102 protein-coding genes, 3 tRNA genes and 1 pseudogene (1 of these 106 only partly in view) are annotated in these 113,202 nt (G+C 70.7%); 47 read left to right on the top strand and 59 right to left on the bottom strand.

Features of this window, described 5'->3' with window-relative positions:
* The 6 genes from ACLHRZ_RS15545 to pdhA (ACLHRZ_RS15520) form a co-directional block, all read right to left on the bottom strand.
* Positions 1-280 carry the start of an MFS transporter gene (locus tag ACLHRZ_RS15545; protein WP_490419010.1) on the bottom strand. It extends 1,043 nt beyond the left edge of the window, so the window shows 280 of its 1,323 coding nt (coding positions 1-280); its start codon is at positions 278-280; its stop codon lies off the left edge, out of view.
* Entirely contained in the window at positions 277-936 is a 660-nt protein-coding gene (locus ACLHRZ_RS15540) for a GntR family transcriptional regulator (RefSeq protein WP_490419009.1), read from the bottom strand. Before ACLHRZ_RS15540 ends, ACLHRZ_RS15545 begins: the two co-directional genes overlap by 4 nt.
* An 82-nt stretch (positions 937-1,018) precedes the next feature.
* The gene (locus ACLHRZ_RS15535) at positions 1,019-1,861 is read right to left on the bottom strand and encodes a helix-turn-helix transcriptional regulator (protein ID WP_490419008.1); all 843 of its coding nucleotides are present in this window, start codon (positions 1,859-1,861) and stop codon (positions 1,019-1,021) included.
* A 172-nt stretch (positions 1,862-2,033) separates the two neighbouring features.
* The gene (locus ACLHRZ_RS15530) at positions 2,034-3,443 is read right to left on the bottom strand and encodes a dihydrolipoamide acetyltransferase family protein (RefSeq protein WP_490419007.1); all 1,410 of its coding nucleotides are present in this window, start codon (positions 3,441-3,443) and stop codon (positions 2,034-2,036) included.
* Between the two features lie 20 nt (positions 3,444-3,463).
* Positions 3,464-4,444, bottom strand: a complete 981-nt coding sequence (locus tag ACLHRZ_RS15525; RefSeq protein ID WP_490419006.1) for an alpha-ketoacid dehydrogenase subunit beta — start codon at positions 4,442-4,444, stop codon at positions 3,464-3,466.
* Between the two features lie 2 nt (positions 4,445-4,446).
* On the bottom strand, positions 4,447-5,622 hold the full coding sequence (gene pdhA / locus ACLHRZ_RS15520) for a pyruvate dehydrogenase (acetyl-transferring) E1 component subunit alpha (RefSeq protein WP_490419005.1): 1,176 nt from the start codon (positions 5,620-5,622) through the stop codon (positions 4,447-4,449).
* Positions 5,623-5,970: 348 nt separating this feature from the next.
* Between pdhA (ACLHRZ_RS15520) and ACLHRZ_RS15515 the strand changes: the two genes are divergently transcribed.
* From ACLHRZ_RS15515 to ACLHRZ_RS15505, 3 genes are all read left to right on the top strand, one after another.
* Positions 5,971-6,630: a response regulator gene (locus tag ACLHRZ_RS15515; protein WP_490419160.1), complete on the top strand. Its 660-nt coding sequence runs from the start codon at positions 5,971-5,973 to the stop codon at positions 6,628-6,630.
* Positions 6,631-6,714: 84 nt separating this feature from the next.
* Positions 6,715-7,173: a pyridoxamine 5'-phosphate oxidase family protein gene (locus ACLHRZ_RS15510; RefSeq protein WP_490419004.1), complete on the top strand. Its 459-nt coding sequence runs from the start codon at positions 6,715-6,717 to the stop codon at positions 7,171-7,173.
* A 15-nt stretch (positions 7,174-7,188) separates the two neighbouring features.
* Complete coding sequence (locus tag ACLHRZ_RS15505) at positions 7,189-8,229, top strand: phosphotransferase (protein ID WP_490419003.1); 1,041 nt, start codon at positions 7,189-7,191, stop codon at positions 8,227-8,229.
* Positions 8,230-8,306: 77 nt separating this feature from the next.
* On the opposite strand, the gene ACLHRZ_RS15500 is transcribed toward ACLHRZ_RS15505, so the two are convergent.
* The gene (locus ACLHRZ_RS15500; protein WP_490419002.1) at positions 8,307-9,908 is read right to left on the bottom strand and encodes a protein kinase domain-containing protein; all 1,602 of its coding nucleotides are present in this window, start codon (positions 9,906-9,908) and stop codon (positions 8,307-8,309) included.
* Positions 9,909-10,237: 329 nt separating this feature from the next.
* On the opposite strand from ACLHRZ_RS15500, the gene ACLHRZ_RS15495 reads away from it, so the two are divergent.
* Entirely contained in the window at positions 10,238-11,893 is a 1,656-nt protein-coding gene (locus ACLHRZ_RS15495; protein WP_490419001.1) for a Stk1 family PASTA domain-containing Ser/Thr kinase, read from the top strand.
* A 71-nt stretch (positions 11,894-11,964) separates the two neighbouring features.
* Here the strand turns inward: ACLHRZ_RS15495 and ACLHRZ_RS15490 are convergent, their stop codons facing one another.
* The 3 genes from ACLHRZ_RS15490 to ACLHRZ_RS15480 form a co-directional block, all read right to left on the bottom strand.
* Positions 11,965-12,525, bottom strand: coding sequence for a bacterial proteasome activator family protein (locus tag ACLHRZ_RS15490; protein WP_490419000.1), 561 nt, complete (start codon positions 12,523-12,525; stop codon positions 11,965-11,967).
* A 93-nt stretch (positions 12,526-12,618) separates the two neighbouring features.
* The gene (locus ACLHRZ_RS15485; protein ID WP_490418999.1) at positions 12,619-13,095 is read right to left on the bottom strand and encodes a hypothetical protein; all 477 of its coding nucleotides are present in this window, start codon (positions 13,093-13,095) and stop codon (positions 12,619-12,621) included.
* A gap of 72 nt (positions 13,096-13,167) precedes the next feature.
* On the bottom strand, positions 13,168-14,145 hold the full coding sequence (locus ACLHRZ_RS15480; protein ID WP_490418998.1) for an NAD(P)H-quinone oxidoreductase: 978 nt from the start codon (positions 14,143-14,145) through the stop codon (positions 13,168-13,170).
* Positions 14,146-14,249: 104 nt separating this feature from the next.
* Between ACLHRZ_RS15480 and ACLHRZ_RS15475 the strand changes: the two genes are divergently transcribed.
* On the top strand, positions 14,250-15,338 hold the full coding sequence (locus ACLHRZ_RS15475) for a potassium channel family protein (protein WP_490418997.1): 1,089 nt from the start codon (positions 14,250-14,252) through the stop codon (positions 15,336-15,338).
* A gap of 5 nt (positions 15,339-15,343) precedes the next feature.
* Here the strand turns inward: ACLHRZ_RS15475 and ACLHRZ_RS15470 are convergent, their stop codons facing one another.
* The 5 genes from ACLHRZ_RS15470 to pdhA (ACLHRZ_RS15450) are packed head-to-tail and all read right to left on the bottom strand — an operon-like array spanning position 15,344 to position 21,293.
* A complete protein-coding gene (locus tag ACLHRZ_RS15470; RefSeq protein WP_490418996.1) occupies positions 15,344-16,819 on the bottom strand; it encodes a molybdopterin molybdotransferase MoeA in 1,476 nt (491 codons plus the stop codon).
* Positions 16,816-17,706 carry a DUF6457 domain-containing protein gene (locus tag ACLHRZ_RS15465; RefSeq protein ID WP_490418995.1) on the bottom strand — a complete coding sequence of 297 codons (891 nt, stop codon included), beginning with the start codon at positions 17,704-17,706 and terminating at the stop codon, positions 16,816-16,818. The genes ACLHRZ_RS15470 and ACLHRZ_RS15465 overlap by 4 nt, the downstream gene beginning before the upstream one ends.
* 43 nt (positions 17,707-17,749) lie before the next feature.
* Positions 17,750-19,084, bottom strand: a complete 1,335-nt coding sequence (locus tag ACLHRZ_RS15460) for a dihydrolipoamide acetyltransferase family protein (protein ID WP_490419159.1) — start codon at positions 19,082-19,084, stop codon at positions 17,750-17,752.
* Entirely contained in the window at positions 19,084-20,121 is a 1,038-nt protein-coding gene (locus ACLHRZ_RS15455) for an alpha-ketoacid dehydrogenase subunit beta (RefSeq protein WP_490418994.1), read from the bottom strand. The genes ACLHRZ_RS15460 and ACLHRZ_RS15455 overlap by 1 nt, the downstream gene beginning before the upstream one ends.
* A complete protein-coding gene (gene pdhA / locus ACLHRZ_RS15450; protein ID WP_490418993.1) occupies positions 20,118-21,293 on the bottom strand; it encodes a pyruvate dehydrogenase (acetyl-transferring) E1 component subunit alpha in 1,176 nt (391 codons plus the stop codon). The genes ACLHRZ_RS15455 and pdhA (ACLHRZ_RS15450) overlap by 4 nt, the downstream gene beginning before the upstream one ends.
* 171 nt (positions 21,294-21,464) lie before the next feature.
* Here pdhA (ACLHRZ_RS15450) and ACLHRZ_RS15445 point away from each other — a divergent pair, with 171 nt between their 5' ends.
* Positions 21,465-21,983, top strand: a complete 519-nt coding sequence (locus ACLHRZ_RS15445; RefSeq protein WP_490418992.1) for an Lrp/AsnC family transcriptional regulator — start codon at positions 21,465-21,467, stop codon at positions 21,981-21,983.
* Positions 21,984-22,044: 61 nt separating this feature from the next.
* Here the strand turns inward: ACLHRZ_RS15445 and ACLHRZ_RS15440 are convergent, their stop codons facing one another.
* Both ACLHRZ_RS15440 and ACLHRZ_RS15435 read right to left on the bottom strand, forming a co-directional pair.
* Positions 22,045-22,632, bottom strand: a complete 588-nt coding sequence (locus ACLHRZ_RS15440) for a TetR/AcrR family transcriptional regulator (RefSeq protein WP_490418991.1) — start codon at positions 22,630-22,632, stop codon at positions 22,045-22,047.
* A 2-nt stretch (positions 22,633-22,634) separates the two neighbouring features.
* Positions 22,635-24,164 (bottom strand): 3-hydroxyacyl-CoA dehydrogenase, encoded by a 1,530-nt coding sequence (locus ACLHRZ_RS15435; RefSeq protein WP_490418990.1) that lies wholly within the window; start codon positions 24,162-24,164, stop codon positions 22,635-22,637.
* Between the two features lie 223 nt (positions 24,165-24,387).
* On the opposite strand from ACLHRZ_RS15435, the gene paaN reads away from it, so the two are divergent.
* Positions 24,388-26,091 (top strand): phenylacetic acid degradation protein PaaN, encoded by a 1,704-nt coding sequence (gene paaN / locus ACLHRZ_RS15430; protein ID WP_490418989.1) that lies wholly within the window; start codon positions 24,388-24,390, stop codon positions 26,089-26,091.
* 134 nt (positions 26,092-26,225) lie between these two features.
* On the opposite strand, the gene ACLHRZ_RS15425 is transcribed toward paaN, so the two are convergent.
* The 3 genes from ACLHRZ_RS15425 to ACLHRZ_RS15415 are packed head-to-tail and all read right to left on the bottom strand — an operon-like array spanning position 26,226 to position 29,012.
* Positions 26,226-26,966: a TrmH family RNA methyltransferase gene (locus tag ACLHRZ_RS15425; RefSeq protein WP_490418988.1), complete on the bottom strand. Its 741-nt coding sequence runs from the start codon at positions 26,964-26,966 to the stop codon at positions 26,226-26,228.
* Positions 26,967-27,012: 46 nt separating this feature from the next.
* A complete protein-coding gene (locus tag ACLHRZ_RS15420) occupies positions 27,013-28,290 on the bottom strand; it encodes an HTTM domain-containing protein (protein WP_490418987.1) in 1,278 nt (425 codons plus the stop codon).
* Positions 28,287-29,012, bottom strand: a complete 726-nt coding sequence (locus ACLHRZ_RS15415) for a DUF5819 family protein (RefSeq protein WP_490418986.1) — start codon at positions 29,010-29,012, stop codon at positions 28,287-28,289. Before ACLHRZ_RS15415 ends, ACLHRZ_RS15420 begins: the two co-directional genes overlap by 4 nt.
* A gap of 196 nt (positions 29,013-29,208) precedes the next feature.
* Here ACLHRZ_RS15415 and paaA point away from each other — a divergent pair, with 196 nt between their 5' ends.
* From paaA to ACLHRZ_RS15385, 6 genes are all read left to right on the top strand, one after another.
* Positions 29,209-30,186: a 1,2-phenylacetyl-CoA epoxidase subunit PaaA gene (gene paaA / locus ACLHRZ_RS15410; RefSeq protein ID WP_490418985.1), complete on the top strand. Its 978-nt coding sequence runs from the start codon at positions 29,209-29,211 to the stop codon at positions 30,184-30,186.
* Complete coding sequence (gene paaB / locus ACLHRZ_RS15405; RefSeq protein ID WP_490418984.1) at positions 30,183-30,470, top strand: 1,2-phenylacetyl-CoA epoxidase subunit PaaB; 288 nt, start codon at positions 30,183-30,185, stop codon at positions 30,468-30,470. The genes paaA and paaB overlap by 4 nt, the downstream gene beginning before the upstream one ends.
* An 11-nt stretch (positions 30,471-30,481) precedes the next feature.
* A complete protein-coding gene (gene paaC / locus ACLHRZ_RS15400) occupies positions 30,482-31,183 on the top strand; it encodes a 1,2-phenylacetyl-CoA epoxidase subunit PaaC (RefSeq protein WP_490419158.1) in 702 nt (233 codons plus the stop codon).
* Positions 31,177-31,719 carry a 1,2-phenylacetyl-CoA epoxidase subunit PaaD gene (gene paaD, locus ACLHRZ_RS15395; protein ID WP_490418983.1) on the top strand — a complete coding sequence of 181 codons (543 nt, stop codon included), beginning with the start codon at positions 31,177-31,179 and terminating at the stop codon, positions 31,717-31,719. Before paaC ends, paaD begins: the two co-directional genes overlap by 7 nt.
* Complete coding sequence (gene paaE / locus ACLHRZ_RS15390) at positions 31,720-32,808, top strand: 1,2-phenylacetyl-CoA epoxidase subunit PaaE (RefSeq protein WP_490418982.1); 1,089 nt, start codon at positions 31,720-31,722, stop codon at positions 32,806-32,808.
* A 78-nt stretch (positions 32,809-32,886) separates the two neighbouring features.
* Positions 32,887-34,014, top strand: coding sequence for an acyl-CoA dehydrogenase family protein (locus ACLHRZ_RS15385; RefSeq protein WP_490418981.1), 1,128 nt, complete (start codon positions 32,887-32,889; stop codon positions 34,012-34,014).
* Positions 34,015-34,143: 129 nt separating this feature from the next.
* Here the strand turns inward: ACLHRZ_RS15385 and ACLHRZ_RS15380 are convergent, their stop codons facing one another.
* The 4 genes from ACLHRZ_RS15380 to ACLHRZ_RS15365 all read right to left on the bottom strand — a co-directional run bounded on the left by ACLHRZ_RS15380 (position 34,144) and on the right by ACLHRZ_RS15365 (position 37,215).
* The gene (locus ACLHRZ_RS15380; RefSeq protein ID WP_490418980.1) at positions 34,144-34,491 is read right to left on the bottom strand and encodes a rhodanese-like domain-containing protein; all 348 of its coding nucleotides are present in this window, start codon (positions 34,489-34,491) and stop codon (positions 34,144-34,146) included.
* Positions 34,492-34,501: 10 nt separating this feature from the next.
* Positions 34,502-35,302 carry a hypothetical protein gene (locus tag ACLHRZ_RS15375; RefSeq protein WP_490419157.1) on the bottom strand — a complete coding sequence of 267 codons (801 nt, stop codon included), beginning with the start codon at positions 35,300-35,302 and terminating at the stop codon, positions 34,502-34,504.
* Positions 35,303-35,375: 73 nt separating this feature from the next.
* Entirely contained in the window at positions 35,376-36,767 is a 1,392-nt protein-coding gene (locus ACLHRZ_RS15370; RefSeq protein ID WP_490418979.1) for a DUF2252 domain-containing protein, read from the bottom strand.
* Positions 36,768-36,855: 88 nt separating this feature from the next.
* Positions 36,856-37,215 carry a winged helix-turn-helix transcriptional regulator gene (locus ACLHRZ_RS15365; protein WP_490418978.1) on the bottom strand — a complete coding sequence of 120 codons (360 nt, stop codon included), beginning with the start codon at positions 37,213-37,215 and terminating at the stop codon, positions 36,856-36,858.
* A gap of 103 nt (positions 37,216-37,318) precedes the next feature.
* On the opposite strand from ACLHRZ_RS15365, the gene ACLHRZ_RS15360 reads away from it, so the two are divergent.
* Both ACLHRZ_RS15360 and ACLHRZ_RS15355 read left to right on the top strand, forming a co-directional pair.
* Positions 37,319-37,966 (top strand): FMN-dependent NADH-azoreductase, encoded by a 648-nt coding sequence (locus ACLHRZ_RS15360; protein WP_490418977.1) that lies wholly within the window; start codon positions 37,319-37,321, stop codon positions 37,964-37,966.
* Between the two features lie 116 nt (positions 37,967-38,082).
* Positions 38,083-39,780 carry a proline--tRNA ligase gene (locus tag ACLHRZ_RS15355; protein WP_490418976.1) on the top strand — a complete coding sequence of 566 codons (1,698 nt, stop codon included), beginning with the start codon at positions 38,083-38,085 and terminating at the stop codon, positions 39,778-39,780.
* A gap of 139 nt (positions 39,781-39,919) precedes the next feature.
* Here the strand turns inward: ACLHRZ_RS15355 and ACLHRZ_RS15350 are convergent.
* Positions 39,920-40,003, bottom strand: a tRNA-Leu gene (locus ACLHRZ_RS15350).
* Positions 40,004-40,387: 384 nt separating this feature from the next.
* Here ACLHRZ_RS15350 and ACLHRZ_RS15345 point away from each other — a divergent pair.
* The 6 genes from ACLHRZ_RS15345 (at position 40,388) to pknB (ending at position 48,479) form a co-directional block, all read left to right on the top strand.
* Positions 40,388-41,245, top strand: a complete 858-nt coding sequence (locus ACLHRZ_RS15345) for an FHA domain-containing protein (RefSeq protein ID WP_490418975.1) — start codon at positions 40,388-40,390, stop codon at positions 41,243-41,245.
* 10 nt (positions 41,246-41,255) lie between these two features.
* On the top strand, positions 41,256-41,795 hold the full coding sequence (locus ACLHRZ_RS15340) for an FHA domain-containing protein FhaB/FipA (RefSeq protein WP_490418974.1): 540 nt from the start codon (positions 41,256-41,258) through the stop codon (positions 41,793-41,795).
* A 76-nt stretch (positions 41,796-41,871) separates the two neighbouring features.
* Positions 41,872-43,368 (top strand): Stp1/IreP family PP2C-type Ser/Thr phosphatase, encoded by a 1,497-nt coding sequence (locus ACLHRZ_RS15335; RefSeq protein WP_490419156.1) that lies wholly within the window; start codon positions 41,872-41,874, stop codon positions 43,366-43,368.
* 25 nt (positions 43,369-43,393) lie between these two features.
* Positions 43,394-44,833 carry an FtsW/RodA/SpoVE family cell cycle protein gene (locus ACLHRZ_RS15330; protein WP_490418973.1) on the top strand — a complete coding sequence of 480 codons (1,440 nt, stop codon included), beginning with the start codon at positions 43,394-43,396 and terminating at the stop codon, positions 44,831-44,833.
* Positions 44,830-46,284 (top strand): peptidoglycan D,D-transpeptidase FtsI family protein, encoded by a 1,455-nt coding sequence (locus ACLHRZ_RS15325; RefSeq protein ID WP_490418972.1) that lies wholly within the window; start codon positions 44,830-44,832, stop codon positions 46,282-46,284. The genes ACLHRZ_RS15330 and ACLHRZ_RS15325 overlap by 4 nt, the downstream gene beginning before the upstream one ends.
* A gap of 161 nt (positions 46,285-46,445) precedes the next feature.
* Positions 46,446-48,479 carry a Stk1 family PASTA domain-containing Ser/Thr kinase gene (gene pknB / locus ACLHRZ_RS15320; protein ID WP_490418971.1) on the top strand — a complete coding sequence of 678 codons (2,034 nt, stop codon included), beginning with the start codon at positions 46,446-46,448 and terminating at the stop codon, positions 48,477-48,479.
* Between the two features lie 64 nt (positions 48,480-48,543).
* Here the strand turns inward: pknB and ACLHRZ_RS15315 are convergent, their stop codons facing one another.
* From ACLHRZ_RS15315 to ACLHRZ_RS15290, 6 genes are all read right to left on the bottom strand, one after another.
* The gene (locus ACLHRZ_RS15315; protein WP_490418970.1) at positions 48,544-49,185 is read right to left on the bottom strand and encodes a class E sortase; all 642 of its coding nucleotides are present in this window, start codon (positions 49,183-49,185) and stop codon (positions 48,544-48,546) included.
* Between the two features lie 83 nt (positions 49,186-49,268).
* Entirely contained in the window at positions 49,269-50,165 is an 897-nt protein-coding gene (locus tag ACLHRZ_RS15310) for a class E sortase (protein ID WP_490418969.1), read from the bottom strand.
* Positions 50,162-50,800, bottom strand: a complete 639-nt coding sequence (locus ACLHRZ_RS15305; RefSeq protein WP_490418968.1) for an aminodeoxychorismate/anthranilate synthase component II — start codon at positions 50,798-50,800, stop codon at positions 50,162-50,164. Before ACLHRZ_RS15305 ends, ACLHRZ_RS15310 begins: the two co-directional genes overlap by 4 nt.
* Positions 50,797-51,006 carry a hypothetical protein gene (locus ACLHRZ_RS15300; RefSeq protein WP_490418967.1) on the bottom strand — a complete coding sequence of 70 codons (210 nt, stop codon included), beginning with the start codon at positions 51,004-51,006 and terminating at the stop codon, positions 50,797-50,799. The genes ACLHRZ_RS15305 and ACLHRZ_RS15300 overlap by 4 nt, the downstream gene beginning before the upstream one ends.
* A gap of 97 nt (positions 51,007-51,103) precedes the next feature.
* The gene (locus tag ACLHRZ_RS15295; protein ID WP_490418966.1) at positions 51,104-51,883 is read right to left on the bottom strand and encodes a class E sortase; all 780 of its coding nucleotides are present in this window, start codon (positions 51,881-51,883) and stop codon (positions 51,104-51,106) included.
* Between the two features lie 19 nt (positions 51,884-51,902).
* Positions 51,903-52,673 (bottom strand): DUF881 domain-containing protein, encoded by a 771-nt coding sequence (locus ACLHRZ_RS15290; RefSeq protein ID WP_490418965.1) that lies wholly within the window; start codon positions 52,671-52,673, stop codon positions 51,903-51,905.
* Between the two features lie 144 nt (positions 52,674-52,817).
* Between ACLHRZ_RS15290 and crgA the strand changes: the two genes are divergently transcribed.
* Positions 52,818-53,072: a cell division protein CrgA gene (gene crgA, locus ACLHRZ_RS15285; protein WP_490418964.1), complete on the top strand. Its 255-nt coding sequence runs from the start codon at positions 52,818-52,820 to the stop codon at positions 53,070-53,072.
* Between the two features lie 303 nt (positions 53,073-53,375).
* Here crgA and ACLHRZ_RS15280 read toward each other — a convergent pair whose 3' ends face one another.
* Together ACLHRZ_RS15280 and ACLHRZ_RS15275 are read right to left on the bottom strand one after the other, a co-directional pair.
* The gene (locus ACLHRZ_RS15280; RefSeq protein ID WP_490418963.1) at positions 53,376-54,239 is read right to left on the bottom strand and encodes a rhomboid family intramembrane serine protease; all 864 of its coding nucleotides are present in this window, start codon (positions 54,237-54,239) and stop codon (positions 53,376-53,378) included.
* Positions 54,240-54,343: 104 nt separating this feature from the next.
* Positions 54,344-54,871 carry a peptidylprolyl isomerase gene (locus ACLHRZ_RS15275; protein ID WP_490418962.1) on the bottom strand — a complete coding sequence of 176 codons (528 nt, stop codon included), beginning with the start codon at positions 54,869-54,871 and terminating at the stop codon, positions 54,344-54,346.
* A gap of 227 nt (positions 54,872-55,098) precedes the next feature.
* On the opposite strand from ACLHRZ_RS15275, the gene ACLHRZ_RS15270 reads away from it, so the two are divergent.
* Positions 55,099-55,818, top strand: a complete 720-nt coding sequence (locus tag ACLHRZ_RS15270) for a DUF5324 family protein (RefSeq protein WP_490418961.1) — start codon at positions 55,099-55,101, stop codon at positions 55,816-55,818.
* A 67-nt stretch (positions 55,819-55,885) separates the two neighbouring features.
* Here the strand turns inward: ACLHRZ_RS15270 and ACLHRZ_RS15265 are convergent.
* Positions 55,886-55,958 (bottom strand) — tRNA-Ala (locus ACLHRZ_RS15265).
* A gap of 118 nt (positions 55,959-56,076) precedes the next feature.
* Between ACLHRZ_RS15265 and ACLHRZ_RS15260 the strand changes: the two genes are divergently transcribed.
* Entirely contained in the window at positions 56,077-56,622 is a 546-nt protein-coding gene (locus ACLHRZ_RS15260; RefSeq protein WP_490418960.1) for a helix-turn-helix domain-containing protein, read from the top strand.
* A gap of 14 nt (positions 56,623-56,636) precedes the next feature.
* A complete protein-coding gene (locus ACLHRZ_RS15255; RefSeq protein ID WP_490418959.1) occupies positions 56,637-57,740 on the top strand; it encodes a serine/threonine-protein kinase in 1,104 nt (367 codons plus the stop codon).
* Between the two features lie 91 nt (positions 57,741-57,831).
* Here ACLHRZ_RS15255 and ACLHRZ_RS15250 read toward each other — a convergent pair whose 3' ends face one another.
* From ACLHRZ_RS15250 to dnaA, 10 genes are all read right to left on the bottom strand, one after another.
* Positions 57,832-57,966, bottom strand: a complete 135-nt coding sequence (locus tag ACLHRZ_RS15250) for a DLW-39 family protein (protein WP_003958712.1) — start codon at positions 57,964-57,966, stop codon at positions 57,832-57,834.
* A 170-nt stretch (positions 57,967-58,136) separates the two neighbouring features.
* Positions 58,137-58,210, bottom strand: a tRNA-Ile gene (locus tag ACLHRZ_RS15245).
* Between the two features lie 75 nt (positions 58,211-58,285).
* Positions 58,286-59,098 (bottom strand): DUF3566 domain-containing protein, encoded by an 813-nt coding sequence (locus ACLHRZ_RS15240; protein WP_490418958.1) that lies wholly within the window; start codon positions 59,096-59,098, stop codon positions 58,286-58,288.
* 3 nt (positions 59,099-59,101) lie between these two features.
* A complete protein-coding gene (gene gyrA / locus ACLHRZ_RS15235; RefSeq protein ID WP_490418957.1) occupies positions 59,102-61,732 on the bottom strand; it encodes a DNA gyrase subunit A in 2,631 nt (876 codons plus the stop codon).
* Positions 61,733-61,776: 44 nt separating this feature from the next.
* Positions 61,777-63,819: a DNA topoisomerase (ATP-hydrolyzing) subunit B gene (gyrB, locus tag ACLHRZ_RS15230; RefSeq protein WP_490418956.1), complete on the bottom strand. Its 2,043-nt coding sequence runs from the start codon at positions 63,817-63,819 to the stop codon at positions 61,777-61,779.
* A 319-nt stretch (positions 63,820-64,138) separates the two neighbouring features.
* On the bottom strand, positions 64,139-64,681 hold the full coding sequence (locus tag ACLHRZ_RS15225) for a DciA family protein (RefSeq protein WP_490418955.1): 543 nt from the start codon (positions 64,679-64,681) through the stop codon (positions 64,139-64,141).
* Positions 64,678-65,802: a DNA replication/repair protein RecF gene (gene recF / locus ACLHRZ_RS15220; protein WP_490418954.1), complete on the bottom strand. Its 1,125-nt coding sequence runs from the start codon at positions 65,800-65,802 to the stop codon at positions 64,678-64,680. The genes ACLHRZ_RS15225 and recF overlap by 4 nt, the downstream gene beginning before the upstream one ends.
* 31 nt (positions 65,803-65,833) lie before the next feature.
* Entirely contained in the window at positions 65,834-66,712 is an 879-nt protein-coding gene (gnd, locus tag ACLHRZ_RS15215) for a phosphogluconate dehydrogenase (NAD(+)-dependent, decarboxylating) (RefSeq protein WP_490418953.1), read from the bottom strand.
* Between the two features lie 124 nt (positions 66,713-66,836).
* Positions 66,837-67,967 (bottom strand): DNA polymerase III subunit beta, encoded by a 1,131-nt coding sequence (gene dnaN / locus ACLHRZ_RS15210; protein ID WP_490418952.1) that lies wholly within the window; start codon positions 67,965-67,967, stop codon positions 66,837-66,839.
* Positions 67,968-68,815: 848 nt separating this feature from the next.
* Positions 68,816-70,630 (bottom strand): chromosomal replication initiator protein DnaA, encoded by a 1,815-nt coding sequence (dnaA, locus tag ACLHRZ_RS15205; protein WP_490418951.1) that lies wholly within the window; start codon positions 70,628-70,630, stop codon positions 68,816-68,818.
* 433 nt (positions 70,631-71,063) lie between these two features.
* Between dnaA and rpmH the strand changes: the two genes are divergently transcribed.
* The 9 genes and pseudogenes from rpmH to ACLHRZ_RS15160 all read left to right on the top strand — a co-directional run bounded on the left by rpmH (position 71,064) and on the right by ACLHRZ_RS15160 (position 77,819).
* Positions 71,064-71,201, top strand: coding sequence for a 50S ribosomal protein L34 (gene rpmH, locus ACLHRZ_RS15200; protein WP_003949374.1), 138 nt, complete (start codon positions 71,064-71,066; stop codon positions 71,199-71,201).
* Positions 71,202-71,227: 26 nt separating this feature from the next.
* A pseudogene (gene rnpA / locus ACLHRZ_RS15195) lies at positions 71,228-71,596 on the top strand (ribonuclease P protein component); the annotation flags it as partial.
* Positions 71,597-71,655: 59 nt separating this feature from the next.
* The gene (gene yidD, locus ACLHRZ_RS15190) at positions 71,656-71,973 is read left to right on the top strand and encodes a membrane protein insertion efficiency factor YidD (RefSeq protein ID WP_451420964.1); all 318 of its coding nucleotides are present in this window, start codon (positions 71,656-71,658) and stop codon (positions 71,971-71,973) included.
* 3 nt (positions 71,974-71,976) lie between these two features.
* Positions 71,977-73,059 (top strand): membrane protein insertase YidC, encoded by a 1,083-nt coding sequence (yidC, locus tag ACLHRZ_RS15185; protein ID WP_490418950.1) that lies wholly within the window; start codon positions 71,977-71,979, stop codon positions 73,057-73,059.
* 14 nt (positions 73,060-73,073) lie between these two features.
* Positions 73,074-73,595 carry a Jag family protein gene (locus ACLHRZ_RS15180; RefSeq protein ID WP_490418949.1) on the top strand — a complete coding sequence of 174 codons (522 nt, stop codon included), beginning with the start codon at positions 73,074-73,076 and terminating at the stop codon, positions 73,593-73,595.
* 134 nt (positions 73,596-73,729) lie between these two features.
* Positions 73,730-74,446 (top strand): 16S rRNA (guanine(527)-N(7))-methyltransferase RsmG, encoded by a 717-nt coding sequence (gene rsmG, locus ACLHRZ_RS15175; RefSeq protein ID WP_490418948.1) that lies wholly within the window; start codon positions 73,730-73,732, stop codon positions 74,444-74,446.
* 270 nt (positions 74,447-74,716) lie between these two features.
* Positions 74,717-75,793, top strand: coding sequence for a ParA family protein (locus ACLHRZ_RS15170; protein ID WP_490418947.1), 1,077 nt, complete (start codon positions 74,717-74,719; stop codon positions 75,791-75,793).
* The gene (locus ACLHRZ_RS15165; protein ID WP_490418946.1) at positions 75,790-76,890 is read left to right on the top strand and encodes a ParB/RepB/Spo0J family partition protein; all 1,101 of its coding nucleotides are present in this window, start codon (positions 75,790-75,792) and stop codon (positions 76,888-76,890) included. The genes ACLHRZ_RS15170 and ACLHRZ_RS15165 overlap by 4 nt, the downstream gene beginning before the upstream one ends.
* A 311-nt stretch (positions 76,891-77,201) precedes the next feature.
* Positions 77,202-77,819 carry a GNAT family N-acetyltransferase gene (locus ACLHRZ_RS15160; protein WP_490418945.1) on the top strand — a complete coding sequence of 206 codons (618 nt, stop codon included), beginning with the start codon at positions 77,202-77,204 and terminating at the stop codon, positions 77,817-77,819.
* A 125-nt stretch (positions 77,820-77,944) separates the two neighbouring features.
* Here ACLHRZ_RS15160 and trxA read toward each other — a convergent pair whose 3' ends face one another.
* From trxA to ACLHRZ_RS15125, 7 genes are all read right to left on the bottom strand, one after another.
* Entirely contained in the window at positions 77,945-78,277 is a 333-nt protein-coding gene (gene trxA / locus ACLHRZ_RS15155; RefSeq protein WP_490418944.1) for a thioredoxin, read from the bottom strand.
* 44 nt (positions 78,278-78,321) lie between these two features.
* On the bottom strand, positions 78,322-79,290 hold the full coding sequence (gene trxB, locus ACLHRZ_RS15150; protein WP_490418943.1) for a thioredoxin-disulfide reductase: 969 nt from the start codon (positions 79,288-79,290) through the stop codon (positions 78,322-78,324).
* A gap of 117 nt (positions 79,291-79,407) precedes the next feature.
* Positions 79,408-80,346, bottom strand: coding sequence for an RsmA family anti-sigma factor (locus tag ACLHRZ_RS15145; RefSeq protein WP_490418942.1), 939 nt, complete (start codon positions 80,344-80,346; stop codon positions 79,408-79,410).
* Positions 80,343-81,032 carry an RNA polymerase sigma factor SigM gene (gene sigM / locus ACLHRZ_RS15140; protein ID WP_490418941.1) on the bottom strand — a complete coding sequence of 230 codons (690 nt, stop codon included), beginning with the start codon at positions 81,030-81,032 and terminating at the stop codon, positions 80,343-80,345. The genes ACLHRZ_RS15145 and sigM overlap by 4 nt, the downstream gene beginning before the upstream one ends.
* 37 nt (positions 81,033-81,069) lie before the next feature.
* Positions 81,070-82,773 (bottom strand): protein kinase family protein, encoded by a 1,704-nt coding sequence (locus tag ACLHRZ_RS15135; RefSeq protein WP_490418940.1) that lies wholly within the window; start codon positions 82,771-82,773, stop codon positions 81,070-81,072.
* Between the two features lie 109 nt (positions 82,774-82,882).
* Entirely contained in the window at positions 82,883-85,084 is a 2,202-nt protein-coding gene (gene murJ, locus ACLHRZ_RS15130; protein ID WP_490418939.1) for a murein biosynthesis integral membrane protein MurJ, read from the bottom strand.
* Positions 85,085-85,129: 45 nt separating this feature from the next.
* Positions 85,130-87,448: a DUF6049 family protein gene (locus ACLHRZ_RS15125; protein ID WP_490418938.1), complete on the bottom strand. Its 2,319-nt coding sequence runs from the start codon at positions 87,446-87,448 to the stop codon at positions 85,130-85,132.
* 209 nt (positions 87,449-87,657) lie between these two features.
* On the opposite strand from ACLHRZ_RS15125, the gene ACLHRZ_RS15120 reads away from it, so the two are divergent.
* A complete protein-coding gene (locus tag ACLHRZ_RS15120; protein ID WP_490418937.1) occupies positions 87,658-89,115 on the top strand; it encodes a CCA tRNA nucleotidyltransferase in 1,458 nt (485 codons plus the stop codon).
* Between the two features lie 112 nt (positions 89,116-89,227).
* On the opposite strand, the gene ACLHRZ_RS15115 is transcribed toward ACLHRZ_RS15120, so the two are convergent.
* From ACLHRZ_RS15115 to ACLHRZ_RS15100, 4 genes are all read right to left on the bottom strand, one after another.
* On the bottom strand, positions 89,228-89,833 hold the full coding sequence (locus tag ACLHRZ_RS15115) for an LppU/SCO3897 family protein (RefSeq protein WP_490418936.1): 606 nt from the start codon (positions 89,831-89,833) through the stop codon (positions 89,228-89,230).
* 111 nt (positions 89,834-89,944) lie between these two features.
* A complete protein-coding gene (locus ACLHRZ_RS15110; protein WP_490418935.1) occupies positions 89,945-91,213 on the bottom strand; it encodes an MFS transporter in 1,269 nt (422 codons plus the stop codon).
* Between the two features lie 79 nt (positions 91,214-91,292).
* The gene (locus tag ACLHRZ_RS15105; RefSeq protein WP_490418934.1) at positions 91,293-92,375 is read right to left on the bottom strand and encodes an inositol-3-phosphate synthase; all 1,083 of its coding nucleotides are present in this window, start codon (positions 92,373-92,375) and stop codon (positions 91,293-91,295) included.
* A gap of 49 nt (positions 92,376-92,424) precedes the next feature.
* Positions 92,425-93,012 carry a PadR family transcriptional regulator gene (locus ACLHRZ_RS15100; protein WP_171078558.1) on the bottom strand — a complete coding sequence of 196 codons (588 nt, stop codon included), beginning with the start codon at positions 93,010-93,012 and terminating at the stop codon, positions 92,425-92,427.
* A gap of 385 nt (positions 93,013-93,397) precedes the next feature.
* Between ACLHRZ_RS15100 and ACLHRZ_RS15095 the strand changes: the two genes are divergently transcribed.
* Both ACLHRZ_RS15095 and ACLHRZ_RS15090 read left to right on the top strand, forming a co-directional pair.
* Positions 93,398-96,016, top strand: a complete 2,619-nt coding sequence (locus ACLHRZ_RS15095; RefSeq protein WP_490418933.1) for a transglycosylase domain-containing protein — start codon at positions 93,398-93,400, stop codon at positions 96,014-96,016.
* 143 nt (positions 96,017-96,159) lie between these two features.
* Entirely contained in the window at positions 96,160-97,662 is a 1,503-nt protein-coding gene (locus tag ACLHRZ_RS15090; RefSeq protein ID WP_490418932.1) for a glycosyltransferase family 87 protein, read from the top strand.
* Between the two features lie 36 nt (positions 97,663-97,698).
* Here the strand turns inward: ACLHRZ_RS15090 and ACLHRZ_RS15085 are convergent, their stop codons facing one another.
* The 3 genes from ACLHRZ_RS15085 to ACLHRZ_RS15075 form a co-directional block, all read right to left on the bottom strand.
* Positions 97,699-98,730 carry an alanine racemase gene (locus ACLHRZ_RS15085; protein ID WP_490418931.1) on the bottom strand — a complete coding sequence of 344 codons (1,032 nt, stop codon included), beginning with the start codon at positions 98,728-98,730 and terminating at the stop codon, positions 97,699-97,701.
* A 54-nt stretch (positions 98,731-98,784) separates the two neighbouring features.
* Complete coding sequence (locus ACLHRZ_RS15080) at positions 98,785-99,903, bottom strand: lipid II:glycine glycyltransferase FemX (protein WP_490418930.1); 1,119 nt, start codon at positions 99,901-99,903, stop codon at positions 98,785-98,787.
* A 183-nt stretch (positions 99,904-100,086) separates the two neighbouring features.
* Positions 100,087-100,416 (bottom strand): hypothetical protein, encoded by a 330-nt coding sequence (locus ACLHRZ_RS15075; protein WP_451420984.1) that lies wholly within the window; start codon positions 100,414-100,416, stop codon positions 100,087-100,089.
* A gap of 275 nt (positions 100,417-100,691) precedes the next feature.
* Here ACLHRZ_RS15075 and rpsF point away from each other — a divergent pair, with 275 nt between their 5' ends.
* The 4 genes from rpsF to rplI all read left to right on the top strand — a co-directional run bounded on the left by rpsF (position 100,692) and on the right by rplI (position 102,441).
* On the top strand, positions 100,692-100,982 hold the full coding sequence (rpsF, locus tag ACLHRZ_RS15070) for a 30S ribosomal protein S6 (protein WP_049719052.1): 291 nt from the start codon (positions 100,692-100,694) through the stop codon (positions 100,980-100,982).
* An 84-nt stretch (positions 100,983-101,066) separates the two neighbouring features.
* Positions 101,067-101,660, top strand: coding sequence for a single-stranded DNA-binding protein (ssb, locus tag ACLHRZ_RS15065; RefSeq protein ID WP_490418929.1), 594 nt, complete (start codon positions 101,067-101,069; stop codon positions 101,658-101,660).
* Positions 101,661-101,739: 79 nt separating this feature from the next.
* Positions 101,740-101,976 carry a 30S ribosomal protein S18 gene (rpsR, locus tag ACLHRZ_RS15060; RefSeq protein WP_004950692.1) on the top strand — a complete coding sequence of 79 codons (237 nt, stop codon included), beginning with the start codon at positions 101,740-101,742 and terminating at the stop codon, positions 101,974-101,976.
* A gap of 18 nt (positions 101,977-101,994) precedes the next feature.
* Entirely contained in the window at positions 101,995-102,441 is a 447-nt protein-coding gene (gene rplI / locus ACLHRZ_RS15055; protein ID WP_490418928.1) for a 50S ribosomal protein L9, read from the top strand.
* A gap of 74 nt (positions 102,442-102,515) precedes the next feature.
* Here rplI and ACLHRZ_RS15050 read toward each other — a convergent pair whose 3' ends face one another.
* Positions 102,516-103,865 (bottom strand): MATE family efflux transporter, encoded by a 1,350-nt coding sequence (locus ACLHRZ_RS15050; protein WP_490418927.1) that lies wholly within the window; start codon positions 103,863-103,865, stop codon positions 102,516-102,518.
* Between the two features lie 461 nt (positions 103,866-104,326).
* Between ACLHRZ_RS15050 and dnaB the strand changes: the two genes are divergently transcribed.
* From dnaB to ACLHRZ_RS15020, 6 genes are all read left to right on the top strand, one after another.
* Positions 104,327-105,808: a replicative DNA helicase gene (gene dnaB / locus ACLHRZ_RS15045; protein ID WP_490418926.1), complete on the top strand. Its 1,482-nt coding sequence runs from the start codon at positions 104,327-104,329 to the stop codon at positions 105,806-105,808.
* 244 nt (positions 105,809-106,052) lie between these two features.
* Positions 106,053-106,724, top strand: a complete 672-nt coding sequence (locus tag ACLHRZ_RS15040; protein ID WP_490418925.1) for a TnsA-like heteromeric transposase endonuclease subunit — start codon at positions 106,053-106,055, stop codon at positions 106,722-106,724.
* A complete protein-coding gene (locus ACLHRZ_RS15035) occupies positions 106,721-108,853 on the top strand; it encodes a TnsB C-terminal domain-containing protein (protein ID WP_490419155.1) in 2,133 nt (710 codons plus the stop codon). Before ACLHRZ_RS15040 ends, ACLHRZ_RS15035 begins: the two co-directional genes overlap by 4 nt.
* Before the next feature lie 229 nt (positions 108,854-109,082).
* A complete protein-coding gene (locus tag ACLHRZ_RS15030) occupies positions 109,083-109,970 on the top strand; it encodes an AAA family ATPase (protein ID WP_490418924.1) in 888 nt (295 codons plus the stop codon).
* Entirely contained in the window at positions 109,967-112,609 is a 2,643-nt protein-coding gene (locus ACLHRZ_RS15025) for a TniQ family protein (RefSeq protein ID WP_490418923.1), read from the top strand. The genes ACLHRZ_RS15030 and ACLHRZ_RS15025 overlap by 4 nt, the downstream gene beginning before the upstream one ends.
* Before the next feature lie 63 nt (positions 112,610-112,672).
* Positions 112,673-113,202 (top strand): hypothetical protein (locus ACLHRZ_RS15020; protein WP_490418922.1); only part of this gene is annotated, 530 nt, incomplete at its 3' end.

Below are 113,202 nucleotides of genomic sequence, written 5' to 3'. Positions count from 1 at the left end.
TCTTGGTGCCCAGCCGGTCGACCATCACGCCGACGGGGATCTGCATGCCCGCGTAGACGAGCAGCTGGAGGATGGAGAAGGTGGACAGGGCCGAGGAGTTGATGTGGAAGCGGGCTGCCGCGTCGATGCCGGCGACGCCCAGGCTCGTGCGGAAGATGATGGCGACGAAGTAGACCGCGACGCCGATTCCCCAGACCGTCAGCGCCCGGCGACCGCCCGGGGGGTCGCCGGGCAGGGATATGGAGCCGGTGCCGCCGCCCGCACCCGTGCGCGTGCTCATCGGGCCTCTCCGCGGGCGAGGTTGCCCACCCAGCCGACGTGCCGGTCGACGACCCGGATCGCGGCCTCGGCGTCGCCGGCGCGCAGCGCGTCGAGGATCTCGGTGTGCTCGGCGATGTTCTTGGCGATGCGGTCGGGGTGCGCGTGCATCACGGCCTCGCCCATCCGCAGCTGGCGGTCGCGGAGCTGTTCGTACAGGCCCGACAGGATCCGGTTGCCCGCGCTGCGCACGATCTCGGCGTGGAAGGCGCGGTCGCTGACGGAGACGGCGGCCAGGTCGCCCGCGGCGGCCTGGGTGCGCATGTCGTCGACGAGCTCCTCCAGGCGCGCGACGAGCGCGGGCGGGGCGGGGACGGCCTTGGCGGCCGCGTGCTTCTCGACGAGCAGCCGGGTCTCCACCACATCCGCGATCTCCTGTGCGGACACGGGCAGCACGAGGGCCCCCTTCTTCGGGTAGAGCTTGAGCAGCCCCTCGGCCTCCAGCCGCAGCAGCGCCTCGCGCACGGGTGTCCTCGACACCCCCACGGCCTCGGCCAGATCACCTTCGGTGAGCAGCGTGCCGCCTTCGTAACGGCGGTGCAGGACGGCGTCCTTGACGTGCGTGTAGACGCGTTCGGCGGCGGGGGGACGTCTGACGGCGGCGGTGACGGGCGACATGCGCACAGCATAGATACAACAAGGATGCGTGGTCAGAGCGTGTCCGGAATATGGGCGGCGCATGGGGTGGCGCCGTGCGCCCCTAGATACCCGCCCACCCCTCCAGCGGCGTGATGAACACGAACCGCAGATCGGGCCGCTGTATCGGCAGCAGCACATGCGACGTCACCCGCACCTCCGCCCCGCCGTGGTACGGCAGGCGCAGCCGGAAGACATGCCCGTCCCGGTGCTCGACGACGTCGTACTCCTCGGCCCAGATGCGCCGGCAGTCCGCGTCGGCGGCGAGGATCTCCCGGACGAGGCCGTGCAGTTCGGTGTTGCCGGGGTTGCTGTTGGAGGCGACGCGCAGCATGGCGAGGTAGACGCGCGCACAGCTGTCCTCCCAGTCGAGCATCTGCTCCCGCGCCTCGGGGTCCAGCAGCGTCCAGCGCATCAGATTCGCCTCGGGCCGCAGCGCCCACGGGAACCACTCGCCCATGAGGGAGTTGGCCGCGACGATGTTCCAGGCGCCGTCGGACAGATAGGCGGGATAGGAGACCTGCTGTTCCAGCAGCGCCTGGACACCCGGCGGCAAATCCCGGCGGCAGCGGCCGAATTCCGGAGGGCGCCGGCCGGTGACGGCCACGAAGAGCGTCAGCGTTTCGGCATCACTCAGCCGCAGCGCCTCGGCGACGCGCAGCAGAAAATTCTCCGAGAAGTCCTGGCGCCTTCCGGCCTCCAGCGCCCGGTACCAGCCCTCGCTCACGCCGGTCATGCGGGCCACGTGTTTCTGCGACAGCCGCCGCCCCGGCCGGGGAAAGACCCCGCGCAGCTCGGGCAGGTTCCGGGCGTCGACACGGGCCCGCCAGGCGCGGAGCAGACGGCTGATGGATTCCCCGCCGTCACGGTCCACCGCGGGCTCCAATGCGGCCTCCAATTCCGACACTGCAAGTGTCGGTCTTCCTCGGTTAATTTGCCCGCACGGGCTGTTCCCGCATCTGACCAGTGTGGGTTCCCGTAGGCCGCTCCGCATGCGGACGAGGGGCCCGGATGCCGCACTCTCTCCTCACTGGAGGGGGGGTGAGGAGAGAGTATCCGGGCCCCTTGTCCTGTACTGATCAGCCCCAGGTCATGAGGCGCTTCGGGCGCTCCAGGACCGCCGCGACGTCGGCGAGGACCCTGGAGCCGAGCTCGCCGTCGACGAGGCGGTGGTCGAAGGACAGCGCCAGGGTGGTGACGTGGCGGGGCTTGATCCGGCCCTTGTGGACCCACGGCTGGAGCTTGATCGCGCCGAGGGCGAGGATCGCGGACTCGCCGGGGTTGAGGATGGGCGTGCCGGTGTCGACGCCGAAGACGCCGACGTTGGTGATCGTGACCGTGCCGCCCTGCATGTCCGCCGGGCTCGTCCTCCCCTCGCGGGCGGTGGCCACCAGGTCGGCCAGGGCGCGGGACAGCTCGGGGAGCGTCTTGGCCTGGGCCTCCTTGATGTTGGGCACGATCAGGCCGCGCGGGGTGGCGGCGGCGATGCCGAGGTTGACGTAGTCCTTGCGGACGATCTCCTGGTTGGCCTCGTCCCAGGCGGCGTTGACGTCGGGGTTGCGCCTGATCGCCACGAGCAGGGCCTTGGCGACCAGCAGCAGCGGGTTGACCCGCAGACCGGCCATCTCGGGGTCGGCCTTGAGCTCCTGGACGAGCTTCATGGTGCGGGTGACGTCGACGGTGACGAACTCGGTGACGTGCGGGGCGGTGAACGCTGAGGCCACCATGGCCTGCGCGGTCGCCTTGCGCACCCCCTTGACCGGGATCCGGGTCTCGCGTGCCGCGGACGCGGGTGCCTCGGCGGGGGCCGCCTCCACGGCCGGTGCCGCGGCGGGCCGGGCGGCGGCGTGCACGTCCTCGCGGGTGACGATCCCGTCGGGCCCGGTCGGGGTCACGGTCGCCAGGTCGATGCCCAGGTCCTTGGCGAGCTTGCGCACCGGAGGCTTGGCCAACGGCCGCGCGGCCACCGGGGCCGCCACGGGGGCGGGTGCCACGGGGGCGGGCGCCACAGCCGCAGCCGTCCCGGCGTGCCCGTTCAGCTCGGCCTGCACCGCGGCGGCGACCGAGGCGGAGCCGGCGGAGCCGGCCGCCTTGCGCGGGCGGCGCTTCGTCGAGGACGGCGCGGCCCCGTAGCCGACGAGCACGGCCTGCCGGCCGGCCGGCTCCGGCTCCTCCGCGGCCGGAGCGGCGGCCTGTGCGGGAGCCGTGGGAGCCTCGGCGGGCCCCGCCTGGGGGTCGGTGTCCACCGAGATGATCACCTTGCCGACGTCGACCGTCGTGCCCTCCGGGAAGCGCAGTTCGTGGACCACGCCGTCGAAGGGGACGGGCAGTTCGACGGCCGCCTTGGCCGTCTCGACCTCGCACACCACGTCACCGTCGGAGACCGTGTCCCCCACGTTCACGTACCACTTGAGGATCTCGGCCTCGGTGAGCCCCTCGCCCACGTCCGGCATCTTGAACTCGCGGAAACGCTGATTGCTGGCAGTCATCGTCACGAATCTCCTCGGCCCTAGTACGCCAGTGCGCGGTCGACGGCGTCGAGCACCCGGTCCAGTCCGGGCAGGTACTCGTCCTCCAGCCGCGACGGCGGGTACGGCGCGTGGTAGCCGCCGACCCGCAGGACGGGGGCCTCCAGGTGGTAGAAGCAGCGCTCGGTGATCCGGGCGGCGATCTCCGCGCCGGATCCGAAGAAGACCGGGGCCTCGTGGACCACGACCAGGCGGCGCGTGCGCTCCACGGACGCCTGGATGCCGTCGAAGTCGACCGGTGAGATCGACCGCAGGTCCAGCACCTCCAGGGACTTGCCCTCCTCCTCGGCCGCCGCCGCGGCCTCCAGGCAGGTCTTGACCATCGGCCCGTACGCGGCCAGCGTCAGGTCCGTGCCGGAGCGCAGGGTGCGCGCGGCGTGCAGCGGGCCCGGGATGGCCTCCGTGTCGACCTCGGCGCGGTCGTGGTAGCGGCGCTTGGGCTCGAAGTAGATGACCGGGTCGTCGCTCTGGATGGCCTGCTGCATCATCCAGTACGCGTCCGCCGCGTTGGACGGCGACACGACCTTCAGACCGGCCACGTGCGCGAACAGCGCCTCCGGCGACTCGCTGTGGTGCTCCACCGCACCGATCGCACCGCCGTAGGGGATGCGGATGACGACCGGCAGCTTGATCTTGCCCAGGGCGCGGGCGTGCATCTTCGCCAGCTGCGTGACGATCTGGTCGTAGGCCGGGAAGACGAAACCGTCGAACTGGATCTCCACCACCGGGCGGTAGCCCCGCAGCGCAAGACCGATCGCGGTGCCGACGATGCCCGACTCCGCGAGCGGGGTGTCGATCACCCGGTCCTCGCCGAAGTCCTTCTGCAGGCCGTCGGTGACCCGGAAGACGCCGCCGAGCTTGCCGACGTCCTCGCCCATGACGAGGACCTTCGGGTCCGTCTCCAGGGCGGTGCGCAGGGAGGCGTTGATCGCCTTGGCGATCGAGAGCTTCTCGATGCTCATGGTCAGTTCCCCATCCCGGAGTGCTGCTCCTCTTGCGCGAACTGGGCCTGGTACGCGACGAACTGGGCCCGCTCCTCGTCCACCAGGGCGTGTCCGTCGGCGTAGATGTTCTCGAAGATCGCCATGTCGTCCGGGTCGGGCATGGTGCGCACGGTGTCGCGCACCCGCTTGGCGAGCGCGTCGCTCTCGGTCTCCAGCTCCGCGAAGAAGGCCTCGTCGGCGTGGCCCTCGCTCTCCAGGTACGTCCGCAGGCGCAGGATCGGGTCCTTGGCCTCCCACTGCTCGCGCTCCTCGTCCCGGCGGTACTTCGTCGGGTCGTCGGAGGTGGTGTGGGCGCCCATCCGGTAGGTGAACGCCTCGATGAGCATGGGGCCTTCGCCGGTGCGGGCGCGCTCCAGCGCCGCCCTGGTCACGGCGAGCACGGCCAGGACGTCGTTGCCGTCCACGCGCACGCCGGGGAAGCCGTAGCCCTGGGCGCGCTGGAAGAGCGGCACGCGGGTCTGCTTCTCGGTGGGCTCGGAGATGGCCCACTGGTTGTTCTGGCAGAAGAACACCACCGGCGCGTTGTAGACGGCCGCGAAGGTGAACGCCTCGGCCACGTCGCCCTGCGAGGACGCGCCGTCGCCGAAGTACGCGATGACGGCCGAGTCCGCCCCGTCCTTCGCGATGCCCATCGCGTAACCGGTCGCGTGCAGCGCCTGCGAGCCGATGACGATCGTGTAGAGGTGGAAGTTGTTCTCGTTGGGGTCCCAGCCGCCGTTGTTCACGCCGCGGAACATGCCCAGGAGGTTGGTCGGGTCGACCCCGCGGCACCAGGCGACGCCGTGCTCGCGGTAGGTCGGGAAGACGTAGTCGTCGTCGCGGGTCGCGCGGCCGGAGCCGATCTGGGCGGCCTCCTGGCCCAGCAGCGAGGCCCACAGGCCGAGTTCGCCCTGCCGCTGCAGGGTGGTCGCCTCGGCGTCGAACCGGCGGGTCAGCACCATGTCCCGGTACAGACCACGCAGTTCCGCGGGCGACAGTTCGATGGAGTAGTCCGGGTGCTCGACCCGTACGCCCTCCGGCGTCAGCAGCTGGACGAGCTCCGGCTCCTGCCCCGGCCCGTCGGCCGGCTTCTTGCCCCCGGCTCGCTTGCTGCTGCTGCGTCGCGGCTTGCGCGCGGCAGTGCTGTCCACGGTCACGTGTGCTCCTCCGTCTGTCCGGCCCCCGGGGTCGCCGGCGGCCGGAGGGAAGTCCCCCCGCCGTGAGACAGGGGGAGGCTCGCCCGGCCGCCCGAGGCACACGGGGTGGGTGTGCCGAGGCCGGAACCGGGCGTGACAGGCGCCCCGGCGAATGGCCTGCAATAAGCACGTTACCCAGCGGACCGCATTCCTGCGAAACCCCTCTGACCTGCGATTTTGCTTGGATTTCCAAGTAAATCGAGAAAGTGGGGCGCCTCCCCTGGTCACAGCCTTGCGCACTGCCGGAACGGGGGCACGTTATCCCGGAGGACAAGAGCAGGGGAAGAGTCGATGTGTGAGACTGTCAGCGTGCGCGAAGAAGGAAAAATCACGGTATTTCTGCTGGACGACCACGAAGTCGTCCGTCGCGGCGTCCACGAGCTCCTCTCCGTCGAGGAGGACATCGAGATCGTGGGAGAGGCCGGCACCGCCGCGGATGCACTGGTGCGCATTCCCGCCACCCGGCCGGACGTCGCCGTACTGGACGTCCGTCTTCCGGATGGCAGCGGAGTCGAAGTATGCCGTGAGATCCGTTCTCAGGACGAGAGCATCAAATGCCTGATGCTCACCTCGTACGCCGACGACGAAGCCCTCTTCGACGCGATCGTGGCCGGTGCCGCGGGCTATGTCCTCAAGGCCATTCGCGGCAATGAGCTGCTCTCCGCCGTACGGGACGTGGCGGCCGGGAAATCCCTGCTCGACCCGGTGGCGACGGCCCGGGTGCTGGAACGGCTGCGCGACGGCAAGGACCCCAAGGGGGACGACCGGCTGGCCTCGCTGACCGAACAGGAACGGCGCATTCTGGATCTCATCGGCGAGGGCCTGACCAATCGCGTGATCGGCGAACGGCTGCACCTGGCCGAGAAGACGATCAAAAACTACGTCTCCAGCCTGCTGTCCAAACTGGGCATGGAACGGCGTTCCCAGGCGGCGGCCTACGTGGCCCGCCTGCAGGCCGGAAAGGGCTGAAAGCCGGATCAGGGACCAAAGACCCTGTGCCGAAGGGGCGGGTGCCCCTATGGCACCGCGGGACCGACCGGCAGAGTGGTGACCATGTCCTCCGTCCCCACAGGCGCCCACCGCGCGCACGACGGCGACGCCTACCGGGCGCTCGAACTGCTCGGCCGCACCCCGTACGGCCGGGTGTCCGTCACCCTGCGCGCGCTTCCCTTCGTCACCGTCGCCCGGCACGTCGTCGACGACGGCCGGGTGCTGCTGCGGCTGCACGGGGGCTTCGGGTACGCGCAGGCCTGCGACGGCAGTGTCGTCGCCTACGCCGCCGACAACATCGGCGACCGCGAGGACGGCGAAGAGACCGTCTGGACCGTGCAGTTCGTCGGCACGGCACGGCGCTTCGTGCCGGGACCGGCGGAGCTCGAACTCTTCGGCCCCGCACCACGGTTCGCGGACGACGTGCCCTTCGCGCCTGAATACCTGTGCATAGAACCCCAGTTCATCACCCTGCACCACCTCGAAGGCGTACCCGCGCGACGGCCCGCACACTCAGCGTGATCTAACATTTGGGGCGTGCCGCGCTCACTTGTCACCCCTGCCCCACCCGACGGCGGCACCCTGTGCACCCTGCTGCGCCGCTACGGCGACGCCGGCGAGCCGGTCTCCTGCGAGACGCTCACCGAGGGGCTCCTCAACCGCGGCTACCGGCTCTCCACCACCCGCGGCCGCTTCTTCCTCAAGCACCACCTGGACGGCGACGAGGCCGCCATCGCCCGCCAGCACGAGGCGACCCGCCGGCTGGGCGCCCTCGGCCTGCCCGTCGTCCCGCCCGTCGCCGACTCCGAGGGCTCCACCCTGACCGTCCTCGGCGGCCGCTGCTACGCCCTGCACCCCTGGATCGACGGGCGGCACCGCGACGGCGGCGAGCTCACCGCCGGCCAGTCCCACCGGCTCGGCGCGCTGCTCGGCCACGTGCACACGTGCCTGGAGGAGGTCATGGAGGGCCCTGAGCGGGCCTGTACGGCCGCTGGAGAGGCTCCGGACGCCGCGGCCGACCCGGAGAACACCTACGCCCTCATCGAGGATCTCCTGGCCCTTGTGCGCCGCCGGCCCCGGGACGCCTTCGACGAACTGGCCGAACACCGGCTCGTCGAGCGCCGCGACCTGCTGGAGCAGCACGCCCACCGGCGCCCCGGCGCGGCCGCCGTCCCGGCCCGCGGCTGGGTGCACGGCGACTTCCACCCGCTGAACCTGCTCTACCGGGGCGCCGAGCCCGCCGCGATCGTCGACTGGGACCGGCTGGGCGTCCAGCCGCGCGCCGAGGAGGCGGTCCGGGCCGCCGTGATCTTCTACGTGCGCCCGGACGGCACCCTGGACCTCGCGAAGGTGCGGCCGTACGCGCGCGCCTACCGCCGGGCCACCGGCGCGGACGCGGCGGAGCTCGGCGCGGCCGTGCACCGGGTGTGGTGGGAGCGCCTGAACGACTTCTGGATGCTGCGCTGGCGCTACCAGCTGGGCGACCACCGCGCCGACCCCGGTTTCCCGGCGTCGGCGGCGCTGGCCGTGTGGTGGACCCGCACGTACGAGGCGGTCGGCGCGGCGTTCACCGACTGACGTCTCGTGACCGCGGGGAACTGCGCGACCGGCCACGGACGGCCCGCAGCCGACGCACTGCACTCCCCGCGGAGCGCCTAGTGGCCGGTGGTGCCCTGGACGGTGCCGGAGGTGTCGCCACCGCCGGTGCTGCCGCCGTGGCCCGACGGGTTGGGCGACGGCTTGTCGTCGCCGCCCGACGGGTTGGGCGAGGGCTTCTGGGACGGCGTGTCGGGGGACGGGTTCGCCGACGGGTCCGTGCTCGGGTAGCGCGAGCGATGCCGGCTCGGCTCGGTCGACGGCTCGCCGTCGTCGGTCGAGTCGCCCCAGTCGCTGTTGTCGTTGCCCGTGTGAGGGTTGCGGTTGGGGCTGGGCGTGAGGCGCTTCTCGGGGGACTGGCTCGGCTCGGTGCTCGGGGAGTTGGACTGGGAGACCTTCGTGTCCGGGCTGTTGTTGCCGCCCGTCTTCTTGCCCATCGACTGGACCACGTAGAAGCCGCCCAGCGCCACGATGATCACGATCACCGCGGCGACCAGCGCCGCCTTCCCCTTGCCGCCGCCGGAGCCGCGGCCGCCCTGGCCGCCGCCCCCGTAGCCGTCGAAGCCGCCGTTGTCGCCGGGGCGCCGCGGCAGGATCGGCTGCTGCGAGGTGTCGCCGTGCTGCGGGTGCGGCATGGCCGTGGTGGCCCCCATGCCCATGCCGTTGATGACCTGGGTGGCCGCGGTCGCGTGGTCGACGGGACCGGTGTTCCAGGCTCCCGTGTGGCTGCCCGCGTCCTGCAGCATCTGCAGGGCGTACTGGACCAGCCCGCGCATCTCCTCGGCGCTCTGGAACCGGTCGTCCGGGTCCTTGGCGAGGGAGCGCATGACGAGGCCGTCGAGCTCCGGCGGCACGCTGCCGAGCACCTGCGACGGCGGGACGGGGTTGTCCTGGACGTGCTGGTAGACGACCGAGAGCGGGGTCTCGCCGGTGAACGGCGGGCGCAGCGACAGCAGTTCGTAGAGCAGGCAGCCGGTGGCGTAGAGGTCCGAGCGGGCGTCGACGGTCTTGCCGAGGGCCTGCTCGGGCGAGAGGTACTGCGGGGTGCCCATGACCATGCCGGTCTGGGTCATGGTGGACGCCGCGCCGTGCAGGGCGCGGGCGATGCCGAAGTCCATGACCTTGACCGCGCCGTTGTTCGTGATGATCACGTTGGCGGGCTTGATGTCGCGGTGGACGATGCCGTGCTGGTGGCTGTAGGCCAGCGCCTCCAGCACCCCGGAGACGATGATCAGGGCCTGCTCCGGCGGCGGCGCCTCGGCGTTGAGCAGCAGGTCGCGGATGGTGCGGCCTTCGACCAGCTCCATGACGATGTACGGCACGACGTTGCGGCCGACGGTGTCCTCGCCGGAGTCGTAGACGGCGACCACGGCGTGGTGGTTCAGACCGGCGACCGACTGTGCCTCGCGGGTGAAGCGGGCCTTGGAGACCGGGTCCTCGGCGAGGTCGGCGCGGAGCAGCTTCACCGCGACCGTGCGGCCGAGGCGGACGTCCTCGGCGGCGAAGACCTCGGCCATGCCGCCGCGGCCGAGCCGGTGGGTCAGGCGGTAGCGGCCGTCGCCGACCAGCCCACCATTGCCCCACATTTCCGGCACATCGGGCATTCCGCCCCCGTTGGCGCCAGGGTCGCCGGGACCCTGGTCGCTCTGCGTCTGTGCCATCAGTCCTCGCCGTCGTCTCTGGCCGCTCGCGTGGGGGCGATGCGCGGGGCAATACGGTCTTCCGCCAGTCCACGCTACAGGTTCCGCAGCGTGCACCGGTCCGGGATGGACCGGCCATCAAACCCGTACCGTCCCTAACAAGGCAAATCCCGTGACGGCTTGTCGCGCATCCGGTCACGGAACGGGCACGCGGCTTGACGTGCCCGCGCCCTGCGGCAGACTTGGCCGGGATACGTCGAAGAACAGCCGGAACACAGCGATGGACCGGCTCGTACGCCACCGTCACCGGTTACAGACAGTGCACAGTGCGCCGAGGGGGAAGCAACACCATGAGCCAGGACGGCGCACACGGCCGGTACGCGGGACGCACGGTCGGCGGTGGCCGCTACCAGCTCCGCGACCTGCTCGGCGAAGGCGGCATGGCCTCCGTGCACCTCGCCCACGACAGTGTGCTCGACCGGCACGTGGCCATCAAGACCCTTCATACCGAGCTGGGCCGCGAGGCCTCCTTCCGCGAGCGCTTCCGCCGCGAGGCGCAGGCCGTGGCCAAGCTCACGCACACCAACATCGTCTCGGTCTTCGACACCGGCGAGGACGAGCTGGACGGCTCGACGATGCCGTACATCGTCATGGAGTACATCGAGGGCAAGCCGCTGCGCTCGGTGCTCGACGCCGACGTCGCCCAGTACGGCGCGATGCCGGCCGACAAGGCGCTCAAGATCACGGCCGATGTGCTGGCGGCGCTCGAGGTCAGCCACGAGATGGGCCTGGTCCACCGGGACATCAAGCCCGGCAACGTGATGATGACCAAGCGCAATGTGGTCAAGGTCATGGACTTCGGCATCGCCCGCGCCATGCAGTCCGGCGTGACGTCGATGACGCAGACCGGCATGGTCGTCGGCACCCCGCAGTACCTCTCGCCCGAGCAGGCGCTGGGCCGCGGCGTGGACGCCCGCAGCGACCTGTACTCGGTCGGCATCATGCTCTTCGAGCTGCTGACCGGCCGGCTGCCCTTCGACGCGGACTCGCCGCTGGCCATCGCCTACGCGCACGTCCAGGAGGAGCCGGTCGCGCCCTCCACGATCAACCGGTCGATCCCGCCGGCCGTCGACGCGCTGGTGCTGCGCGCGCTGAAGAAGAACCCGAACGAGCGCTTCCCCAGCGCCGAGGCCATGCGCGACGAATGCGCCCGGGTGGCCGGGGCGGCCCAGGCGACCGGTTCGCCGATCATCATCGCGGGCGGCCCGCCGGCCCGCAGCGGTGCGGGCGTCGGCTCCGCCGTCTTCCCGCCCGTGGACAGCCAGATGCCGGCGCCCGGCCCGCAGGCCGTCCAGACGCCGTACCAGCCGCAGCCTGCCGTGCAGAACCCGTACGGCGGCTACGGCAGCCCGTCCACCCCGCCGCCGGCCGCCCAGGGCGGCTACCGGCCTCCGGCGCCCGCCTACTCGACGCCGGCCCCCGCGCCGGCCCCCGCCGGCAGCGGCAGGAGCAACAAGCCGGTCCTCATCGGCTCGGCCGTGGTCGCGGTCCTGGCGGTCGTCGGCGTGATCGCCGCCATCGCCCTCAACGGCCGGGACAACAACAAGAACGACCAGGCCGACGGCGGCAAGTCGTCCAACGCACCGGTCGCCCCCGGCGGCACGGGCGGCCAGGGCAGCACCTCCGGCGGCGGTGGCGGCGGCGCGCAGTCCAAGCACAAGGACGGCGACAAGTCGAAGACCATCGACAAGGAGAAGTGCACGCAGGCCTACGACGCCTACAACGACAAGACGAAGAAGACCGCTCCGGACTTCAAGTACTTGTACGTCGACTCCGTGAAGGAGTGCCTGCAGGCCGCCGGCTGGAAGTACCGCGTGGACCCGGTCAACGAGAACACCTGGGGCAAGGGCACCGTGATGACCCAGTCGCCCGAGGCGGGCGACCCGTTCGACCCGAAGAGCGCGCAGTTCGTGCTGACGGTGTCGACGGGCGACCCGGCGTCGTAAGCACCGGTCGCCGTCACCAACGGAAGAGGGGCCCCTTGCCGGTTCGGCAAGGGGCCCCTCTTCCGTTGCTCCTACAGGTACGGGCCCGAGCGGGCGCCGCCGTGCTGCTGGATGTCGTGCTCCTCGTCGTCGAGGACACCGGCGGGCAGGGCGCGCCGCATCTGCTCCAACTGGGCGCGGGCGGCCATCTGCTGGGCGAACAGCGTCGTCTGGATGCCGTGGAAGAGGCCCTCCAGCCAGCCCACCAACTGGGCCTGCGCAATGCGCAGTTCGGCCTCGGTCGGAATCGTCTCGTCCGTGAACGGCAGGGACAGCCGCTCCAGCTCCTCGACGAGCTCGGGGGCGAGGCCGTCCTCGAGCTCCTTGACGGAGCTGTGGTGGATCTCCTTGAGCCGGACGCGGCTCGCCTCGTCCAGAGGCGCGGCGCGCACTTCCTCCAGCAGTTGCTTGATCATGCTGCCGATGCGCATGACCTTGGCGGGCTGCTCGACCATCTCCGTCACCGGGACCTCGCGCGACTCGTCGTCGCCCTCCCCGCCGCCGGGGCTGGCGCTGCCGAGAGCCATGCCGTCCGGGCCTACGACCAGAACGTGCGGGCTCTCCTGCGACCGTTCATTCCTCGGCATATCCATGCCGCCATTCTCTCGCACAGGTGATTTCCCCCTGGTGATGCCCCCGTACACGCCTGATCCACCGCTTCCTTGCGCGGGGCGTGCGCTCCCCCGCTACTGCCTCCGCAGCCGCCAGGCGATGAATCCCAGACCCAGGCCCGTCAGCGCCATGCCGGTGCCGAGCGGCAGCACGCGTATCACCCGCTCCGCGGGCTCCGGCCGCCCCGCCGCCGCAGGTCCCGGGCCGTGCGAGGCCCCGCGCACGGGGCCCGGCTCCTCGCGCACGGGCGGCACGATCGGCGCCGCGTGCGAGGGCCGCGGGGCGGAGCGCTGTGGCCCGGCCGTGTCGGCCCGGCCGGGGTGCGGGCGGCCCTCCCCGGCCACGGTCCCGGCGAGCCGCCGGCCGGGTGCGGGCGGCGAGGGGAAGACGGTCGTGGTGGACGGCACCGTCGGAGAGGGCGTCGGCGACGGCCCGGAGAGGGCGTCGGACGCCGGTACGACCGGTATGAGCACCCCCGGCACCGCCATGGCCAGCCCGGCCAGGGCCCCGGCAATCCACACGGCCGCCACCGCCCTTCGCAGGAGTCGCATCACTCCCACCCTCACCCCCGCACGGCCGCGGCGCACCGGTGGCCGTCCGGTCGGGTGATGCGGCCGTGCCGCTCACGTCGTGAGCAGCACCTTGCCTACGTGCACGCTCTCCTCCAGCACCCGGTGCGCGGCGGCCGCGTCCCGCATCGGCATCGTCCGGTCGACGACCGCCCACACCCGCCCTCCGGCGATCAGCGGCCACACGTGCTCCCGCACGGCCGCCACGATGGCCGCCTTCTCCGCGAGCGGCCGCCCGCGCAGCGAGGTCGCCGTCACGGCCGCCCGCTTGGCCAGCAGCTTGCCCAGGTCGATCTCGCCCTTGCGGCCGCCCTGCAGGCCGATGATGGCGAGCCGGCCGTTGACCGCCAGGGCGTCGATGTTCCGCTGCAGGTACTTCGCCCCGACGATGTCCAGGACGACGTCGGCGCCGACCCCGCCGGTCACCTTGTGCAGTTCCTCGACGAAGTCCTGTTCGCGGTAGTCGATGAGGATGTCGGCACCCAGTTCGCGGCAGCGCTCCAGCTTGTCCCGGCCGCCCGCGGTGACCGCGACGCGCGCCCCGACCGCCTTGGCCAACTGGACGGCCATGGTGCCGATTCCGCTGCCGCCGCCGTGCACGAGAAACGTCTCACCGGGGCTGAGGTGCGCCACCATGAAAACGTTTGACCACACAGTGGCTGTCACTTCAGGCAGAGCGGCCGCCGTGACGACGTCCATGCCGTCCGGTACGGGGAGCAACTGACCGACCGGCACGCAGACTTTCTCCGCGTAGCCACCGCCGGCCAGCAGCGCACACACCTCGTCGCCGACCGCCCAGCCGCTCACTCCGGGACCGAGCGCGGCGATCCGCCCGGAGCATTCGAGACCGGGGTACGGGGACGCGCCGGGCGGCGGGTCGTAGAAGCCCTGCCGCTGCAGCAGGTCGGCACGGTTGACGGCACTGGCGACGACCTCGACCAGCACCTCGCCCGCGCCGGGCACGGGGTCGGGTACCTCGGCCCAGACGAGGGCCTCGGGTCCGCCGGGAACGGGAATGGTGATCGCATGCATGGGCGCGAGGCTACTCACCGGTGGCCCTCCGCGCTGCGTCCGGCGATGGGGGATCATGGACTGCGTGCGAAATGTGACGAATGCAGCTTTGAGGCCGACAGACGATGGTTGACCGCAAGAGCAACAGGGTGCTGATCCGGTCCCTGCTCCGCCGGAGCCGCCCCGACGCCGAGGACATCGAAGCCGGCCGGACCATCGTCCTGCCCGTCCAGGGTGCCACCTCGCCCCTGCGCCAGGTCGCCCGGCGGCTGCTCATGGCGCTGCTCGTCATGACCGCCACGGTCTTCATCGTCTACGCCGACCGCAGCGGCTACCACGACAACGCGGGCGGCGAGGTGAGCTTCCTGGGCGCCGTCTACTACGCGACCGTCACCCTGTCCACCACCGGATACGGCGACATCGTCCCGTACAGCGACAGCGCCCGCCTGAGCAACGTGCTGCTGGTGACGCCGCTCCGCGTGCTGTTCCTGATCATCCTGGTCGGCACCACGCTCGAAGTGCTCACCGAACGGACACGGCAGCAAGTACGCATTCACCGTTGGAGGTCGCGGATGCGAGACCACACCGTCGTCGTGGGATACGGCACCAAGGGCCGCCACACCATCGACACCCTGATCGGGCAGGGCAAGCCCAAGGACAAGATCGTCGTCGTGGACCCGCAGAAGAAGGCGGTGGACGCCGCGGCGAGCGACGGTCTCGTGGGCGTCCTCGGCGACGGCACCAGGTCCGAGACCCTGCTGCGCGCCGAACTGCAGCGGGCCACGCACGTCGTGATCTCCACGGAGCGGGACGACACGGCCGCCCTGGTGACGCTCACGGCCCGCCAGCTCAACAAGCACGCCACGATCGTCGTCGCCGTGCGGGAGGACGAGAACGTCCCGCTGCTCCGCCAGAGCGGCGCCAACACGGTCGTCACCAGCTCCAGTTCGGCCGGGCGGCTGCTCGGTATGTCCATGCTGAGCCCGAACGTCGGCAACGTCCTGGAGGACCTGCTGACCTACGGCCACGGCCTGGACGTCGTCGAACGCCCGGTGACCAAGAGCGAGGCGGGGCGGAGCCCCAGGGACTGCGACGACCTGGTGGTGGCGGTGATCCGGGGGCACCGGCTGCTGCCGTACACGGATCCCGAGGCGGCGACGCTCCATCTGGCCGATCGCCTGGTCACGATCAAGCAGAACGCGCGGAATCACTGAGCCCCTTACAGGGCGCCCGGCAGCTCCAGGAGTTCGACCGCTTCGCCGCGGGCCGCGCCGCCCGGCGGGACGACCGCGAGGGCGTCCGCGGCGGCCAGGCCGCGCAGCATCGCCGGGCCGTGGAAGTTCAGCGGGCGGGCGCGGCCCTCGCCGCGGTCGGCGACCGGTACGAGCCGGGTGTCCGCGGGCCGGCCGGCCACCGCCTCGGTGAGCACGGCCCGGCGGGGCCTGCGCGCGCCGCGCCCCGCGAGGGTGCGCAGCAGCGGCTCGGCCAGCGTCAGCAGGCCCGCGACGGCCGCCAGCGGATTGCCGGGGAGCCCGACCACGTGCCGCCCGGGCCCGTAGCGGGCCAGCAGCATGGGGTGGCCCGGGCGCACGGCGACACCGTCGACCAGCCACTCGGCGCCGAGGTCGCCCAGGGTGGGGTGGACGTGGTCGACGGGCCCGGCGGCGGTGCCCCCGGTGGTGAGGACCAGGTCGGCGCCGGACGCGGTGAGGGCCGCGCGCAGCGCCGCCGCGTCGTCGCCGAGGAACCGCGTCGCCGTCACCTCGGCGCCCAGGGCGCGCAGCCAGGGCCCGAGCATCGGGCCGAGCGCATCGCGGATGCGGCCCTCGTGCGGCAGACCCTCGCGCAGGAGTTCGTCGCCGAGGACGAGGACCTCGACGCGCGGGCGCGGGGCGACGGTCAGCTCGTCGTAGCCGGCCGCAGCGGCGAGGCCGAGCACGGCGGGGGTGACGAGGGTGCCGGCGGGCACGAGGGCGTCGCCGGTGCGGCACTCCTGGCCGCGCGGGCGGATGTCGGCGCCCTGGGTGACGTGCCGGGTGGCGTGCAGCAGTTCGCCCGCGTCCCGCACGATGCCGTACTCGCTGCGCAGGACGGCCGTCGCCCCGGCCGGCACGCGTGCGCCGGTGGCGATCCGCAGGGCGTGCCCGTCGCGCAGCACGCCGGCCTCGGCGTGCCCGGCGAGGATGCCCTCGCCGTCGGCGGGGAGCCGCCAGGGGCCGGGTCCGGCGACGGCCCAGCCGTCCATGGCCGAGGTGTCGAAGGAGGGCAGGTCGGTCAGGGCGGTGAGCGGTGCGGCCAGGGTGTGGCCGAGGGCGTCGCCGAGGGGGCGCGGGCAGGGCTGCAGGGGCGCGGCGGCCCGGGCGGCCGTCCGGCGGGCCTCCGGCCAGGGGGTGCCGTGGCCGGGGGAGGGCTCGGTGCCGTCGCCCTTCCGCTCCGCCCTGCCGCCCGTCGCGTCGTAGTAGCGGACGCCCGCGAACGGCACGTCGAGCGGCGGCTCTTCGCGCCCGGGTGCCGCGGAGGCCTCCTCGAACGGGTCCTCCTCGTCGAACGGGAAGTAGCCGCCGGGCTCACGGCCCTCCTGCTGCCGTTCGGGCTCCGGCTCCGGCCCAGTCGCGGCGCGGGTGTCCGCGAACAGCGCCAGGGCGTCGTCCGTGGCGCTGTCGAGCGAGGCGTCCGCCTCCCGCCGGCCGGTCATGACGACCCGGCGGGCTTCTGCGGCCCCGCCGCACCGCCCTCCTCGGCCCAGCGTGCGGCGAGCGCCGTGGCCTTGCGGGCGGCCTCGGCGAGCTCCTCCGGACCGCCGCCGCGGAGCGCCGCGGCATAGCCGACGAGGAAGGTCGTCAGGGGCGCGGCGGGACGGGCCACGCCGTGCGCGGCGTCGCGCGCGAGGTCGAGCAGGCCTGCCGTGTCCACATCGATCTCGATGCCGAGCTCGGCCTTGACCGCGGAGATCCATTCATCCAGCACGCTCCTATCGTCCCTGATGCGGGCGCGGGCCGTGCCGATGTCCTCCCAGGTGTCGCAGTCGAAGGACGCGGTGGGGTGGTGCAGCCGGGTCAGGGACAGCTCCGCGGTGAGCAGCCGCAGGGGCAGGCCGGTGAGCGTGCCGTGCTCGGCGGCGAGGAGCCCGAGTTCGCGCCGGAGCGCCTCGGTCCGGTAGGCGGCGACCAGCGGCTGCTCCCGGCCGCCGGGGTCGGTGAGGACGGCGCCCTCGACGGCGCCCTCGGCCGTGCCGCCGTGCCCGCCCAGCGCGCCGAGCAGCGCCCGTACCGCCTGTTCGTCGAGGAAGGGCAGGTCGGCGGAGAGCAGCAGGACCGTCTCCGCGGAGACCTGGCGCAGCCCGGCGTCCAGGGCGGCGAGCGGGCCGCCTCCGGGCGGCTGTTCGCGGGCCCAGAGCACGGGCCGCACCGTCGCTCTGCGCGGCCCCACGACGACCGTGCGGGCGGCACCGCCGCAGGCGCCGAGCACCCGGTCGAGCAGCGACCGCCCGCCCACCCGTACGGCGGGCTTGTCCGCTCCGCCGAGCCTGCGGGCCGCACCGCCGGCCAGGACCACTGCGTCGTACACCGGATCGTTGGTCACCCGACGAGTGTGCCGCCTCCGGGGAGTGCCGGGTTCCGCAGGGTCAGAGCGAGCGCAGGAGCACCGACGGCTGTTCGACGCAGTCGGCCACGTACCGCAGGAAGCCGCCCGCCGTGCCGCCGTCGCACACCCGGTGGTCGAAGGTGAACGACAGCTGCACCACGTGCCGCACGGCGAGCTCGCCCTCGTGCACCCAGGGCTTGGGTGCTATCCGGCCGACGCCGAGCATGGCCGCCTCGGGGTGGTTGATGATCGGCGTGGAGCCGTCCACCCCGAACACCCCGTAGTTGTTGAGGGTGAACGTGCCGCCCGTCAGCTCCGCGGGGCTGAGCTTGCCCGCCCGCGCGGCCTCGGTGAGGCGGGCCATCTCCACCGACAGCTCGACCGCGTTGCGCGCGTGGGCGTCCCTGACGACGGGGACGACCAGCCCGCGGTCGGTCTGCGCGGCGAACCCCAGGTGCACGCCGGGCAGCCGGACGATCTCGTGCGCCTCGGTGTCGACGGTCGCGTTGAGCTCGGGGTACTTGGCGAGCGCGGCCGTGCAGATGCGGGCCAGCAGGGCGAGCAGCGACACCTTGGCGCCGCCGGGGGCATTCATGGCCTTCCGGGCGGCGAGCAGTTCCGTGGCGTCCGCGTCGACCCAGCAGGTGGCGTCCGGGATCTCCCGGCGGCTGCGGCTGAGCTTCTCGGCGGCCGCGCCGCGCACTCCGCGCAGCGGGACGCGCAGCCCGTCGGTCTTGCGCCGGCCGGCCGTGCGGGCCGTGCGGACGGCCGGGGACGCCGCACCGCGCGGCGCGGGGGCGGCCGCCGGTTCGGCAGTGGGTGCCGGCGCCTGGGCCGCGTGCGAGGCCTGAGCCGCCCGTGCCGCCTGCTCGACGTCCGCCCGGATGATCAGCCCCTCCGGGCCCGTCCCCCGTATGCGGCGCAGGTCCAGCCCGCGTTCACGCGCGAGCCGGCGGACGAGCGGCGATATGACGGCGACGGAGGCGGGTGTCCCGGCCGGCTGCGCGGCGCCGCGGTCCTCCGGCCGCACCCTGCGGCGGCGGGCCGCCGGCGCCTGGGTGCCGTAGCCGACCAGCACGTTGCCCGAACCCCGGGCGCCGTCCGGCCCCTCGCCCATGGGCTCCTGCCGCTCCCCCACCGCCACCGTCAACAGCGGCGAGCCCACCGGCAGTTCCGTGCCCTCCTGGCCGAAGCGGGCCGTGACGACGCCTCCGTAGGGGCAGGGCACCTCGACCATCGCCTTGGCCGTCTCGACCTCGACCACCGGCTGGTCGACGGAGACCACATCCCCCACCTCGACCAGCCAGCGCACGACTTGGGCCTCGGTGAGCCCCTCTCCGAGGTCCGGCAGGAGGAATTCCTTGACGACGGCCATCACCGCGCACCGCCCTCGGACGTCCACTCGGACTCCCACTGCAGGCGCGCCACCGCATCCAGCACCCGGTCCACGCCGGGCAGTTGGTGCTTCTCCAGCATGGGCGGCGGATACGGGATGTCGAACCCCGCGACGCGCAGCACGGGCGCCTCCAGGTGGTGGAAGCAGCGCTCGGTGATCCGGGCGGCGATCTCCCCTCCGGGACCGCCGAACCCGGTCGACTCGTGGACGACGACGGCCCGTCCGGTGCGCCGCACGGACGCGCAGACGGTCTCCTCGTCGAAGGGCACCAGCGACCTCAGGTCGACCACTTCCAGGTCCCACCCCTCGGCGCCGGCGGCCTCGGCGGCCTCCATGCAGACGGGCAGGGACGGACCGTAGGTGACCAGCGTCGCCGAGGTGCCCCGCCTGCGGACGACGGCCCGCCCCATACCGGGCACCTGCTCGGGGCGTTCGGGGTCCCATTCGTCCTTGGACCAGTACAGGCGCTTGGGCTCCAGGAAGACCACGGGATCGTCGGAGGCGATGGCGGCGCGCAGCAGGCCGTACGCGTCCGCCACGGTGGCCGGGGCGACCACGTACAGGCCGGGGGTGGCCAGGTAGTAGGCCTCGGAGGAGTCGCTGTGGTGCTCGACGCCGCCGATGCCCCCGCCGTAGGGCACCCGCACGGTGATGGGCATCGGCAGCGCGCCGCGGGTGCGGTTGCGCATCCGCGAGACGTGGCTGACGAGTTGCTCGAAGGCCGGGTAGGCGAAGGCGTCGAACTGCATCTCGACGACCGGCCGCAGCCCGTACATCGCCATGCCCACGGCCGCGCCGAGAATGCCCGCCTCGGCCAGCGGGGTGTCCGTGCAGCGGTCCTCCCCGAACTCCTTGGCCAGCCCGTCGGTGACCCGGAACACGCCGCCCAGCGCGCCGACGTCCTCGCCGAGCACATGGACGGACGGATCCTCGGCCATGGCGTCGCGCAGCGCCCTCCCGAGCGCCTGCGCCAGCGCGGTGGCCCTGTGTGCCGTCCCGACAGCAGCGGTGGTCATCGCCGCCTTCCTTCCTGGGGGCCGTCGTCCTCCCGGCAGGCCGGGGGCGATTCCCCGGCAGCGGCCAGCTCGGCCCGCAATTGTGCTGCCTGCTCGCGCAGTTGGGCAGTCTGTTCGGCATAAACGTGCGTGAAGAGTTCCATCGGGTCGAGCACGGGATCCCGGTGCATCCGCTCGCGCAGATCCGCGGCCATGCGCTCGGCCGCCTCCCGCGCTTCCCGTATCCCCGCTTCACCGAGCAGCCCGCGACCGGTCAGCTCCCGCTCCAGCAGGTCGATCGGGTCGTGGGCGCGCCAGGCCTCGACCTCGGCGTCGCTGCGGTAGCGGGTGGCGTCGTCGGCGTTGGTGTGGGCATCCATCCGGTAGGTGACGGCCTCGACCAGGGTGGGCCCGCCGCCGCTCCGGGCGCGGTGCACGGCCTCGGCCAGCACCTGGTGGACGGCGGCCACGTCGTTCCCGTCGACCAGCCGGCCGGGCATGCCGTATCCGACGGCCTTGTGGGCGAAGGACGGCGCGGCGGTCTGCTTGGCCAGCGGCACGGAGATGGCGAAGCCGTTGTTCTGGACGAGGAAGACGACCGGAGCGCGCCAGACGGCGGCGAAGTTGAGCGCCTCGTGGAAATCGCCCTCGCTGGTGCCGCCGTCGCCGACGAGGGCGAGGACGACGACGTCGTCCCCCTTCAGCCGCGCGGCGTGCGCGAGGCCCACGGCGTGGGGGAGTTGGGTGGCGAGCGGTGTGCACAGCGGGGCGATGCGGTGTTCGTGCGGGTCGTAGCCGGTGTGCCAGTCGCCGCGGAGCAGGGTCAGGGCCTCGACCGGGTCCAGGCCGCGGGCGACGGCGGCGAGGGTGTCGCGATAGCTCGGAAAGAGCCAGTCCTGCGGCTCCAGGGCCAGGGCGGCGGCGACCTGGCACGCCTCCTGTCCCGTGGAGGCGGGATAGACGGCGAGGCGGCCCTGCCGGGTCAGCGCGGTGGCCTGCGCGTTGTACCGCCGGCCGCGCACGAGCTCGCCGTACATCCGGCCGAGCAGCACGGGGTCGAGCCCGCCCGCCGCCGGGGTGCCCAGCACCCGGAGGGGCTCCGCGTCGGGCAGCAGCGGTGCCGGGTCGGTACGGGGCTGCCAGGCGGGCGGCGGGGCGGGGCGGTACGAGCCGGGCTGCTCCAGAACCGTCATGACGAGCACCTCCTCATGGGGACGGGCGTGACCGGAAAGCGTCCTGCGCTCTCCCTACCGATTGTTCGGTCGTCGGCGCATTTTGGCTACAGGCGGCCCGAGCCTGTGGACAAACGGTTCTCCACAGCCTGAGATATGCACAGGGCGTCCATGAAGGGGAGGCATGGCGGTATGCCGGACGAACAGATGGCCTTTTCGCAGGGGTTCCCCGGGGCTGCCCAGGGAAACAGAGCTCCCGCACGGCCCCTGGACGACATCGACCGCTCGATCCTGCGGATGCTCCAGGCCGACGGGCGGGCCTCGATACGGTCCGTGGCCGAGCGTGTGCACGTCTCACGGGCCAACGCCTACGCCCGGATCAACCGGCTCATCGACGACGGGGTCATCCGCGGCTTCAGCGCCCGGATCGACCAGGAGCGGGCCGGTCAGGGCGCATCGGCGTACATCACGCTGAAGATCGTCCAGAACTCCTGGCGCACGGTCCGCGAAAAGCTCCAGGACCTGCCGGGCGCGGCCCACATCGCCCTGGTGAGCGGCGACTTCGACGTCCTGCTGCTCGTCCACACCAAGGACAACCGCGCCCTGCGCGAGCTGGTGCTGACCAAGATCCAGGCGATGGACGAGGTGCTCAGCACACGCACACTGCTGGTCTTCGAGGAAACGGACCTGCTGGAGGAAGGGACGCCGTAGGCGCCCCGCAAGGGGCGCGGGGAACTGCGCGACCGGCCACAGCGGACCCGCACCCGAAAACCTAGATCCGCAACCCCGCAAACGCCGTAAGGCAAACGGCATCGGCCACCTCGTCCGCAGTGGCCGCACCCCCGCGCTCGGGGCGGTACCACTCCACCACGGAATTGATCATTCCGAACAACAGCCGGGTGGCCAGCCGGACGTCCACATCCGGCCGCAGGTCCCCGTCGGCCGCGGCCTCCTTGAGCAGACCGGAGACCCGGTGGTCGAACTCCCGCCGCCGCTCCATGGCCCAGCGCTCGGTCTCCGTGTTGCCGCGCACGCGCAGCAGCAGGGTCACGTACGGCAGCTCGGCGATGAGCACCTCGACCGTCCGGCGGGTGACGTACTCGAGCCGGCCGACGGCCCGCCCGGCGGTGGCACCCGGCTCCTCCAGCACGGCGAAGAGCCCGTCCAGCGCCCGGCTTATGGCCAGCCGCAGCAGTTCCTCCTTGCCCTTGACGTGGTGGTAGATGGAGGACTTGGAGATCCCGGCCGCCTTGGACAGGTGCTCCATGGACGTGCCGTCGTAGCCCCGCTCGTTGAACACCTTGACGGCGACCGCGAGCAGCGATTCGGGCGTGTAGGTGTCGCGTTTGGCCATGGTCATGATTAGAGCAGGCTCCCCTCGGCGGCCGCACGGCGGCGCAGTGGCTGGCAGGCGGCGTAGCGGCCGCCCGGGTACTCGCGGTCCATGTGCCGCAGGAAGCCGCAGACCCACCGGTCGCCCAGGCCGCGTCCCCAGTCCAGCGGGCCGCGCGGGTAGTTGACGCCGAGCCGCATGGCGGTGTCGACGTCCTCCTCGCCCGCCACGCCGCGCCCCACGGCGTCCTGGGCGAAGTCGACGAGCATGGCGACCGTCCGGGCGACGATCATCCCGGGCACGTCGCCGATGACGCTCACCTGCTTGCCCAGCGCCTGGAACAGGCCGGTGGCCGCCCGGACGCCCTCCTCCGGTGCGGTGCGGGAGGGCGCGAGGGCCACGCGGGCGCAGCTGCGGTAGTCGAGGGCGAGGTCGAAGTGGACGCGGGGCCCGGGCGCGTCCGAACAGGCCGCGCGTCCGTCGGTCAGCGCGAGCCGGACACCGCCGGGCAGGGCGAGATGTCCGGTGTCCCCGTCGCCGGGGGCCCGGTGGACGGCGATGCCCGCCTTCTCGATCAGCTGTGGCAGTGCCGCGGCGGCCGGCGGCAGCTCCCCGTGCAGCACGACGGCCCCGGGCGCCGGGCAGGGCGCTGCGGTGTGCGGCTGCGGCCGCTCCGCGCCCTCGGCGTGGTCGTACCAGCCCCGCCCCGTCTTGCGCCCGAGCAGCCCGGCCTCGACGAGCCGCTGCTGGGCGAGCGAGGGCGTGAACTTCGGGTCGTGGAAGAAGGACTCATGGACCGAACGAGTGACGGAGTTGTTCACATCCTGGCCGATGAGATCGGTCAGTTCGAAGGGACCCATCGCGAAGCCGCCGGACTCGCGCAGCACGGCGTCGATCGTCGCGGGGTCGGCGGCGCGCTCCTCGTACACCCGGAAGGCCTCGGCGTAGAACGGCCGGGCGATCCGGTTGACGACGAAGCCCGGGGTGTCGGTGCAGGTCACCGGGGTCTTGCCCCAGGCGGCCACGGTCGCGCGCGCCCGCTCGGCGGCGGCCGCGTCGGTGGCGTGGCCGCGGACGACCTCCACCAGCGGCAGCAGCGGGGCGGGGTTGAAGAAGTGCAGCCCGAGGAGGCGGCCCGGCCGGCGCAGGGCGCTGCCGATCGCCGTCACCGACAGGGACGAGGTGTTGGTGGCCAGCAGGCAGTCGTCGGGAACGACCGGTTCCAGCTCGCCGAACAGCTTCTGCTTGGCGTCGAGTTGCTCCAGAATCGCCTCGATGACCAGGGCCGTGCGGTCCGCGGGATCCCCGAGGTCCGCCAGGCGCGCGGCGGGGCGCAGCCGGGCGGCGGCCGCGTCGCGCGCGGCCTCCGTGAGCTTTCCCTTGGCCACGAGACGGTCGAGCCGGGCCCTGACGGAACGTTCCGCTTCCTCCGCGCGGCCGGCCACCGCGTCGTACAGCCGCACGGGGTGGCCCGCCAGCAGGGCGACCTGGGCGATGCCCTGGCCCATGGTTCCGGTGCCGACCACGGCGACGGTACGGGCGGGCTCGATGGCGGTCATGGCTGTGATCCTCCCCGATGAGTTGTCCACAGGTTCGCCGGGCCCCCTTGTCCCGACCGATCGTTCGGTTACTGTATCCATCGGGGGTGCTCCCGGTCCCCCGGATGCTTGCGCCCGCTCGAATTCGCACCGCTTCGCACCGCTCGTCTTCGTCCCAGCCGCTTTGTCTCCCGCTTTCACTCCCGCTTTGTCTTCCGCCCACTCGACGAGGAGTTGGTCAGACGTGACCGCCGGACTCAGCACCGACCAGTTGACCGAGAAGCACGGCCCCACCCTCGACCGGGCCCTGGAGACCATCCGCTCCCGCGGCTACTGGTCGCCGTACCCCGAGCACCCGAAGGCCTACGGTGCGGACGGCGTGCCGGGCAGCCTGGGCGCGGCCGAGGGGCAGACCGCCTTCGAGGCGCTGCGGGGCGGCCGTTTCGAGCTGGACCAGCCGGGGACGGACGGCTGGGCGGGTTCCGAGGTCTCGCCGTACGGCTTCCCGCTGGAGATCGAGTATCCGCACGCCGACGCCGACGTCCTGCTGCCCGCCATGCGTGCGGCCATGCCGGCGTGGCGGGAGGCGGGGCCGCGGGCGCGGGCCGCGGTCTGTGCGGAGATCCTGGCCCGGATCAACGCCCGGACGCACGAGTTCGCCCACGCGGTCATGCACACCAGCGGCCAGGCGTTCATGATGGCGTTCCAGGCCGGCGGGCCGCACGCCCAGGACCGCGGCCTGGAGGCCGTGGTCTATGCCCTCGCCGAGCAGACGGACGCGGCGCCGCGGTCCGCGGAGTGGGTCAAGCCGCAGGGCAAGCGCGATCCCCTGGAGCTGCGCAAGGAGTTCACCGCGGTGCCGCGCGGAATCTCGCTGCTCATCGGCTGCAACACCTTCCCCACGTGGAACGGCTACCCGGGCCTGTTCGCCTCGCTCGCCACGGGCAACGCCGTTCTGGTCAAGCCCCATCCGCGGGCGGTGCTGCCCCTGGCGCTCACCGTGCGCGTGGCGCGCGAGGTGCTGGGCGAGGCCGGGTTCTCCCCCGACCTGGTCGCGCTGGCCGCCGAGCGGGACGGCGAGGGCATCGCCAAGTCCCTCGCGGTGCGCCCGGAGATCCGCATCGTCGACTACACCGGCTCCACCGCCTTCGGCGACTGGCTGGAGACCAACGCCCGCCAGGCGCAGGTCTTCACGGAGAAGGCCGGGGTCAACACCGTCGTCGTCCACTCCACCGACGACTACAAGGGCATGCTCTCCAACCTCGCCTTCTCGCTGTCCCTCTACAGCGGCCAGATGTGCACCACCCCGCAGAACCTGCTCGTCCCGCGCGAGGGCATCGGCACCGACGCCGGGCACAAGGCGTACGACGAGGTCGTGACCGACCTGGCCGCGGCGGTGGACGGGCTGCTCGGCGACGACGCCCGGGCGAACGCCCTGCTGGGCGCCATCGTCAACGACCAGGTGAAGGAGCGGATCGACGCCGCGGGCCGGCTCGGCGAAGTCGCCCTCGCCTCGCGGACACTGGCCAACCCGGACTTCCCCGGTGCCACGGCGCGCACCCCCGTGATCGTGAAGCTGGACGGCGCCAAGCCGGACGCCGAGGCGGCCTACTTCTCGGAGTGCTTCGGGCCGGTGTCCTTCGCGGTGGCGGTCGACTCCGCGGAGGACGCGGTGCAGTTGCTGCGCCGCACGGTGCGGGAGAAGGGCGCCATGACCGTCGGCGCGTACACCACGTCGCCGGAGGTCGAGCGCCTGGTGGAGGAGGCCTGCCTGGAGGAGTGCGCCCAGCTCTCCCTGAACCTCACGGGCGGGGTGTACGTGAACCAGACGGCGGCCTTCTCGGACTTCCACGGCTCCGGCGGCAACCCCGCGGCCAACGCGGTGCTCTGCGACAGCGCGTTCGTCGCCTCCCGCTTCCGGATGGTGGAGGTGCGGCGCCAGGCCTGAGCGCTCCGCTGGGGGTGCGGTCCGGTAGCTGCGGGCCGGCTGTGGCCGGCCGCGCCCACGCGGCGGAGCCGCAGATCCAATGAGCCCTGCGCCCCTTCGGGGCGCGGTACCGCACCGGATTTCGGCAAGTCCGCCTACGCAGGCGCCGGACCGCCCCAGTGGAAGAGCGCCATGGCCACGCTGGTGGCGAGGTTGTAGCTGGACACCTGGGGCCGCATGGGCAGGGCGACCAGCCGGGTCGCCCTCGCCCGCAACTCGGGCGAGATCCCGTGCCGCTCGGAGCCGAAGGCGATCAGCGCGTCGTCGGGGAGGGGCACGGACCGGATGTCCTCGCCCTCCGGGTCCAGCACGAACAGCGGCCCGGAGGGCAGGTCGTCGAGCGGGAGCCGCTCCACGGCCGTGGCGTAGTGCAGCCCCGCACCGGAGCGCACCGCGTTCGGGTGCCAGGGGTCGAGGTCGCCGGTGGTGATCACGCCCGTGGCTCCGATGCCGGCGGCCAGGCGGATCACGGCGCCGACGTTGCCGAGGTTGCGGGGGTTGTCCAGGACGACCACGGGTGCCCGGCGGGGCTGTTGTGCCAGGGCCGCCAGATTGGCCTGCCGGTCGGGCCGGGCGGCCAGGGCGGCCACCCCGGTGGGGTGCACCCGGGGCACGAGCTCGCGCAGGGTCTGCACGGGCACCTCGACGAGGAGGGCGTCGAGCACGTCCGTCAGGTCGTCGGCCAGCTTGCCGGCGAGCGCCAGCGTGCCCGCCTTGTCGGTGGTGAGGGCGGGCCCGACCTCGGCCCCGAAGCGCAGGGCGTGCTTGAGCGCGTGAAACCCGTCGAGCAGCACAGCGCCGGGCGCGTCGGCGCCCCAGGTCAGATCCTCGGTCATGCCGTTCAGCGTACGGGCCTGCCGGGCCCCGAAGGGGCGCCGGACCCTATGGAATATGCGGCTCCGCCGCGTGGGCGCGCTCAGCCACAGCCGGCCCGCAGCCGTCGGACTGCATGCCTGGGTCCGGGGGCACAGCACCCGGCTTGGAGAAGGGGCGGGTCCGGGGAAGAAGCCCCCGCACCGCACCCCCCGCCCACCGCAGGAACCCCGTCGGCAGAAACACCGCATCGGCCACGATCATCGACAACGAAAAGAACGGCAGCCCCAGCATCACCGCGATCCCCACATGCTCGGCCATCATCACGGCCAACAGCACGTTCTTCACACGCCGGTTGAGCAGCGTGAACGGGAACGCGACCTGCACCGCGACCGTCCCGTAGCTCAGCAGCAGCACCACCACCGAACTGGCCGCCAGCGCGTGCGACAGCGAGGGCCACGGCGAGAAGTAGTCGATGTGCATCGGATAGTAGAGCGCGGTGCCGTCCTGCCAGCGCGAGCCCTGGACCTTGTACCAGCCCGCCGTGGCGTAGATCAGGCAGACCTCCGCCATGATCACCAGCAGGGCGCCGTTGTGCGCGAGATGGGCGATCATGTCGAGCACGGTGCGCGGCTCCCCGGGCGCCCGGCGGCAGGCCAGCCACCACAGCGCCTGGACGAGCCAGAGCCCCCACAGGGCCGCCGCCCACCCGATGCCGGGCAGGGGCCCCCGGTCCGTCCACGTCATCCGCGTGTCCATGAGGAGCTGCGCCGCGGCCAGGGCGAGGCCGCACAGCACCCACAGCACGATGCCGGTGGCGTCCCGGTCCCCGTCCCGCCCGGGGGCCTGCGCACGCCGGGCCGCCCGCCGTGCGTCGAGCGACCAGACCTGTCCGCAGCGGACGAGGATCAGATAAAGGGCCATCAGGTGAAGGACGTTGTCGCCGCCGTCCCCCACGAACACGCTGCGGTTCTGCAGCGACAGCACACCGATCATGGAGAGCACGGCCATGGTCCGGGTGCGCCACCCGAGCATCAGCAGCACGCCGCTGACGATCGCGAACGCGTAGACGGTCTCGAACCACACCGTGCCGTCCGACCACATGAGTGCGGTGAACGCATGGTTGTCGCCGGTGAGTTCACGGGCCATGCCCCAGCTCCACGGCGCGCCGGGCCCGTACAGCTCACGGCGGTTGGGCCACTCGCGCAGCAGGTAGCCGACCCAGGCGAAGGAGAGGCCGATCCGCAGCACGGCGGTCTGGTAGCGGCCCAGCGACGACCCGGTGACCCGGTCGAGGCCGCGCAGCAGCGCGGAGCCCGTCGGAGCGGTCGTGGACGTCGTACTCATCGGCCCGCCTCCACGCGGTCGTCGGTGGTGACCGGCCACCAGGCCAGGACGCGGTACACCGGCTTGGTGTCGGCCTTCTCGTCGTTCCAGGGCGGCGGGGCGATGGGGACGGTCACGGATCTCACCTGGATGCGGTCGACCGGGAGCCCGTCGCGCTCGGCGCCCAGCCGGGCGACGGCGATGCGGCGCATGTACTGCTCGGAGAGCCGTCCGCGCAGGCCGACGGGCTGCTCGCGCGCGTCGTGCGTGCCGGCGTAGAAGTCCCAGGCGCGGCGGAGCTCGTTCTGGCGGGTGTGGCTGGGGAAGGGGTTGTGCAGGATGGCGGCGCCGTCCTGGGCGGAGAGGTCCGTCCAGGGGGTGACCGCGGTGCTCCCGTCCGGCCGGCGCAGCTCGGCGCGCACCTGGACGGCGGTGTTCTGCTGGAGCGGGTTCGGAGCGAAGAACTTCCAGTTCTGTTCGAACTCCGGGTAGACGTAGGCGTCGATGGCCGCGGCGTGCTGTCTGCTCACCGAGTTCTGCGGCGCCACGTGCAGGAACACCATGATCAGATGCACGGCGGCCGCCAGGGACACCACCACGGCACCGGCGCCGACGACGACGCGGGCGGGCAGGGACAGCCCGGCCACTCCGCCCGCTCCGCCCTTCCCGATCGTCTCCTCGACGCCTTCCTCGCCACTCTCCTCGCCGCTCTCCACAGCCCTGCCGTCAGCCTTGCCGTCCATCCCCGAAACCCCGCCTGCCCCGCGCCTTTCCCGGACCGCCGCCTGTCGGCGTGCACCCGAACCGTACCCATGCCGCTCCGCGAGGCCCAGCGCGCACGGTTATCCACAGGCTTGACACCCTCCGAGCGCTCGGCCCACCATTGAACCGAACGATCGGTCGGTAGGGAGTAGGACGAGAGAGTACAGGGGGCACGGCATGACCATGACGGTGCCGGACGCACAAGCGCCGGAGGCGGTGTTCGATGCCGCGCTGGCCGCCGACGAGCGCATCGAGCCGCGGGACTGGATGCCCGACGCCTATCGCGCGACGCTGGTGCGCCAGATCGCCCAGCACGCCCACTCCGAGATCATCGGCATGCAGCCCGAGGCCAACTGGATCACCCGGGCCCCCTCGCTGCGCCGCAAGGCCATCCTGATGGCCAAGGTGCAGGACGAGGCCGGCCACGGCCTGTACCTCTACAGCGCCGCCGAGACCCTGGGCACCGGCCGCGACGAGCTGCTCGACAAGCTCCACTCGGGCCGCCAGCGCTACTCCTCGATCTTCAACTACCCCACTCTGACCTGGGCGGACGTCGGCGCCATCGGCTGGCTCGTGGACGGCGCCGCGATCACCAACCAGGTCCCGCTCTGCCGCTGCTCCTACGGCCCCTACGCCCGCGCCATGATCCGCATCTGCAAGGAGGAGTCCTTCCACCAGCGCCAGGGCTACGAGCTCCTCCTCGCCCTCAGCCGCGGCACCGAGGCCCAGCACGCCATGGCGCAGGACGCGGTGGACCGCTGGTGGTGGCCGTCCCTGATGATGTTCGGCCCGCCCGACGACGCCTCGGCGCACTCCGCCCAGTCCATGGCCTGGAAGATCAAGCGCCACTCCAATGACGAGCTGCGCCGGCGCTTCGTCGACATCTGCGTCCCCCAGGCCGAGTCCCTCGGCCTGACCCTGCCGGACCCGGACCTGCGCTGGAACGAGCAGCGCGGCCACCACGACTTCGGCGCCATCGACTGGGACGAGTTCCACGAGGTGCTCCGCGGCAACGGCCCGTGCAACGAGCAGCGCATGGAGCGCCGCAGGCGGGCCCACGAGGAAGGCGCCTGGGTGCGCGAAGCAGCAGCGGCCTACGCCGCGAAGCACACGGAACGCGGGCAGCACGCGAAGCACGAGGAGGCAGCGGCATGACCGGCACCGACTGGCCGCTCTGGGAGGTGTTCGTGCGCAGCAGGCGCGGCCTGTCGCACACCCACGCCGGCAGCCTGCACGCCCCGGACGCGGAGATGGCCCTGCGCAACGCCCGCGACCTCTACACCCGCCGCTCGGAGGGCGTCTCGATCTGGGTCGTCCCCTCCACCGCGGTCACCGCCTCCTCGCCGGACGAGAAGGACCCGTTCTTCGAGCCCGCCGCCGACAAGCCCTACCGCCATCCGACCTTCTACGAGATCCCGGAAGGAGTGCGGCACCTGTGAACCGCGTACCCGTGACGGCCGCACTCGCCCTGGGCGACGACGCCCTGGTGCTCTCCCACCGGCTGGGGGAGTGGGCCGGGAACGCCCCGGTCCTGGAGGAGGAGGTCGCGCTCGCCAACATCGCCCTGGACCTGCTGGGCCAGGCCCGCACCCTACTCTCCCTCACCGGCGACGAGGACGAACTGGCCTTCCTCCGCGAGGAGCGCGCCTTCCGCAACGTCCAGCTCGTCGAGCAGCCCAACGGGGACTTCGCCCACACGATCGCCCGCCAGCTGTACTTCTCGGCGTACCAGCAGCTGCTGTACGGCCAACTGGCCTCGGGCAACGGCCCGTTCGCCCCGCTGGCGGCCAAGGCCGTCAAGGAGGTCGCCTACCACCTCGACCACGCCGGGCACTGGACGCTCCGCCTCGGCGACGGCACGGCGGAGAGCCACGCCCGGATGCAGCACGCCCTCGACGCCCTCTGGCGGTACACGGGCGAGCTCTTCGAGCCGGTCGAGGGCGTGTCCGCCGACTGGCCCGTCCTGCAGGACGGTTGGAGCGCATACGTCACGGATGTCGTCGGCCGCGCCGGCCTGACCCTTCCCGACGGCCCCCGGGAAGGCGCCTGGACGGCGGGCGCCGGGCGCCAGGGCATCCACACCGAGCCGTTCGGCCGGATGCTCGCCGAGATGCAGCACCTGCACCGCAGCCACCCGGGGGCGGCATGGTGACCGCGCCCACCCCCCTCGAAGCGGAGCTCCGGGCCCTGGCCGGCGCGGTCCCCGACCCCGAGCTGCCCGTCCTCTCCCTCGCCGAACTGGGCGTCCTGCGCGGGCTGCACGTCCTCGGCCCCGGCCGCGTCGAGGTGGAGCTGACCCCCACCTACACCGGCTGCCCCGCCGTCGAGGCCATGGCGGCGGACATCGAGCGCGTACTGCACGAGCACGGGCAGGCCGAGGTGTCCGTGCGTACCGTGCTCTCCCCCGCCTGGTCCACGGACGACATCACGGCCGAAGGGCGCCGCAAGCTGGCCGAGTCCGGCATAGCGCCGCCCCGCCCGGGCGCCCGGGCGGCGGGGCCGGTCGCCGTCGGGCTGGGCCCCACCCGGCTCGCCGCGGAGCCCGCCGGCCCGGTGGAGCCGGTGCGCTGCCCGCACTGCGGCTCCGCCGACACCACCGTGCTGAGCCGCTTCTCCTCCACCGCCTGCAAGGCCCTGCGCCGTTGCGAGGCATGCCGCGAACCGTTCGACCACTTCAAGGAGTTGTAGATGGCAGCGGCCCGCCACGGCGTCTTCCACCCCCTGCAGGTGGCAGCCGTCGACCCGCTCACCGACGACTCGGTCGCCGTGACCCTCGCCGTGCCGCCCGCACTGCGCGCGGACTTCCGGCACGCCCCGGGCCAGCACCTCGCCCTGCGCCGCACCGTCGACGGCGCGGAGATACGCCGCACGTACTCCATCTGCGGCCGGGCGCCCGAGCCCGGCACGGAGGGGCCGGAGGCGCTGCGGGTGGCGGTGCGGCTGGTGGACGGCGGCGTGTTCTCCACCTACGCCCTCAAGGAGCTGAAGGCCGGGGACACCGTCGAAGTACTGCCGCCGGCAGGGCGGTTCGTGCTGGAGCCGCGCCCGGGCCGGTTCGCGGCGGTCGTCGGCGGCAGCGGGATCACGCCGGTGCTGTGCATCGTCTCGACGCTGCTCGCCCGGGAGCCCGCGGCCCGGTTCACCCTGGTGCGCAGCGACCGTACGACGGCGTCGACGATGTTCCTGGACGAGGTGGCCGACCTCAAGGACCGCTATCCGGAACGGTTCCAGCTCGTACAGGTCCTCTCCCGCGAGGAACAGCAGGCCGGGCCCGCGTCCGGGCGGCTGGACGAGGAGCGGCTCACCCGGCTGCTGCCCGCCCTGCTGCCGGTGGAGGCCGTGGACGGCTGGTTCCTGTGCGGCCCCCACGGCCTGGTCCAGGGCGCCGAGCGGGCCCTGCGCGGCCTGGGAGTCGCCCGGGACCGGATCCACGAGGAGATCTTCCACGTGGCGGACGCACCGGCCGCGGACGCCCGCCCCGCAGCGGCCCCCGCCCCCGACCGCAGCACGGTCACCGCGACGCTGGACGGACGCAGCGGCAGCTGGCCGGTGCAGGACGGCGAGTCGCTGCTGGAGGCGGTGCTGCGCAACCGCTCCGACGCGCCCTTCGCCTGCAAGGGCGGGGTGTGCGGGACGTGCCGGGCCCGCCTGGTGTCCGGCGAGGTGCGGATGGACCGGAACTTCGCCCTGGAGCAGGAGGAATTGGACGCCGGCTATGTGCTGGCCTGCCAGTCTCATCCGGTGACGGAGGAGGTGGAGCTGGACTTCGACAGCTGAGGCGCTTCCGAGTTGCCGGTGCCTGCCCTATCTTGACGGACCGTCAGATAACCGGGAGGCGGAAGGCGGCAGCAGGCCATGGACTTCACCTTCACCGAGGAGCAGCAGGCGGCCGCCGAAGCGGCCGGGGCCGTCCTCTCCGGCACCGCCCCGGACGGCGTGCCCAGCCCGGCGCTCGTTCCCGGCGCCGTCGCCGGGGACATCGACCGCGCGCTGTGGCGCCGGCTCGCCGCGGCCGACCTGCTGAGCCTGCCCGTTCCGGTCGAGTACGGCGGCGCGGGGCTCGGCCCCGTGGCCCTGTGCCTGGTGCTGCGCGAGGCGGGGAGGGTCCTGGCCCGGGTACCGCTGCTGGAGACCGGCGCCGCGGCCCTGGCCCTGCGGAAGTTCGGCGGCGCCGGGACGGACCGGCTGCTGCCGCCGATCGGCGGCGGGGAGCTCGTCGTGACCGTGGCCGCCCACGGCCGCACCGGGCACGACGGGGCCGAACTGGCCGTCACCGCCCGCCCGGTGAACGGGGGCCTGCGCCTGGACGGGCTGCAGACCGCCGTGCCCTGGGCCCGCAGCGCCGACCGGATCCTGCTCCCGGCCCGCACGGACGACGGCCGCACCGTCCTCGCCCTCGTGCCCCCCGACCGCCCCGGGGTCACCCTCGCCGACCAGGTCTCCACCAGCGGCGAGCCGTATGCGCAGGCCGTCCTGGAGTCCGTCCACGTCGGCGAGGGGGAGACCGTCACGGCCGAGGGCGCCTGGGAGTGGCTGCGCCGCCTGCTGGCCACCGGCACCTGTGCGCTGGCGCTCGGCCTGGGGGAGGAGGTCCTGCGGATGACGGGCGAATACACCGCGAAACGCGAGCAGTTCGGCCACCCCCTGGCCACCTTCCAGGCCGTGGCCGTCCAGGCGGCCGACCGCTACATCGACCTGCGCGCCATGGAGGCCACCCTGTGGCAGGCCGCCTGGCGCATCGAGTCGGGTGCGGAAGGCGCCCTCCCGGCGGCCGCGGACGTCGCCGTGGCGAAGATCTGGGCCGCGGAGGGCGTGCGCCGCGTCGTCCAGACCGCACAGCACCTGCACGGCGGCTTCGGCGCCGACACGGACTACGTCCTGCACCGCTACCACGCGTGGGCCAAGCAACTGGAACTGTCCCTGGGCCCGGCAGCAGCCCACGAGGAGGCGCTGGGCGACCTGCTGGCGGAAGGCGCCCCGTAAGGGGCGCGGGGCCGTTACTCCCCCAGCTACCTCCCCCAGCTACCGCTGGGGGTGCCCCCAGGAGGTACCCCCAGCGGCTCCGCCGCGTGGGCGCGACCAGCCCCACCGGCCCGCAGAAGAAGCGAGGCCTTAGATCACCGTGCCGGAGCCCCCGGCCCCGTCCACGACCGGGCGGCCCGAGGCCGCCCAGGCCTGCATACCGCCGTCCACATTGACGGCGTCGAACCCCTGCTGCACCAGGTAGTTGGTCACCTGCGCGGACCGCCCGCCCGACCGGCAGATGACGTGGATCCGGCCGCCCTCGGGCGCCTTCTCCGTCAGCTCGCCGAACCGCGCCACGAACTCGCTCATCGGCAGGTGCAGCGCAGTCTCGGCATGCCCCGCCTCCCACTCGTCGGCCTCGCGGACATCGAGCAGGAAGTCACCGGAGGACAGGGCGTCGACACCGACCGTGGGCACAGCAGAACCAAAAACCATGCCTCCGACGCTACCCGACCAGCGACGCCAGCCGGGCCTCCCGCTCGGCGATCTGCGCCACCAGGCCGTCGGCGATCTCCGTGAGCAGCCCGTCGGGGTCGTCCGGCGCCATCTTGATCATGGCACCGATCGCGGACCCCTCCAGCTCGGCGGCCACCGCCGAGAGCATCTCCTTGCGCTGGGCCAGCCACTCCAGCCGGGCGTACAGCTCCTCGCCGCGGCTCGCCCGCCGCTGCCCCGGCAACGGGCCCGCCGCCCACTCCGCGGCCAGCGTGCGCAGCGTCGCCTCGTCGCCCTGCGCGTACGCGGTGTTGACGCGCACGAGGAACTCCTCGCGCCGCTGCCGGTCCGCCTCGTCGGCCGCCAGGTCCGGGTGCGCCTTGCGGACGAGCTCGCGGTAGGCCCGGCGCGCCTCGTCGCTGGGCCGCACCCGCTTGGGCGGCTGCACGGGCTGCTCGGTGAGCATGGCGCCGGCCTCGGGGAAGAGGCCGTCGGAGTCCATCCAGCCGCCGAGCAGCTCCTCCGCCCCGGGCAGCGGCTGCACCAGGGCCCGCGCCTCCCGGGCCCGCCGGACGTCCTCGGCGCTGCCGCTGCGCGCGGCCACGGCCTCCGCGATCAGCGCTTCCAGCTCGTCGAGACGCGCGTACATCGGGCCGAGCCGCTGGTGGTGCAGCCGGGAGAAGTTCTCGACCTCCACGCGGAAGGTCTCCACCGCTATCTCGAACTCGATCAGCGCCTGCTCGGCGGCCCGCACGGCCTGCGCGAGCCGCTCCGCCGCGGGGTCCTCGGAAATGTCCGCCTCCGGATTCATCACGCGCCCCAGGGTACGAGGCGTCCGGCCGGGGCGGGGAACGGTTCCGGCCGGTCCGGCGCGCAGGAGGCCCCTACACCCCCGTCTCCGCCGCGATCCGCCCGCACCGCACCGCGGCGAGCAGCTCCGCGTGGTCCGCCTCCGTGCGGTCCGCGTACCGCACCGCGAAGTCGGCCAGGGCGTCCTCCAACTGCTCCCCCTTGCCGCAGTAGGCGCCTATGACCAGCGGGTCCGCCGTGTGCGCATGGGCCCGCGCCAGCAGGGCGCCGGTCATCCGCCCGTAGTCGTCGAGCTCGCCGGGGGCCAGCGCCGCCGGGTCCACGCTTCCCTTGCGGTTGCGGAACTGGCGCACCTGGTACGGCCGCTCCGCGACGGTCGTCCAGCCCAGCAGCACATCGCTGACCACCTGCATCCGCTTCTGCCCGAGCACCACACGCCGACCCTCGTGCCCGGTCTCCTCCTGCGGCTGCGCGAAGCCCGCGGCGGCCGCGTACGGCAGGAGGACCGACGGCCGCGCCTCCTTCACCTGCAGCACCAGGGCCTCGCCGCGGTGGTCGAGCAGGAGGACCACGTACGAGCGCAGGCCCACGCTCCCCGTCCCCACCACCCGGAACGCCACGTCCTGCGCCTCGTACCGGGCGGGCAGCGGCAGGAGCTCCTCGGGCAGCGTCCGCAGATAGGGCCCCAGCGCACGGGCGACCGCCGCGGCCTCGCCGTCCGGGATCCTGCGCAGCACGGGCGGGGCGTCCACGAAGCGCCGGCCGCCCCGGCCGTCCGGCTCCGTCGCCCCGGCCGCGAAGCGGGCGCTCGTGTTGCGCCGGGCCTTGGCCGCGACCTTCTCCAGCGTGCCCAACAGCTGGTGCGCCTCCGCGTGCGAGACGAGTTCCTCGTCGGTGACCGCGTTCCACGCGTCGGTCACCGGCATCCGCGCCAGCAGCCGCATCGTCCGCCGGTAGGCGCCCGCCGCGTCCCGCGCGGCGGCGCGGCAGACGTCCTCGCCCGCGCCCGCCTCCCGGCCGGCCAGCACCAGCGAGGCGGCGAGCCGCTTCACGTCCCACTCCCACGGCCCGTACACGGTCTCGTCGAAGTCGTTGAGATCGATGACCAGTTCACCGCGCGCATCGCCGTAGAGGCCGAAGTTCGCGGCGTGCGCATCGCCGCAGAGCTGCGCGCCGAGGCCGGTGACGGGCGTGCCGGCCAGGTCGTGCCCCATGAGCCCGGCCGAGCCGCGCAGGAAGGCGAAGGGGGAGGCCGCCATGCGGCCGACCCTGATCGGCGTCAGCTCGGGCAGCCGCCCGGCGTTCGACGCCTCGACCGACTCCACGGCCCCGGGCCGCCCGGGCGCCGGTCTCCACCGGGCGTGCGCCGAGCGCAGCGCGCGCTCCCGCAGCGCCCTGCCCGCGGCCTTGCCGCCCACACCCTCGGCAGGCCCGGCGAACCCCGGTACGTACGGCAGTCGTGACATCGCAGCACTCCCCCGGCCGGAAGACGTCAACTGCCCCCGACCGTACCGCCGTCCACCGACAACGCCCCCGGAAGTGCAGCGGCCGGTCTCAGCGGAACCGCTCGGGGCAGCCGCTGCCGCCGTCCAGGTGCTGCTCCGCCCACCGCCCCAGCTCCTTGAGCGCGGGCTCCAGCGCCTTGCCCGCCTCGGTCAGCCGGTAGGCGACCCGCAGCGGCGGGCCGGCGTCCACCTCGCGCAGCAGCAGGCCCGCGGCGGCCAGCTCGGTGAGCCGGTCCGAGAGCATGCGCTCGCTGATGCCCGGAATGGCGCGCCGCAGGTCGGCGAAGTACGCGGGCCCCGCCAGCAGCGTGGCCACGATCAGGCCCGTCCAGCGCTTGCCGAAGAGCCCGAAGACACGCGTAATGCCCTCGCCGACGCTCTTGCACGCCTGCTCACCGTGATCCGCCATGCCTCCAGGGTACTCCCCTGCCGTTGGTTACTGCAGAAAAGTAAGCTCCTGTGCTATCAATAGTTCCGTACGGAACTTCATCTCGTCATTCCGGAGTTTTCTCATGGCCACGCTGCTGATTCTCGACTCCTCCGCCCTCCCCCAGGGCTCCGCCTCCCGCGATGTCACGGCCACCTTCCGCAAGGCCTGGGAGGAGCAGCACCCCGAGGGCACGGTCGTCCACCGCGACCTCGCCGCGAACCCGCTGCCGCACATCACCGCGGCCGGCATATCCGCCCAGTTCGCCGACCCCGCCGAGCGCACCGAGGAGCAGCGGGCCGCCTTCGCCCTGCGCGAGGAGCTGGCCGCCGAACTGGAGGCCGCGGACGCGGTGCTCATCGGCGCCCCGATGTACAACTTCACGGTCCCCTCGAGCCTCAAGGCCTGGCTGGACCACGTGATCATCATGGGCCGCACGGCCGGCGAGAACTCCTCCGTCGCCGGCAAGCCGGTCACCGTCGTCGCCAGCCGCGGCGGCTCCTACGCGCCGGGCACCCCGCGCGACGGCTTCGATTTCGCGGCCACGTACATGGAGAAGGTGCTCAACGGCGCGCTCGGCCTGGAGGTCGACGTCATCACCCCCGAGCTCACCCTGGCCCGCTCCGTCCCCGCGATGGCCGACCTGATCGACAAGGCGGACGCCTCCCGCACGGCGGCCCACGAGGAGGCCGCCGCCAAGGCCAAGGCCCTGGCCGCCCGCCTCGCCGCCTGACCGGCACCCTCACCCGCGCCAGGGGGCGCCCGGGAATTCCCGGGCGCCCCCTGCTGCTGCACGGCTACCCTCGTCGGCAATCCGCCCAAAACTCACAGCGCACGCAGGAGTTCACGATGCCCGAGGCCGTCCAGCGCATGTCCCGGATGCTGATCAAGACGCTGCGCGACGACCCGGCGGACGCCGAGACGCTCAGCCACCGGCTGCTCGTCCGCGCCGGCTACGTCCGCCGCACCTCCGCGGGCGTCTGGTCGTGGCTGCCGCTCGGCAAGCGGGTCCTGGACAACGTCGCGCGCGTGGTGCGCGAGGAGATGGACGCCATCGGCGCCCAGGAGGTCATGCTCCCCGCCCTCCTGCCCAAGGAGCCCTACGAGACCACCGGGCGCTGGGAGGAGTACGGCGACGAGCTCTTCCGCCTCAAGGACCGCAAGGGCGCCGACCACCTCCTCGGCCCGACCCACGAGGAGATCTTCACCCTGCTGGTGAAGGACCAGTGCACGTCCTACAAGGACCTGCCGGTGATGCTCTACCAGATCCAGACCAAGTACCGGGACGAGGCACGGCCCCGCGCCGGCGTGCTGCGCGGCCGCGAGTTCCAGATGAAGGACTCGTACTCCTTCGACACCACGGACGAGGGCCTGGCGGAGTCCTACCGGCTGCACCGCGCGGCCTACCGGCGCATCTTCGAGCGCCTCGGCCTGGAGCACCGCATCGTCTCCGCCGTCTCCGGCGCCATGGGCGGCTCGGCCTCCGAGGAGTTCCTCGCCCCGGCCGCCGCCGGCGAGGACACCTTCGCCCGCTGTCCGCAGTGCGACTACGCCGCCAACACCGAGGCCGTGACCCACCCCCTGCGGCCCGCCGACGCCGGCGGGCACCCCGCGCCCGAGGAGCTGGACACCCCCGACACCCCCACCATCGAGAGCCTGGCCGCCCACCTCGGCGTCCCGGCCTCCGCGACCCTGAAGAACCTCCTGGTGAAGGTCGACGGCGAGATCACGGCCGTCGGCGTCCCCGGCGACCGCGAGGTCGACCTGGGCAAGCTGGCCGGGCACCTCGCCCCGGCAGCCGTCGAGCTGGTCACCGCCGAGGACTTCGCCGGCCGCCCCGACCTCGTCCGCGGCTACGTGGGACCACAGGGCCTGCAGGGCGTCCGCTGCCTCGCCGACCCCCGCGTCGCCCCCGGCACCGCCTGGATCACCGGCGCCAACAAGCCCGGCACACACGCCCGGAACGTCGTCTGCGGCCGGGACTTCGAGCCCGACGCGTATCTCGACGTGGCCGTCGTCGAGGCCGGCGACCCGTGCCCCTCCTGCGGCGCGGGCCTGGAGCTCGGCCGGGCCATCGAGATCGGCCACATCTTCCAGTTGGGCCGCAAGTACGCCGACGCCTTCCGGCTCGACGTCCTGGGCCCGCAGGGCAAGCCGGTGCGGGTGACCATGGGTTCGTACGGCATCGGCGTCTCGCGCGCGGTGGCCGCCCTCGCCGAGCAGACCGCGGACGAGCGGGGCCTGTGCTGGCCCGCCGAGGTCGCCCCGGCGGACGTGCACGTCGTCGCCGCGGGCAAGGCCCTGCAGACCGAGTTCGCCCTGGAGGTCGCCGCCAAGCTGGCCGCCGCGGGCGTCCGCGTCATCGTCGACGACCGGGCCGGGGTCTCGCCGGGCGTGAAGTTCACCGACGCCGAACTCATCGGCGTCCCCCGCATCCTGGTCGCCGGCCGCCGCTCCGCCGAGGGCGTCCTCGAACTGAAGGACCGCCGCACCGGCGCCCGCGAGGAGCTCACCGCCGACGAGGCCATCGCCCGCCTCACGGCCTGACGGCAACGCACCGCAGCGGGGCGGTTCCCCACCGTCCTGCTGCGGCGGACCCGCCTCTGAGACGCTCCTCACATCCCCGGCCCGGGGGAAGGGCATACGAAAACGGGCCGCATCTCGACGATGCGGCCCGTTCTCACTGTGCGCGAGGGGGGAGTTGAACCCCCACGCCCTTTCGGGCACTGGAACCTGAATCCAGCGCGTCTGCCTATTCCGCCACCCGCGCATGGGTGCGTCTTCCTGCTTCCCGCTCCGTCTTCGGCCCTTTCGGTCCGTTTCCGTCGCGCTCGCCTTCCGACATCGAGAACATTAGCACGTCACCCGGGGTCCCTTCACACCCCTGGCCCAAGCCCCGGGCCCCCGGCGGGGGTGCGGGGGCGGAGCAGGTACCGCTCCGGTTGCGGGACACTGGCTCGTAGGCGCCTCTACGATCCGTAGGAGGACAAGCGGAAGGACGGGGCCGCCGCAGGAAGGCGACACTCGTCACTCCTGGCGCCGAAGGGGAACCGGGCGTTTCCCCGACGCGTGGATACGATCAGTAAGCAGTATCAGGAACGACACTGAGCCGACGACGGGCATCACAGACGTCACTGAGGGAAGGAGGTGCCCCGTGGGAGTACTGAAGCGCTTCGAGCAGCGACTCGAGGGTCTCGTGAACGGCACCTTCGCCAAGGTGTTCAAGTCCGAGGTACAGCCGGTCGAGATCGCGGGTGCACTCCAGCGGGAGTGCGACAACAACGCCACCATCTGGAACCGCGACCGCACGGTCGTCCCCAACGACTTCATCGTGGAGCTGAGCGCGCCGGACTTCGAGCGCCTCAGCCCGTACTCCGGCCAGCTCGGCGACGAACTGGCGGGCATGGTCCGCGAGTACGCCAAGCAGCAGCGGTACACCTTCATGGGGACCATCAAGGTCCACCTGGAGAAGGCCGACGACCTCGACACCGGTCTGTACCGGGTGCGCAGCCGCACGCTCGCGTCCAGCGAGTCCCAGGACCCGCACGGCGCCCAGCAGCAGCAGCGTGCCGCCGCCCCGTACGCGTCCGGCGGCGCGGTCACCCACGGCGGCGGGTACCAGGCGGCGCGTCCGCCGGCCGGTGCGCCGCCCATGCCCGCGGCCCCGCCCCCCGGCGTCCGGCCCCTGCCCCGCACGGGCGGACCGGTTCCCGGACCGTCGCAGGGCACGCAGACGCGGCGCTGGATCGAGATCAACGGCACCCGCCACCAGATCTCGCGGTCCACCCTCGTGCTGGGCCGCAGCACCGAGGCGGACGTACGCATCGACGACCCCGGTGTCTCCCGCCGGCACTGCGAAATCCGGGTCGGCACCCCCGCCACCATCGAGGACCTGGGGTCGACCAACGGGATCGTGGTGGACGGGCAGCACACCACGCGCGCTACGCTCCGCGACGGCTCGCGCATCGTCGTGGGCAGCACCACCATCGTTTATCGGCAAGCCGAAGGGTGAAGCGGGGGCAATGTCAGAGCTGACCCTCACGGTCATGCGGTTGGGTTTCCTCGCCGTACTGTGGCTGTTCGTCATCGTGGCCGTACAGGTCATCCGCAGCGATCTCTTCGGCACCCGCGTGACCCAGCGCGGCTCGCGCCGCGGCGACACCGGCCGACAGCAGCGCGCCGCGCAGCAGACCGCGGCGCCGCAGCAGACCCGGCAGCAGACCCGGCAGCAGTCCGGCGGCCGGCGCGCCGAGCGGGGCCGTCGCGGCGCCCCCACCAAGCTGGTCGTCTCCGAGGGCTCGCTCACCGGCACCACGGTGGCCCTGCAGGGCCAGACGATCTCCCTCGGCCGCGCCCACGACTCCACGATCGTGCTGGACGACGACTACGCGTCCAGCAGGCATGCCAGGATCTACCCCGACCGCGACGGCCAGTGGATCGTCGAGGACCTGGGGTCGACCAACGGCACCTATCTCGACCGGACCAGGCTGACCACCCCGACCCCGATCCCGCTCGGTGCGCCGATCCGTATCGGCAAGACCGTCATCGAGCTGCGGAAGTAGTTAGGACCATGACGACCGGAGGGTGGGCAGCGTGTCCGGAAAGGGGCTGTACCCGGAGCCGACGGGCGAGGTGCGCATGAGTCTGTCACTGCGTTTCGCCGCCGGATCGCACAAGGGCATGATCCGCGAGGGCAACGAGGACTCCGGTTACGCCGGCCCCCGGCTGCTCGCCATCGCCGACGGCATGGGCGGCCAGGCCGCCGGTGAGGTCGCCTCCTCCGAGGTGATCTCCACCCTCGTCACGCTCGACGACGACATCCCCGGCTCCGACATCCTCACCTCCCTGGGCAGCGCCGTGCAGCGCGCCAACGACCAGCTGCGCGTCATGGTCGAGGAGGACCCCCAGCTGGAGGGCATGGGCACCACGCTCACCGCCCTGCTGTGGACGGGCCAGCGCCTCGGCCTGGTGCACGTCGGCGACTCGCGCGCGTACCTGCTGCGCGACGGCGTCCTCACGCAGATCACCCAGGACCACACCTGGGTGCAGCGCCTGGTCGACGAGGGCCGGATCACCGAGGAGGAGGCCACCACGCACCCGCAGCGCTCGCTGCTGATGCGTGCCCTCGGCAGCGGCGAGCACGTGGAGCCCGACCTCTCGATCCGCGAGGTGCGCGCCGGCGACCGCTATCTGATCTGTTCCGACGGCCTCTCCGGGGTCGTCAGCCACCAGACGATGGAAGAGACCCTGGCCAGCTACCAGGGTCCGCACGAGACCGTCGAGGAGCTGATCCGCCTCGCCCTGCGCGGCGGCGGCCCGGACAACATCACCGTCATCATCGCCGACGTCCTCGACATGGACGGCGGGGACACCCTGGCGCAGCAGATCAGCGACACCCCGGTGATCGTCGGTGCGGTCGCCGAGAACCAGCTGCACTTCAACGACGCCGGTGCCATGCAGACCCCGGCCGGCCGCGCCTCCGAACTCGGCCGCTCGGGCCGGTCCGTGCCCCCGCAGGAGGGCGGCTTCGGCCCGCCCGGCAGCGGCGACCCGGCTCTCGCGGCCGCTCCGGAAGGGGAGTTCGGCGGCTTCCTCGACGAGGACGAGGAGTACGTCAAGCCCGTCCGCCGCGGCAAGTGGCTCAAGCGGTCGCTGATCCTGACGGTCTGCCTCGGCGTCGTCGCCGGCGGCCTCTACGCCGGCTGGCAGTGGACGCAGTCGCAGTACTACGTGGGTGCCAAGGACAACGACCACGTCGCCGTCTACCAGGGCATCAACCAGGACCTGGCCTGGGTCAGCCTCAGCAAGCTGTACCAGGACCACCCGGAGATCGAACTCAAGTACCTCCCGGTCGACCAGCGCAGCCGCGTCGTGGACACCATCACGGTGGGCAGCCGCAGCCAGGCCGAGGCGAAGGCCAAGGAGCTCGGCACGCTCGCCGGCGCCTGCAAGAAGGAGGACGAGCGCCGCAAGGCGGAGGCCCAGCGCCGGGAGAACGAGAAGCAGAATCCGAACCAGGCCGACAAGCCCGGCGAGCCGAAGCCGAACGCCACGCCGACCCCGACCCCCGACCCGGCCCCCACCCTCACCGACGAAGAGCAGAAGTTGGTCCCGCAGTGCAGCAACACCCAATAGCGAAGCGGTAAGGGGCCAGCCAGTCATGTCAGCCACGTCACCGCTGCCGAACGCCACGGCCACGACGACGATCAGCACCGTGGGCCTGCCCAGCAGGCGCAACACCGAGCTCGCCCTGCTGGTCTTCGCCGTGCTCATCCCGTGCTTCGCCTACGCCAACGTGGGCCTCGCCATCGACGGCACGATGCCGTCGGGGATGCTCGGCTACAGCCTCGGCCTCGGTCTGATGGCGGGCGTCGCGCACCTGGCGGTGCGCAGGTTCGCCCGCTACGCGGACCCGCTGCTGCTGCCGCTGGCCACTCTCCTCAACGGGCTGGGCCTGGTGCTGATCTGGCGGCTCGACCAGTCGCCGCGGCTCATCCAGCGCGCCAAGAGCGCCTTCGGCGCCTTCGCTCCGGACGCCCCGAAGCAGCTGCTGTTCACCGCGGTGGGCATCGCACTCTTCATCGCCGTCCTGATGCTGCTCAAGGACCACCGGATCCTGCAGCGCTACACCTACATCTCGATGGCGGTGGCGCTGTTCCTGCTGATCGTCCCGATGTTCTTCCCGGCGGTGAACGGCGCCAAGATCTGGATCTCCGTCCCGGGTCTGGGCACCATCCAGCCCGGCGAGTTCGCGAAGATCGTCATCGCGGTGTTCTTCTCGGGCTACCTGATGGTCAAGCGCGACGCCCTGGCCCTGGCCAGCCGCCGCTTCATGGGCATGTACCTGCCGCGCGGCCGTGACCTCGGCCCGATCCTCGCGGTCTGGGCGATGTCCATCCTGATCCTGGTCTTCGAGACGGACCTGGGCACCTCGCTGCTGTTCTTCGGCCTGTTCGTCGTCATGCTCTACGTGGCGACCGAGCGCACCAGCTGGATCTTCTTCGGCCTGCTGATGTCCGCGGTCGGCGCCGTCGGCGTGGCCACCTTCGAGTCCCACGTCCAGAAGCGCGTCAACGCCTGGCTCGACCCGTTCGCCTGCTACAAGACGGACCCGAGCGGCGCCTGCCAGCAGATCGGCGACGCCATCATGTCCTTCGGCTCCGGCGGCACCCTGGGCTCCGGCCTCGGGCAGGGCAACTCCGACCTCATCGGGTTCGCCGCCAACGCCGACTTCATCCTCTCCACCGTCGGCGAGGAGCTCGGCCTGGCCGGGATGATGGCCCTGCTGCTGCTCTACGGCCTGATCGTGGAGCGCGGCGTGCGCACCGCGCTCGCCGCCCGCGACCCCTTCGGCAAGCTCCTGGCGGTCGGCCTGTCCGGTGCCTTCGCGCTGCAGGTGTTCGTCGTCGCCGGCGGTGTGATGGGCCTCATCCCGCTGACCGGCATGACCATGCCGTTCCTGGCGGCCGGCGGTTCGTCGATCATCGCCAACTGGGCCCTGATCGGCATCCTGATCCGGATCAGCGACACCGCGCGCCGTCCCGCCCCTTCCCCCGCCTCGTCCCCCGACGCCGAGATGACCCAGGTGGTCCGCCCGTGAACAAGCCCGTGCGCCGGATCGCAATCTTCTGCGGTCTCCTCGTCCTCGCACTGATGATCCGCGACAACTGGATCCAGTTCGTCCAGGCCGACGAGCTCAAGACCAACAAGCACAACCACCGCGTCGACATCGCCCGTTACAGCCAGCCGCGCGGCAACATCATCGTCGACGGCGACGCCGTGACCGGCTCCGTGGAGACCGGCGGCATCGACTACAAGTACAAGCGCACCTACAAGAACGGCGAGATGTGGGCCCCGGTCACGGGCTACTCCTCGCAGGTCTTCGACTCCAACCAGCTGGAGAAGCTGGAGGACAAGGTGCTCACCGGCGACGACGACCGGCTGTTCTTCAACCGCACGGTCGACATGATCACCGGCAAGGGCAAGAAGGGCGGCGACGTGATCACCACGCTCAACGCCCAGGCGCAGGAGGCCGCGTTCAAGGGCCTCGGCGACAAGAAGGGCGCCGTCGCCGCCCTCGACCCGCGCACCGGCAAGATCCTGGCGCTGGCCTCCACACCGTCGTACGACCCCTCGACGATCGCCGGGGCCAACGACTCCAAGGCGTGGACGTCGCTGCAGGACGACAAGAACCAGCCCATGCTCAACCGGGCGCTCAAGCAGACCTACCCGCCGGGCTCCACGTTCAAGGTCGTCACCGCCGCCGCCGCGCTGCAGAACGGCCTCTACACCGACCCCGACGCCAAGACCGACTCGCCGCTGCCGTGGGTGCTGCCGGACACCGCGGGCGTCCAGCTGAGCAACGAGGGCAACATCCCCTGCCAGAACGCCTCGCTGCGGGACGCCCTCAAGTACTCCTGCAACACGGTCTTCGGCAAGGTGAGCGCGGACCTTGGCAACCAGAAGATGATGGACGAGGCCCAGAAGTTCGGCTTCAACAACACCGTCGACACGCCCGTGCGCGCCGTGAAGAGCGTCTACCCCAAGGACAACCGCCCGCAGAACGCCATGGCGGGCATCGGCCAGGCCTCCAACCGCGCCACCCCGCTGCAGATGGCCATGGTCGCCTCCGCGGTCGCCAACAACGGCAAGCTCATGGAGCCGTACATGGTCGACAAGCTGCGCGCGCCCAACCTGAACGTCATCGAGCAGCACAAGCCCAAGGAGATGAGCCAGCCGCTCACCGCCGCCAACGCCCAGAAGCTGCAGAGCATGATGGAGACGGTGGTCCAGGACGGCACCGGAACCGCGGCCCAGATCGACGGCGTCAAGGTCGGTGGCAAGACCGGTACGGCCCAGCACGGCGTCGACAACAGCGGCAACCCCTACGCGTGGTTCATCTCCTACGCCAAGACCGACAACGGTTCGCCGGTCGCCGTCGCCGTGGTGATCGAGGGATCGGACACCACGCGTGACGACATCGCCGGAGGCAAGCTCGCCGCCCCCATCGCCAAGAGCGTCATGGAGGCGGTGCTCAAGACGGAGAAGTGAGCCCGCTCACCCTCGCAGCGCCCGGGCCGCAGGTCGGTACCGGTCGTGTATCGGGTGACGGTGGCGGCCGGAAGGGGCTCGGTGCGCCGGGTACGGTATGCCCGGACAGCACACCGCCGGACCCACGCCGGTGCGGTCAGGAAAACGGAAGGGCTGGAGCTATGGAAGAGCCGCGTCGCCTCGGCGGCCGGTACGAGCTGGGCTCGGTGCTCGGCCGTGGTGGCATGGCCGAGGTGTACCTCGCACACGACACCCGGCTCGGCCGCACCGTCGCCGTGAAGACGCTGCGGGTGGACCTGGCCCGCGATCCGTCCTTCCAGGCCCGGTTCCGCCGTGAGGCCCAGTCGGCCGCCTCGCTCAACCACCCGTCGATCGTCGCCGTCTACGACACCGGCGAGGACTACGTGGACGGGGTCTCGATCCCGTACATCGTCATGGAGTACGTGGACGGGTCCACCCTCCGCGAGCTGCTGCACTCCGGGCGCAAGCTGCTGCCCGAGCGCTCGCTGGAGATGACGATCGGCGTGCTGCAGGCGCTGGAGTACTCGCACCGCGCCGGCATCGTCCACCGGGACATCAAGCCCGCCAACGTCATGCTGACCCGCAACGGCCAGGTCAAGGTCATGGACTTCGGCATCGCCCGTGCGATGGGCGATGCCGGCATGACCATGACGCAGACCGCGGCCGTCATCGGCACCGCCCAGTACCTCTCGCCCGAGCAGGCCAAGGGCGAGCAGGTCGACGCGCGGTCCGACCTCTACTCGACGGGCTGCCTGCTCTACGAACTGCTCACGGTCCGGCCGCCGTTCGTCGGCGACTCCCCCGTGGCCGTCGCCTACCAGCACGTGCGGGAGGAGCCGAACCCGCCGAGCACGTACGACCCCGAGATCACGCCCGAGATGGACGCCATCGTCCTCAAGGCGCTGACCAAGGACCCGGACTACCGCTACCAGTCCGCCGACGAGATGCGGGCCGACATCGAGGCGGCCCTGGAGGGCCAGCCCGTGGCGGCCACCGCCGCCCTCGGCGCCATGGGCGTCGGCGCGGGCGGCTACGGCGACGAGCAGCCGACCACCATGCTGCGCCCGCAGGACCACGGCGCCGCCGGGCAGACGTCCATGCTGCCGCCGGTGAGCGACCACGGCGGGGGCTACGGCGGCTACGACGACGGCTCCGGCCGCGGCCGCCGGGGCGGCGGCAAGAAGAGCAACCTGTCGACGATCCTGCTGGTCGTCGCGGGCATCCTGGTGCTCGTCGGCGCCATCTTCATCGGCAAGTCGCTCTTCAGCGGCAGCTCGAACAACGGCCAGGTCACGGTGCCGACCCTGGTCGGCCAGACGCTGGCGGACGCCCAGAAGATGGGCGACAACGGGGACTTCAAGGTCGTCCAGGGCGACACGAAGCCCTGCAACCAGGACAAGGGCAAGATCTGCGAGCAGGACCCGCAGGCCGGCACCAAGGTGGACAAGGGCAGCAACGTCAAGGTCGTGGTGTCCACGGGCCAGGAGAAGATCAGCGTCCCGGACGTGCTGGGCGCGAGCTTCGACGAGGCCAAGTCCACGCTCGAGGACAAGGGCTTCACGGTCAAGCAGAAGCAGCAGGAGTCCGACCGGACGCCGAACACCGTCCTCGCCCAGGACCCGAAGGCCGGCTCCAAGGCCGACAAGGGTGCGGAGATCACGCTGACGATCGCCGCGCCGGCGGCGTCCAGGACCGTGCCGGACGTGACCGGGCAGCCCTACGACCAGGCGGCTAAGCAGCTGCAGGACCTGGGCTTCCAGGTGCAGCGGCAGGACGAGGACTCCGACAAGCCGGCCAACACCGTCACCCGGCAGAGCCCCGGCGGCAACACCTCCGCCAAGCCGAACTCGACGGTCACCCTGTTCGTCTCGAAGGGTGCGGCCAAGGTCGCCGTGCCCAACGTCGTCGGCCAGAAGCTCAAGGACGCCAAGAAGGGTCTGACGGACGCGGGCCTGGCGGTCGGCAGCGTCTCCGGCCCGCAGGACGACAACGCCATGGTCGTCCTCGCCCAGCCGGGCGTCGGCACCCAGGTCGACAAGAACACGCCCGTCAACCTGACCACCGCGGGCACGGGCAACCCCGGCGGCGACAACTCCACGGGCCAGCCCGGGGGTCAGAACGGCGGCCAGGACGGCGGCTTCTTCGGCGGCCTGATCGGCGGCCGGAAGCACTGACGCAACACCGGAGCCCCGGTTCCCTCAGGACGAGGGCACCGGGGCTCTGTGCTGCCCGCTGCGGCTACCGCAGCTCCTTCGGCAGGGTTCGCCCGGCATCGACCTTCTCCGTGCGCTCCAGCTGCGCCCAGACGACGTAGCGGTAGTCGGAGGTGTAGACCGGCGTGCAGGTCGTCAGGGTCAGATAGCGGCCGGGCTTCGTCCTGCCGGACTGCTTGGGGACGAAGTCCAGGACGCCCGTGTTGAACCGCGAGGTCTGCGTCAGCTCCGCGAAGACCTTGTAGACGTACCAGGTGTCGCGCGTCTCGAAGACGACCGCGTCGCCGTTCTTGATCTTGTCGATGTTGTGGAACTTCGCCCCGTGCCCGTCCCGGTGCGCGGCGAGGGTGAAGTTGCCCTCCTTGTCCCACGGCATCCCGGACTTCACCGGGTCCTCGTAGTAGCCGGCGACGCCCTCGTTCAGGACGTCGGTGCCGGTGCCCTGCTTGACCAGCACCTCGCCGTTGCGCATGGACGGGACGTGCAGGAAGCCGATGCCGTCCTTGGTGTCGAGCGCACCCGGTCCGGCCGGCTGCCGGGCCCAGTGGTCGCGCACCTGGCTGCCCTGGCGCTTGGCCTCGCGGTCGGCGAGCACGTTCGTCCACCACAGCGAGTAGACGACGAAGAGCGCCATGATCACCCCCGCGGTGATCAGCAGCTCCCCCATGACGCTGACGGTGGCGGCGATGCGCCCTCGTATCCGGGTCCCTGCCACCGCGTTCGTACCCCGCTTCGCTGTTCCTGCGCGTCTCACTCGACGAGCGCGTCCGGCTTGCCCTTGCTCCGGGGCCGCTCGTCGACCATCTTGCCCCACACGATCAGCCGGTACGTACTGGTGAACTCGGGGGTGCAGGTGGTCAGCGTGATGTAGCGGCCGGGCCCGGTGAAACCGGATCCCGCCGGGACGGGGTCGATGACCCGCACGTTCGCCGGGGAGGTCTGGTCCAGGCGGCTCGTCATCTCATACGTGTAGAACGTGCTCCGGGTCTCCACAACGATCTTGTCACCGGGCTTCAGCCTGTTGACGTAACGGAACGGCTCGCCATGGGTGTTGCGGTGCCCGGCCAGCGCGAAGTTGCCCTGCCGGTCCCACGGCATGGCGGTCTTCAGCGAGCCCTCGGCGTAGTGCCCGACCATGCCCTTGTCGAGGATCCGGTGCTTGTCGATGCCCTGGGCGATGGGGGCCTTCACGTCCAGCGCGGGGATGTAGATGATCGCGAAGCCCTCGCCGGGGGAGAACGCCCCGGCGTCCCGGTCCGCGCCACCGCCCTTGTCCCAGGTGTGCTGGAGGGACTTGGCGGCGCCGCCGGCCTGGCTGTGGGCGATGACGTTCGTCCACCACAGCTGGTAGGCGACGAACAGCAGCATCACCACGCCGAGGGTGATGAACGCCTCGCCCAGCAGGCGGCTCAGGAACACGCCCGCGCTCTCCCGGCGTGCCCGCGCGGCGCCGCGTTTCGCGGCCTTGCGCCGCTCTGCCCGCCCGCCGGGCGGCGGCGCCGGTTCGACCCGGCGCAGCTGCAGGGTGGCGTCGTCCTCCGGCGGCAGCGGAGGGAAGGCGGCGGCGCGCGCCTCGGGGTTGTAGGAGCCGTAGTGCGTCTGCGTCGGCGCCGGCCGGGCGTTCTGCTCGGGCCGGAGCGTGGTCACGCCCCGGCCTTGCCCACCACCGGAGCGAGCCCGGCGGACCGCTCCACCGCTCCCGCGTCGCCGCACTCGGCCAGCCAGTTGGCGAGCATGCGGTGGCCCCACTCGGTGAGCACCGACTCGGGGTGGAACTGCACGCCCTCGACCGGCAGGTCGCGGTGGCGCAGGCCCATCACGATGCCCGTCTCCGTCCAGGCGGTGATCTCCAGCTCGTCCGGCCAGCCGTCCCGCTCGACCGCGAGGGAGTGGTAGCGCGTGGCCGTGAACGGCGAGGGCAGGCCCTGGAAGACGCCGGCGCCCTCGTGGGTCACCAGGGAGGTCTTGCCGTGCAGCAGCTCGGGGGCGCGGTCGACGACTCCGCCGTAGGCGGCGGCCATCGACTGCATGCCCAGGCACACGCCGAAGACCGGGACGTTCGTCGCGGCGCAGTGGCGGACCATGTCGATACAGACACCGGCCTGTTCGGGCGCACCGGGCCCGGGCGAGAGCAGGACACCGTCGAAGCCGTCCTGAGCGTGCGCCGGCTCGACCTCGTCGTTGCGGCGCACCTCGCACTCGGCACCGAGCTGGTAGAGGTACTGGACGATGTTGAAGACGAAGCTGTCGTAGTTGTCCACGACGAGGATGCGTGCGCTCACAGTGCCACTGCCGTTCCGCCGCCGGGCACTGTCGCACCGGCCGGCATGCCGTTGTCGACCGTCACGTCGTTGAACGGCAGCAGCGGTTCCGCCCAGGGAAAGACGTACTGGAACAGGACGTAGACGATCGCCAGCACGAGCACGAGCGAGATCAGCGCCTTCACCCATGCGTTGCCCGGCAGATGACGCCAGATGAACGCGTACATGCTGTCCCTACTTGCCGATGACGGAGATGACGGTGTCGTTTGACTGCATTACTGCATTGCGGCACCAGCCTACGGTGAGGCACCCCGGCCGCGGGGGTCAGCCGGGCAAAGCCTTCGGCTCGCCTTCCTCCACCGGCCGGGTGTCCTCCAAGTGCCCCCACACGATCAGCCGGTGGCTGTGGCCCCACTCCGGTTCGCAGGTCGTGAGCGTCAGATAGCGGCCGGGGCCCCGGTAGCCGGAGTGGGCGGGGACAGGGTCGACGACGGCGGTGTCGTCGGGGAGCGTCGTGTACGGCCGGGTGTCGAGGCGGTAGGTGTACCAGGTGGCCCCGTCGGTGAGCACCACGGCGTCGCCGGGCCGCAGTTCGGGGAAGTCCTTGAACGGGTCGCCGTACGTGCGGCGGTGCCCGGCGACCGCGAAGTTGCCGGCGGCGCCGAGCCCGGCGGTGCGGTCGTAGTGGCCGAGGCCCTTCTTCAGCAGCTCGGTCCCGGTGCCCTGGAGGACGGGCTTGGCCCAGCCGGAGCCGAAGCGGGGGATGTACATCACGGCGAAGGGGGCGCCGTCCCGGTACGCCTGCGGCGCGGACCGGCGCTCCTGCGCCCCCGGTTGCCCCGCTGCACCGCTGCGCGGCTGCGGTGACGGCCCGTCCTGCGGCGTCTCTGCCGTTCCCGCCGTCCCCGCCGGAGGCGAGGGGGCCGCGGGCCGGGCGCCGGACCCCGCGGACCACTGCTCGTGCAGCCGGCCGATCTCGCCGCCCATGGCGTGGTCCGCCCGGACACCGGTCCAGTACAGGACATAGACGACGAAGAGGACGATCAACGTGCCGATGGTCAGGCACAGTTCGCTGAGCGTACGGACGACGAGTCGTAACCTCACCGGCCGGCCCCCTCCCGGGTCACCCCACGGGCTTGGCGTAGTGGAGATCCACTGTGCCCGAGTACCCCGGAAGAGTCACGGCCTCGCGCTGCTCGACCTTCCAGCCGAGGCCGTAGGCGACGACGTACTGGAGGTAGTTCTGGATCGCGGGAGAGGCGTCCAGGGCCTTCTTGAGCGCTCCCCGGTCACCAACAGCGGTGATCTTGTACGGCGGGGAGTAGACGCGGCCCTGGAGGATCAGGGTGTTGCCGACGCAGCGGACGGCGCTCGTGGAGATCAGCCGCTGGTCCATCACCTCGATGCCCCTGGCCCCGCCCTGCCACAGGGCGTTGACGACGGCCTGGAGGTCCTGCTGGTGGATGACGAGGTCGTTGGGCTGGGGCGCCGGGACGCCGGGGATCTTCGCGGTGGCGTTCGGCGGGGCGTCGGTGAGGGTGACGGTCAGGGCCTGGCCGGACAGCGGCCGGGTGCCCGCCGCCTGCTCCAGGGCGGTGAGCTGCTTGTCCTGCTCGGCGCTGTTGCCGTTGTCGCGCCGCGCGAGGGCGTCCACCTCGGCGCGGGCCGCGGCGGCGCCCTCCTCCAGGGCGCCGTTGTTGTGGCTGCGCTCCTGGATGAGGTCGGACAGCCGCAGCATGGAGGAGTCGGTGCGGAGATTGGTGCCCTTGGCCGTGTTGAAGCTCGTCCAGAAGATGAGTCCGGCGAGGGCGAAAACGGCGGCCGTCAGCAGGCGCACCGGGCGGAAGCGGAACCGCCGGACAGGTGTACCGGTGGAGTCGGCAGAATTGCTCAACGTACCCTTATCCTCTCCGACGCCGCGGAAGCACTACGCTAACGGACGCCCGGGGGCGGCAGCCGCTGCCCCGGCCCGCCGTCCCGGACGGACCCAGCCCGAAGCCCAGCGCGGTCACGCAGCGCATCGACAGGAGAGTTCCTCGTGCCGAAGTCACGGATCCGCAAGAAAGACGACTTCACACCGCCGCCCGTGAAGCAGCAGGCCATCAGGCTGAACGCCGGGCGCCGCTGGGTGGCACCGCTGATGCTGGCGATGTTCCTGATCGGCCTGGCCTGGATCGTCGTCTTCTACGTGACGGGCGGCGACATGCCCGTCCAGGCGCTGCACAACTGGAACATCGTGGTCGGCTTCGGTTTCATCGCCGCGGGGTTCGTCGTCTCCACCCAGTGGAAGTAACGCTCTCCGTCAAGCTTTCCCCCAAGCCTTCCCGTGAGTTATCCACACCCTCGTCCACAGTGGGGAAAACTCAGAAGATCTGTGGATAACTTCCCTGATGTTGACGCCGGTGTGACCGGGTGCGAGCTCTGCGTATCCATGGGCGTACCGGCGTCTTCCAGCAGAAACGCAGCTCAGAAGGGCCGGGAAAGTGGGGAACGGATGTTCCCCACCGGGTGCACAAGATCCGGCACCCGTTGTGGACAACCTGTGCAGCCACCGGTGTGGGTGATGGGCCCCTGACGGCCCCCGGCGGGGCCCCGGCTAGGTCAGCTGGAGCGTCCGCACGAACACCACCACGGCGATGGCGGCCAGGGCCGCGGCGCAGGTGAGCTGCTGGACGAGCACCCGCTTCCCGCGGGGCGCGTGCACCATCCCGTACGCCACCGCCGTGCCCACCACGAGACCGCCCACGTGGGCCTGCCAGGCGATGTTGGCCCAGGTGAACGTGAAGATCAGGTTGAGCACGAGCAGTGCGATCACCGGGCGCATGTCGTACTTGAGCCGGCGCAGCAGCACCGCCGTGGCGCCCAGCAGGCCGAAGATGGCGCCGGAGGCACCGAGCGACGGCTGGCGGGGGTCGGCGAGGAGATAGGTCAGCGCGCTGCCGCCGAGTCCGGACAGCAGGTAGAGCGCCGTGTAGCGCAGCCGGCCCAGCGCCGCCTCCAGCGGCGGGCCGAGCCACCAGAGCGAGAGCATGTTGAAGGCGATGTGCATCAGCTGCTGGTGCAGGAACACCGCCGTCAGCAGCCGGTACCACTCGCCCTCGGCGACGCCCTCCAGCGGGCCGTAACCCGTGGTCGTCGCCCTGCCGAACAGCTCCAGCTTGTCCAGGAGCCCGTTGCCCGTGGCCATGACCGCGATCCAGACGGCCACGTTGAGCCCCAGCAGGACCTTGGTCACCAGGCGCGGGTCCGAGCCGTGCACGGTGGCCCCCGCTATGGTGCGCGCCGCGGACGCCCGCGGGTCGTGGCCCGTGCCGGACCCGCTGCTCACGCACTCCGGGCACTGGAAGCCGACCGAGGCGCTGACCATGCACTCCGGGCAGATCGGCCGCTCGCACCGGGTGCAGCGGATGCCCGTCTCCCGGTCCGGATGCCGATAGCAGCAGACGGCCTGATCGTTCATGATCTCCCCTTGGCAGGCCCCTCAGCAGGCCCCTCGGCGGGCACCTTGCGGACAACACGGCCCCGCCCGTCATACGGACGGGCGGGGCTCCGGGTTCCCGTGGGTCAGCGGGTCTCGATCACCACGGACTCGATGCGAACGTCGTTCACCGGGCGGTCGGTGCGCGGGTTCGTCTGGGCCGTCGCGATGGCGTCCACGACCTTCTGCGACGCGTCGTTGCTGACCTCGCCGAAGATGGTGTGCTTGCCGGTCAGCCACGTGGTCGGGGACACGGTGATGAAGAACTGCGAACCGTTGGTGCCCGGACCGGCGTTGGCCATGGCCAGCAGGTACGGCTTGGTGAAGGCGAGGTCCGGGTGGCACTCGTCACCGAACTTGTAGCCGGGACCGCCGGTGCCGTTGCCCAGCGGGTCACCGCCCTGGATCATGAAGCCCTCGATGACACGGTGGAAGATCGTGCCGTCGTACAGCTTGTCCGTGGTCTTGGCGCCCGTCTCCGGGTTGACCCACTCGCGCTCGCCCTTGGCGAGCTCGACGAAGTTCTTGACCGTCTTCGGGGCGTGGTCCGGGAGGAGCCGGATCTCGATGTCGCCCTGGTTGGTCTTCAGGGTGGCGTAGAGCTGCTCAGCCACGATCTACCTTCCATAGTGTTCACTGACGGCTACCGATCCTCGCACGGACGGGTCCGCGGCAGTAGCCACAAAGCCCCGCGCGCGGCGGCGAACCATGGCATTGTCGACCGAAGCTCCCCCACTTGACCCGGATGCCCGCTCGCACGTGCCGGACCGCCCGCCGCCGGGCATGATTTTCCAACGGGTGGAAAGGCGACAAACCATACGCCACCGAGGAGGAGGTTCTCGTGACCCGCAAGGACAGCGTGCGCGCCGCGACCAGCACGGCCAAGGACAGCGTGCGCCACGCCGCGGAAGTGGTGGCGCCCTACGCAGGCACGGCGCGGGACGCCGCCGTGCACTACGCGCACGAGACCCGGACGCGGCTCGCGCCCAAGGTCGCCGACGCGGCGCACCAGGCCCGCGCGCAGTACGACACGCACCTCCATCCCCGCATCGAGCACGCCCGCGGCACCCTCCCGCCGAAGGTGGACGCCGCCGCCGTGCGCGCCGCGGAGCAGACCCGCAAAGCCGCGCGGCAGGCCGCCGAGTACGCGGGGCCCAAGGTCGCGCAGGCCCGCGCCGCCGCCGAGCCGGTCCGGGAGGAGGCGGTCTCCCGCAGCGCCGCCGCCCTCGCCGCACTGCGCGGACAGGTGACGGCCGAGGAGATCGACGAGCTCGTCAAGCGCAAGAGCCGCCGCTGCCGCACCGGCCGGGCGGTCAGGCGCCTCGCCCTGCTGGGCCTCCTCGCGGGCGGTGCCGTCGCCGCCTGGAAGTGGTGGGACAAGCAGGCCAACCCGGACTGGCTCGTCGAACCCCCGGAGCCCACCGAGGTCGCCGACCGCGCCCCGCTCTCCTCCGTCGACGGCAGCGCCCCGGACCGCTCGGCCCTCGACCCGGAGGTCCAGGCCAAGCAGGACCGCGCCGACACGGAGGCCTCTCCCGAGGGGGACAACGACCGGCCCTGACGCCGCTCCCGCACACACGAAGAAACCCCTCCGACAGCGTTCTTGCTGGTCGGAGGGGTTTTCGATGTGGAGCCTAGGGGAGTCGAACCCCTGACATCTGCCATGCAAAGACAGCGCTCTACCAACTGAGCTAAGGCCCCGTCCGGGAACAGACTACCTGGTGCCCGGGGTGTTTCCCGACCGGGTATCGCCGGGACCCACCACTCTCCGTAGGATGCACCGCAAGATTCGCGGCAGCGAAGCGAAGGGGAGAGCGAGATGGACGCAGCACAGCAGGAAGCCACCGCCCGCGCACGAGAGCTGCAGCGGAGCTGGTACGGGGAGCCTCTGGGGGCACTGTTCCGCCGTCTCATCGACGACCTCGGTCTCAACCAGGCCCGTCTCGCCTCCGTCCTGGGTCTTTCGGCGCCCATGCTCTCGCAGTTGATGAGCGGTCAGCGAGCAAAGATCGGCAACCCCGCGGTGGTGCAGCGGGTGCAGGCGCTGCAGGAGCTCTCCAGCCAGGTCGCCGACGGCAGCGTGAGCGCCGCCGAGGCCGCCGAGCGGATGGAGGAGGTCAAGCGGAGCTCGGGGGGTTCGGTGCTCAACTCCACGCAGACGACGGCCAGCAGCGGTGCGCCGACCGTGCGCCGCGTGGTCCGCGAGATCCAGTCGCTGCTGCGCTCGGTGGCGGGCGCGGGGGACATCATCGCCGCCGCCGACACCCTCGGCCCCGCCCACCCCGAACTGGCCGAATTCCTGCGGGTGTACGGGGCCGGCCGGACCGCCGAGGCGGTCGCCCACTACGAGGCGCACCAGAGCTGACCGCGCCGCGACCGATGGGTGAGGTCTTCGCCGGGCGCTACGAGCTGGTGGACCCGATCGGGCGCGGCGGGGCGGGGGAGGTCTGGCGTGCCTGGGACCGCCGCCGGCGGCGCTACGTGGCCGCCAAGGTGCTGCAGCAGAGCGACGCCCACACACTGATGAGATTCGTCCGCGAGCAGGCGCTGCGCATCGACCACCCCCACGTCCTGGCCCCCATGAGCTGGGCCGCCGACGACGACAAGGTGCTGTTCACCATGGACGTGGTGAGCGGGGGCTCGCTGGCCCATCTCATCGGCGACTACGGCCCCTTGCCGCCGCATTTCGTGTGCGTCCTGCTCGACCAGCTGCTGTCCGGGCTCGCCGCGGTGCACGCGGAGGACGTGGTGCACCGGGACATCAAGCCCGCCAATCTCCTCCTGGAGGCCACCGGAACGGGCCGCCCGCATTTGCGGCTCTCCGATTTCGGCATCGCCATGCGCAAGGGCGAACCGCGGCTGACGGACACCAACTTGGTGATGGGGACCCCCGGTTACTTCGCGCCCGAGCAAATGCTGGGCGAGGAACCGGACTTCCCCGCCGATCTCTTCGCCGTGGGACTGGTGGCGCTCTATCTGCTCACGGGCCGCAAACCCGATGCCGAGGCGCTCGTGGAGCGATTCGGGAAACACGGTGTGCCGAACGCGCCGGACGAGGTTCCCGCGCCGCTGTGGGACGTCGTGGCGCATCTGCTGCAGCCCGATCCGGCCATCCGGTTCCGTACGGCCATGGGGGCGCGCAAGGCCCTGGCGGCCGCCGTCGAGCTGCTGGGGGAGCCGGCCGACGAACAGGGCGCGCAGGGCGCCGGGGAGCGGATCGAGGTCTTCGACCAGCTCGGCCCGCTGCCGCCGGGGTTCGGCCCGGACGGCCCCGAGCCGCGGACGGAACCGGAGGCGGAAGCGGAACCCCCCGCGGAACCTGCCGACTTCGTCCTCGCCCCGCCCCGGCCCGCCTACCCGCCCACGCGGCCCTACGAGGTGCCGTCCGCCCGTCCGGGGCCGCCCGCGAAGGTGGTGGTTCCGGTGCTGATCGTGGCGCTGCTGTGCCTGGCGCTCGGCGTGTGGGCGCTCCGGGCGAGCTAGTTCACTATCGCAATCATTTTATTTGCAGGAGCAAAAAAGCGGGGCCCCGGCTGGTCAACAGCCGGGGCCCCGCTCCAGTACGTGTTGCGGCTCACACACCCGAACCTGCGGGCACGGAGTCGGTCGCCTCCGTCCACAGATCCTGCTCGGCGCGATCCGCCTGGATCTGCCGGTACACGAGGAGCCCGCCGATGGCGGCCAGTGCGACCAGGAGCAGCTTCTTCACCGCGCGACCTCGTCTTTCCTTGACGTAAGGGGACCTCTGGTCGCCGATGATACACACCGGCCGATACCGATCGGTGACCTGATCCGGTCGTCCGTCACCTCGCCCCCGGCGCCAACTCCCCAAAAGCGATCGGCCCGGACGGAGAATTCCGTCCGGGCCGATCGTGCCGGTGGGGCTAACAGGACTTGAACCTGTGGCCTCTTCCTTATCAGGGAAGCGCTCTAACCGTCTGAGCTATAGCCCCTCGCTGGCTGCACCGAAAGATTAGCGCACTTGGGGCCCGGTACCAAAATCGTGCCTGGCCGGGCCCCTGAAGCCGCTATTCGTCCTCCGCCAGGGTCAGCTCCACACCGCCAGTGAAACCGGCGGAGAGGTTGTAGACGAACGCTCCCAGCGTCGCCAGGGCGGTCGCCAGCACCACGTCGATGACCGCGATGACGGACGTGAAGAGCAGCACGTGCGGCAGCGACAGGAACGACTCCAGGTCGAACCCGCCGCCCTCGCCCGAGGTGGCGTCGCTGATGGTCCCGCCGACCGCGGAGAACACACCCATGGCGTCCAGGACCGTCCACAGCACGGCGGCGGCCACGATGGTGCAGACGCCCAGGGCGAGCGACAGCAGGAAGCTGACCTTCATCACCGACCACGGGTCGGCCTTGGCCACCCGCAGCCGGGCCTTGCGCGTACGCGGGGCCGCAGGAGCCGTACGGGGCCCGGGAACCGCCGCTGCTGCCGGCTGCTCCTGCACGTTCTTCTTCCGGGCCTCCTGGGCCGTCTTGGCCGTCTTCGGGGCCGCAGCGGCCCCCTTGCCGCCGCGGGCCCCCTTCTCCGCGGCAGCGGACTTCGGACCGGATTCCGATGCGGAATCCGGTCCGGAACGGTCCGCCGGAGGCTCGTACGCCTTCGGCGGGTGATAGGGCTTCGGACCTCGGGTCTCCGTCACGGTTCTCCCCCTGCCTGCGGACCTGGTGCCGCTGCTCCCGTCCGACCCGGAGCGCTCGCCGGGGATTACTGCCCCGGACTCGCCGTCGGAATCCGAGCCACGGGCGCCTGCGGTATCGGTGACGGTGCGGGCGGAGCCGCTCCGTTTGACGCCGGCACCGCCGGTCGCGGTGCCCGTGGCTCGACTCACGAACTACTCCTCGGTGTCCTCGGCCGGGGGCTGTACGCCCTCGGCAGCCGCAGACCCGTCGCCCTCGTCCGTGCCGGTCAACTCCTCGACGACGTCCGCCTCGCGACCGGCCTCGGCGTTACGGGCGATGCCGACGACGGCATCGCGCTTGCCCAGGTTGATCAGTTGGACGCCCATGGTGTCACGGCCGGTCTCGCGGACTTCGTCGACCCGGGTCCGGATCACGCCGCCCCCGAGGGTGATCGCCAGGATCTCGTCGCGCTCCTCGACCACCAGGGCGCCGACCAGCGAACCGCGGTCCTCCACGATCTTGGCGGCCTTGATGCCCAGGCCGCCGCGGCCCTGGACGCGGTACTCGTCGACGTTGGTCCGCTTCGCGTAACCGCCGTCGGTGGCGGTGAAGACGAAGGTGCCCGGACGCACGACGTTCATCGAGAGCAGCTCGTCACCCTCGCGGAAGCTCATGCCCTTGACACCCGAAGTGGCACGGCCCATCGGGCGCAGTGCTTCATCCGTCGCGGTGAACCGGATGGACTGGGCCTTCTTGCTGACCAGCAGCAGGTCGTCCTCGGCCGACACCAGCTCGGCGCCGATGAGTTCGTCCTCGGCACCGCTGTCCGTCTCGCGGAGGTTGATGGCGATGACGCCGCCGGAGCGGGGCGAGTCGTAGTCCTTCAGCGGAGTCTTCTTCACCAGACCGGACTTGGTGGCCAGCACCAGGTACGGCGCGGCCTCGTAGTCGCGGACGGCGAGGATCTGGGCGATCTTCTCGTCCGGCTGGAAGGCCAGCAGGTTGGCCACGTGCTGGCCGCGGGCGTCACGGCCGGCGTCCGGGAGTTCGTAGGCCTTGGCCCGGTAGACGCGGCCCTTGTTGGTGAAGAACAGCAGCCAGTGGTGCGTGGTGGAGACGAAGAAGTGGTCGACGATGTCGTCTTCCCGCAGCTTCGTGCCGCGCACGCCCTTGCCGCCGCGCTTCTGCGAGCGGTAGTCCTCGGTCTTGGTGCGCTTCACGTACCCGCTGCGGGTGATCGTGACGACGATGTCCTCCTCGGCGATCAGGTCCTCGATGGACATGTCGCCTTCGAAGGGCACCAGCGCGGAGCGCCGGTCCTCGCCGAACTTCTCGACGATCGCGGTGAGTTCCTCGCTGATGATCGTGCGCTGCCGCTCGGGCGAGGCGAGGATCGCGTTGTACTCGTTGATCTTCGCCTGGAGTTCGTCGTGCTCCGCGGTGATCTTCCGGTGCTCCAGGGCGGCCAGCCGGCGCAGCTGCATCTCCAGGATCGCGTTCGCCTGGATCTCGTCGATCTGCAGCAGGCCCATCAGACCCTCGCGGGCGACGTCGACCGTGTCACTGCGCCGGATCAGCGCGATGACCTCGTCGATCGCGTCGAGCGCCTTGAGCAGACCGCGCAGGATGTGGGCGCGCTCCTCGGCCTTGCGCAGCCGGAAGCGGGTGCGCCGGACGATGACCTCGACCTGGTGCGTGACCCAGTTGCGGATGAAGGCGTCCAGCGACAGGGTGCGCGGCACGCCGTCGACCAGCGCCAGCATGTTCGCGCCGAAGTTGGTCTGCAGATCGGTGTGCTTGTACAGGTTGTTGAGGACGACCTTGGCGACCGCGTCCCGCTTGAGGACGATGACCAGGCGCTGGCCGGTACGGGACGAGGTCTCGTCGCGGACGTCGGCGATGCCGCCGATCCGGCCGTCCTTCACCAGGTCGGCGATCTTCTGCGCGAGGTTGTCCGGGTTGACCTGGTAGGGGAGTTCGGTGACCACCAGGCACTGGCGGTTGTGGATCTCCTCGACCTGGACCACGGCACGCATGGTGATCGAGCCGCGGCCGGTGCGGTACGCCTCCTCGATGCCCTTGCGGCCCACCACGAGGGCGCCGGTCGGGAAGTCGGGGCCCTTGATGCGCTCGACGAGCGCGTCGAGCAGTTCCTCGGGGGTGGCCTCCGGGTTGGCCAGGTACCACTGGGCACCCTCGGCCACCTCGCGCAGGTTGTGCGGCGGGATGTTGGTGGCCATGCCGACGGCGATGCCGGCGGAACCGTTCACCAACAGGTTGGGGATGCGCGACGGCAGGACCGTCGGCTCCTGGTTGCGGCCGTCGTAGTTGTCCTGGAAGTCGACGGTCTCCTCGTCGATGTCCCGGACCATCTCCATCGACAGCGGCGCCATCTTGCACTCGGTGTACCGCATGGCGGCGGCCGGGTCGTTGCCCGGGGAACCGAAGTTGCCGTTGGAGTCGACCAGCGGCATCCGCATCGCCCAGGGCTGGGCCAGGCGGACGAGCGCGTCGTAGATGGAGGCGTCACCGTGCGGGTGGTACGTACCCATGACGTCACCGACGACGCGGGCGCACTTGTAGAAGCCCTTCTCGGGCCGGTAACCGCCGTCGTACATCGCGTAGAGCACGCGGCGGTGCACCGGCTTGAGGCCGTCACGGACGTCGGGGAGCGCACGCGAGACGATGACGCTCATCGCGTAGTCGAGATACGAGCGCTGCATCTCCGTCTCGAGCCCGACGGGCTCGACACGCATGCCCACGCCCTCGATGGTGGCGGGCTGGCCCTCCGGCGTGGTGCCGTCGGGCGTCACGGGGGCCTCAGGGGAGGTCTCGTCGGCCATTGCTGTTCAAAGTCCTTTCGAGCGGCTGCTGTTGTCCGGCCGACTCAGATGTCGAGGAAGCGGACGTCCTTGGCGTTGCGCTGGATGAACGAGCGCCGTGCCTCGACGTCCTCGCCCATCAGCACCGAGAACAGGTCGTCCGCCTGGGCGGCGTCGTCCAGCGTGACCTGGCCGAGGACGCGGTGGTCGACGTCCATGGTGGTGACGCGCAGCTCCTCGGCGTTCATCTCGCCGAGACCCTTGAAGCGCTGGATGGAGTCCTCGCGGATGCGCTTGCCGTTCTCCCGGCCGAGCTGGATCAGCGCGTCGCGCTCGCGGTCGGAGTAGGCGTACTCGAAGTCGTCCCTGCCCCACTTGATCTTGTAGAGCGGGGGACGGGAGAGGTAGACGTGCCCGGCCTCGACCAGCGGCCGCATGAAGCGGAACAGGAAGGTCAGCAGCAGGGTATTGATGTGCTGGCCGTCGACGTCGGCGTCCGCCATCAGAATGATCTTGTGATAGCGGAGCTTCGAGATGTCGAAGTCCTCGTGCACGCCGGTGCCGAACGCGGAGATCAGCGCCTGGATCTCGGTGTTCTGCAGGATCTTGTCGATCCGCGCCTTCTCGACGTTGAGGATCTTGCCGCGGATCGGGAGGATCGCCTGGTACTCCGGGTTGCGGCCGGACTTGGCCGAACCGCCGGCGGAGTCGCCCTCGACGATGAAGATCTCGCACTTGGCCGGGTCGTTGGACTGGCAGTCCGAGAGCTTGCCCGGCAGCGACGCCGTCTCCAGCAGGCCCTTGCGGCGGGTCAGATCACGCGCCTTGCGGGCCGCCACCCGGGCGGTGGCCGCCTGGATGGACTTGCGGATGATGTCCGCGGACTCGTTGGGGTTGCGGTCCAGCCAGTCCGTGAGCTGCTCGTGGACGACCTTCTGCACGAAGGTCTTGGCCTCCGTGTTGCCCAGCTTGGTCTTGGTCTGGCCCTCGAACTGCGGCTCGCCCAGCTTGACCGAGATGATCGCCGTCAGACCCTCGCGGATGTCGTCGCCCGTGAGGTTGTCGTCCTTCTCCCGCAGCAGCTTCTTGTCCCGGGCGTAACGGTTGATCAGACCCGTCAGCGCAGCGCGGAAGCCCTCTTCGTGCGTACCGCCCTCGTGGGTGTGGATGGTGTTCGCGAAGCTGTAGACACCCTCGCTGTACTGGGTGTTCCACTGCATCGCGACCTCGAGGGAGAGCATCCGCTCCTTGTCCTCGGACTCGAACGAGATCACCGTGGGGTGAACCAGCTCGCCCTTGCGGGAGTTGAGGTACGTGACGAAGTCGGAGATGCCGCCCTCGTAGTGGTACCGGACGGTGAGGGCCTTGCCCTCCTCGTCCACGTGGTCCGGGCGCTCGTCCGTCAGCGAGATGGTCAGGCCCTTGTTCAGGAACGCCATCTCCTGGAAACGCCGCGAGAGCGTCTCGAAGGAGTACTCGGTGGTCTCGAAGATGTCGCCGTCGGCCCAGAAGGTGACCGAGGTGCCGGTCTCGTCCGTCGCGTCGTTCTTCTGCAGCGGGGCGGTGGGAGCACCGAGCTTGTAGTCCTGGGTCCAGCGGAAGCCGTCGCGCTTGACCTCGACGGCGACGCGCGTCGACAGGGCGTTGACGACGGAGACGCCGACGCCGTGCAGACCACCGGAGACGGCGTAGCCGCCGCCGCCGAACTTGCCGCCCGCGTGCAGCACGGTCAGCACGACCTCGACGGCCGGCTTCCCCTCGGAGGGCACGATGTCGACCGGAATGCCACGGCCGTTGTCGACGACGCACACGCCGCCGTCGGGCAGGATCGTCACATCGATGGTGTCCGCGTGCCCGGCCAGGGCCTCGTCGACGGAGTTGTCGACGACCTCGTACACGAGGTGATGCAGACCACGCTCACCGGTCGAGCCGATGTACATGCCGGGCCGCTTGCGGACGGCGTCCAGACCCTCCAGAACGGTGATCGCGCTGGCGTCGTACGACACTCCGGCGGGTGCGCCGGACTCGGCGTCCACGACCTCGGAGGGGGTGATGTTCTCGTTGGGGTTGCCGGAATCGGCCACGAAGCGCCCTTTCTGGCACAGCACAGGCCTTCCCCCGCCTGCGGCGGGGGGACCCCGCCCGGGGCAGGCAGGAGCGGCTGCGTCGTTCTGCGTTGGTCGACGAGTCCCGCAAGCCGGCGGGATTGTCACCAGTCTACCGGTAGCGCCGACATGAATGGGGGTTTGGCGGTGCCTGAGTCCTCACGTGCCGCCCTGAACCGGCATCAGCCGACTCCCTATACGGCGACCGGGGCTCCAAGACGCTCACAGCGGCACTCAGCGCTTCCGGATGTCAACCACCCGCTACGGTGCGCGCAGTCGCGCGCCGCATCATGCGCATCACGGGTCAACCCGCCGCGCCGGATCACCCGTAGGTGTCGCCCGGGCCGCGGCTGCCGGGGGCCCGCAGCGAGCCGTACCGGCGTGCGGGGCCGGCCGGGCCCAGCACCTTGATCATTTTTACGGTGCCCTGGCCCAGGTCCGCGTTGAGCCGGGCCACCAGCTGCGGGGCCAGCAGCCGCAGCTGCGTCGCCCACGCCGTCGCGTCGCACTGCACCGTCAGCACGCGCTCGTCCTCGTCGTACTTCTGCGGCTCGCAGTGCAGGGCCACCTCCGGGCCCACGATCTGCGGCCAGCGGCCCATCACCCCGCCCACCGCCGCGGGCGTCTCCCAGCCGCGCTCGGTGATCAGGCGGTTGATCGCGGCGCCCAGCGGCAGCGGGTCGCGGCCGTCGGCGCGTGCCCCGGAGCGCAGGCCGCCGCGGCGTGCCTGCTTCTTCTGCTGCGCCGCGTTGCCGCGCGCCCGTGCCTGCTCCTTCGCGGCGCGCAGCGCGACCCGCGCCAGGTCCACGCCGGACGGCTCCGGCGGCTTGGGGGCGGCGGGCTCGGGGAGGGACTGCTCGCTCATACGCGCTCGACCGCACCTTCCGCGACCGCGTACCGCGCGCCCACCAGCACGTCCGGCACGTCGTCGTCCACAGCGGCCGTCACCAGCACCTGCTCGCCCGGCGCGACGAGCTCCGCCAGCCGCTCCCGGCGCCGGGCGTCCAGCTCGGCGAAGACGTCGTCCAGCACCAGCACCGGCTCGTCGCCCTCGGAGCGCAGCAGCTCGTACGAGGCCAGGCGCAGCGCCAGCGCGTAGGACCAGGACTCGCCGTGGCTCGCGTAGCCCTTGGCGGGCAGCCGGCCGAGCTTGAGCAGCAGCTCGTCGCGGTGCGGACCGACCAGCGTCACGCCGCGCTCGATCTCCTGCTTGCGGGCCTCGGCGAGCGCGGCCAGCAGGGCCTCGTACAGCTCCTCGCGGGTCTGCGCGTCCTCGATGCCGGCCGGGCCGCGGTAGTCGAAGGAGACCGGGCCGCCGCCGGGAGCCAGCTGCTCGTACGCCTTGTCGGCCAGCGGGCGCAGCGTGGTGATCAGGTCGAGCCGCTGCGCGAGCAGTTCGGCGCCCGCGCGGGCCAGGTGCTGGTCCCAGATGTCGAGGGTGGAGAGGTCCAGCTGCCGGCCGCCGTGGCGGCGGGCCATCGCGGCCGACTTCAGCAGGGTGTTGCGCTGCTTGAGCACGCGCTCGTAGTCCGAGCGCACGCCCGCCATGCGCGGGGCCCGGGCCGTGATCAGCTCGTCCAGGAAGCGGCGGCGCTCGCCCGGGTCGCCCTTGATCAGCGCGAGGTCCTCGGGCGCGAACAGGACCGTGCGCACGATGCCCAGCACGTCGCGCGGTCTGACCTGGGAGGAGCGGTTGATGCGGGCCCGGTTGGCCTTGCCGGGGTTGAGCTCCAGCTCGATCAGCTGCTGCCGCTCGCCCCGGACGACCGAGGCGCGGACGACCGCCCGGTCCGCCCCCATCCGCACCAGGGGCGCGTCGGAGGAGACCCGGTGGCTGCCGAGGGTCGCCAGGTAGCCGACGGCCTCGACGAGATTGGTCTTGCCCTGGCCGTTGGGGCCCACGAAGGCCGTGACGCCCGCGTCGAGCGGGACCTCGGCCCGGGCGTACGAGCGGAAGTCGGCCAGCGACAGATGCGAAACGTGCATGAGTGGCGAGCCGACCTCCCCCGGCTGTTGCTTACTTCTTGGTCTCGACCGCGTGGCCGCCGAACTGGTTGCGCAGCGCGGCGATCATCTTCATCTGCGGCGAGTCCTCCTGGCGCGAGGCGAACCGCGCGAAGAGGGAGGCCGTGATCGCGGGGAGCGGCACGGCGTTGTCGATGGCGGCCTCGACCGTCCAGCGGCCCTCGCCGGAGTCGGCGGCGAAGCCGCGCAGGCCGTCCAGGTGCTCGTCCTCATTGAGGGCGTTGACGGCCAGGTCGAGCAGCCAGGAGCGGATGACCGTGCCCTCCTGCCAGGAGCGGAAGACCTCGCGCACGTCGGTGACGGAGTCGACCTTCTCCAGCAGCTCCCAGCCCTCGGCGTAGGCCTGCATCATCGCGTACTCGATGCCGTTGTGGACCATCTTGGCGAAGTGGCCGGCGCCGACCTTGCCCGCGTGGACCGAGCCGAAGTCGCCCTCGGGCTTGAGCGCGTCGAAGACCGGCTGGACCTTCGCCACGTTCTCGGCGTCGCCGCCGTACATCAGGGCGTAACCGTTCTCCAGGCCCCAGACGCCGCCCGAGACGCCGCAGTCGACGAAGCCGATGCCCTTGGCCGCGAGCTCCTCGGCGTGCTTCTCGTCGTCCGTCCAGCGGGAGTTCCCGCCGTCGACGACCACGTCGCCGGGGGAGAGCAGCTCGGCGAGCTCGTCGACGGTGGACTGGGTGGCGGCGCCGGCCGGGACCATGACCCACACGACGCGCGGACCCTGCAGGGAATCCACAAGCTCCTTGAGGCTGTGGACGTCCGCCAGGTCCGGGTTGCGGTCGTATCCGATGACGGTGTGGCCTGCGCGGCGGATGCGCTCGCGCATGTTGCCGCCCATCTTGCCGAGACCGACGAGACCGAGCTCCATGGGTGATCCTCTTGCCTTGATTGCGATGCGTACCTGCTCTACGAGCCTACGCCCGGGGTCGGGTGCACACCTGTGGGGTACAGGCGCTCAACGGTGAGAGCCCGCACCCCCTCGGTCGTCGTCCTCAGCCGGACAGGCGCACCGGCATGATCAGGTACTTGTACGCGTCGTCCGCCTCCGCGTCGACCGCCGGCTTGCCGCTCAGCAGCGCCGGCTTGGTGGAGGTGGTGAAGGACAGCTGGGCCACCGGGGAGTCGATGGCCGAGAGGCCCTCGAGCAGGAAGCCGGGGTTGAAGGCGATCGAGATGTCGTCGCCGTCGAGCTGGGCGTCGACCCGCTCCACAGCCTGTGCATCGTCGCTGGAGCCGGCCTCCAGGATCAGCACGCCCTGCTCGAAGCTCAGGCGCACCGGGGTGTTCCGCTCGGCGACGAGTGCCACGCGCTTGACGGCCTCGACGAACGGGGCGGTCTCGATCACGGCGACGGAGTTGAACTCGGTCGGGAACAGCGTGCGGTACTTCGGCAGGTCGCCCTCGAGCAGGCGGGTCGTCGTACGGCGCCCGGCGCCCTCGAAGCCGATCAGGCCCTCGCCCGCTCCGGAGCCGGCCAGCGCCAGCGCCACCGTGTCGCCGCTGCTGAGCGACTTGGCGGTGTCCAGCAGGGTCTTGGCGGGCACCAGGGCGACCGCGGAGATGTCCGGGGTCTCGGGCTTCCACATGAACTCGCGGACCGCGAAGCGGTAGCGGTCGGTGGAGGCCAGCGTGACGGTGTCGCCCTCGATCTCGATCCGCACACCGGTGAGCACGGGCAGCGTGTCGTCACGGCCGGCGGCGATGGCGACCTGGGAGACGGCGGAGGCGAAGACCTCGGCCGGGACGGTGCCCGTCGCGGTCGGCATCTGCGGCAGCGCCGGGTACTCCTCCACAGGCAGGGTGTGGAGTGTGAATCGCGAGGAGCCGCAGACGACGGTGACGCGCACGCCGTCCGTGGAGATCTCCACAGGCCTGTTGGGAAGTGCCCGGCAGATGTCGGCGAGGAGCCGGCCGGAGACGAGGACGGTGCCGTCCTCCTCCACGTCCGCCTCGACCGAGACGCGGGCCGAGACCTCGTAGTCGAAACCGGAGAGGCTCAGCGAGCCCTCCTCCGCCTTCAGCAGCAGGCCCGCGAGGACCGGCACCGGCGGACGGGCCGGGAGGCTGCGAGCCGCCCAGGCCACTGCCTCCGCGAGTACATCGCGCTCCACCCGGATCTTCACCGGTACCGCCTCCTGCTTGTTGCTGGCTCGCCCTGCTGGCGTCGTCGTCGGCTGAGTTGCCGGAGACCAGTCTGACGCACGTCGCTGACAGCTGGTGCTGTCGGCGGTCAAGTCGAGGTCGGAGGCGTGGCGAGGCCCGAGGCCGAGTTGTGCACAGGACCCACTTCGAAGCGAGTTTTCCGGCTGAACTCTGTGGTCGTAGTAGTAGGGCCTGTGGAAACCGTGGAAAACTTCCTTTGCCCAGGTCAGGACCGATTTTTTGTCCACCGGGCCTGTGGGCGCGGGCAGTGGAAAAACCGGGTCCGCTGTGGACTGCGGAAAGTTCTGCACACCCGGTGCACAGGCGGGGGCCACTTCTCCCCAGCCGTGTCCCCAGGTTTACCCACGTTCCCCACAGGCCAACCCGGCATCTTGGTGTGACGCCTTTCACTCGGTGCGGTGATCCCCGGCGTTTCGTTGCCGAACAGTGGACAGGAGTGTGGAAAGGCTGTGTATAAGACCGGTTCTCCTGTGGGTTGCCGGTGGACAACGCGGAGCGAGGCTGTGGGCAGTCCCGCTGTCCACAGGCTGTGGAACCCCGTCGGCCACAAATCCACACCCCCGTGACCTCGTCTGATGGCATATCAACAGCCCGGTCTGTGGACACGTTCGGGATAACTTCCGGGTCCCCAGGGTGTGGACGGCCGTTCGGGGCCCGATCTGTGGAGAACTGCTGGTCCGGGGCTTGTATTCGAACACTGCTCCCGGTGCGGGACCGCCGCCGGCGTGCCCCCGGGGCCGTCCGGAAACGGCGAAGGGCGCTCCGGGAGGCCTCCCGGAGCGCCCTTCCGCGCTCTCAGAGCGAGTGCTCAGCCGTTCTTGATGCGGTTCGTCAGCTCCGTCACCTGGTTGTAGATGGAACGCCGTTCGGCCATCAGCGCACGGATCTTGCGGTCCGCGTGCATCACGGTCGTGTGGTCGCGGCCGCCGAACTGCGCACCGATCTTCGGCAGCGACAGGTCCGTCAGCTCACGGCACAGGTACATCGCGATCTGCCGGGCCGTCACCAGCACCCGGCTGCGCGAGGCTCCGCACAGGTCCTCGACGGTGTGCCCGAAGTAGTCGGCCGTCGCCGCCATGATGGCCGGCGCGGTGATCTCGGGCGAGGCGTCCTCGCCGCCGGGGATCAGGTCCTTGAGGACGATCTCGGTCAGCCCGAGGTCCACCGGCTGCCGGTTGAGGCTGGCGAAGGCGGTGACCCGGATCAGCGCGCCCTCCAGCTCGCGGATGTTGCGCGAGATGCGGGAGGCGATGAACTCCAGGACCTCCGGCGGGGCGTTGAGCTGCTCCTGGACGGCCTTCTTCCGCAGGATCGCGATCCGCGTCTCCAGCTCGGGCGGCTGCACGTCCGTGATCAGGCCCCACTCGAAGCGGTTGCGCAGCCGGTCCTCCAGGGTCACCAGCTGCTTGGGCGGCCGGTCCGAGGACAGCACGATCTGCTTGTTCGCGTTGTGCAGGGTGTTGAAGGTGTGGAAGAACTCCTCCTGCGTCGACTCCTTGCTCGCCAGGAACTGGATGTCGTCGACCAGCAGGATGTCCATGTCGCGGTAGCGCTTGCGGAACGCGTCCGCCTTGCCGTCGCGGATGGAGTTGATGAACTCGTTGGTGAACTCCTCGGAGCTCACGTAGCGCACCCGCGTGCCCGGGTAGAGGTTGCGCGCGTAGTGCCCGATGGCGTGCAGCAGATGGGTCTTGCCGAGGCCCGACTCCCCGTAGATGAAGAGGGGGTTGTAGGCCTTGGCCGGCGCCTCGGCCACGGCGACCGCCGCCGCGTGGGCGAAGCGGTTGGACGCGCCGATGACGAAGGTGTCGAAGAGGTACTTGGGGTTCAGCCGGGCCGTCGGCTCGCCGGAGCCCGACGCGGGCTGTGCCCCGCCGGACGACGGCCGCTCGCCGCGGTCCCCGCCGCCCGGTGCGGACCGGGGGAGGCCGTCGGGCAGCTCGCGGCGCTGCGGCTCGTACGCCGGGCGCTCGGGCGCGGCGGAGCGGTAGTCCGGCTGCTGCTCGTACTGCTGCGGATACGGGGCGTCGCCGTGCTGCGAGGCGTACGGGTCGCGCTCGGCCTCGGCGAAACCGCCCAGGCGCGGCTGCTGCCAGCCGTAGTCGCCGCCCCGCTCGGGCCCGGCCGGGCCCGAGGGGCCGCCGTGCCGGGGCCAGGCACCGGGCTCGGGCCGCGGCTGCTGGTAGTCGGGGTAGGCCGGCCGGACGTTCGGCAGGTCGTCCTGCGGGGCCTGGCGGACGCCGTAGCCGCCGCCCTGGCCCTCGTAGGGCTCGTACGGCTCACGGCCGTCGTACGGCTGCCGGCTCTCCGGGGGGCGGTGCTCCTGCGGGCGGGGCTCCGGCAGCGCGCCCGCGGAGTCGTCGACGGTGATCGCGATCCGGATCGGGCGGCCGCACTCACGGCTGAGGGTCTCGCCGACGATCGGGGCCAGCCGGCCCTCCAGGACGCCCTTGGCGAACTCGTTGGGCACCGCGAGCAGCGCGGTGTCGGCGACCAGGGCCAGGGGCTGGCAGCGCCGGATCCAGTGCTCGTCCTTGCTCTCCACGCCGCCACGGCCCTCGCCCAGGAGCTGTTCGAGTACGCGCGGCCACACTGCGGCAAGATCGGCGGGCAGGTCAGCCACAGGGCACGCTCTCTCAGTCAGCGGGGCGCCCTGGAGTCCCACGAATGTGTGGTTCTCGGGACGGGCGGGAAGGATTCGGAGTTGAGCCACGGTAGTCAGGCCACGGTGCGCGGTTCAAGTCGTTGTCCACAGGGTGTGCACAAATGTGCCATGCCCCGCCCGGCACCGCTCCCCTGCGTGCCCAGCACGGACGGGACCTGCGGGAGGCTACGGTGTACCCCTGGTGCGCTGCCGGTTTGACCGGATGGCGTAACCGCGCGTACCGTGACCAGGTCGAGTTGTCGATGGCTGCTGCCGCCTGCCTCCGATGGGCAACGACCACGCCCGAGGGTGAGGTCATGAAGCGGTGCACTTGGGCGTATTGCGAGTTCCTCGTGGGCGCACGGTGACAGCCAGGCGATGTCCCGCCATCACACATTTCTGGAGCCCCCGAGTGAGCAAGCGCACCTTCCAGCCGAACAACCGCCGTCGCGCGAAGACCCACGGCTTCCGCCTGCGCATGCGTACCCGTGCCGGCCGCGCGATCCTCGCGTCCCGCCGTGGCAAGGGTCGCGCCCGCCTGTCGGCCTGAGCAGCCTGACGTCAAGGTCCAATGACGTGCTGCCTTCCGAGTCTCGGCTGAGGCGGCGCGAGGACTTCGCGACCGCGATGCGCCGAGGACGCAGGGCCGGCCGCCCGCTCCTCGTCGTCCACCTTCGCAGCGGTACCACGGACCCGCACACACCTGGGAGCACAGCCTCCCCGGTGCGTGCGGGTTTCGTCGTGAGCAAGGCCGTGGGCGGGGCCGTCGTCCGCAACCTGGTCAAGCGCCGGCTGCGCCATCTCGTGCGCGACCGGCTGGATCAGCTGCCCGCCGGTAGCCTGGTGGTGGTGCGAGCCCTGCCCGGCGCGGGCGAGGCGGACCACGCCCAGCTGGCCCGCGATCTCGATACCGCGCTGCAGCGGCTGCTGGGAGGGGCGCCGCGAAGCAATCCCCCGGAGGGAGACCCCCGGAACCCCGGAATCCACCCGGGAGGGAGCGCACAGTGAAGTATCCGCTGCTGTGGTTGATCAAGATTTACCAGTGGACCATCAGCCCCCTGCTGGGGCCGGTCTGCAAGTACTACCCGTCGTGCTCGCACTACGGTTACACGGCCATTGACCGGCATGGTGCGGTCAAAGGCACGGTGCTGACGGCCTGGCGCATCCTGCGCTGCAACCCGTGGTCGCTCGGTGGCGTCGACCACGTCCCTCCCCGGAAGCGTCCGGTCTGGCACCAGCGGCTGAGGAGCCGACTGGGCGGGCACCCCACCACGGGGTCCGTCGCACAGCCCGAGACTCAGCCCAACGCCCAAGGAGCCTGATTCGTGGACACGATCCTCGGTCCCCTCTATTACGCTGTTTCCTGGATCATCGTCCAGTTCCACTCGTTCTACAGCCTCATCTTCGACAGGAACAGTGGCGCGGCGTGGGGTCTGTCCATCGTCTCGCTGGTGGTGCTGATCCGCATCTGCCTGATCCCGCTCTTCGTGAAGCAGATCAAGGCCACGCGGAACATGCAGGCGCTCCAGCCGAAGATGAAGGCGATCCAGGAGCGTTACAAGAGCGACAAGCAGCGCCAGTCCGAAGAGATGATGAAGCTCTACAAGGAGACGGGCACCAACCCGCTCTCGAGCTGTCTCCCGATCCTGGCCCAGTCGCCCTTCTTCATCTCGCTGTACCAGGTCCTGAACCACATCGCGCAGGGCAAGACGGTCGGCGTCATCGACCAGTCGCTGCTGGACAGCGCCCGTAAGGCACACATCTTCGGTGCCCCGCTGTCCGCGAAGTTCATGGACAACGCGGGCAAGATCGAGAGCCTCGGCGCCACGCTGACGGACGTCCGCGTCGTCACGATCATCATGATCGTCCTGATGTCGCTGTCGCAGTTCTACACGCAGCGCCAGCTGATGACGAAGAACGTCGACCTCACGGTGAAGACGCCGTTCATGCAGCAGCAGAAGATGCTGATGTACGTCTTCCCGATCATGTTCGCCGTCTTCGGCATCAACTTCCCGGTCGGTGTCCTGGTCTACTGGCTGACCACCAACGTGTGGACGATGGGCCAGCAGATGTTCGTCATCCGCCGCAACCCCACTCCGGGCAGCCTGGCCTTCGAGCAGCGCCAGGAGCGCCTGCGGGCCAAGGGCAAGCTCAAGGAGGACCCGGCCCAGGTCGAGGCCAAGAAGGCGGCCGACGCCGCTCGTGCCTCCCGCCAGCAGCCGAAGCGGCAGACCAAGGCCCAGCGGCAGACCGGCGGCCAGTCCTCCGCCGGTGAGCAGGCGGTCGACGAGCAGCAGAATCAGGCCGAGGACAGCAAGCCCAAGCCGGCGGGCGGCGCTGCCCGCAACGCCAAGTCCGGGCAGCGCAAGGGCGGCCCGCAGCGGCCCAAGCACCCGTCCAAGAAGTGAAGAAGGAGTCCACCGTGACGGACACACAGCCTCAGACCAGTGCGGCCGCCGCCGAGGGCACCGACACCCTGTCCCGCCTGGAGCAGGAGGGCGAGATCGCGGCCGACTACCTCGAGGGGCTGCTGGACATCGCCGACCTCGACGGGGACATCGACATGGATGTCGAGGCCGACCGCGCCTCGGTGTCGATCATCAGCGACTCCACCAGCCGTGACCTGCAGAAGCTGGTGGGCCGTGACGGTGAGGTGCTGGAGGCGCTCCAGGAGCTGACCCGGCTCGCGGTGAACCGGGAGACCGGTGACCGCAGCCGTCTGATGCTCGACATCGCCGGCTTCCGCGCGCGCAAGCGCCAGGAGCTGTCCAAGATCGGCGCCCAGGCGGCGGACGAGGCCAAGAGCACCGGGCAGGCCGTCCGGCTCGACCCGATGACGCCGTTCGAGCGCAAGGTCGTCCACGACGCGGTGGCCGCCGCGGGCCTGCGCAGCGAGTCCGAGGGCGAGGAGCCCCAGCGCCGCGTGGTCGTTCTTCCGGCCTGACGTCACGTACCGATTCCAGGTAGCCACGGCCCCGTCTGTTCGCAGACGGGGCCGTGGTTTCCCCGATACTCAGAACTCCCCGGGCCTCTGGTCGCCCGGGTCCCAGAACAACGTTGTACGGAAGGACGGTTCTCGTGGAAGAGGCAGCGGAGCTCCCCCCGGCGCCCGCGGTGGCGCGGGCGGTATTCGGTGACCGCTTTCCGGAGGCCGTCCGCTATGCGGAGCTGCTCTCGGATGCGGGTGTGCAGCGCGGACTGATCGGCCCCCGTGAGGTTCCCCGGCTGTGGGAGCGGCACCTGCTGAACTGTGCGGTGCTGTCCGAGGCCGTGCCCGAGGGCGTCTCGGTGTGCGACGTGGGCTCGGGCGCCGGGCTGCCGGGCATCCCGCTGGCCCTGGTCCGTCCCGACCTGCAGATCACGCTGCTGGAGCCGTTGCTGCGGCGCACGACGTTCCTCCAGGAGGTCGTCGAGCTGCTGGGGCTGGACCATGTCACGGTGGTGCGCGGCCGGGCCGAGGAGATGCTGGGCAAGGTGCCGCCGGTGCACGTGGTGACGGCCCGGGCCGTGGCGCCGCTGGACCGGCTGGCCGGCTGGGGCGTGCCGCTGCTGCGGCCGTACGGCGAGATGCTGGCCCTCAAGGGCGACACCGCGGAGGAGGAGCTCACGGCCGCGCGGGCGGCGCTGAGCAAGCTCGGCGTCGTGCGCACCTCGGTGTTCCAGGTCGGCGAGGGCATCGTGGACCCGATGTCCACCGTGGTGCGGGTCGAGTGCGGGGAGAGCCCCGGCGGTGTGCGCTTCGCGGCGAAGCGGGCCAAGGCGGCCCGGACCGGCCGGGCCCGGCGGCGCCGCTGAGGCGGGGCGGCACTGGGCCGTCTGCCGGTGGCGATGCTCCATACAAGCTGGCAAAACTACGCATTACGGAGTGTCGCGGCCGAGTAGCGATGCGTCATATGCATCGTGTTTCACGTGAAACATCGCTCCTTGCTGCACGGAATCATCAATCGTGGTCGCGCGGCTGCCATGCCGCGCGACCGTCGCCCGGCCGAGGGCATGAGTTCATCCACAGGCCGGGTGGATTCATCCACAGGAGAACGGGCCTCGCTGGTTCACAACCCCGAAAGCATGGCAGGCTCTGTTCACTGCGAGCCTGATGTCGAGGAGAGTGAATCCTTGCGGTCCGACGCCAATATCGCGGGGCCGATGACCGATCCGGTCCCCGGTCCCCGTCCTGCCGACTCCGAGCCCATGGCTCCCCCCGGTGACCCGACTGCCGATGAGGCCGTTTCACGTGAAACGCGACCTCCGATGCCCCGGCCCGAGCAGACCCGGGTGATGGTGGTCGCCAACCAGAAGGGCGGGGTGGGCAAGACCACGACCACGGTGAACCTTGCGGCCTCGCTGGCGCTGCACGGCAACCGGGTCCTGGTCATCGACCTCGATCCGCAGGGCAACGCCTCCACCGCGCTGGGCATCGACCACCACGCCGAGGTGCCGTCGATCTACGACGTGCTGGTGGACAACAGGAAGCTCTCCGAAGTCGTCCAGCCCGTCATGGACGTGGAGGGGCTGTTCTGTGCTCCCGCCACCATCGATCTGGCCGGTGCCGAGATCGAGTTGGTCTCGCTGGTCGCCCGGGAGAGCCGGCTCGACCGCGCCATCAAGGCGTACGAGCAGCCGCTGGACTACATCCTGATCGACTGTCCGCCCTCGCTGGGCCTGCTGACGGTCAATGCACTGGTCGCCGGCGCAGAGGTGCTGATCCCCATTCAGTGCGAGTACTACGCGCTGGAGGGCCTCGGCCAGCTGCTGCGGAACGTGGAGCTGGTGCGGGGTCACCTCAACCCCAAGCTCCATGTGTCGACGATCCTGTTGACGATGTACGACGGGCGGACCCGGCTGGCCTCCCAGGTCGCCGAGGAGGTGCGCAGCCACTTCGGACACGAGGTGCTGCGGACCAGCATCCCGCGCTCGGTCCGTATCTCGGAGGCGCCCAGCTACGGGCAGACGGTGCTGACGTACGACCCGGGCTCCAGCGGCGCCCTCTCCTACCTGGAGGCGGCCCGGGAGATGGCGCTCCGGGGGGTGGGCGTGCACTACGAAGACGGCGGGGCTCATACGGTGGGGCATCAGGCCGTGGGGCAGCCCGTGGACCACCAGCAGCAGCAAGAGCAGCACAGCATGTCGGAGGGGCTTCAGTGAGTGAGCGACGTAGAGGACTGGGCCGTGGGCTCGGTGCGCTGATCCCGGCAGCGCCGAAGGGATCGGAGAACAGTGCACCGGCCGTGGGGTCCGGTGCGACGTCCCCGACGGCGGTGCCGGTACTGACGGCGGAGCGGGGACCGGCTGCGGCGAAGGTGACCGCTTTCCCGGTCGACGAGACGCCTGCCGTGCTCGATTCCGTTTCACGTGAAACAGAGGCCGAGCAGCCCGCGGAGGCGGTTGCAGGCGCCCACTTCGCCGAGCTGCCGCTGGACTCCATCACCCCCAACCCGCGTCAGCCGCGGGAGGTGTTCGACGAGGACGCCCTCGCCGAACTCGTCACCTCGATCCGCGAGGTCGGTCTTCTCCAGCCGGTCGTGGTACGGCAGTTGGCTCCGGAGCGCTATGAGCTCATCATGGGCGAGCGCCGCTGGCGGGCCTGCCGTGAGGCCGGGCTGGAGAAGATTCCCGCCATCATCCGGGCCACGGACGACGAGAAGCTTCTGCTGGACGCCCTGCTGGAGAACCTCCACCGGGCCCAGCTGAACCCGCTGGAAGAGGCTGCTGCCTACGACCAGTTGCTCAAGGACTTCAAGTGCACGCATGACGAGCTGGCGGACCGTATCGGGCGCTCGCGTCCCCAGGTCTCCAACACGCTGCGGCTGTTGAAGCTCTCCCCCGCCGTGCAGCGGCGGGTTGCCGCCGGTGTGCTCTCCGCCGGGCATGCCCGGGCCCTGCTCTCGGTCGACGACTCGGCGGAGCAGGACCGGCTCGCCCACCGCATCGTGGCCGAGGGGCTCTCGGTGCGTGCCGTGGAGGAGATCGTGACCCTGATGGGTTCGCGTCCCGCCTCGGCGAAGCCCAAGGGTCCCCGGGCCGGTGCGCGGGTCTCCCCGGCGCTGACCGACCTGGCCTCGCGGCTCTCGGACCGCTTCGAGACCCGCGTGAAGGTCGACCTCGGCCAGAAGAAAGGCAAGATCGTCGTCGAATTCGCCTCGATGGACGACCTGGACCGGATCCTCAACAGCCTGGCTCCAGGCGAGGGACGGGTGCTGGCCCAGAAGCTCGCGCACGACGACGATGAGGGCGCGGCGTAGTCCTGCTGCGTTACCGCCCAGGGCGGGTTGTGTTTCACGTGGAACCTCCGTGTGAACACAACCTGCCCTTTGCCTTCTCCAGCTATCGGGCCAATCGACGTGCGGATACGATGCGTTGGGGTATCGCACGTCCACGTTGGACACAGTTCACGGAGGGGCGAGGCCATGCGAACGGTGAGCCGGACGGGACTGGTGGCAACGGGCTTGGGCCTGGGAGCGGTCGGCGGATTCGTCGGCAGTCTCCTCAGAGAACGCAGTGCGCTGAACGCCGCCCGGAGCACGGCACGCGACGGAATTGAGGGACTGACTGCATGGGGCGTCGGCTCGTACCGCTCACGTTGGACAATCTCCCCGACCTCCCCGAGCGCTGCCGCGCCTGTGTCTTCTGGGAGCTGGACCCCGTCAGCGGTGAAGCCGCACTGAGAGCCGGACGCCCGGAGCTGGAGAAGGAGGCCTGGCTGTCGGCCGTCCTGCTGGAGTGGGGCTCCTGCGGCCGGGTGGTCTATGTCGACGAGGCTCCGGTGGGATTCGTGCTCTATGCGCCCCCGGCCTATGTGCCCCGCTCGACGGCCTTCCCCACCAGTCCTGTTGCCGCGGACGCCGTGCAGTTGATGACCGCCTGGCTGACGCCCGGGTACCAGGGGCAGGGGCTGGGCCGGGTGATGGTGCAGACCGTGGCGAAGGACGTGCTGCGGCGGGGCTTCAAGGCGATCGAGGCCTTCGGCGACGCCAGGTGGAGGGAACCTGCGTGTGTCCTGCCGGCCGAGCACCTGCTGGCGGTGGGATTCAAGACGGTGCGACCCCATCCGCGGTATCCGCGTCTGCGGCTGGAGCTCCGCACGGCGATGTCCTGGAAAGAGGACGTCGAGCTGGCACTGGACCGGCTGCTGGGCGCCGTACAGAAGGAACCTGCACTCCGCCCGCTGTAGCGCCCCGGGGATGCTTTCAGGGATCCAGGGATGCCCTCAGGGATGCCCTCAGGGAAACGAAAAGGGCCCGCCCCCGAGGAGGGGGCGGGCCCTGTTTCACGTGAAACAGTGAATGTCGCTCTGTCCTACATACCGAGGAAGTCGGCCAGGTCGCGCTCGATGGCGGCCTTCGGCTTGGCGCCGACGATGGTCTTGGCGACCTCGCCACCCTGGTAGACGTTGAGGGTCGGGATCGACATCACGCCGTACTTGGCCGCGGTGGCGGGGTTCTCGTCGATGTTGAGCTTGACGATCTCGATCTTGTCGCCGTGCTCGGCCGCGATGGCCTCCAGGGAGGGGGCGATCTGGCGGCAGGGGCCGCACCAGGCCGCCCAGAAGTCCACCAGGACGGGCTTGCTGCTCTTGAGGACGTCCTGCTCGAAGGAGTCGTCGGTCACGTTCTTGAGAGTGCCGGCCACGGCTGTCTCCTTAAATCCTTGTGCGTGGGGAGGTGAGGGGTGGGTCAGGGGGTCTGCTCGGGCTCGCGGACGTTCTCGCCGTCGGCGAGCGAGGCCAGGAAGCGCTCGGCGTCCAGGGCGGCGGAGCAGCCGGTGCCGGCGGCGGTGATCGCCTGGCGGTACGTGTGGTCGACGACGTCGCCCGCGGCGAAGACACCGGTCAGGTTGGTGCGGGTCGAGGGGGCGGCGACCTTGAGGTAGCCCTCGTCGTCCAGCTCCAGCTGACCCTTGAAGAGCTCGGTGCGCGGGTCGTGGCCGATGGCGATGAAGAGGCCCGTCACCGGGAGCTCGGAGGTCTCACCGGTCTTGAGGTTGCGCAGAGTCAGCCCGGAGAGCTTGTTCTCGCCGTGGATCTCGGCGACCTCGCTGTCCCAGACGAAGGAGATCTTCGGGTCGGCGAAGGCGCGCTCCTGCATGGCCTTGCTGGCCCGCAGGGCGTCACGGCGGTGGACCACGGTGACGGACTTGGCGAAGCGGGAGAGGAAGGTCGCCTCCTCCATGGCCGTGTCGCCACCGCCGATGACGGCGATGTCCTGGTCCTTGAAGAAGAACCCGTCGCAGGTGGCGCACCAGGAGACACCGCGGCCGGACAGCTCGTCCTCGCGGGGCAGGCCGAGCTTGCGGTGCTGGGAGCCGGTGGTCACGATGACGGCCTTGGCACGGTGGACGGTGCCCGCGGAGTCGGTGACCGTCTTGATCTCGTCGCTGAGGTCGACCGCGATGACGTCGTCCGGGATCAGCTCGGCGCCGAAGCGCTCGGCCTGGGCCCGCATGTTGTCCATCAGGTCGGGGCCCATGATGCCCTCGCGGAAGCCGGGGAAGTTCTCCACGTCGGTGGTGTTCATCAGCGCACCACCAGCGGTCACGGCGCCCTCGAAGACCAACGGCTTCAGGGAGGCCCGGGCGGTGTAGAGGGCGGCCGTATAGCCTGCGGGCCCGGAGCCAATGATGATCACGTTGCGGACGTCGCTCACGGGTGTCTTCCTCGTCTCTGCCGACTGCGGTCTGGGATCCTTGCGGGTCTCACCCCACCCAACGGATCCTACGGGGCCCGCATTCCCTCCGGAGACGACAGCCCGGGCGGTGGCGCGTCAGGAACGCGGCACGGTCCGGTTGAGCAGTACCTGTCCGGGGGCCTGGGCGGCGGAGGACTCGCAGGCGGCGGACACGACGTAGGCGTCAACGAGCGAGGTGTCGCCGGGATGCGGCAGGACGACGAGATAGGCGTCCTGCTCCCGGTACTTCTCCGGGTGGGTGGCCAGAGCGGATTCGGGGCGCCCGATGCCTTCCCGTACGCAGGACGGGGCCGTGGTGCCGTTGTCCCGCAGGGTCGTCTCGGGCGAGTTCTGGGCGCTCATGCCGCGGGGTTCCACGGGGGTCCCGGAGGAGCGCAGCAGGTCCTGCACGCGCACCGTGAGCTCCTGGTCGGAGTACGCAGCCGGAGGACGGCTCGCGCCGGGGCCGCCGGAGCTCGCCTGGGGGGTGCCGTCCGAGCCGCCGTACAGGAACAGGCTGCCGAGCCCGATGACGGCGGCGGCACATGCGGTGCCGAGCAGCACTGCGGGCCCGCGCCGGATCCTGCGGAGCCGGGGGGCGGGGGTCTGCCGGCCCGGTCCCGTTGCGGCGCGGGGGCGTCCCGCGGGGCGGTCGGCGGTTTCACGTGAAACAGGCGGGGGCGTTTCCGTTTCACGTGAAACGGAAACGGGGGCGGGCTCCGGCCGACGCTCGCTCGGCGCGGTTTCACGTGAAACGTCGTCGCCCGCCCTGGGGGCGGTGGCGTCGAGCAGCGCTTCGGCGGCCAGCGCGGCATCGATCCGGCCGGCGATGTCCGCGGGCATCCGGGGCGGGCCGGGGAGCGTGCCCAGCAGGTCCCGGATCTCGCTCAGGGAGTTCCGCACGTCCTCGCAGAGCTCACAGTCCGCCAGGTGCTCCCGGACATCCGCCGATCGCGAGGGGGAGAGGACTCCCTCGGCAAGTGCGGAGATCTCCGCGACCTCCGGGTGCCCGTCCGTGCCGGTCGTCGAGGTCACGCTCGTCCACCTCCGCCCTTCACTGGATCTGTGTCGCTCTGTCCTGCCGGTGGTGGGACGGACGTCCCCTGAGACCGGTTCCTTTCCCTGCCGACGCGCGGGCTACCCCTGCCATCCGGGCGCAGATGGGTGAGCAGCGGCAGCAGCCGTGCCCGGCCCCGGGCACATCTGCTCTTCACCGTGCCGGTGGGGACGTCCAGCACCTTGGCCGCTTCGGCGACGGGATAGCCCTGCATGTCCACCAGGACCAGGGCGGCCCGCTGGTCCGGGGGCAGCGTGGCCAGCGCCCGGATCAGCTCCCGGTGCAGGTCGCTGCGCTCGGCGGGGGCGGCGGCCGACTCGTGCGGCTCCAGCAGCTGCTCCAGCCGCTCGGTCTCGGCGAGCGGCGCGGTGCGCCGCGACGCGCTCTTGCGGGCCCGGTCCAGGCAGGCGTTCACGGTGATCCGGTGCAGCCAGGTGGTGACGGCGGACTGTCCCCGGAAGGTGTGGGCCGCCCGGTAGGCGGAGACGAGGGCGTCCTGGACGGCGTCCGCGGCCTCTTCCCGGTCACCGAGGGTCCGCAGGGCCACGGCCCAGAGCCGGTCGCGGTGCCGGCGGACTATCTCGCCGAAGGCGTCGGGATCGCCCTCGATGTGCCGGGAGAGCAGCTCGGCATCGCTCGCGCCGGCACGTGTGGCGTCGTCCAACGTCGAGCCCCCTCCCCCTGGCGGTCGGCCTCGTGGCTCAGCCGGTGAACTTCACGTCGCTGATGGCCTGTTTGTAGCCGGCTCTGCTGAACGTCTCAGGATCGGCGGCAGAATACGGCACGGCCGTGATCCATAGGAGGACGTACCGCGTCTCGGACGGCTCCTTGAGGGAGATCTTTGCCGTGGTACTGGTCGTCGTGTCGGTCGACAGTTTCTGCATCCCGCTCAGCGACGTCGAGGGGGACAACGAGTCGGTGGCATAGAGCGACACGGTCGTATGGTCCCCGCCGTAGCGCAGCTGCACCGTGGCGCCGCTGAGCTTCTGGCTCGACCCGAGGTCGTAGACGATCCCGACGCCCGCCTTGTACGGGCTGAGGGTCGGTCCGGCGTTGAAGGTCAGCGTGCGCCAGGAGGTCTTGGGGTCACCGTCGTAGGTGTACTGGACCTGGTCGGTGTGCTGTGGCTTGCCGTCCGGCGCATACTCCCGGGCATCCGCAATGCTGATCGGCTGTGTCTCGGGCTTCTTCGGCGAACCGTCCCCCGTCGACTGGGAGTGCGGTGTGTCGTCCGAGTCCCCAGGCTTGAGGAGCGTGTCCGCAAGCTGCCAACTGCCCAGGCCCAGTGCGGCGATGAGCAGTGCCGACACGCTCCACTTGATGGCCTTGCCGGTGCGGCTCTCCAGTGGGGGCGGCGGGGGGACAGGAGCGGGCTGGGCCGGGCCGCCCGTGCGGGGCGGGGTCGGGCCGTGGTACGACCCGCGCTGGTAGGCGGCGGCAGCGGTGAAGGCGGACTCCGGCGGGCGGATGCGCGGCATCGCCGCAACCGCCTTGGCCAGCTCCTCCGGAGTCGTGCAGGGGTCTTCCTGCTTGGAGGCAGCGGCGCCCTCGTCGACGAGCGCGCGCATGGCGAGTTCGGAGAGACCCCGGTGGACCCCGGCCCGGACCTGGTCGGGGGCGATCAGGCCCATGCCCTTGGGCAGGCCGGGCAGGCCGTGGGCGTTGTTCTCGTGCGGCCAGCGCTGGGTGAGCGCGGCGTAGAGGAGCGCGCCGATGGCCTCGGTGTCGGTCCGCTGGGGGTGCTCGGAGGTGATGCCCCGGAGCGCGGCCATGACGGCCAGCCCGCGGATGCGGTACTGGCCGGACCCCGTGCGGAGGACGGAGCCGGGGGTGAGGCGCAGGTGCGCCAGGCCCTCGCGGTGTGCGGCCGCCATGGCCTGGGACACCTGGCTCACGAGCTGATAGGCGTCGTGCGGTTCGAGCGGGCCGGCGGCCAGCAGAGGAGTGAGCTCGGTGGCGTCGGGCAGCCACTCGTGGACCACGTAGACGAGCTCGTTCTCCTCGACCGCGTCGAGGACCTGGACGAAGCGGGGGTCACCGAGGAGCGCGGCGGAGCGGGCGGCGGCGAGCACCGGCCGGGCGCGGGGGTGGTCGGCGGGGAGGAGGTGGACGCCGACGGCACGGCGCAGTTTCTCGTCCATCGCACGCCAGCTGCTGAATCCCTCCAGACGGGTGACGCACTCCTCCAGCCGGTACCTTCTGGCGAGCTTGTGGCCGCTGTGCAGCTCGAGCGGCTGCGCATCGCGCGCGGAGCTCTTGCTCTCCGCGCGCGCGGTCTCCTGGTGCGTACCGACCTTCTTGTCGGTCTCCGCCCCGTCGGTCGTGGCCTTGCCCGCCTCGGCGGTCAGTGGCTGTTTGCCGCTGTTGTCGGCCACGTCGACGGCAGCCGTGCTCCGTTCCGCCACCGTCGTCCCTGCCTCCCCATCCGTTGCACCCTGTCCACAGCCAAGACAATTGTGCCCACAGTCCGGCGCTATGCACGACACACGGCAGCGGGCGATGGTTGTGCTCCGGTCAGCGCCCCAGCCGTCCGCGGACCATACCGACCATGGCGTTCAGCTCGTCGATGCGCATCCGCTTGGCGGCAAGGTAGAAGACGGCGACCAGGACCAGACCGCCGCCGACCAGAGCGACGAGCGAACCTGCGAAGCCGTAGCCCAGAACCTGACCGATTCCGTACGAGACCGCGCCGCCGAACAGGGCGGCGGGCAGGCAGGCGCCGGCCAGCCGGGCGTAGGTCCGCACGACGCGGGCCCCGTCCAGGTCGCCGCCCAGCCGGTTGCGGAGGCGGCGCCAGGCGACGCCCACGCCGATCGCGTAGCCCAGGCCGTAGGACGCGGCCATGCCGGCCACGGCCCAGCGCGCGGGCAATACGAGGAAGCTCAGTCCCGAGGCGGCGGCGTTGACGGCGGCCACGATGACCGTGTTGTAGAAGGGCGTGCGCGTGTCCTCGTAGGCGTAGAAGCCGCGGAGGATGACGTACTGCGCGGAGTACGGGATCAGACCGAGGCCGAAGGCCATCAGGATGAAGCCGATGTTGGTGGCGCCGCCGACCCCGGAGCCCGAGGCGAACATCAGGGTGGCCGTGGGGACGCCCAGAGCCAGGAAGGCGAAGGCGCAGGGCACGATGGCCACGGCCGAGGTGCGCAGTCCGTGGGAGAGGTCGTCCCGGACGGCCGAGGCGTCGCCGTCGTGGGCGGCGCGGGAGATCCGGGGCAGTACGGCGGTCATCACCGAGACCGTGATGATGGCCTGCGGCATCTGCCAGAGCTGGAGGGCGAAGTTGTAGGCCGTGATGCCGGTGCCGCTGTGCCCGGCCTTCTCGGCCGTGGCACCGGCCGACGTGGCCAGCTGGGTGACCACGACCATGCCGAGCTGGTTCGCGAGGACGAAGAAGAACGTCCACTTCGCCAGGCCGAGGGCCTTGCCCAGGCCCTGGCCGCGCCAGTCGAAGCGGGGACGGATCCGGAATCCGGCGTCGCGCAGGTAGGGGAGCATCGCCAGGGACTGGACGATGAGTCCCAGCAGGGTGCCGATGCCGAGCAGCCGGACGCCCTCGGGCGTGATGGTGGCCGCGCTGACGCCGCTGTCGGAGAAGCTGCCGAAGGCCCAGATGAAGGCGCCGAAGGTCGCGATGATGATGATGTTGTTGAGGACCGGGGTCCACATCATCGCGCCGAACCGCTCGCGGGCGTTGAGGATCTGGCCCAGGACGACGTGCACGCCCATGAAGAACATGGTCGGCAGGCAGTAGCGGGCGAAGGCCACGGCCACGTCCATCCGGGCCGGATCGTCCGCGATGGTCGGCGACATCATCCTGATGAAGAGCGGTGCGCCGAGCACGCACACGGTCGTGACGCCCGCCAGCATGACGACGACCAGGGTGAGCAGCCGGTTGGCGTAGGCCTCGCCGCCGTCGTCGTCGTTCTTCATGGCGCGCACCAGCTGCGGGATGAACACCGCGTTGAGCGCGCCGCCGCCGACGAGGATGTAGATCATCGTCGGCAGGGTGTTGGCGACCTGGTAGCCGTCGTTCAGTGTGCCGACGCCGATCGCCGCCGCCATCACGAGGTTCCGGGCGAAGCCCAGGACGCGGGACACCATGGTGCCTGCGGCCATGACCGCGCTCGACTTCAGCAGGCTGGCCGCCTTGCCGCCCTTCGCCTCGGCTGCGGGCTCCGGCTCCACGGCAGGCTCTGCGGCCGGCTGCTGCTGCGGCTGCAGGGGCTGGGCGGGCTGGGGCACGAACTGCCCCGGTGCCGGGACCGGCGGCCGGTCCGACGGGCGCTGCGGCTCGTACGGCTGCTGCTGGTCGCGGTAGAGGTGCGCGAAGGCGTCCCGCTGCGGGTGCTCGCCCGGGGCCGAGAAACCGCCGACGGCCGGGATCTGCGCCGTCGGATCGTCGAAGGGGGTCCGCTGGGTCTGGCCGGCCTGCGGCGCCGGGCCCGGGGCCGGCGGCCACGGCCGGTCGCCGGCGGGGTGCTGGGGCACGGTCGGCATCGGGCGGGTGGCCTGGTCGTAGAGCGCATCGGCAGCCGGGGCGGCCGGGTCCTGAGGGGCGTACGGGTCGGCCGTGTACGCGTCCTGGAGGTAGGGGTCCTGGGAGTACGGGTTCCCCTGGTGCGCCTGGGGCTGGGCAGGCGGCACCGGCGGGTACGGTCCCCGCTGCTCACCGCCCGTCCCCGGACCGTGGTCACCGTCGTACGGCGCGTTCATCGCTACCCCACCTCATCGTCGGCGGCCGGCCGGCCCCACAACACGTCAATGTTCCACTTTCTCACCCGGGCCGGATGGGCCACCGCTTTGCGTTCCGGTGTCCACGGCCGGGTCACCCGGCTGCCCGGGCATGTCGTCGCCGGGGCCGCCGGGGCCCTCCGGCCCGTCCCCGCCCTGGTTCCCGGGTCCTCCACCAGCGGCTTTGTGCGCTGCGGCGCGCTTGCGCTGGAGGTAGATGCGGAGCCCCGCGAGGACCAGGAGGAGCACGCCTCCGGCGATGACCAGCAGCACCATAGGCGTGATGGAGGTGACATGCACAGTGAAGGTCATCGAGTCGCCGTACTGCTGGCCGTCGCTCGTGAAGAGGCGGGCGGTCACCTGGACGGGACCGTTGGCGTTGGCCCGTGTCTCGAACTTCACGGACTGGCTGTGCCCGCCCTCCACCTTGACCGGCTGGGCGTTGTCGATCGTGAGGCGGTTCGGCTGGCTGGACTCCAGGACGAGCTTCAGCCCGTGGATCTCCTGCAGCAGGCCGTTCTCGACGGTCACCGGGATCGTCGCGCTCCGGCCCGACAGGGTCGCGTCGGACTTCTTGATCAGCTGCACCTGGCGGGTGAGCTTGTAGAGGTAGGCCTGGACGCCGTTGCGGAACTGCCCCGCGCCCTGCGGGTTGCCCCGCCACGACGTGGACATCTCCCGCATGATCGCGCTGCCGAAGGGGGTGACCACCCGGTCCTGGGCGCTGAGGATCACCTTGAAGCTGTCCAGGGTGCTCTGGGTCTTCTGGATCTCCTGGAACGCCCCGGTGGTCAGCTCCTGCGAGCGCAGCGAGTCGGGGTACGAGCCGGTACCGGGCACCTGCTGGGAGGCGTTGGGGTCGGGGGTGGCCCTGGCCGCGTCCCCCAGGTCGAGGGGCTGGGTCCAGCGGCCGTCCGACAGACCCTTGACCGCCGTGGCCATCGCCTGGGCCTGGCTGGTCGTGGGCATGCGCTGGGGGGCGACGACGATGCTGCGCTCGTTCTCCGGCGCCTGCTTGTTCACCACGAGGCTCTGCGCCAGGAACTGCTGCACGGCCAGGGAGGAGTCCCCGGCCCGGATCATGTCGCCCTGGAAGGCGGTGGACAGCCGGGCGTCCGCGACGACGGCCGTGTTGCCGCCGCCGATCTGCCGGGCGGCGGTCGGGGCGTAGGTGTTGCCGGACTCGCGGAAGCTGTCGCTGCGCGCGATGACGTTGTGGGCGCCCGCCGAGGTGGCGACGTCGACGATGGACGTGTCGACCGCCCCGTCCACGGGCCAGGCGAAGTCCGTGCGCGGCTTGACGCCGAGGATGGTGTCCACGGTGGTCGAGGCGAGGTCGGTGGCGGACTGGAGGTGGCTGAGGGCACCGGAGACGTCCTTCCCGCGGTGCGCGAGCGAGGCCAGGTCCGGGTCGGCGAACGGCAGGGCCACCACCTGATGACTGGCGACGGCGTCCTGGAGCTGGCCCAGCCACTGCTTGGCGACCGCCTGCCCCCGGCCCGGGGTGCTGCTCTTCCCGTCCGGGGTGCTGACCCGGTACGGCTTGGTCATGGCCTCGACCGTGGCCAGCAGGTCGGGGTCGATCACCCAGGTGACCGGGAGGGTCTTGCCCAGGGACACGAGCTGCTGCAGCCGGCCGCCCGGCGCCAGGTCGGCCGCGAGGTCGTCGTTGATGAAGACGGGCGTCTGCTGCTGGTCGGACTCGGTGCGCGCGCTCAGGTGCGTGGTCGAGATCAGCGGCCACAGGACGGTGAGCTTGGTCTTCCTGCCCTCGACCGCCGACGGCTGCCAGGGGAGCAGGGTCCGCTGGATGCCCAGCACCCGCTCGTAGGGCTGGTCGGCGGACTGCCCGGAGAAGGTGGCGGCGAGCTGGTAGACGCCGTCCTTGCCGAGGTTCAGGTCCTTCACCGGCAGCGTGAGGCTGAAGTTCCGGCTGACGCCCGGAGCGAGCTTGTCGATCTTCTGGACGTGGTCACCGCCCACCTCGGCGCCGTCGGAGCTCGGCGAGAAACCGCCCTTGTCCCCTATGTCGTCGATGTCGCTGCGGGTACTGAGCTGCGATCCCACCCGCAGGCCCACATGGGCGCCGGTGATCGCCGTCTTGCCGTTGTTGGTGACCGTGCCCGAGACGGTGAGCGTGTCGTTCTGCGTCGGGGTGACGGGGGTCAGCGCATCGATGGAGACACCGACCGAACGGGCGCCCCCGACGTCCGCCCGGGCGGCGGGGGCCGTCGGCAGATGCAGGAGGCCGACGAAGAGCAGGACCCCGAGCAGCACCGCGGTGCGCCGGGTCCACCGGCAGGCAGGAGCGGAAGTCGTCCCCTGGAACTCTGCCGCCTCGGCCACGCGTCGCCCGTCCCTCGTCGTTGTCAGTGGTCGTCGGATGGTGCGTCCCCGAATGGTAACGAGGCCTGCTGTGCCGAAGTGCCGCGGACCGGCTTACAAGATCGACATCCGGCCCCGAGGTCCGGTCTGCGTGTGCTGTGCGCAGACCGTCACGGAGCGTCCCGTAACGGGGAGGCCGGCCCGCGCGCGGCCACGTACCCTGTTCTGTTGTGCCGAACGCCAACAATGACAGCCACACCCTGCCGTCGACCAACGAGCTCAGCCAGGCGCAGCGCTGTGCCGTGAGCGAGCTCCTGCGGGTGTCCCCCGTAGCCGACGACCTCGCCCGCCGATTCCGGGAGGCCGGGTTCACACTCGCCCTGGTCGGCGGATCGGTACGGGACGCGCTGCTGGGCCGGCTCGGCAACGACCTCGACTTCACGACGGACGCCCGCCCCGAGGACGTGCTGAAGATCGTGCGCCCGTGGGCCGACGCGGTCTGGGAGGTCGGGATCGCCTTCGGCACCGTGGGATGCCGCAAAGCAGACTTCGACATTGAGGTCACGACATATCGGTCGGAAGCGTACGACCGGACCTCGCGCAAGCCGGAGGTCTCCTACGGCGACTCCATCGAGGAGGACCTCGTCCGTCGCGACTTCACCGTCAACGCGATGGCCGTCGTGCTGCCGGAGAAGACGTTCGTCGACCCGCACAACGGTCTGGAGGATCTGGCCCTGCGGGTCCTGCGCACGCCCGGCACCCCGGAGGAGTCCTTCTCCGACGACCCGCTGCGCATGATGCGGGCGGCCCGCTTCGCCGCCCAGCTGGACTTCGCGGTCGCCCCCGAGGTCGTCACGGCGATGAACGAGATGGCCGACCGCCTGGAGATCGTCTCGGCCGAGCGGATCCGTGACGAGCTGAACAAGCTGATCCTCTCCGGTCACCCCCGCAAGGGCCTTCGTCTCCTTGTCGACACCCGGCTCGCCCGGCACGTCCTGCCGGAGCTGCCCGCGCTGAGCCTGGAGCGGGACGAGCACCACCGGCACAAGGACGTCTACGAGCACACGCTCACCGTCCTGGACCAGGCGATCGACCTGGAAGAGAACGGCCCCGACCTGGTCCTGCGCCTGGCCGCGCTGCTGCACGACATCGGCAAGCCGAAGACGCGGCGCTTCGAGCTGGACGGCCGGGTCTCCTTCCACCACCACGAGGTGGTGGGCGCCAAGATGACCAAGGCGCGGATGACCAAGCTCAAGTACTCCAACGAGCTGGTGAAGGACGTCTCCCGGCTCGTCGAGCTCCACCTGCGCTTCCACGGCTACGGCACCGGCGAGTGGACCGACTCGGCCGTCCGCCGGTACGTGCGCGACGCGGGACCGCTGCTGGACCGGCTGCACAAGCTGACCCGCTCGGACTGCACCACGCGCAACAAGCGCAAGGCGCAGGCGCTGTCCCGTGCCTACGACGGGCTGGAGGAGCGCATCGCCAGGCTCCAGGAGCAGGAGGAGCTGGACGCGATCCGGCCCGACCTGGACGGCAACGAGATCATGCAGATCCTGGGCATCGGCCCCGGGCCGCAGGTCGGCAAGGCGTACAAGCACATGCTGGAGATGCGCCTGGAGCACGGTCCGCTGGAGCGGGAGGCCGCGATCGCCCTGCTCAAGGAATGGTGGGCGGCGCAGAGCTGAGGCGGGATGTTCCGCACTGACGTTTGCTGATGTTTCACGTGAAACATCAGCAAACGTCAGTGCGGGGCAACGATGAGGGGTGGTGTTTCACGTGAAACACCGCCCCTCACGGTTACGCCTTGTTGTTGCTCAGGCAGAGGGTGAAGCGGTTCGAGCGCTCCTTCCAGGTGAGCGCAGAGGTCGCGCCCTCGACCTTGGAACAGGTCAGCGAGGTGATGGTGAAGCCGTCGATCTTCTTGAGCACCTTGTAGGTCGCCTTGCTGTCCGTGCAGGAGAGCTTCTTGATCGCCGGCTTGGAGTCCGTGCCGGTGTTCTGCAGGCAGTCACCGACGGACAGCTTGGTGGTGTCGTCGCTCTTGCCGAACAGCCAGCCGCCCACCGCGACGACGAGGGCGACGATCGGCAGCACGATGTTCCTGATGACCCGCTTCGCGGAACGGCGCGGAGCCTGCGGCGGCACCGGCGCCCCCGGGAAGCCGCCGGGCTGGGCGTAGGGACCGGGCGGCTGCTGGTCGTACGGCCCGGGAGGCTGTTGCCCGTACGGACCCTGCGGGGGCTGCTGCGCATACGGCCCCTGCGCATACGGCCCCTGCGCATACGGCCCCTGTGCGTACGGCCCCTGCGGAGGCGGCCCGTACGGCGCCTGCGGCTGCTGGGCGTAGGGATTGCCGCCGCCCTGCTGGGCGTACGGGTTCTGATGAGGCGGCGGAGTGGTCACAGGTGTCCCCCGAACTGAAGTGAGCCGTGTCGGCACGTGCAGCCCGTAAAGGTAACCGCCGTTTTTGGCATGTACGCAGCCCGCAACTGTCCTGTGGCCTTGATGTGACACTCACCAACGGCGAAATGCGGCCATAGTGGCGGCAATTGCTCCGTAGACGACCGCGACGGCGACGACCAGGGCGGCCGACCTGCCGTCGGGCGGCAGCATCAAGGAGGCGACCGCCGCCGCCCCCACGAAGGCGACGTTGAACAGCACGTCGTAGATCGAGAAGATCCGGCCGCGGAACGCGTCGTCGACGGAGGCCTGGACGATCGTGTCCGTCGTGATCTTGGCTCCCTGGGTGACGAGCCCGAGGACGAAGGCGGCGGCCAGCATGGGGACGGGCTCGAAGGGGAGCCCCAGGGCGGGTTCCAGCACCGCGGCCGCCGTGGCGCAGGCCAGCATCCAGCCGAGCCTCCCCAGCCGGCCGACCGCCCACGGCGTGATCACGGCCGCGGCGAAGAAGCCCGCTCCCGAGGCGGCGACCGCATAGCCGAGCAGCATCAGCCCGTCGGATCCGGTGCCCGCCCAGGCGTACCGGCAGAGCATCAGCAGAGTCACCGTCAGAGCCCCGTAGCAGAAGCGCATCAGTGTCATCGCCGCCAGCGCACCGGCGGCGATGCGGCGCTGCGCCAGGTGCCGTACCCCGGCGGCCAGACCGAGCACGGTGACCGTCAGCGCCGTGCGCAGCCGGACGTGGGCGGCGGTGATGTCCGGGCCCAGCAGCCCGGCGGGCATGAGCAGGGAGCAGAGTCCGGCGCACAGGTACAGCAGGGCCCCCAGAAGCACGACGAGGGCGTCCGACGCCGTTCCGTGCGGCACGGCGAGCCGGACGGCGAAAGCGAGGCCGCCGCCCGCGGTGGCCGCCAGGGTGCCGGCCGTGGGGGAGAGGGAGTTGGCCATCACCAGGCGTTCCTGGCTGTCGACCACGCGGGGCAGGGACGCCGAAAGCCCGGCGAGGACGAAGCGGTTGACCGCGGTGACCGACAGCGCGGAGACGTAGAACAGCCAGTCCGGCACGCGGGCCGCGATGAGCAGGGCGGTGCAGACGGCCAGGACCGAGCGCAGCAGATTGCCGTGCAGCAGCACCTGGCGGCGGCGCCAGCGGTCGAGCAGCACGCCGGCGAAGGGCCCCAGCAGCGAATAGGGGAGCAGCAGAACGGCCATGGCGGAGGCGATGGCAGCGGGCGACGCCTGCTTCTCCGGGGAGAAGACGACGTGGGCGGCGAGGGCGACCTGATAGACCCCGTCGGCCGCCTGGGAGAGCAGCCGGACTGCCAGCAGGCGGCGGAAATCGCGCAGATGGAGCAGGACGCGAAGATCACGCACTACGGGCATGCTGCACAGCCTCACACACGACACGGGCCTCCGGGTGGATTACCCGGAGGCCCGTGGAGGCAGGAGCGGCGAGCCGTTCCTAGCGCTCGACCTCGCCCTTGATGAACTTCTCGACGTTCTCGCGGGCCTCGTCGTCGAAGTACTGGACCGGCGGCGACTTCATGAAGTACGAGGAGGCGGAGAGGATCGGGCCGCCGATGCCGCGGTCCTTGGCGATCTTCGCGGCGCGCACGGCGTCGATGATGACACCGGCGGAGTTCGGGGAGTCCCAGACCTCGAGCTTGTACTCCAGGTTCAGCGGGACGTCGCCGAACGCGCGGCCCTCGAGGCGCACGTAGGCCCACTTGCGGTCGTCCAGCCAGGCCACGTAGTCCGAGGGACCGATGTGGACGTTCTTCGCGCCCAGGTCGCGGTCGGGGATCTGCGAGGTGACGGCCTGCGTCTTGGAGATCTTCTTGGACTCCAGGCGCTCGCGCTCGAGCATGTTCTTGAAGTCCATGTTGCCGCCGACGTTCAGCTGCATCGTGCGGTCCAGGACGACGCCCCGGTCCTCGAAGAGCTTGGCCATCACACGGTGCGTGATGGTGGCGCCGACCTGCGACTTGATGTCGTCGCCCACGATCGGGACGCCCGCCTCGGTGAACTTGTCCGCCCACTCCTTGGTGCCGGCGATGAAGACCGGGAGGGCGTTGACGAAGGCGACCTTGGCGTCGATGGCGCACTGCGCGTAGTACTTGGCGGCGTCCTCGGAGCCGACCGGCAGGTAGCAGACCAGGACGTCGACCTGCTTGTCCTTGAGGGCCTGGACGACGTCGACCGGGGCCTCGGGGGACTCCTCGATGGTCTGGCGGTAGTACATGCCGAGGCCGTCGAGGGTGTGGCCGCGCTGGACCGTGACGCCGGTGGCCGGCACGTCGCAGATCTTGATGGTGTTGTTCTCGCTGGCACCGATGGCGTCGGCGAGGTCGAGGCCGACCTTCTTCGCGTCGACGTCGAAGGCGGCGACGAACTCGACGTCGCGCACGTGGTAGTCGCCGAACTGCACGTGCATCAGACCCGGCACGCGGCCGTTCGGGTCGGCGTCCTTGTAGTACTCGACGCCCTGCACCAGCGAGGCGGCGCAGTTGCCCACGCCGACGATGGCTACGCGAACCGAACCCATTCCGGTTGCTCCCTGTTTGTACTCGACGAAGCCCTGCGGGGTGCAGGGCTCACTGGTCCGGACCGGTGCGCTTGTCACGCCCGGCCCGCTCGCTCTCGATCAGCTCGTTCAGCCAGCGGACCTCGCGCTCCACGGACTCCATGCCGTGCCGCTGAAGCTCGAGGGTGTAGTCGTCCAGCCGTTCTCGGGTACGGGCCAGGGAAGCACGCATCTTCTCCAGACGCTCCTCCAGCCGGCTGCGGCGGCCTTCCAGCACCCGCATCCGGACGTCCCGGGAGGTCTGCCCGAAGAACGCGAAGCGGGCGGCGAAGTGCTCGTCCTCCCACGTGTCCGGGCCGGTGTGGGAGAGGAGCTCCTCGAAGTGCTCCTTGCCCTCCGCGGTCAGGCGGTAGACGATCTTCGCCCGCCGCCCGGCCATGGACGCCGCCCTGGCATCCTCCGGAGCGCTTCCCGTCTCCTCCACCAGCCAGCCGTTCGCCACGAGGGACTTCAGGCAGGGGTAGAGGGTGCCGTAGCTGAACGCACGGAACACCCCGAGCGAGGTGTTCAAGCGTTTCCGCAGCTCGTAGCCGTGCATCGGGGACTCGCGGAGCAGGCCGAGGACGGCGAACTCGAGGATGCCGGAGCGTCTGCTCATGTTTCGCCTCCTTGTCCCCCACAGCCTAATCCCCTAGTCCTTATTGGTCCCTTATGCCGAGCTGATGTATCGACTCGATACATCCAGACGATAGAACGGGGGTGTTGAGTGGACAAGAGGGGGCACGGTGAACGAGGTCACATCACCGATTCGTGGGACAGAACCGGCCTGATTTTTGAGTGAACATCCCCAGTGGGCGGGATTTGGCCGTGCGTAGTCTGTGGGCCATGCAGACCACTGGGAACCGGGTGACGCCCGCAGACGTCCTCGACCCGGATGCTGTGTGCCCGGCGGCTCGGGGGAAGGGCGGCGGCACACATCGGGGGGAATGCAAGCCATCTTGCCGCTGTCAGGCGATAGCGCCTGCCCGAGGAGTAGTCGTTCGATGAGCGAACACCGCCGCAAGCCTCCGCAGCCCCAGGGGGGCGGCCGCGCCGCGGCCCGCCGTGCGGCCCAGCAGCCGACGCCGGGCCGGCGATCCGCGCCGCCCGGCAACTCTCCTTCGCCGGGCCTCGGCCGGGCCGACGCCCGCCGTGCGGGCCGGCGCGGTGGCGGGGGAGGTGGAGGAGGCGGGCGCAGACGCGCCGCGGAACCGGCGCCGGGCGGCGACGGCCGGGGCCGCAGGGGCAGTGGGCGCCCGGCGGCCAAGCGGTTCATCGACTATCCCCGCGCGGGGAAGTCCGGTGCGCGCCGCTGGATTCCGTCCTGGAAGCTGGTGACGGGCCTGTGCCTCACCTTCGTGGGGATCGTCTTCGGTGCCGTGGGCGTCGCGCTGGCCATGGTGCAGGTGCCGAGCGCCCAGAAGGCCTCGGTCGTCCAGAAGAACGTCTACTACTGGGCCGACGGCAAGCAGATGGTCGTCGCCGGCGGCGGTAGCCTCAACCGGCAGATCGTGCCGATCACGCAGATCCCCAAGTCGATGCAGTTTGCGGTGATTTCTGCAGAAAACGCCAATTTCTACCAGGACTGGGGCGTCGACCCCATGGGCATCGCCCGGGCCGTCGTGAAGATGGCGCAGGGCGGTGAGACCCAGAGCGGCTCGACCATCACGCAGCAGTTCGTGAAGAACACGTATCTGAGCCAGGAACAGACGGTCAAGCGCAAGGCCACGGAGCTGCTCATCTCCATAAAGGTCGGCGCGACCCAGCAGAAGGACGACATCCTCGCCGGGTACCTCAACACCGCCTACTACGGGCGTGGCGCGTACGGCATCCAGGCCGCGGCGCGGGCGTACTTCGACAAGGACTGCAACGACCTGACGCCGAGCGAGGGCGCGTACCTGGCGGCCACCCTGAACGGCCCGAACCTGTACGACCCCTACGGCGGCCAGGGCCCCGCCGCGACGCCGGAGAAGAACCTCAAGCGCGCGACCGACCGCTGGAAGTGGACCCTGGACCGCGAGGTGCAGACGCACCACCTGTCCCAGGCCGAGCACGACCAGTGGGTCGCGAAGGGCTTCCCGCAGCCGCAGAAGCCCAAGCCCGCGACCAACAGGGCCGGCCAGATCGGCTACCTCACCGACCTCGCCGACAACTACGTCGTCGCCCACTCCAAGATCAGCAAGGCGGAGCTGGACAAGGGCGGCTACCAGATCTACACGACCTTCGACCGCGACAAGGTCGCCGCGCTGACCAAGTCGGTCGAGGAGGTCCGCAAGGCCAACATCAAGCCCGATGCGCGGGACGTCGACAAGTACGTGCAGTTCGGCGGCGCCTCGGTGGAGCCCAAGACCGGCAAGATCGTCGCCATCTACGGCGGTGAGAACGCGCTGGAGCACTTCACCAACAACGCCGACTACACCGGTGTCCAGGTCGGTTCGACCTTCAAGCCGTTCGTCCTGGCGGCCGCCATGACGCACGGGAAGCGCAACCCGGGCCTCGGCCCGCAGCAGGACGACAGCCAGCGCACGCTCGTCTCGCCCGAGAGCATCTACAACGGCGACAACAAGCTGACCCTGCGGAACTACGACGGGACCGTCTGGCACGACAAGGACGGCAGCGAGTGGCAGCAGAGGAACGACGGTGACGAGGACAAGGGGCCCATCAGCCTCCGCACCGCCATGCAGTTCTCGGTGAACACGCCCTACATCCAGCTCGGCATGGACGTCGGCACCGACCTGGTCCAGGACGCGGCGCTCAAGGCCGGCCTGGACAAGGACCAGCTGGCCTCCCTCACGCCCACCTTCTCGCTGGGCACCTCGGCGCCCAGCGCGATCCGCCTGGCCGGCGCCTACGGGACCTTCGCGGACAGCGGCAAGCAGGTGGACCCGTACTCCGTCGGGAAGGTCGAGAAGGACGGCAAGGCGGTGTTCGAGCACCAGGAGAAGAGCGCACAGGCCTTCGACGCGAACGTGGCCAACAACGTCACCGACGTGCTGAAGACCGTGGTCCAGGCGGGCACCGGCACGTCGGCGCAGCTCGGTGACCGTCCGGTGGCCGGCAAGACGGGTACGACCGACGGCAACCGCTCCGCCTGGTTCGCGGGCTACACCCCGCAGCTGTCCACCGCGATCGGCATGTACCGCGTCGACCCCAACGCCAAGCAGCAGGAGTTCCTGTCCATGCGCGGCGTGGGCGGCCAGGCCACCATCCACGGTGCGTCGTTCCCCGCGCAGATCTGGGCCGACTACATGGGACAGGCGCTCAAGGGCCAGCCCGTCGAGCAGTTCGACGCACCGCAGCCGATCGGCGTGAAGGTCTACGGGAACGGCGCCAGCCCCTCCCCCAGCGCGGTCCCGTCCCCGTCCAGCTCCCCGTCGGCGTCCGCGTCGCCGTCGCCGTCGAAGTCCCCGTCCAGCTCCCCGTCGGCGTCCAGGTCCTGCTCCCCGTTCGACCGCAAGTGCAAGGGCGGCCAGAACGGCGGCGCCGACCAGGGCGCCGCGGGCGGGCCGGGCGGTACCGGAGGCATCGGAGGACCCGGCGGCGACATCGGAGGCGATACGCCGGGGCCGAGCCCGTCACGGCACTCGCCGGGCGGCGGCCTCTTCGGCGGCCCGAACGGCTGACCGACGCCCGACCAGGACATCCGTCCGGCGGAGCCTGCTCCGCCGACCGCTCTCCCGAGGGCCGTCCCGCCACCGTGCGGGGCGGCCCTCGGGGTTATCCACAGGCCCGAGCAGGGGCGTGGCGGTTACGGCAGGATGGGTGCATGAGCAGTGATCGGGACGAGCAGCCGGTACGGCCCACGGTGGAGGACGAGGTGGCCGCCGCCGGCAGTGAGCTCATCGGCGGGCCGATGGGCCGCCGGGCGCTGCCCGGCGGCTGGTGGACGCCGGTCAGGCTGATCGCGCTCGTGGCGATCGGGATGTTCGCGCTCGGCATGGTGCAGAAGCTGCCGTGCTACGACCACGGCTGGTTCTTCGGCGCCACCACGCAGTACACGCACGCGTGTTACTCCGACATCCCGCACCTCTACACCGGACGCGGCTTCGACGCGGGGCTCATCCCGTACTTCGACCGGATCCCGCAGTCCCTCTCCGGCGGCATGGACTACCTCGAATACCCGGTCCTGACCGGCCTGTTCATGGAGATCGCCGCGCTGCTCACCCCGGGCGGCGGCACCGTCCAGTACCGCGAGCAGATGTACTGGTTCGTCAACGCCGGGATGCTGCTGGCGTGCACCGCGGTCGTCGCGGTGTGCGTGGCCCGCACGCACCGGCGCCGCCCCTGGGACGCCCTGCTGGTCGCCCTCGCGCCCGCCTTCGCGCTCACGGCCACCATCAACTGGGACCTCTTCGCGGTCGCGCTGACCGCCGCAGCGATGCTCATGTGGTCGCGCGGCCGGGGGGTCGCCGCGGGCGTCCTGATCGGGCTCGCCGCAGCGGCGAAGCTGTATCCGCTGCTGCTGCTCGGGCCGCTGTTCGTGCTGTGCCTGAGGGCGGGGCGGCTGAGGTCCTTCGCGAGCGCGGCGGCCGGTGCGGCCGGCGCCTGGCTGGTGGTGAACCTGCCGGTCATGATCACTCATGACGCCGGCGGCTTCCACGTCCGCGAGGGGTGGGCGAAGTTCTACACCTTCAGCCAGGAGCGGCCGGTCGACTTCGGATCCGTGTGGCTGTTCATCTCGCAGCGCACGGGCAATCCCCTGGACGACGCCAACACCTATGCCTCGCTGCTGATGGTCCTCGGCTGCGCGGGCCTGGGCGCCCTCGCCCTGTGCGCCCCCAGGCGCCCGCGCTTCGCGCAGCTGGCCTTCCTGGTCGTGGCGCTCTTCATCCTGGTCAACAAGGTCTATTCGCCGCAGTACGTGCTCTGGCTGGTCCCGCTCGCGGCGCTGGCCCGGCCCAAGTGGCGCGACTTCCTCATCTGGCAGGCGTGCGAGGTCCTCTACTTCCTGGGCATCTGGTTCTACCTGGCCTACACGGGAAGCGGCGACAAGCACCAAGGACTGCCGCCCGAGGGCTACCAACTGGCCATCGCCCTGCACCTGCTGGGCACGCTCTACCTCTGCGCCCTGGTCGTCCGGGACATCCTGATGCCCGAGCGCGACGTCGTACGGCGCGACGGTTCGGACGACCCCTCCGGGGGCGTCCTGGACGGGGCGCCGGACAGGGTCGTGGCCGGTGTCGCCCGCCGGGCCCGGCCGGCGGCGTACCCGCAGGACCGGGCCGATGCCACGCGCGTCCAGTGGGGCACCGGGAGCCGCAACCCGTAGGCGGCGCTCCCGGTTCCCCCGTGCCGGGCGGGTGGATCAGTGATCGACGATGCGGTCGAACTGCGTGGTGGTGTGCCGCAGATGGGCCACCAGCTCGTCCCCGACCTGGGGTGCGGGCGCGTCGGCCGGCACGAAGAGGATGGAGACCTGCATGTGCGGGGGCTCCGCGAACCAGCGCTGCTTGCCCGCCCAGACGTACGGGGCGAGGTTGCGGTTCATGGTGGCCAGGCCCGCGCGGGCCACGCCCTTGGCGCGCGGCATCATGCCGTGCAGCGCCTTCGGGGCCTCCAGGCCGACACCGTGCGAGGTGCCGCCGGCCACCACGACCAGGTGGCCGTCGCCGGCCGCCTTCTGCTGCCGGTAGCCGAAGCGGTCGCCCTTGGCCACCCGGGTGACGTCCAGGACGGCGCCGCGGTACTGGGTGGCATCGTGGTCGCCGAGCCACAGCCGGGTGCCGATCCGGGCGCGGAAGCGGGTCTGCGGGAACTGCTGCTGCAGCCGGGCCAGTTCGTCGGCCTTGAGGTGGCTGACGAACATGGTGTGCAGCGGCAGGTGGGCGGCGCGCAGCCGCTCCATCCAGGCGGCCACCTCGTCGACGCCGGAGGTGCCGTCGGCGTGGTCCAGCGGGAGGTGTATCGCGAAGCCCTCCAGGCGCACGTCCTCGATGGCCGCGTGCAGCTTGGGCAGGTCCTCCTCGCTGATGCCGTGCCGCTTCATGCTGCTCATGACCTCGACGATCACGCGGGCGCCGACCAGGCCGCGCACCCCCTCGACCGAGGAGACGGAGCGGATGACGCGGTCCGGCAGCGGCACCGGCTCCTCGCCGAGCCGGAAGGGCGTGAGCACCAGCAGGTCACCGCTGAAGAGGTCCTTGATGCTCGCCGCTTCGTAGGTGGTGCCGACGGCGAGGATGTCGGCGCCCATCCGGGTCGCCTCCTCGGTCAGGCGCTCATGCCCGAATCCGTAGCCGTTGCCCTTGCAGACCGGGACGATCCCCGGAAACTGCTGGATCACGGACTGCTGGTGTGCCCGCCAGCGTGCGGTGTCGACATAGAGCGTGAGCGCCATCGCCGGTCCCGGAACCTTTCCCTCGGTGTGGATGAAGCAGTCGGTGCAGCCGGCTCAGCGGCGCGACATGTAGATGTCGAGGGCCTTGTGCAGCAGCTTGTTGAGCGGGAAGTCCCACTCGCCGAGGTACTCGGCAGCCTGGCCGCCCGTGCCGACCTTGAACTGGATGAGACCGAAGAGGTGGTCGCTCTCGTCCAGCGAGTCGCCGATGCCGCGCAGGTCGTAGACGGTGGCGCCCAGCGCGTAGGCGTCCCGCAGCATCCGCCACTGCATGGCGTTCGACGGGCGCACCTCGCGCTTGTGGTTGGCGGAGGCGCCGTAGGAGTACCAGACGTGCCCGCCGACGATCAGCATCGTCGCGGCGGCGACGGCCTCGCCCTCGTGCACGGCGAAGTACAGCCGCATGCGGTTGGGGTCCTCGGAGTTGAGGGCCGTCCACATGCGCTGGAAGTAACTCAGCGGGCGCGGGCGGAACTTGTCGCGCTCGGCGGTGATCTCGTACAGGTGCTGCCAGGTGGCCAGGTCCTCGTAGCCGCCCTGGACGACCTCGACGCCGGCCTTCTCGGCCTTCTTGATGTTGCGGCGCCACAGCTGGTTGAAGTTCTTGTGGACGTCCTCCAGCGAGCGGTTCGCCAGCGGCACCTGGAAGACGTAGCGCGGCTGGACGTCGCCGAAGCCGGCGCCGCCGTCCTCGCCCTGCTGCCAGCCCATCCGGCGCAGCTTGTCGGCGACCTCGAAGGCGCGCGGCTCGATGAAGGTCGGCTCGACGTCGCGCAGCCGCTTGACGTCCGGGTCGGCGATGCCGCCCTTGATCGCGTTGGCGTCCCAGCGCCGGATGACGACGGGCGGGCCCATCTTCACCGAGAAGGCGCCCTGCTGCTTGAGGTGGGCCAGCATGGGCTGGAGCCAGTCCTCGAGGTTCGGGGCGTACCAGTTGATGACCGGGCCCTCGGGGAGGTAGGCCAGGTAGCGCTTGATCTTGGGCAGCTGGCGGTAGAGGACCAGGCCGGCGCCGACCATCTGGCCGGTCTTGTCGAACCAGCCCATGCTCTCCGAGCGCCATTCCGCCTTCACATCGGCCCACGCCGGCACCTGCATGTGACTCGCCGCGGGCAGGCTCTGGATGTACGCCAGATGCTGCTCTCGGCTGATGGTCCTCAGGGTCAGGCTCATTGCGGGGCGCTCCTCGGCAGGTGTGTCCCCAGGGTCGGGGCTCCGGCTCTCGCGCCGAAGCCTACTGCGACGGTGGAGCGACCCGTTTGGCCGTACGGCCCTGCGGCCCCGTCCGGGCCCCGGCCCGCACCGGGCCGCGGGGCCTGGTGCGGGCCGGGGAGAGCCGGCCGGAGCGGGCTGCCGCTAGCCGATCAGGCCTCCGAACGGCCCGCCGTGCGCGATGCCCAGGAAGAGCCCGATGGCCGAGGCGCCCAGCCCGATGATCAGCAGGAAGCGCTCGCCCGTCGTGGCCGAGATGAACTGGCCCCAGGCGCCGCTGAGCACGCCGGCCAGTCCGGTCCACGAGCTGAGCAGATGGAGATTGCTGAATGCGGAGGAGATGAAGGCGACGGCGCCGAGCACGACCGTCACCGCGACGAAGGTGTTCTCGACGGGATGGGTCTTCCCGTCGCTGTTGAGAACGGCATTGACCAGCGCGCGGGGGCCGCGGGGCTGCCGTACCGCCTGTGTCATGTGCTACCTCCTGAAGGCAGGCGGCGCTGTGTAGCGCCGGTCACACCCGACGGGTCCAGACTGCGGTGCCCGGCAGCCGGATTTCAACCGGACGCCGGAGTGCGGGTACTGTGTACGGTCTGCACCGGTGTCTGCCCAGACCCAGCTTCGGTCCTACGGGCAACCCGCGGGACTTCCGCTGAATGTCAGTGTCGGCCGATACCGTTGCTTACGCATCACGACCCTCCTGCCACGGATCGACCGTGGCCGCTGAGTCCAAAGGAGGTGGGTTCCACATGCGTCACTACGAGGTGATGGTCATCCTCGACCCCGATCTCGAGGAGCGCGCTGTCTCCCCGCTGATCGAGAACTTCCTCTCCGTCGTCCGTGAGGGCAACGGAAAGGTCGAGAAGGTCGACACCTGGGGCCGTCGTCGTCTCGCTTACGAGATCAAGAAGAAGCCCGAGGGCATCTACTCGGTCATCGACCTTCAGGCCACGCCTGAGGTCGTCAAGGAGCTCGACCGCCAGATGAACCTGAACGAGTCGGTCCTCCGGACCAAGGTCCTCCGTCCCGAGACCCACTGAACCCCAGCGGTTCAGAGGTAATCGGGCTGCATCGCAACGAGTAGCAACAAGCAGCCAGCAGCACACCCGCCGAGAGGTTCATCCATGGCAGGCGAGACCGTCATCACGGTCGTCGGCAATCTCGTCGACGACCCCGAGCTGCGCTTCACCCCGTCCGGTGCGGCGGTCGCGAAGTTCCGCATCGCGTCCACTCCCCGCACCTTCGACCGCCAGACCAACGAATGGAAGGACGGCGACAGCCTCTTCCTGACGTGCTCGGTGTGGCGGCAGGCGGCGGAGAACGTCGCCGAGTCGCTTCAGCGCGGCATGCGCGTCGTCGTGCAGGGCCGCCTCAAGCAGCGGTCCTACGAGGACCGCGAGGGCGTCAAGCGCACGGTCTACGAGCTCGACGTCGAAGAGGTCGGGCCCAGCCTGAAGAACGCCACGGCGAAGGTCACCAAGACCACCGGTCGCGGTGGCCAGGGTGGTGGCTACGGCGGCGGCAACGGCGGTGGCCAGGGCGGCGGCTGGGGCTCCGGCCCCGGCGGCGGCCAGCAGGGCGGCGGCGGGGCTCCCGCCGACGACCCGTGGGCCACCGGCGCTCCGTCCGGCAACCAGCAGGGCGGCGGCGGAGGCGGCTGGGGCGGCGGCTCCGGCAACTCCTCCGGCGGCGGCTACTCGGACGAGCCGCCCTTCTAGGCCCGTACGGGCCCGGGCCGGCCGCACGGCCGCCCGAGGGCGTCAGCACAAAACTTCTTGATTCCACAGGAGAGAGACAATGGCGAAGCCGCCTCCGCGCAAGCCGAAGAAGAAGGTCTGCGCGTTCTGCAAGGACAAGACCGCTTACGTGGACTACAAGGACACGAACATGCTGCGGAAGTTCATTTCCGACCGCGGCAAGATCCGTGCCCGTCGCGTGACCGGCAACTGCACTCAGCACCAGCGTGACGTCGCCACGGCCGTGAAGAACAGCCGTGAGATGGCGCTGCTGCCCTACACCTCGTCCGCGCGATAAGGGAAGGGTGACCAACTAATGAAGATCATCCTCACCCACGAGGTCTCCGGCCTCGGTGTCGCCGGCGACGTCGTGGACGTCAAGGACGGCTACGCCCGCAACTACCTGGTCCCGCGCGGTTTCGCGATCCGCTGGACCAAGGGTGGCGAGCAGGACGTCGCTCAGATCCGCCGCGCTCGCAAGATCCGCGAGATCGCCACGATCGAGCAGGCCAACGAGATCAAGGGCCAGCTCGAGGCCGCCAAGGTCAAGCTGGCCGTCCGTGCCGGCGACGCCGGCCGCCTGTTCGGCTCGGTGACCCAGGCCGACATCGCCTCGGCGATCAAGGCCGCCGGTGGCCCGAACGTGGACAAGCGCCGCGTCGAGGTCGCTGCGCCGATCAAGACCCTGGGTGCCCACCAGGTGTCCGTGCGTCTGCACGCCGACGTCGTCGCCAAGCTCGGCGTCGAGGTCATCGCTGCCTGATCGCAGCACTGGCAGTGAAGGGCCGCACCCCGCAAGGGGTGCGGCCCTTCCGCCGTTCTGTGCCGCTTGGCGCGTCACGAGCCGGACGCGCGCACCGCTCCCGTGACCATCCAGCGCCCGGAGCGGGTCCGCAGCCACAGGGTGGCCAGCCGGACGGCCATCATCAGCGTCATCGTCCACCACAGCGCGGTGAGGCCGCCGCCCAGCCCCGGCACCAGCAGGGCGACGGGGGCGAAGACACCGAGCGTGACCAGCATGGCCCGGGCCAGGTACGGCCCGTCGCCCGCGCCCATCAGCACGCCGTCCAGGACGAACACCACCCCCGCCACCGGCTGGCTCACGGCCACCACGAGCAGGGCGGGCAGCAGCGCGTCCCGGACCGCGGGGTCCGAGGTGAACAGCGGGACGAACAGCGGCCGTCCCACCACCACGAGCAGCCCCAGCACCAGCCCCGAGGCGATGCCCCACTGGACCATGCGGCGGCACGCGGCCCGGGCGCCCGCGGGGTCGTCCGCGCCGAGGTACCGGCCGATGATCGCCTGCCCGGCTATGGCGATCGCGTCCAGCGCGTAGGCCAGCAGGCTCCACAGGGTCAGCACGACCTGGTGGGCGGCGATGTCCTCGTCGCCGAGCCGGGCGGCGACCGCGGTGGCGATGAGCAGCACGGCCCGCAGCGAGAGCGTCCGGACCAGCAGCGGCACGCCCGCCCGGGCGCAGGCCCGGATGCCCGCGGCGTCGGGCCGCAGCGAGGCGCCGTGCCGCCGCGCGCCCCGGACGACGACGGTGAGGTAGACGGCGGCCATGGCGCACTGTGCGATCACGGTGCCCCAGGCGGAGCCGGCGATGCCGAGGCCGGCGCCGTAGACGAGGGCGAGGTTGAGGCCGGCGTTGGCCGCGAAGCCGCCGACGGCGACGAGGAGCGGGGTGCGGGTGTCCTGGAGGCCGCGCAGCACGCCTGTGGCGGCGAGGACGGCCAGCATGGCGGGAATGCCCAGGGCGCTGATGCGCAGGTACGTGACGGCGTAAGGGGCCGCGGTCGGGGACGAGCCGAAGAGCCCGGCCAGCGCGGGCGCCGTGAGCAGCACGGCGGCCGTGACCGCGGCCCCGAGTATCAGGGCCAGCCAGATGCCGTCCATGCCCTGTCTGATGGCGGCGGGCAGGTCACCGGCGCCGACGCGGCGGGCGACGGCTGCGGTGGTGGCGTAGGCGAGGAAGACGAAGACGCTGACGGCGCTGGTGAGCAGGGCCGCGGCGACGCCGAGCCCGGCGAGCTGGGGGGTGCCGAGATGGCCGACGATCGCGCTGTCGGCCATGACGAAGAGGGGTTCCGCGACGAGCGCGCCGAAGGCGGGCACGGCGAGGGCGAGGATCTCGCGGTCGTGCCGGCGGGGGGTGCGCCGCCCGAGCGCGGGGGCCTGGGTCACGGGGCCGTCCAATCGTCGCCGTCCAATCTTCCACAGGTAAGCAGTCCCTCTACTGTAAGCCCCTTACTTTCCCGGGTTGAGTGTGATCTTCTCTGCGCCGTTTGTCGCGATCTCCGGGCGGCTGCGAAAGTTTTTCTCCTCAACAGCCAGTGGATGGCATCTGTGCAGGTCAGAAGGGTGAGTCGCGGGTGATTGTGTGTTTGTCCACAGCGGTTTCCCCCGCACCGTGCACAGGTTCCGGGGGGTTCTCCACAGGATGGGGCCCGTCATCCACACCGCCTGTGGATAACCAGATTGGCTGACGGTGCCGACGGGCCTACCGTGGACCGGCGCCCCACGCCTGTCCCGGCCGCGAACCGGACCCCGCGACAACCGGAGTCGGGCGTCCTGATTGTCGGAGCCGTGCCGTAGGAATGAGGGGCACGCCGAGGTCCGCCCCGCGGACGGGAGGAGGTGGCAGGGTGAGCATTCACGAGCCCATGGACGACCCTTGGGCCGACAGCGGCCCCGGCGACCGGCTCCCGGTCTCCCGCCCCCGCCGTGGTGAGGGCAAGGGCGGCGGCCGCGGCGATCAGCACGAGCGCGGCGGCGAGGAGGGCGGCTGGGAGCGGGGCAGCGGCTTCGAGCGCGTCCCCCCGCAGGATCTCGACGCCGAGCAGTCCGTCCTCGGCGGCATGCTGCTGTCCAAGGACGCCATCGCCGACGTGGTCGAGGTCCTCAAGGGCCACGACTTCTACCGCCCGGCCCACGAGACGGTCTACCAGGCCGTCCTCGACCTCTACGCCAAGGGCGAGCCCGCCGACCCGATCACCGTCGCGGCGGAGCTCACCAAGCGCGGCGAGATCAACCGCGTCGGCGGCGCGGCCTATCTGCACACCCTGGTGCAGTCCGTCCCCACCGCGGCCAACGCCGAGTACTACGCCGAGATCGTCCACGAGCGGGCCGTGCTGCGCCGCCTGGTCGAGGCCGGCACCCGCATCACCCAGATGGGATATGCGGCCGACGGCGACGTCGACGACATCGTCAACAACGCCCAGGCCGAGATCTACGCCGTCACCGAGCAGCGCACCAGCGAGGACTACCTCCCCCTCGGCGACATCATGGAGGGCGCGCTCGACGAGATCGAGGCCATCGGCTCGCGCAGCGGCCAGATGTCCGGCGTCCCCACGGGCTTCAGCGACCTGGACGCGCTCACCAACGGCCTCCACCCCGGCCAGATGATCGTCATCGCCGCCCGTCCCGCCATGGGTAAGTCCACCCTCGCGCTGGACTTCGCGCGGGCCTGTTCGATCAAGCACGGCCTGCCCAGCGTGATCTTCTCCCTCGAAATGGGGCGCAACGAGATCGCGATGCGTCTGCTGTCGGCCGAGGCGCGGGTCGCCCTGCACCACATGCGCTCGGGGTCGATGACGGACGACGACTGGACGCGCCTGGCCCGCCGGATGCCCGACGTCTCGGGCGCCCCGCTCTTCATCGACGACTCGCCGAACCTGTCGATGATGGAGATCCGCGCCAAGTGCCGCCGCCTGAAGCAGCGCCAGGACCTCAAGCTCGTCATCATCGACTACCTCCAGCTGATGCAGTCCGGCGGCGCCCGCCGCCCCGAGAGCCGTCAGCAGGAGGTCTCGGACATGTCCCGTAACCTCAAGCTCCTCGCCAAGGAGCTCGAGGTCCCGGTGATCGCGCTGTCCCAGCTGAACCGTGGTCCCGAGCAGCGCACGGACAAGAAGCCGATGGTCTCGGACCTCCGTGAGTCGGGTTCGATCGAGCAGGACGCCGACATGGTCATCCTGCTCCACCGCGAGGACGCGTACGAGAAGGAGTCGCCCCGCGCGGGCGAGGCCGACATCATCGTCGGCAAGCACCGTAACGGCCCCACGGCCACCATCACGGTGGCCTTCCAGGGCCACTACTCGCGCTTCGTGGACATGGCGCAGACCTGATCTCCCCGTGTAGGGTCTCAGATTCCGCTTCATAATCTCAGGGCTGACTGCATATCAGCAGCACTTATGCAGCAGCTTTGAGACTCGCTGTTCAGTGCACTCGCTCTTCCGGGTGAACGGGCCCGGGACTTGCCCACCTCCTGTCTGGTGGGTTGGCATCTTGGCGTACAGGGCATCGCCGGGGTGGGGGTACGTCATGAGCGATTTGGCTGTCACGGCCAGCGTTCGCCGCTGCGGAGGCGGGGTGGCCGAGGACCTCCCGTGGCACACCATGTCGGCTGGTCTTCTGAGCTCGGCTGCTCCGTGGCGGACGTTTCGTTGGCACAAAGGGCAGAAGCACTATTCCGGCATGTACTGGTCGGCGACGACGCAGGATTACGTGATCTATGAGTCGCGTCTGGAGCTCGCACGGCTGCTGTTCGCCGACTTCGATCCTGCGGTGCGTGGCATCGTGGCCCAGCCGTTTCTGCTGAAGGTATTGGCGGAGGGCCAGGCCCGCAGGCACATCCCGGACTACTGCTTGCTCACTGAGGACGGCCCAGTGGTCGTGGATGTCAAGCCGCACCGGCGGCTGTCGAAGCCCGAGGTGGCATTCACGTTCGCGTGGACCCGGAGGGCCGTGGAGTCGCGCGGGTGGCGCTACGAGGTGTGGAGCGAGCCACCAGAGGCGGAGCTGGAGAACATCCGCTTCCTGGCCGGCTATCGCCGTGGGTGGCTGTTCACGCCGGAGATCCTTGAAGAGTTGCGCCGTGCTGACCTGGACGGCGTCCCGCTGGGGCAGGCAGCTCAGAGGCTGCCCGGTCGACCCGGGCAGAGTGTGCGAGCCGCGATCCATCACCTGCTGTGGACCCACGAGCTGCACACGGATTTGACCGAACCTCTATGTCCGTCAAGGGTGTTGAGGAGGACGGCATGAGTAGTGCGGGAGCCCGCGTTGGTGTCGGCACGCGTTTCCGCTACGACGGGGAGACCGTCGAGGTGGTCGAGGTGGCCGCGACGACGGCAGGCAATGAGGTGGTCCTGAAGGATGACCGGGGACGTGTCCGTCGGCTGACTCTGAAGGAACTGCTGTTCTCCGACCGTGCGGATGTGATCCCTGAGCGAGCCGGTCCGGCGGCTGACGATATTGAGGAGATCGCCTCGGTCGTGCTGGGCCAGTTACACGAGGGCGAACGGCAGAAAGTCCTGGATCGGGCTGAGCACGTCCGCGAAGTCTTGACGGGATACCGCTCCGGCAGCCCTGAGCTGGCACGCGAGGACGAGCCACGTCCTGAGTACGCGCCCGGCAAGCCAGCGGAGACCAAGTACGCGGCCAAGGCCAATGAAGTGGGCATGTCGGTCCGCACGGTGAAGCAGTGGGTTGCCGACTTCCGCCAGCACGGGGAGGCCGGGCTTGCGCCGAAGAGGAAGCCGTCGGGAAGGTTGCAGCCCTCGGCCGATGACCGGTGGGTGGAGACAGCTCTGGAAGTGATGGTCGAGCACACAGACCAGTCGCGACCGTCGCGGACGTTGGTGATCGAGCGGACTCGTGCCCGGGTGATCGCCCGGTTCGGTCCCGATGTGGTGCCGCAGCCGAGTCGGGCGACGGCGTTTCGGATTTTGGAAGAGCTAGAGCGGCGGCATCCGTTGTTCCGGCTAAGTACGAAGCGGAACCGGGACATCGCTGACCGGCCGGAGGGGCCTTACGGGAAGCTGCGGCCGACGAGGCCGGGCGAGTACCTGCTGATGGACACTACGCGGTTGGACGTGTTCGCGTTCGATCCGCTGACACTGAAGTGGGTGCAGGCCGAACTGACGGTTGCGATGGACTGGTACACGCGCTGTATCACCGGGATTCGGCTCACCCCGGTGTCCACGAAGGCAGCGGATGTGAGCGCGGTGCTCTACCAGTGCTTCCGCCCGCGGCCGGCCGGGCGGGACTGGCCGCGGCACGCGGTCTGGCCCGAGCACGGCATCCCGCGCACGGTCCTTGTCGATGTCGAGGGAGCTACCGGGCCTGGGCTGGCCTCTCCGCCACTGGTCCCCGAGACACTGGTAGTTGATCACGGCAAGGTCTATGTTTCGGAGCATCTGACCAGCGTCTGCCGCCGGATGGGCATCTCGATTCAGCCCGCGAGGCTTCGAACGGGCCGCGATAAGGGGCCGGTTGAGCGCTTTTTCCGCACCCTGCGCGAGGGGCTACTACAGGTCTTACCCGGCTACAAAGGCCCCGACATCCACTCCCGCGGTGAGAGCCCAGAAGATGATGCGTTCTTCTTCCTTGACGAGTTGGAGGCGATCATCCGGGAGTGGACCGCGGCTTGCTATCACTCGCGACCGCATTCCAGCCTGGTCGATCCGGGCCTGCCGGAGATGCGGTTATCCCCGGCGAAGATGTTCGAGCATGGGATGGCGAGAGCCGGCTACATCGAGGTTCCACGGGACCGTGATCTCGCCTTTGAGTTCCTGCCCACGAAGTGGCGCACAATCCAGCACTACGGGGTGGAGATTGAACGCCGTCGTTATAGCGGCCCGGGCCTGCCTGAACCTGGCATCCGCAGCCCTTACGACAGCCCGGTGAAGAACGGCTGGCCGTTCCAGGTAGACCCAGATGACATCACCCGCATCTACTTCCGCGATACTGACCGTCACTGGCACACCCTGACCTGGGAGCACGCACCCTCGGCACGGATGCCGTTGAGCGAGGAAGCGCTGGCGTTCACTCGGAAGCTGGCCGTCGCGAAATACCGCTATCCCGACGACAAGCTCGCCGTCGCCGATCTGCTTGAGCGCTGGAACTTGGGGCTGGGCACCACGCTCGCCGAGCGGCGCATGGCCCTGAGGCTCTCCCGTGAACAGGCCGCGATCGAACTTCCGGAAACCGAGTCGGAGACAGTCGCTTCGCTTCCGTCCGTCCGCAAAGCCCTCGGACAGGGCGCCGAACCGGCAGAGCACGAAACGCTGGGACCAGAGCCAGTGGCTGAAGCGGGCGACGATGACGAGGCCGATCTGGAGGACTTCGCCGACGAGAAAGACTTCTACGCCGATGCCCTGGAGGACGTGTGAGCACGGCCGGTCTGTCGCAAGGGCTGGGCAACCTGGCGCTCTCGCGAAAGGAGGACTTCAAGGCGTTCGCTCAGGCTCCGCGCCGCAGCCAACCCGAGGCGCTGACAAGGGCCGAGCTGAAGGCCCTGGGCAGGGACGCGAGGGCCGAGTTCGACCTACGGCGGCGGGAATGGCACGCGAACATCGGCCCGCTCAAGACCCCGCAACTGGCCGAACTGCACGAGGATTTGTGGGCATCGTCGACAGCAACCTCCAGGACGGTGACAAGGCCAAGGGAGCCGTGGCCATTGACGCTTTTCCCGGGCTGGGCAAGACCACCTCGGTCCTTGCGTTCGCCCGCGAGTTCCACCGCAGAGAAATCGCCGAGCGGGGCGAGTTCACCGACCAGGGCCACGAGCGCCTTCCGGTCTGCCGGGTCGGCCTGACGGGGAGCACCGGCATGAAAGACCTCAACCGGGCCATACTGGAGTTCTTCGGTCACCCCGGTCGCAACCGCGGAACGACCGCTCAGTTCGGCCAGCGGGCTCTGGACTGCGTGCTGTCCTGCGAAGTCCGCCTGCTCGCCCTCGATGACCTGCATTTTCTGAAGTGGAACCAGCGCAACGGCATCGAGGTCAGTAACCATCTGAAATGGATCGCGAACGAGTTCCCCGTGACCTTGCTGATGATCGGCGTCGGCCTCGCGGACAAGGGCCTGTTCAGCGAAGGCGACGCCAGACGGGACGCGGCGCTGGCACAGACCGGGCGCCGCACCACCCGGTTGGGAGTCCGGCCCTTCACGATCAAGTCCGAGGCCGGCCGCCGGGAATGGCGGCAGATGCTGCTGGCCCTGGAACAACGCGTGGTTCTGGCCGACAAGCATCCTGGCATGCTCGCAGAGGAGTTGTCCGACTACCTCTTCGCCCGCAGCACCGGGCACATCGGCTCCTTGATGACTCTGATCAATCGCGGCTGCCAGCGGGCTGTCCGCAGTGGCGCCGAGCGCCTGGACCGTGACCTGCTCGACGGCGTGAAGAACGACGAGGCATCGGAGGCGGCCCGCAAGGGACTCGAAGCGGCACTGGAAAACCGGAGGTTGACCAGCCATCCACACTCCCGCCGCCACAAAGTCGCATGAACACGGGCGTCCGGACCCTGCCGATCCGGCTGATGCCTCTGCCTGGAGAGGCACTCGATTCCTGGCTGGAGGCCCTCGCCCGCAGGCTGGACAGCCCGCTCGGGGAGGTACTGCATCACCTCGGACTGCCGGCCCGGACCAGGCACGGGGATCACCTGCGGGGCATCCCGCCGGACTGGACGATCCTGCTGGACACGGAGCAGACAGCGGCCATCGCGCATGCGAGCGGGCTGGACGAGCAGATGGTCACGGGCATGACGCTGGCGCACTACGACGGGCGGGCCCTTCGCATCAACTTCGAGCGCCGGTACGTCAACCGCTGGGTGCTCTGGGGCCGAGGTGCCGGTTCGCGGTTCTGTCCGGACTGCCTTAAGGACAGCAGCGGCCGCTGGCAACTCGCCTGGCGTCTGGGCTGGTCCTTCGCCTGCCCACTGCACCTGCGGCTGCTCGCGGACTGCTGCCCTGATTGCGGGCGCATCCCCAGGCAACGGCCCCGATCCGGACGGGTTGTCCCCCATCCGGCTCTTTGCGGCACCCTCTCTGAGAGACCGGGACGTCCGCCTTCCGGAGGCTGCGGATTCGATCTGACACAGACCCGTACGCTCCGACTGCCCGCCCGGCATCCCGTGCTGTCGGCCCAGGAACGGCTGCTGGACGTCATCGATGTCGGCACTGCCGCTTTCGGCGCCTACGCACCCAGCCCGCAGCCGACCGATGTGGCGCTGGCGGACATCCGGGCGATCGCCGGCCGTGTGCTGACCGACCTTCCCGAGCAGAACATCGAGAGCCTGTTGCCGCCCGACATCACGCAGGATTACGCCACTACCGATCCCGACTCCCAGCTCGCCACACGTGCTGCGGAACGACCAGGATTCATGGCCCCGCCCCGGGCAGTGAGCGCGGCCGTCGCAGTGACCATCGCCCTGCACGTCCTGGAGCAGCCCGACACCCACCAAGCGGGAAAACGGATGCGCGAACTGATCGAAGCGATGCGCGAGGAACTCTGGCAGGTCAGTGTCACCAGTATCGACAGCTGGGGACGCGGCCTGAGCCCGGTGCTGAACGCGGTGCACCTGGCAGCACTCGCGCCCTCACTGCGGCCCAGCGAACAACTGCGTTGCCGCACCTCCTTCCCCATGCCCAGACGGCCGGTGAAGACGGACCGGGACATCGCACGACGGGCACGGAAGATCCCCAGCATGTTCTGGTCGTCATGGACCGTCCGGCTCACCCCCGACGCTGGCACCTACCCCCGCATCCTCGCGCCCGTGATGGCCGCCAGCCTGCTGATTATCGACGGCAGGGTCAGCCTCGAAGACGCTGCCCGGCGCCTGGCCGGAGTCACCGGCGGCATCGAAATCTCCCGCATCCTGCAACGACTCGACGACCAGCACCACTGGACCAACACGATTACAGCCCTCGTCCGACTCGCCGATCACCTCGATGCCACCGAGGTCCCCATCGACTACCAGCGTCGCCGCCGCCTGGACTACTCCCGTCTGCTGCCGCACGACCGCTGGCAGACCATCTGCCGCCGCACAGGCACGCTCCCCGGCAGCGGACGCCGTGAACTCCTAGTCCGCAGCCTGCTCTTCCAACGCATCAGCGGACTGCCCGCCGAAACCACCCCCCAGCACCACCGCCTCGACGAGCCCGTCTTCCGGGCCGAAGCCGTCCGTTTCGCTGCCCTGCAGACTCCCGAACTGGCCCACGAACTACACAGGGAGGCCGAGGCATTTCTCGCCGGACAGGACATCCACGACGAGCCCGTGACCTGGCAGCCGCCCACTTTCCTGATGGACGGTCTCGACCTGCCTGGGCCCGATCCAGCGCTCATCGACGTACCACACCTGCACCAGCTCGTCCGACAGTGCAAGAGCCCCGTCCGGAACGCGGCCCTGACCCTCGGCACCAGCATCGAGGCCATCCGACTGGCCTTGGACGAACAGCCAGCACCCCCACTCCCGCAGACAAAGAACGTGGCCAGGGCCACGGGGCGCATCCGATTCAATGCCCGCCAGCAGGTGCCGAAGGCGACCTTCGTCCGTCTCTACCTTGACGAACATCGTTCACTCCAGCAGATCGCCGACCACACCGGCTTCTCCCGCCGGGTGCTGACTGATCTCGCCCGTGAGTACGACATCCCGCTGCGTGATGGTCCCCAGGACTACAAGCGGCGCGGAACCATCGACCGTGACTGGCTCATCGAGCAGTACGTTGTTCGCCGAAGAACCCTCCCCGACCTCGCCAGGGAGAAGGGCATGAGCACCGCGAACATGGCCCGCTGGGCTCACACCCACGACATCCCTCTCCGGCCACGCGGAGGAGCAAGCCACGAAGCCACCCTCCGCGCTGGCGAGCAAGCCAATCACACCCCCGCAATCCTGCGTGATGCTCTCACGAGCCCTTATGGGCAACAGCGACTTGAACGCTTCGTCGCTGCCCTGTCCTATCCCACGATCGGCGAGGCAGCCCGGTCTCTCGGCACCACACAGCCTGCCTTGACGACCCAGATCATCCGCCTTGAGCGCGACCTCGGGCAGCCCTTGCTTGAACGCGCTGAACGCGACCACGGCATGAAGCCGACGTCCTTCGGGGAGCGGGTGGCGGATGCGGTTAAGGAAACTACGTTGCTGTAATGAAAAAGTGCCACTGTGTTCAAAAGCATGACATCGCTTGGCTGTGTTGGCATCCTTGAGTACATGTCCAATGACGCTCACACATGCCCTGCTGATGTCTGGTCAACCCTGAATGAACGTGAGCTGTCGGCTTTTCAATCCTTCATGAAGTGGCAGAATCGGCAGGGCAGAGAAGCCGTGTTTCGCGGCTCGCCAGAAGCTTGCCCTCACTTGCACCCCTATGCGGCTCCCGTCGACGGATTTTTCGAAATTAACGGGGTTTCGTTTTATGTCGACACTACGGTGTTAAAGCTAAGGGAGGAGCAACTCCCAAGGGTTATGCAATCGACTCACCAGCTGCTGGGGTCGAAGCTAGAGGAGCTGATTTCATCTCACGCTGGCGTTGGGCTCATTGTTGATCTCGCGCCACCTTTCGGGCTTGTCCGCCAAAAGCCTAGGACCCGATACGCGGAGCATGTGCTGATGCTCGCCAAACGTGCCATCGACACTGTGGGATCAGAGTCGGAGCCATTTAAGACACACGATGATGCCCAGCCATTGGATGTCTCCGTTCGCCTTGTTCCATTGTGCGTCCAGAGACCGGAGGTTGATCG

The organism is Streptomyces sp. AM25, from assembly GCF_058146165.1.
This window is presented reverse-complemented; position numbering and strand designations above follow the sequence as displayed.

Bases quoted from the DNA above. Each gene is read 5' to 3' on its own strand.
- rpsF (WP_049719052.1), top strand. From the start codon at position 100,692: ATGCGTCACTACGAGGTGATGGTCATCCTCGACCCCGATCTCGAGGAG.
- ACLHRZ_RS15025 (WP_490418923.1), top strand. From the start codon at position 109,967: ATGAACACGGGCGTCCGGACCCTGCCGATCCGGCTGATGCCTCTGCCT.
- ACLHRZ_RS15500 (WP_490419002.1), bottom strand. From the start codon at position 9,908: ATGGCACAGACGCAGAGCGACCAGGGTCCCGGCGACCCTGGCGCCAAC.
- ACLHRZ_RS15090 (WP_490418932.1), top strand. From the start codon at position 96,160: ATGAGCAGTGATCGGGACGAGCAGCCGGTACGGCCCACGGTGGAGGAC.
- ACLHRZ_RS15475 (WP_490418997.1), top strand. From the start codon at position 14,250: ATGGTTGACCGCAAGAGCAACAGGGTGCTGATCCGGTCCCTGCTCCGC.
- ACLHRZ_RS15080 (WP_490418930.1), bottom strand. From the start codon at position 99,903: ATGAGCCTGACCCTGAGGACCATCAGCCGAGAGCAGCATCTGGCGTAC.
- ACLHRZ_RS15375 (WP_490419157.1), bottom strand. From the start codon at position 35,302: ATGAATCCGGAGGCGGACATTTCCGAGGACCCCGCGGCGGAGCGGCTC.
- ACLHRZ_RS15415 (WP_490418986.1), bottom strand. From the start codon at position 29,012: ATGGACGGCAAGGCTGACGGCAGGGCTGTGGAGAGCGGCGAGGAGAGT.
- gyrA (WP_490418957.1), bottom strand. From the start codon at position 61,732: ATGGCCGACGAGACCTCCCCTGAGGCCCCCGTGACGCCCGACGGCACC.
- ACLHRZ_RS15525 (WP_490419006.1), bottom strand. From the start codon at position 4,444: ATGAGCATCGAGAAGCTCTCGATCGCCAAGGCGATCAACGCCTCCCTG.
- ACLHRZ_RS15340 (WP_490418974.1), top strand. From the start codon at position 41,256: ATGTCAGAGCTGACCCTCACGGTCATGCGGTTGGGTTTCCTCGCCGTA.
- rpsR (WP_004950692.1), top strand. From the start codon at position 101,740: ATGGCGAAGCCGCCTCCGCGCAAGCCGAAGAAGAAGGTCTGCGCGTTC.
- gnd (WP_490418953.1), bottom strand. From the start codon at position 66,712: ATGGAGCTCGGTCTCGTCGGTCTCGGCAAGATGGGCGGCAACATGCGC.
- ACLHRZ_RS15540 (WP_490419009.1), bottom strand. From the start codon at position 936: ATGTCGCCCGTCACCGCCGCCGTCAGACGTCCCCCCGCCGCCGAACGC.
- ACLHRZ_RS15035 (WP_490419155.1), top strand. From the start codon at position 106,721: ATGAGTAGTGCGGGAGCCCGCGTTGGTGTCGGCACGCGTTTCCGCTAC.
- ACLHRZ_RS15440 (WP_490418991.1), bottom strand. From the start codon at position 22,632: ATGACCATGGCCAAACGCGACACCTACACGCCCGAATCGCTGCTCGCG.
- ACLHRZ_RS15510 (WP_490419004.1), top strand. From the start codon at position 6,715: ATGTCCTCCGTCCCCACAGGCGCCCACCGCGCGCACGACGGCGACGCC.
- ACLHRZ_RS15470 (WP_490418996.1), bottom strand. From the start codon at position 16,819: ATGACCGGCCGGCGGGAGGCGGACGCCTCGCTCGACAGCGCCACGGAC.
- ACLHRZ_RS15085 (WP_490418931.1), bottom strand. From the start codon at position 98,730: ATGGCGCTCACGCTCTATGTCGACACCGCACGCTGGCGGGCACACCAG.
- ACLHRZ_RS15300 (WP_490418967.1), bottom strand. From the start codon at position 51,006: ATGTACGCGTTCATCTGGCGTCATCTGCCGGGCAACGCATGGGTGAAG.
- ACLHRZ_RS15380 (WP_490418980.1), bottom strand. From the start codon at position 34,491: ATGGTTTTTGGTTCTGCTGTGCCCACGGTCGGTGTCGACGCCCTGTCC.
- ACLHRZ_RS15355 (WP_490418976.1), top strand. From the start codon at position 38,083: ATGCCCGAGGCCGTCCAGCGCATGTCCCGGATGCTGATCAAGACGCTG.
- ACLHRZ_RS15530 (WP_490419007.1), bottom strand. From the start codon at position 3,443: ATGACTGCCAGCAATCAGCGTTTCCGCGAGTTCAAGATGCCGGACGTG.
- ACLHRZ_RS15360 (WP_490418977.1), top strand. From the start codon at position 37,319: ATGGCCACGCTGCTGATTCTCGACTCCTCCGCCCTCCCCCAGGGCTCC.
- paaD (WP_490418983.1), top strand. From the start codon at position 31,177: ATGGTGACCGCGCCCACCCCCCTCGAAGCGGAGCTCCGGGCCCTGGCC.
- ACLHRZ_RS15335 (WP_490419156.1), top strand. From the start codon at position 41,872: ATGAGTCTGTCACTGCGTTTCGCCGCCGGATCGCACAAGGGCATGATC.
- ssb (WP_490418929.1), top strand. From the start codon at position 101,067: ATGGCAGGCGAGACCGTCATCACGGTCGTCGGCAATCTCGTCGACGAC.
- ACLHRZ_RS15075 (WP_451420984.1), bottom strand. From the start codon at position 100,416: ATGACACAGGCGGTACGGCAGCCCCGCGGCCCCCGCGCGCTGGTCAAT.
- recF (WP_490418954.1), bottom strand. From the start codon at position 65,802: ATGCACGTTTCGCATCTGTCGCTGGCCGACTTCCGCTCGTACGCCCGG.
- ACLHRZ_RS15280 (WP_490418963.1), bottom strand. From the start codon at position 54,239: ATGAACGATCAGGCCGTCTGCTGCTATCGGCATCCGGACCGGGAGACG.
- ACLHRZ_RS15260 (WP_490418960.1), top strand. From the start codon at position 56,077: ATGGACGCAGCACAGCAGGAAGCCACCGCCCGCGCACGAGAGCTGCAG.
- ACLHRZ_RS15425 (WP_490418988.1), bottom strand. From the start codon at position 26,966: ATGACCGAGGATCTGACCTGGGGCGCCGACGCGCCCGGCGCTGTGCTG.
- pknB (WP_490418971.1), top strand. From the start codon at position 46,446: ATGGAAGAGCCGCGTCGCCTCGGCGGCCGGTACGAGCTGGGCTCGGTG.
- pdhA (WP_490418993.1), bottom strand. From the start codon at position 21,293: ATGACGGTTCTGGAGCAGCCCGGCTCGTACCGCCCCGCCCCGCCGCCC.
- ACLHRZ_RS15385 (WP_490418981.1), top strand. From the start codon at position 32,887: ATGGACTTCACCTTCACCGAGGAGCAGCAGGCGGCCGCCGAAGCGGCC.
- ACLHRZ_RS15370 (WP_490418979.1), bottom strand. From the start codon at position 36,767: ATGTCACGACTGCCGTACGTACCGGGGTTCGCCGGGCCTGCCGAGGGT.
- ACLHRZ_RS15160 (WP_490418945.1), top strand. From the start codon at position 77,202: ATGGGGCGTCGGCTCGTACCGCTCACGTTGGACAATCTCCCCGACCTC.
- ACLHRZ_RS15460 (WP_490419159.1), bottom strand. From the start codon at position 19,084: ATGGCCGTCGTCAAGGAATTCCTCCTGCCGGACCTCGGAGAGGGGCTC.
- ACLHRZ_RS15110 (WP_490418935.1), bottom strand. From the start codon at position 91,213: ATGCCCGTAGTGCGTGATCTTCGCGTCCTGCTCCATCTGCGCGATTTC.
- ACLHRZ_RS15255 (WP_490418959.1), top strand. From the start codon at position 56,637: ATGGGTGAGGTCTTCGCCGGGCGCTACGAGCTGGTGGACCCGATCGGG.
- ACLHRZ_RS15095 (WP_490418933.1), top strand. From the start codon at position 93,398: ATGAGCGAACACCGCCGCAAGCCTCCGCAGCCCCAGGGGGGCGGCCGC.
- ACLHRZ_RS15435 (WP_490418990.1), bottom strand. From the start codon at position 24,164: ATGACCGCCATCGAGCCCGCCCGTACCGTCGCCGTGGTCGGCACCGGA.
- ACLHRZ_RS15365 (WP_490418978.1), bottom strand. From the start codon at position 37,215: ATGGCGGATCACGGTGAGCAGGCGTGCAAGAGCGTCGGCGAGGGCATT.
- ACLHRZ_RS15315 (WP_490418970.1), bottom strand. From the start codon at position 49,185: ATGGGGGAGCTGCTGATCACCGCGGGGGTGATCATGGCGCTCTTCGTC.
- ACLHRZ_RS15100 (WP_171078558.1), bottom strand. From the start codon at position 93,012: ATGAGCAGACGCTCCGGCATCCTCGAGTTCGCCGTCCTCGGCCTGCTC.
- ACLHRZ_RS15480 (WP_490418998.1), bottom strand. From the start codon at position 14,145: ATGCATGCGATCACCATTCCCGTTCCCGGCGGACCCGAGGCCCTCGTC.
- ACLHRZ_RS15495 (WP_490419001.1), top strand. From the start codon at position 10,238: ATGAGCCAGGACGGCGCACACGGCCGGTACGCGGGACGCACGGTCGGC.
- ACLHRZ_RS15445 (WP_490418992.1), top strand. From the start codon at position 21,465: ATGCCGGACGAACAGATGGCCTTTTCGCAGGGGTTCCCCGGGGCTGCC.
- ACLHRZ_RS15330 (WP_490418973.1), top strand. From the start codon at position 43,394: ATGTCAGCCACGTCACCGCTGCCGAACGCCACGGCCACGACGACGATC.
- ACLHRZ_RS15485 (WP_490418999.1), bottom strand. From the start codon at position 13,095: ATGCGACTCCTGCGAAGGGCGGTGGCGGCCGTGTGGATTGCCGGGGCC.
- ACLHRZ_RS15420 (WP_490418987.1), bottom strand. From the start codon at position 28,290: ATGAGTACGACGTCCACGACCGCTCCGACGGGCTCCGCGCTGCTGCGC.
- paaB (WP_490418984.1), top strand. From the start codon at position 30,183: ATGACCGGCACCGACTGGCCGCTCTGGGAGGTGTTCGTGCGCAGCAGG.
- ACLHRZ_RS15225 (WP_490418955.1), bottom strand. From the start codon at position 64,681: ATGAGCGAGCAGTCCCTCCCCGAGCCCGCCGCCCCCAAGCCGCCGGAG.
- paaA (WP_490418985.1), top strand. From the start codon at position 29,209: ATGACCATGACGGTGCCGGACGCACAAGCGCCGGAGGCGGTGTTCGAT.
- ACLHRZ_RS15170 (WP_490418947.1), top strand. From the start codon at position 74,717: ATGGCAGGCTCTGTTCACTGCGAGCCTGATGTCGAGGAGAGTGAATCC.
- rplI (WP_490418928.1), top strand. From the start codon at position 101,995: ATGAAGATCATCCTCACCCACGAGGTCTCCGGCCTCGGTGTCGCCGGC.
- paaE (WP_490418982.1), top strand. From the start codon at position 31,720: ATGGCAGCGGCCCGCCACGGCGTCTTCCACCCCCTGCAGGTGGCAGCC.
- ACLHRZ_RS15455 (WP_490418994.1), bottom strand. From the start codon at position 20,121: ATGACCACCGCTGCTGTCGGGACGGCACACAGGGCCACCGCGCTGGCG.
- ACLHRZ_RS15105 (WP_490418934.1), bottom strand. From the start codon at position 92,375: ATGGGTTCGGTTCGCGTAGCCATCGTCGGCGTGGGCAACTGCGCCGCC.
- murJ (WP_490418939.1), bottom strand. From the start codon at position 85,084: ATGAACGCGCCGTACGACGGTGACCACGGTCCGGGGACGGGCGGTGAG.
- ACLHRZ_RS15490 (WP_490419000.1), bottom strand. From the start codon at position 12,525: ATGGATATGCCGAGGAATGAACGGTCGCAGGAGAGCCCGCACGTTCTG.